Consider the following 110,093-nt stretch of genomic DNA (forward strand, 5'->3'; position numbering starts at 1 on the left):
GGCATAGATCCATGGGCGAACATTGGAGTCATGGTCCAATCGCGAAATCACGACCTCATCGCCTGGCACCCAATGTTTGGACAGTGTTCGCGAAAAATCGAAGGTCAACTGGGTCATGCTGCGGCCAAACACGACACCGCGTGGATCGGCGCCGAGGAGATCTCCCACTGCCGCACGAGCCGCAATAACGATGTCATCGGCGCGTCGCTCCGATGGCGTAACTCGGCCGCGGTTCGAAATCGCTGACGTGAGCGTCGTGGCAACCGCATCGGCGACCGATTGCGGGACTTGCGAACCACCCGGCCCATCAAAGTGGGCAGCACCCTCGACGAGGGCAGGAAATTGTGCACGAATTGAATCAATATCGTAAGTCATGTGGAACAGATCCTTTGAGGTTGCGCTTCTTGTGGGATCGTACGGGACATGAACCCCGGCCGCATCGAAGCACAACTCGACACCGCCCGCGATGCTGCGCTCGCCCGCCTCAAAGCCGCAATGTCTGACTTCGACGCGATTGTCGCCGCATCGGTCGACTCCAACGCCGACGACGAACACGACCCAGAGGGCGCCACGATCGCCTTCGAACGATCCCAGGTCGAAACGACGATCCGGCAGGCCCGCTTCCGCCTTGAGGAGATCAACCAGGCCCACGCACGGCTCACCGCCGGAACCTATGGCGACTGCGAGCGTTGCGGTGAACCGATCGCCGCGGGCCGGCTGGCAGCAAGGCCCACGGCAAGCACCTGCATCACCTGCGCAGGTACGCTCCAAGCATGAGCTCGATAGTCGAAGCGGTACGTGATCGTCTCGGCGCCGTGGTCTTTGAACGGATTGCCGGCGACGAAGGTCCACAACGACGCGAACGGATCTTCAACGCGGCCGGTCCGCGCCGGTTCGGTCCCGACGATCCGATCCAGATTGTGCATAGCGATGCTTCGATGTTCGTCGGCGGCATTCGGGCGCTCCTGCTGCAGTCGATGCACCCGCTCGCGATGGCCGCAATCGACCAACACTCCGGCTTCCGCGGTGATCCATGGGGCCGGCTGCAACGCACCAGCACGTTCATCGCCGAAACGACTTTCGGTACCGACGAGATGGCCGAGCGGGCCGTCCGGATCGTCCGTGCAGTGCACAAACACATTGTCGGCGTCGCGCCAGACGGCAGATCATACGAAGCCAATGATCCGCATCTGATGCTGTGGGTTCATGTCGCCGAAACTGACAGTTTCCTGAGTGCTTTCAATCGCTATGGTGCCCGCAAGCTGAGTGCTGCCGAGCAGGACACCTATGTCGCTCAAGCCGCTAACGTTGCCCGATTGCTGGGCACCGATGATCCGCCCGAATCGGTGGCCGAACTCGCCGACTGCATCGACCGTTTCCGGCCCGAGTTGGAAAGCACCGCCGCCGCCCGCAGCACAGTCCGTTTCTTGCTGCTGCGCCCGCCGATCCCATTTCAGTTGCGGGCTGGCTACACGATGCTGTCGGCCGCGGCCGTCGGGCTGATGCCGCGATGGTCCCGCACCCCGTTGCGCCTGCCATACCTGCCGATCGCCGAGGCAACGGCCGTCCGCGCAACGGGTCTGGCTGCCACGTCGGCCATCCGATGGATGATTCGGCCGCCGAAGGACTAGCACTGCCGAAAGCCTAGGACCGAACCCAGAACCTGATTTTTCGCTTGGGATAGATGACAACCTGTGCCAACGTGACGGCCAGCAATCCGAGCAAGAGCCCGGCGATGTCGTCGATGATGAAGTGATAGCCGAAATAGACCGTCGCAACCATCGTCGCGAGCAGGAAGACCGTCATCACCTGAGTCAGCCGTCGAAGCCCGTAATAACTCAGCATCAGCACAATCATGAATGCGAAACCGGTGTGCAGGCTCGCGAAGGCACCGATGCTGGCGAATGAATCGTGCGCTTCGGGATGATCCAACAACTGCTGCCGATTGGCCAGTAGCGTGTCTTGACGCGTATTGATGAAGGTATGGGTGAGACCCTCGAAGTCCTGCGGCGCAGAGGCGAATGGCCCAAGTGACGGGATCAGATAGTAGGAGCCGACCCCGATGATCCAGGCCCAGATCGCGGCGGTGAGGAACACATACCCGTCACGAATGCGGTCGGCGAAGACGAGACACGCGACGAATGAGAACGGGACGATGGAGGAGAACGCTTCATAGATTTCCGCCAACACTATCGCCGCAACATGCTGTCCGAGCAGATCATGCATCACGACCGCGGGGCTGTGACCCAAGGTCATCCACTTGTCTAGCCGAAGCAATGCCTCGTCGTGGAAGCCGTTGAACACGACCCAGCTTTTGAGGTTGTGATAGTTCAAATAGACGAGGTGATAGCCGAACAGCCCGGTAAAGGTCAGTAGCAGCCGCTCGGGCGACCAACGTTCCCTGAGTTTGCCGAACAGCAAGCGCGGCCGATAGGCACGACGACCCACGCGAACCGCTGAGTCGATCAACGCCAACACGATGAACATCGCCACCGACAGCAGCGCCTTGCGCATGAACATGGACCCACGGGGATCGCGGATCGGCACATCAACGTGGTTCGACCAAATAACGGTGATCAGGGCAAACACCGCGATAACAACCCAGAAGCGGGCCACCCAGTCATATCCGCGCAAACGCCCCACCGAAGAGTCGGGCGTCAAGGTTTCGGAGTCAGCACGCATGGACTCTATTGTGCCCCGTCGTTGCCCGCGTCAGCCCAGCACCACCCCGGCACAATAGGCTCTAGGGCATGACTGCCGTCGTGGACTCCCGTAACGAGCGCCGGCTCCACCTCCCGCCCGTCGCGCGTGGGCCGATCTTCGCCGCCATGGTCGCAGTGGCGGCGGCGTTGACCCTAGCCAGTCCCGCATACGGTTATCACCGCGACGAATTGTATTTCCGGATGCTGCCGCTGCAGTGGGGGTACGTCGATCAACCGCCGTTGACCCCGCTGATCGCGCGGATGTTCAGTAGCCTCGCCGATGAGACTTGGGCGATCCATATCCCCGCGACGATTCTGATGGCGGTTTCGATCGCGGTCGTCGCGCTGATCACTCGTGAGCTTGGTGGCGGGCGCGGCGCACAGACATTGTGTGCGTGGGCATACGGCACTTCACTGCTCCCATTGGAATTCGCACGCGTCCTGTTGACCTCGACCGTTGATCTTGTAGTTTGGCCGGCGGTCATCTTGTTCGTGCTGCGGGCTATCCTGCGCAAACGTCCCGAATGGTGGCTCGCAGTCGGGCTGTTGGTCGGACTCAGCATGTACAACAAATTGCTGATCGCGCTGCTGTTGATCAGTCTCGCGGCCGGCATCGCCCTCGTCGGCCCACATCATCTGCTGCGGTCGCGCTGGACCTGGTTCGCCGGCATCATCGCTCTCGTCGTTGGCGCGCCGAACATTATTTACCAGGCAACCCACCACTGGCCGCAGTCGACGATGGGGCACGCGCTCGCCTATCACAATGCGACCAACGTCCGGATCCTGACGATTCCGATCCTGACTGTCATGTTCGGAATCCCACTGATACCGATCTGGATCGCTGGGATCGTCGGGTTCGCCCGTCGGACCGAGTGGCGACGCGCGAAGTTCGTAGCGGTGGCGCTTCCGGTGTTGCTGGCTCTCGTCTTCATCGGTGGCTCTCAGTTTTACTATTCACTCGGTCTGATGACCGCGATGTTGGCGGCCGGGTGCGTCGTTGTCGCCGATTGGATCGCCAAAGGCCCGCGATCGCGGCTATGGACTGTCGTCGGTGCTGTCTCCGTCAACGCCGTGATCTCAATGCTCATCGCGTTGCCGATCGTCTCGTTGCACCATCTCGGCTCGACACCGGTCCCCACGTTCAATCAGATCGCCCAAGATCAAGTCGGTTGGCCCGAGTATGTGGCTGATGTCGCGCGCGTGCGAGACACGATTCCCGCCAAAGACCAGCCTTCGACTGTCGTTGTCGCCGAAAACTACGGAGAGGCCGGCGCGATCGCCCGATACGGGCCAGAGCACGGCATCGATAAGGTCTACAGCGCCCAGAATGAGTTGTATTTCTTGGCGCGGCCGCCTGCGTCGGCAACCATTGCGATCTTCGTCGGGACGTCGCCTACCAAGCTGGCCAAACACTTCGAAAAGTGCAGCGTTGCCGGTCAGCTCAACAACACCTACGGGGTCCGTAATCAAGAGCAAGGCGAACCGATCTCGATCTGCGACGTGCCGCTCGGCGGTTGGCCGAAGGTCTGGCCAGCGATGCAACACTACGACTGAGCAACGTGAGCCACACTGGTTCCATGTGGATTGGCTGGATCGAGTTCGACATTTTATTGGGCGATGTGCATTCTTTAAAAGAAAAACGGTCGCTCGTCCGCCCGCTCGTCGCGGAACTGAAGCGCAGGTACCCAGTGTCGGCGGCCGAGACTGGGCATCTCGACCTGCATCGTCGCACCGGTATCGGTGCCAGCATCGTTGCCGCCGATAGCCAACAGGTCATCGACGTTCTCGACACAATTGAAAACTTCGTTGCAGCGCGACCCGAGATCGAGCTTTTATCGGCACATCGTGGTCTCACATCAAGCAACGACGAAGCCTAAGCCGGACATCTGACATGATGGCGTTCATGGGCAAGACAATGGATTTTGACACGGCGCTTGCTGAGCTAACCGAAGCTGCACGGTCGGAAAATCTCGAAACCCTCGATCGGATTCTCGCAACGATTCAGACCGATGATCTAGCACGTGTGTTGGAACGGTTTGACGCCAACACGCGGGCCGTGATGTTTCGACTGCTGCCAAAAGAGTCTGCATTGCGGGTCTTCGAACAATTCACCCGAGGCATGCGCAGCGAGTTGATCTCGAGTTTGCGTGATGACCACGTCGTGGCGGTGTTCGAGATGCTTGATCCCGATGACCGGGCGAGTCTCGTCGACGAGTTACCGGCAATTTTGGCGGCCCGATTGATGCAGGGCCTCTCCCCCGCGGAACGGCTCCTCACCGCACCCATGCTCGGCTATCCACGCTCGTCCGTCGGCCGCCGAATGAATCCCGAGTTCATCCGCTTACGGCCCGAATCCGCAGTCGTCGATGCACTTGCGCACGTACGCTCGGTCGGCGCCACCGCGGAAACGGTCTACCTAATGCCCGTCGCCGATGCCGGACGGATCCTTGTGGGTGTTATCAGCCTTCGCGATCTGCTGCTGGCACCGGCCGAATCGACCGTGGGCGAAATCATGAAAATTCCGCTATTTGCCCGCGCCGAAAACAATGCGGAAGAATCCGCGCGCCGCTGCGTGGATTTACAACTGCTGGCGATGCCGGTCGTCGATCGTGAGGAGCGGGTCATCGGCATCCTTACCGTCGACGACGCCGCGCGCATACTGGCCGAGGCCGAGGAAGAGGACTCCGCCCGCGCCGGTGCCACGGAGCCACTGCTGCGGCCCTATCTATCGACCTCGATCCTGTCGATTGTCCGCTCTCGCATCGTGTGGCTTCTCGTGTTGGCAGTTTCAGCAGTGCTCACCGTCCAAGTACTCGAAGTGTTCGAGGGCGCACTCGCAAGCGCGGTTGTGCTGGCCTTGTTCATCCCCCTATTAACTGGAACAGGGGGTAACACCGGCTCGCAGGCCGCCACCACAGTGACCCGCGCATTGGCAATGGGCGATGTGCGATTACGGGACGTGGGGACCGTGGCGCTCCGTGAGGTCAGAGTCGGGTTAATGATGGGATTTTTACTCGGGCTACTCGGGTTCTTGGTTGCTGGAATGGTTTATGGCCAGGATATCGGCTTTATCATCGGAACAACCCTCGTATGTGTCTGCACACTTGCCGCTACCGTCGGCGGCACGATGCCACTTCTTGCCAAGGCCATTGGCGTCGATCCAGCCGTATTCTCCACTCCATTCATCTCAACATTTTGCGATGCGAGTGGCTTGGTCATCTATTTCCTGATCGCCAAGACTGTGTTGGGAATCTAGCGCCGTGCATATCCCGCATGACAACTTGATGAGCGACCACGCGGAAATTCGTCGTATGGTCGAGACGATTGGCTCTGCCGAGATCATCACCGTCGAACCCGACGGCACGCCGATAGCTACCCTGCTGCCGATCTTATGGAGCGCCGATGGCAGCGAGATCATCGCTCACCTAGCCCGGGCCAACCCACAGTGGAAGTCGATCGAGAATGGCGCCCGGTTCCTCGCTATCGTCGCAGGACCGCAGGCCTACATTTCGCCAAATTGGTATCCCAGCAAGGCCATCCACGGCAAGGCCGTGCCGACGTGGAACTACACTGCGATCCATTTCACTGGCACAGTCACCACGCACCACGAACCCGAGTGGCTGCTCAACGCAGTGACAAAATTGACCGAGCGACACGAGCGCCCGCGGAGCGACCCTTGGGCAGTCACCGATGCGCCGGAGAGATTCGTCCGCGGCATGCTGAAGGCAATCGTCGGACTCCATTTAAGCGTCGAGCACGTCGAAGCCAAGGCCAAACTCAGCCAGAATCGATCGGCGGCCGATCAGTCCGGCACAATCGCCGGGCTTGAGGCCGAAAGCACCTCACGGGCGACCGAAGTCGCCCACTTGATGCACGAACGTTAATTCGGATGTGACCCCCGCCCTAGGCACATGCAGTCGGGATTCGCCATACTGAGGGAAGTTTTGACCCGATGAAATGGAGCGAATTCGCGTGCGCAGTCCTAAAGCCTTCTTCCGGCCCCTAGCTGTCGGAGCCCCGGCACCGGTCACCGAGATTCCGTTTCCGCCCTCGCGGATGATCCATTTCTTTGATCCGAGCAACCCGAAGATGGCTGCAAAAGTCCCGGACATTGCGAAGAAGGTCGATATCATTCTCGGCAATCTTGAAGATGCCGTGAAGACCGAGAAGAAGGAAGCCGCGCGCCAAGGTTTCGTCGACATCGTGAAAGCCACAAACTTCGGCACCACCCAGTTGTGGACCCGTATCAACAGTTTGGATTCGCCGTGGATCCTCGATGACCTGTTCACCCTGGTCAGCGAAATCGGCGACAAACTTGACGTCATCATGGTCCCAAAGGTCGAAGGCCCCGAGGACATCCACTACATCGATCGGATCCTCGCCCAGCTTGAGGCACGCGCCGGCTTGAAGCGTCCGATCCTCGTTCACGCGTTGCTCGAGACCGCCGCTGGTGTCAACAATGTTGAGCAGATCGCTGCCGCCAGTCCGCGCATGCAGGGCATGAGCCTCGGACCTGCCGATCTGGCTGCCAGCCGCCGCATGAAGACCACCCGCGTCGGCGGTGGACACCCCGGCTACCTTGTTCGTACCGACCCCACCGGCGAAGACCTGACGGTTGGCCGTTCGACGTTCCAGCAGGATCTGTGGCACTTTACGATCGCCCGCATGGTCGATGCCTGTGCTGCCAACGACATCCTCCCGTTCTGGGGACCGTTCGGCGACATCAAGGACGTCGTGGCTTGCGAGGACCAATTCCGCAATGCGTTCCTGCTGGGTTGTGTCGGCGCTTGGAGCTTGCACCCGGTCCAGATCGAGATCGCCAAGCGCGTCTTCTCACCGGCGCCCGAAGACGTGAGGCACGCCAAGGAAGTTGTCGAAGCGATGGGCGATGGCTCCGGTGCGGTCATGATCGACGGCAAAATGGAAGATGACGCCTCGGTCAAGCAGTGCTTGGTCATGCTCGATCTCGCCAAGCAGCTCTCCGAGCGCGATTCCGAACTCGCCACCAGCTACGGCTTCTGAGTAGGAGATAGTTCATGACTCGTTCCGAAAGTAGTGCCAGCCGCCCCCGCCGCTCTGTCCTCTACATGCCTGGCGCCAACGAGCGCGCACTCGAGAAGGCCAAGACCCTTGACGTGGACGCGCTGATCCTCGACCTTGAGGATTCGGTCTCGCCCGATGCAAAGACCGAAGCGCGTGACCGCGTATGCGCAGCGGCCCGGTCGGGTGAATACGGCCACCGTGAGGTCGTGATCCGCACCAACGGCATCGACACCGAATGGCATGCCGATGATTTGGCGGCCGCAGCGAAGGCTGGCCCCGATGCCATTCTCGTTCCGAAGGTCAACTCAGCCGATGAGGTGCGCGCGATCGAAGCCGCGATAGTTGCCGCCGGCGCGCCGGAGACGACTCGCATTTGGGCCATGATCGAGACCCCGACCGCGATCCGCAACGTTTATGGCATCTGTACCGCAAGTGAACGGCTCGCAGTCCTCGTGATGGGCAACAATGACCTGGTCGCTGAGCTTCACGCTGACCACATACCCGGTCGTGCACCGATCCTGACGGCACTATCGCTAGCCAAGCTGGCTGCGGCAGAATCCGGCAAGGTGATCCTTGACGGCGTATTCAACAACGTGAAGGATGCCGAAGGTTTCGAGGTCGAGGCCACTCAGGGTCGGGACTGCGGCTTCGATGGCAAGACGATCATCCATCCGTCGCAGATCGAGCCGACCAACCGAATCTTCGCGCCGTCGCCCGAGGCGATCGAGCATGCTCGCGAAGTCATTGCTGCCTTCGAGGAGGGCACGGCCGCTGGCAAGGGCGTCGTCACCGTGGGCGGCAAGATGATCGAAAATTTGCACGTACGCGATGCCGAACGCATTCTCGCCTTCGCCGATGCGATCGCTGCGCGCTGAACCCTGAAACAACTGAACTCTGAAACAGAAGTGCCCCGCATCCGATGATGCGGGGCACTTTTGTTGGAAACGGCGAGCACGGGGATCACCGGAACATGCGGACGCCATGCAAAGCGGCCAGGACCGCCGCATTGTCCGCTAACTGTTGACGGCGCTGGTTCACGGACTCACGAAGGAGAGCCTTCTCGATTTCGGACCGTTCCGGAGGAAGGTTCCGTCGGCTCAGTGGGCGACTGCGCAATGATTCAAATATTGCCACGTTGTTCACCCCCTTTCGATCCGTATCGAGGGTCGGATGGGTGGGTTCGATGGTGCTAGCGGGCATGATCTGATTTGCAAATTGAATAGTCATGACACGCCTCCTTTCGTAACTGAAGTGGTTGATCGGGACAGTGGTTGATCGGGACAGTGGTTGATCGGGACATAGAAAAAGCCTCTCCGGAAAGACCCGGAGAGGCTTGGCAAAGCCATACGACGATGGCTTATTCAGGCGGCACTACTCCAGAGATCGGACCGGCAAACGGCGCGACGAGTCCTCGGTTAAAGGCTGTCTTGGCGATATTCATGTTCACGGGTCCACCTCCTTCTTCGATGTGCGTTGAAACAACATAACCTATTTTGCACATCGTTTGCACTTCACCGTCTACGCAATTTTTCAATCAATGCACTCGCTGCAGACCCAACGCCCGGGCGATGGTGAAGAACAGGTCACTCTGATCGGTCAGCCCCGCTACGTTGGCGGCCTGCGGGCCGAAGCCGGCGATGCGCAGCTGACTACCGGTGTGCTGTTGCGACTTGCCAGCAGCGGCAGTGCCGTAGGAGATCGTCATCGGGGCACCCTCATTGGTCTTGAGCGTCGCTGTCAGACCCGGTGTGTTCCCGCCAGTCTCGACGATCTGGCTCGTATGAGCGTGGTCTGCCGTCACGAAAACGCTCGTGTTGCCGTCCTTCCTGGCGAAGGCGAGCGCAGCCTGAACCGCTTCGTCGAGATCGATGACTTCACCGATCTGACCGCAGGCGTTCGCTGCATGGTCCTGCTTGTCGATACTGGCGCCTTCAACCTGCAGGAAGAATCCCTTGCCGCGTTTGCCCCACTTGCCGCGCTTGTCGTTCTTGTCGTTCTTGAGGAGCTGGATAGCTTTGCCGGTCATGTCTGCGAGCGAGGGTTGGGTCGACGCTCGGTCCGGATTCTCTGCGCACCGCTGGGCCGGTTGGCTGCCACCGGTTGGGGTCGCTGCCGGGCCGGTCCATCGCACCGGCATATTCTTTTCGCTAAACAGGCCGAGGAGTGGCTTCTTCTGGTTGGCCGCCCTGATCTGCTTTAACCCGGCTCGGTCGGACACCAGTTGGTAGCCGCGATCATCGGCCTGGTCACGCAATGTCCGGCCCTTCCACTTGCCGGCCTTTGCTTTCTCCTCGAATGTCTTCGCGCCACCGCCCAAAGTCACATCGGCTCGGGTACTGAGAAACTGTTCGGCGATCGACCCGAGGCCACCATTCTCGAGCGCCTCATGCGCACAGATCTTCGAGGTGACTTCGGGGCCATAGCAAGATCGCGCCGAGATATGTGCGGCTTGGACTGCCGGTGTGGCGTCCTCAATCTCGCCGGTCGACACGTTGCCGGTCTTGAGACCACGCGCTTTCGCAAGCTCCAGCAACGTTTTTTGTGGCTTGCCATCGAGGTCAACCGAGATCGCATTGTCGTAGGTTTTGGTGCCGGTCGCCCAGGCCGATCCGGTTGCTGCCGAGTCGGGTACGTAATCGGGCTTTCCGTCTTTGGTCAGTGAGAACGTCGTGTACTGACCCGTGACGGGCAGCGCATCGATCCCAGCGAATCGGCCACCCGCGCCGACCTGATAATTGCGCGCCGAGGTGATCTCCGAATCACCCATACCGTCGCCAATGAGCAGGATGACATTCTTGGCCTTGCCGCCGTCGATCGCATGGCGCAGTGCGTTAGTCCGGTCCCCGTGATTACGTTGAGCGCCCCCGTGTTCGGCGAGACTGAGCTGCCCGCCAGCCGTCGCAGTTACAGCGGTGCCGAGTAAGACAATCCCCGCCGCTGATGCGCCGAAAACCGATCGTGTCAATTTCTTCATGCCGTGTCCTGTCTGCTGATGAACTGTTGGCTTCAGAGCATCAGAGGCAGACGAACACACGGCAAACTCGTCGTGACGCTAGTTCAATGATTTGTCGACGACGAAACGATCTCAATCAAAGTCAAGCAACTCATCCAACTCATCACGAGTCATGCCGCTGGCGAACAGGAGGTCCGCGGCAGTCGCCCGCACCTGGGCGATGGTCGCGCCCATGCTGATCGAGGCGGCCTCAGGCAATGCGAGCGTCGCCATGCGCGCGGCCTGGATGAGCTCGACCCGCGCCCGATCGAAGTCATCTCGCTCGCCCAAGTCTCCAGCGAAAATTCGTACCGCCTTGCCCAGTGCGTCGATCGCAGTCGGCACATCGGCTGGCGGCACCTCACCGTGCCGCAAGAGTGTGCTCACGCGCCGCGCCAGCACGCGCGAATCACGTACGGCGTGATCAATGTTGGTGATCGAGGCGAAATAGGCCTCGACGTGGTCGCGCTGCTTCCACCGCAGCGGCGACATTCGAGCAATCTCGCGAGCGTTGTTGGCGGTTGCGATCATATTCTCGACGGCAGGCTGCATGTTGCGCACCCGCAACAGGACCCGGTCGGCGCCGCGTCGGTCCGCAGTACGCAGGGCCGCCGCGATCTGCCCGAGAACCCCGGCCAGATCGCTCAGGATCGACTGGACCTCCCGATCGATGTCGCGAATCGGGTTACGTGGCACAACCAGCGTCATACCGAAGCCGATCAAGCCACCGACAAGCGCATCAAGGAAGCGGGTGACAGCTGGATTCGTCGTGACCGCAAACGGGACGACCGCAGCCAGCAGTATCGCCGACGTGATCGATTGAGTCAGAGCGAGACCTTTGAGCCCGAGCATCGTTCCGACGACAATAGTCAACGCGACAACAACTGAGATCTGCCATGAGCCCCGGCCAATGGCATGGATCAGGAGTTCACCGACGAGGATTCCCACCGATACACCGAGCACCAACTCGATCGCGGCGCGATGGCGCTGCCCGCCCCCAGCCATGATCGCGATGACGGCGGCGATCGGCGCGAAGAAGGGTTGCTGGTGGCCGAGTACTTCGAGCGCAATCAGCCAGGCGAGACCGGTCGCAACCGAGAGCTGAAGCAGCAGTCGCCAGCGCCGCCGGAGTGTTTGCAATCGATCCTTGAAACTCAGGCCGCGTTGTCCTCGTGCCAATGTCCGTAAGAAATAAGCACGTTCGCCAGTCATGCGGACTGACTCATAGGTAGCTGACTCATAGGTAGAGGCCCGTTTGGCCTTCCTCGATCCGTTCCATGGCAAGTCGTTTGCCAAGTGCAGCGGTCGCCAGAATAATGATGCCACCGTTTGAACGCCGATCGTGCAGCATCCGGATCGGCAGCTTCTCGCTCATACCGGTGTCAGCGCACGATTTTGCGGATCATGACGAGGGCACCGATGATCGCGACGGCGCCGGCGGCAATCGGGATGATGTTTTCCAGTCGCGGCGATCCGTGTTCGTCCACGAAGTGTGCCTTGATGTCTTCGAGGCGTCGTTGCGCGATGTTCTTGGGATTGGTCCGAATGATCAGCTCGTCGACCGTTCCCGCCAATCGCTCGCGAATCTCTTCGATGTCGTCGAGCAGTTCATCGTTCTTGCCCACGTTCTGCCTCACTCCTTGGGATACCCCACGCTCAGCACGTGCGGAAATCAGTGTCCTTGGCGGGTGGCGAACACCCATGAGCAAGGATAGGGCCTATGAGCCTACGACTGCAGCCCGGCGACACCGCACCCGATTTCACCCTAACCTCCGACACCGGCGAGAGCGTCAGTCTGGCCGACTCCCATGGACAAAAGACGATCGTCTATTTCTACCCAGCCGCAATGACACCCGGCTGCACAAAACAGGCCTGCGATTTCAGTGAGTCGATCGATCGATTCAAAGCTGAAGGCTTCACCGTTCTCGGCATCTCGCCCGACAAACCAGCGAAATTGGCAAAATTCCGCGAACGTGACGGCCTAACGATCGAGTTGTTGTCCGATCCCGAGCGCGAGGTACTCGACGCTTATGGCGCTTTCGGCGAGAAGAAGCTCTACGGCAAAGTTGTCGAAGGTGTCATTCGTTCGACGTTTGTCGTCGATGCCGAGGGCAAGATCGAGCTCGCGCAATACAACGTCAAGGCCACCGGTCACGTCGCAAAATTACGGCGTGACCTCGGTCTCGACGCCTGAGACGGTCGTTACGCCCCGCTCCATTCAACGATCCAGCTGGCGAAGTCCGCTTCGAAATGTGACGGCCTGATGTCGCATCGAGAGTCGTAGCGGCGCTGCTCCGAATCAATGCTCACGCCGCTGGGCAAATGCCACGTATGGCGGCTGCCGACCATCGATGTCTCAGCAATCCGGTAGGTCTTGAAGCGATGATGCCGTCGGCACAAATGGCGGTGATTCCACCCTGCTGTGGCTCCGCCCGGAAGCGGCTCCACATGATCTAGGTCGGACTCGCTAGCAGGACGGCTGCAGGTCGGGAAGGCACACGTGCCGTCGCGGATCTGCGTCGCTATGCGGAGTCTTTTCGACGCGTAGCGGCCGAGTTCGGCCACATCGAGGATGCGCCCGAGCGGATCGGTGAAGACCCGATAGAAAAGACTGCCTTTCTCGGCGGCCAGCTCTCGTACTGTGTCGGCATCGATCATGACTTGGCCGTCAAATGTTTCGCCTGGCTGGTCGGTCAGACCGGCCAATGAGAGCACCGGCACGACAACGCCAATCGTGGCGCCCGCGCGAGCCCGACCAGTCGGCTCCCCGTTGAGATCGATGCGGCCGAACAACAGGCCCGCAACCACATCGGCGCGAGCCTGCTCGATGTTGAGGTCTGGATTGTTGTCCGACCGTTGTGCGGCCATCGTGCTGAGCCGGACATCCAGACGTAATGCGTCGGTGGTGCCCATGACCGCATGAAGACAGGAAATGCCGTCGGGCCCATGGCCGAACCAGGCTGAACGCTCGCTCCACTCTCGCGTTCTGCGCCGCTGTCGTTCGTCGGGCTCCGTGCGAGCGATGAATCGATTGCACCAGCTACGCAACTGGGCGGTCGTATGGCCGCCTGCGTAATGGCCGGCCCGCTCATCGAAGCTCAGCACAGAATCGGGATGAACGAGTTTGGCACTGGCCTGTGCGATCAGTTGAGTCCGGTAGGCGTCAATTTCGCCACGCCGAAATGCGAGCCACGTGCACGGCATCGTCGTCCTGACCCGGCGCAATTGCGCCAATCGCTGCTGAACGGTTCGGGTCGGCATGAGCAACACCAGCGCGAGCTCGTCGGCAGCGAATGAGACCTCCATCGCGCTGATCTTCTGATTGTCATGCTTTTGTGCTTCGCGCTTGATCTCGTCTTCATAGCTGAGCATCAGTCGAGCGACCTCAGCCTCAGCCTCGGCGCGCACCCGTTCGGCAACGCTGATCCGGTCTAGGATCACTGCGCTCTCGGGTCGCTGCGTCTGCTCCATACTTTCAATCTAGCCGCGACCACTGACAGCCGATTTCGTCATCGAATCGGTGCCCGTCTAGACTCTGTCGAAGTCACACAAGGGCCGATTCTGGTCCGCGCCGATGTGGTGGAATTGGTAGACACGCAGGTCTTAGGAACCTGTGCTTTCGAGCGTGCAGGTTCAAGTCCTGTCATCGGCACAACGTAGTTTTCACCGAGATTGCAGACTAAATCCAGGCTCAATAGGTGAGACAAATGAGTTGCGTGCCCACAACGTGCCCAATGATTCGCTCACGCAAGCCTGCCCAACGAACGCTATGGGCGGATTCTGTTAGCTAACACTGGTGCATGGGTTCTTGCAGCCAGCGCGAACTGTGGCCCGGAAGAAAGCTGACAATCATCGCCGGGGATGCACGGAGCAACGCTCGTCCAACAAAGAAGATGCGCCCGTGGGTAGACAGGATCAATGACATGGGCGCGGACCGCGCAGACGAGATAGCGTCGATTACAGAGAATGGCACCTTGGCTGCCGTTCGATACGCGAAGCAACTGCTCCGCATGCCGTACGAATTAGTTGCCACTCAAAAATGAGGCCCCCGCTTGCTGGACTCATGGGCCGGCCTCGACCAGTCCACACCCCGTGCCGTGGATCGTTACCGACAACGTCGCCGCCGACCGTGGCACAGAAATTCCCAACCTCTCTCAGAGTTGACTGGTGCATATGCGGCTACTAGACACTTGTCGAAGGATCGGGGTCTGGCCAGACTCGAGTGACAGTGAAGTCAGGAAGCGGACCCGTACAACTCCGGGAAGAGCTCGGCCAATGGCTTGTCGTGGACCTCGTCGGTGGGGCGCGAGAGGTAGAAGTCTGCGTGGTAGTACCCCTCGGTCTCCTTGCCTTCTGGGTCGACGCCGAGTTCGCGTACCTGCGCCATCGCCCACTCCCGCTCGTCGGGTCCGGTGAACCGGCGCTGTGGAAAGGTCTGTGGCAGCCGCTCGGTCTGCAGCCCGTGGTCGTCGAGGGAATCGATGATCGGCCCGTAGTCGTAAGTGCGCAGGCATAACGAGGCCACCCAGACGTCGTCGGGAGCCGCATTGATGAGCTGTTGGAAGGTCCGCTCGGTCACGTAGCCGACGCCACCGGTCGTGGTGATCAGGTCCACCTCGGAGACCAGCGAGGTGAGCTCGGGGGAGGCCGGGTCGACCTCGAGGTTCTCCGCGAATCCGGCGTCGAGCGAGCCCGTCGCCACGGCGTACTCGACAGCGTTGGCGGCCACGTCCAAGCCGACCACGACTGCGGGGTCGGGTACGGCGTACTCCTTGAGCAGACGCTGGTCCGCCTCGATGAGCTCCACCGTGGTCAGGTCCTGCTCGGCGGCCTCGCGGTAGTGGTCGTAAACGTCGGCGACGTCGAGCTTGGTCTTCATCAGGGTTGAGACGACGCCGTAGGAGCAACACACATCGAGAATCCGTGGCCGCTGTTTGGCCGCAGTGCCGCGGGCCTCCAGCAGCCGGGTGAAGAGGTCGGCGCCGTGCTGGGGGATCACGTAGTCGAACGGTTGGAGTTTGGCGAAGTACGTCCGCGGGTCCGGCTGGTCGTAGATCTCTCCGAAGTCTTCCTTCTGGAGCTGCATGCCCGAACTCATAATCCTCCTGCAGGTGTCTGCCTAGTCGTCTGTGCCCAACTCACTGTAGGTGCTTGGCGCCGGAGGCCCGTCGGCTGTCGTCGTGAGAGCAGCTCCACCGAACCCGTGGAGAACAGCAGCCAGTTGTGGGCAGGCGTCCTTCTGGAGCCGAAGTGACGCGCATCCTGATCGGCCACGACGGATCTAGTCGCCCTCCCCCACCCCGCCAAACTTCTCGACAAGGATTGCTCGGACCTCTGCTGGCGTGGCGAAGAAGAATTCGCGCCGCGCGTTCACGTGGTTCACACGACGCTCCCCGAAAGCTTTATGGAGTTCGTTCTCTAGGCTTACCGCGTCATCAGAGAAAAACAGGGCATGTGTGTCGTATCGGAACGGCACCGATGCATCTCCGAGTTCCTTCACCCTGTCGTGTGGCTCCAGCCTGCGGGTCATGCCGATCTTTACCATGTTAGGTCCGAACGCGCCCAGGTTAGAGATGACGTAGACGTAGCCCGCACGAATATTCGCTGCACGGTAGTCGTTCGCCTCAATAGCTGCATCTATTTCGCGGAGCCTAACCTCCAGCTCGTCTGCAGCGACATCGTCACCTTTGGCTCTGAGTGCTTCGAGAACACCGACATAATGGGAATGTTCCTTATCGAGCCGTACGCGTTCGGCAGCGAGCTCAGCCTCGACCTTGCGCTGCTCACGTAGTTCAGCGCGTTCTTCACGTGCCCGTTCGCGCTCCTCCTGGGCCTTCATCTGGAAGTCTGCTGTTAGTTCCAACTCTTCGACCCGCACCTGGTGGTAGTCGGGGCTGACCCGCATCGCCATGATGGCGCCGAGCTTTTCGATAGCAGTCATTGCACGCTCGAGCCGAGTTTTCGCTGTCCGTACATTTCCCGATCGGAGGGTTCGGACACAGTTGTCGGCTTCTGCGTTGTAGGCGCGCAGCATGAGCCTGGAGAAGTCGGCCGTCATCTTGCGGCCTTTAGCCAACGAGCCGTCGAAGGTGAACAGGTCGGATGCCTGGACAGCTGTTCTGGTTTTCACGAACTCGTCAATGCGTGCATTCACTGCTGCGAGCCGTTCCTCATACGCGGCTGCGTCCTCCAAAGGGTGGTGGTAGCGGTAAATACCGGCATCTTGAAGAGCCCGCTGGTCGTCCAGTTCGACAACCGTTTCCACATCCATTTCCTTGGCCGCAGCCAACGCCTGCTCCAGGTGGTTGATGCGAGCCAACAGTGCCGCGTACTCCGGAACTTCTGCAGCAGGGGTACCACTGCCGCCAGATGCCGCAGCCGTCGTGGAAGGGCTCTCGTCAGAGGTATCGCTAATTTCCGCACTTTCTCGGGCTTAGCGTCCGTGCCCTCTGCGATCCAGAGTTGCCAGCCGGCCGGTGGTTCGGGCCAGGACGGGTCCGGGGTCCAACCGTCAGGAGGCTGCCAACCTTCGGGTGGTTTAGGCCACCCAGGTGGTGGGTTGAAACGCATCAGCTTTTCCGTTGCCGGACGCCCCGGCCTGTGTCAGCAGGGGACAGCTCTAGTGCGTTCTTCGATATGGCGGCACCCAAATGTTCAAGGGTGGCTTGCGCGACCACTTGGGACAGATCGAAAGCGTTGAATGCGTCACGTTCTGCTGCAACCTGTACGAGCGGCACCGTTTCGGGCAACCCTGTCGATGGTGAGATGCGGTCCACACCGACGGTGAGCGCGATGGACTTTATTTTGCCGGCACGGTCTGCTTCGAACACTTCGTGAAGGGTGCGCACCGCCGTCTGATGTACAGCCCCGGCGTAGCGGTCCTTTTGTGTTTTCGCGGACAGCTGCGTTTCAGCAACGTCGTCTTTCGCTTTCACATAGCGGTATTCCTTCACCGACGGTAGTGACGCTGGTTCGGGCACCGTCACGGTCAAGGTGAGTTCACGTGCCGACAGATCGAACGAGTGGTCGTAGTCGACAGGAAACACTTCAGGGTATGCAGAGTTTGATAACACGATGCCGACATACTCTTCAATAGCGTGGGGCATATCGAACGCAAAATCGTTGATGAGTTTCGTCAACTCTTCATTACGTGCCTGAGCTTCCGTTTCGCGCTCCTGAACGAAAGTCGGGATGCGCGACAACAACACGCAAGGTCTCCAGGTCAACAAAATCGTCAACCCCAAGGGTCGCGTCGAGGAGTGTGTCTATGTCGTCATACACCGCCACGAGTTCGGTGTTCATTACCTCTACTTCGGCTTCGTAACCCTCAATGTAGAGCCTTTTGGCTTCTCTCTCGACGGCCTTCTGATTGCTAGCGTTGGTGCGGGCACTTGCCTTGCGTAAACGTTCGGCACTCCGCGCATTTGATTGGGCTTTCCGATCCGCGGCCGCCGCCTGTTGACGTTTCCTTTTCTCTGCCTGTTGTGCTTGGTAATTCAGTTCTGCAAAAAGCCACGCTTGGCCATCCCGACACCCCTCAGTTACGACTGACCCTCATCCTAACGAGAGTTGCGACAGATCTAGAGGGTTCGCTGGAAACCGGCATTCTACCGATACAAGCTGTGCCGCTTGGTAAGTGAGCCTGTTTACTGCCCGCTTCCGCGCCGCCACAATCTGTGGCATCGGCGTCTCGTGTGCGCTGACTGATTTACGCCGAGACCCTGCGGTGCGGCTCATCCCCACTAAGACCACTAACGAGTCACGCGGTGTGATCCGCTTCGAGGGCTCGGCCTCCGAAAGTGGAGATCAAAGATTAGTGGAGACGACGTCGGGGTTGAGGGCGCCGCCAGCTCCTTACTGAAGTCATTGCACCGACAACGGGAAGCCTGTTCGGCAGAGGATGTGGGTGCACGGGGTGGACGTACCTAAAGAGCATTTCGGCCCAAATCGTTGAGATGGCAAAAGCCCTTCCATAGCTAACTAGCTATGGAAGGGAAATGCTATTGGTGCTTACACTCCGAAAACAACGCTGAAAGCCCAATAGGCTTTCAAATAGAGGCTCTGCTTCTATGCCCAACAGGCGACACCGGCCGGCACCACTTGGAGCACGGTCGTGCCGTTGAGAGTCGCGAACGTGCGCGCGACGTGCCAAGACGGGACGGCAGTGCCAGTTCTCAGCGAGCGCTTTCCACCGGGGTTTCACGTGTCCGTGCCGCTGTGCCCAGATCGCTCAGTGGGTACGCCGTCTTGGCGTGGAAACCCGGCACGGGTCAGGTAGCCCAACAGATCGTCGGTCAGCTGGAGTTCGGCGAGTTCGCCCCAACTGAACCAGTTGGCGTCAGCGGCATCGTCGCCGGCGGTGACGACACCGGAGTCGTAGGTCGCAGCGAAATCATGGATCGCGTAGACGCCGCCATCGGGTGCCGGTATCCGCAGGCTCCACAGTTCGTCACCGATCGTGACATTGATGCCGGTCTCCTCGCGCGTTTCGCGGGCAGCAGCGTGCTGGAGGGTTTCGCCGGGCTCGACCCTACCTCCTGGGATCGTCCAGCATCCTGCTTCGGGTTCATGGGCGCGTTGCACCAGCAGGATCCGGCCGGACTCGTCGGTGACGACGGCGCTGGCCGCAAGGATGACTTTCACGGCCTCACGCTATACCGATCAACTGACGAGACTGCGGCGACCTAGTCGACGCGACGCGCACACGACCATGCCTAGACGGTATGAAGTAGCCGTGGGTTATCGGGCAGTTTTTCATGACAACCGACATATCGAGAAGAGCTCGGCAAGCATTGATTCAGCCGCACGACTAGAACAACTCACTGACCTGCAAAAACGTATCTACACCGCCCAATGAGAGTTCCTCCGTCTATTTCAACTCGTCCTAAAACTGGCAGAGCGACGTATTGCGCGTAGGCGGTGGCCGACGCGGTGGCATGTTTCTCGATGGTCTGCGGCGAGTAGTTAAGGACTTCGGCGATGGCTGCGACGGGTGCGCCGCGAGCCGGGCTCGGTGACGTCGAGCAGTGGCACCGACTGGGGGTTGCGCTGGCCGAACAGCAGCATGTCCCAGGCCCAGTCACGGGCCAGTATGACGAGGTTCGCCTGGACGAAGCCGCTCGCGTGACCGCGCGTGTGCACCACGGCGCCGCGGCGTTACGCCGACCGCGCACCGGCCGGCGTGTCGGTTTCCGTGGACCCGGAGGCTGGCGCGGCGCCGGGGACGGCCACGTCGAGATCACTCATGCCGGCTGCTCCTGGGCCTCGAATACTGCCAGGATCGCGCCCTCGGAGTCGGCTAGATATTCGGCCAGATAGTCCGCGCCCTCGGCGAATCGACCCTCCATGAGCAGCTCGAGGAGTGCCTTGTTGCGCCGGACGTAAGGCTCGTACAACGACTGCGGGTCTTCGATCACCGAAAAGGCCAGACGCAGCTCTGCCATCAGCCGACGCATCGTGACGTCGAGGCGCGGGCTGCCCACCAATGCCACGAGACCACGGTGGAAGTACATATTGGCGGTGCCGACCCGGACCCAGGCCGACTCTGCCCTCGCCACCTCAGCGTCACGAGCGACCCCGCGCAGACCGCTCAGCCGATGCGTGTCAAGACGAGTGAGCGACCGCACGGCGCTCGGCTCGATGATCTGCCGCAGCCGATAGACGTCGCGCACGTCCGCGCTGCTCACGCGTGGCACGAACACGCCTCTGTTGAACTCGTGGACCAGCAGGCCGTCGTGCGCCAGTAGGCGGAACGCTTCGCGGACCGTGTTGCGGGACACTCCCATCCGCTGAGTCAGCGCCGACTCGGAGACCCGGGCGCCCGACAGCAACCGACCCTCTGTGATCCACTCGCTGAGCTGATCACTCACGGCCCTCGCTGTCGACCCCTGACTCATCCCGCCATTCTCACACCAGGTCACAAATTGTTCAACACTCTAGACAGATTGTTGGACAATGGCTACGCTCGGAGCTCGAACAGTGGTCCCCAGGACCCAAGCCTCGACACCGGAGGACTCCGATGCCCGAAAACACCACTCCGGACGCAGCGGGCCGCAAGCAGCCCAACGCAACCGGCAGAGGCACCCTGCTCGGTGCGATTTTCCTCATGGCCACGTCCTCGATCGGGCCGGGCTTCATCACGCAGACCACCACCTTCACCGTCAAGCTTGGGGCGGCCTTCGCCTTCGCCATCGTGATCTCGATCCTCGTGGACATCGCGATCCAGACCAACGTCTGGCGAGTGATCGGGGTCTCCGGGCAACGTCTCCAGGAGCTCGGCAACGCGGTCCTGCCCGGCCTTGGCTGGTTCATGGCTTCGCTGCTCCTGATCGGTGGCCTGGTCTTCAACATCGGCAACGTGAGCGGGGCCGGCCTCGGCATGAACGTCATGCTCGACATGGAACCCAAACTGGGGGCCGTCATCCTGGCCGCGCTGGCGCTGGGGGTCTTCCTGTCCAAGCGCGCCGGAGTGGCCATGGACCGCGTCGTCGTCGTCCTCGGGGGGCTGATGATCCTGCTGACGTTCTATGTTGCCTTCACTTCTGGTCCCCCCGTCGGCGATGCGCTCAAGAACTCGGTCGTCCCCGACCAGTTCAGCGCACTGGCGATCACGACCCTGATCGGCGGCACCATCGGTGGCTACATCATCTACGCCGGGGCTCACCGGCTCATTGACGCGGGAGTCACCGGCCCGAGCCACCTCAGGGACTTCACCAAGAGTGCGGTCCTGGGCATCCTGGTGACCGGCCTGATGCGCATCATCCTGTTCCTGGCGATCCTGGGCGTTGTGCACGCCGGTGCCACTCTGGAGGAGAACAACTTGACTGCGAGCGCGTTCGAGGCCGCGGCCGGGGCGGTCGGCTACCGCCTCTTCGGGCTGATCTTCGCGGCCGCCGCCCTCACCAGCGTCATCGGCTGCTCCTACACCACGATCACCTTTCTCACCTCGAGCACGAAGACCTCGAAGCGGTTGACCGGCTACCTGGTGGCTGGCTTCATCGCCCTCTCGCTAGCCCTCTACTTGGTCATCGGCGCCGCTCCCCAGGCGCTCTTGGTCTTCGCCGGTGCCTTCAACGGCATCTTGCTGCCGGTCGGGATCGGAGTGATCATGTGGGTAGCGTGGATGCGGCGCGACCTGCTGAAGGACTACGACTACCCGAAGTGGCTCGCCGCCGTCGGGACGGCGGCGTGGCTGCTGACGATATACTTGGCGATCAACTCGATCCAGCCCGCGATCGACTTGGTCACCGGCTAAGGAGGCCACCATGCCTGTTGACCTGAACTCCGACCTCGGTGAGGGCTACGGCAGTTGGAACATGGGCGACGACGAGACTCTGCTGTCGATCGTCACCAGTGCAAACGTCGCCTGCGGATTCCACGCTGGGGACGCCGTGATCATGCAGCAAGTGGCCGAGCGGGCGGTCCGCAACAAGGTGGCTATCGGAGCCCACGTAGCCTACCGCGACCTGACCGGCTTCGGGCGCCGCTTCATCGACATGGACCCGGGCGCGCTGCAGGCTGAGGTGATGTACCAGATCGGGGCATTGGCCGGCCTGGCCCGGCTGGCCGGCGGTGCGGTCACCTACGTCAAGCCGCACGGCGGCCTGTACAACGCGATCGTCCACCACGAGGAGCAGGCCAAGGCGGTGGTGGCGGCCGTGGCGGCATACGACTCGTCGTTGGTGCTGATGGGCCTGCCCGGATCGGTGGTGCTCAGGATCGCCGAGCAGAAGGGGCTGCAGACCGTGCGCGAGGCTTTCGCCGACCGCGCCTACACCCCCGAGGGCACCCTCGTCTCCCGGAAGGAAAAGGACTCCGTGCTGCACGACCCGGAGCAGATCGCGCAGCGCTGCATGGCGATGGCGGCGGGCGAGCCGATCAAGGACGTCAACGGCGACCCGCTGACGCTTCAGCCAGACTCGATCTGCGTGCACGGCGACACCCCGGGTGCGGTTGACATCGCAAGGGCGGTCCGCGTCGCGCTGGAGCAGGCAGGGGTCGAGCTGGCGCCGTTCGCCCCACAGAAGCCGGACACCCAGGACACCTGACCCATGCAGATCCGTCCCAGCGGGACCTACGGCCTGCTGCTCGAGTTCGACTCTCTCGACGAGGTCTTGGCGCACTATGCTGCGTTGCGGGAGGAGGACTTGCCCGTCCTCGACCTGGTTCCGGCCGGGCGGACGATCTTGGCCATTGCCGACCGCGACGTCGACTTGTCGTCTCTGGCCGGCCGCCTGTCCGCCGTGAGCCCCGGCGAGCACACCGGCCACCACGGCGCCGTCGTCGAGATCCCGGTCGTGTATGACGGAGCCGATCTTGCCGACGCCGCAGCTCTGCTCGACTGCTCACCCGAGGAGCTCGTGCGCCGCCACCTGGAGGAGGAGTGGACGGTGGCCTTCTGCGGGTTCGCACCCGGCTTCGGCTACCTAGCGGGTGCCAAGTTTGAGTGGGCCATGCCCCGACGGTCCACCCCGCGCACCAAGGTGCCGGCGGGTGCGCTCGCCCTGGCTGGTGAGTTCACCGGGGTCTATCCCAGGGAGTCCCCCGGCGGCTGGCAGCTGATCGGGCACGCCGTGGTCAACGTCTTCGACCTGGACCGTGACCCGCCCGCCCTGCTGGTGCCCGGCGCGCCGGTCAAGTTCGTGGAGGAAGCGTGACCCCGGACCTGCAGGCCCTGCGCGTGATCGAGCCCGGCCCGCTGACGACGGTGCAGGACTTCGGCCGCAGCGGCCAGGCGTCCCTCGGCATCGGCCGCTCCGGTGCGTGCGACCGCGGCGCCCATCGGCTAGCGAATGCGCTGATCGGCAATCATCCGACGCTCGCCTCGCTAGAGGTCACCTACGGTGGCCTGGTGGTGGAGGCGACCAGCGACTTGGTGCTGGCCACCGCCGGCGCGCGGTGCTCGGGGTGCCCGCACCTGGCGCCGTTCCGCCTCGCGGCGGGCGAGCGGCTGACGGTCGGTATGCCGTCCGCCGGGCTGCGGACGTACCTTGCTGTCCGCGGCGGCATTGATGTGGACTCGGTGCTCGGGTCCCGCTCGACCGACATCCTTGCCGGACTTGGCCCGAAGGTGCTCGAGGCCGGGGATGTGCTCCCGATCGGATCGACACCTCGCCCAATGCCCGGCGTCGATGTGGCCGCCGTGCCGGAGCCGACGAACGACCGGGTGACCGTACCGGTGCTGACCGGCCCGCGGCGGGACTGGTTCGACGATGACGCGTGGGCACTGCTCACGTCCCAGATCTACTCGGTGACCAGCGAGTCCAACAGGGTCGGTGTGCGGCTGGACGGTGAGCCGCTGCCCCGGGTGCGGGAGGGCGAGCTGGTCAGCGAGGGCATGATGCGCGGCGCGATTCAGGTGCCGCCTTCAGGGCTGCCGGTGCTATTCCTTGCCGACCATCCGGTGACCGGCGGGTACCCGGTCATCGCGTACGTGGCGGACCAGGATGTGGACCGCTGCGCCCAGCTGCGGCCGGGCCAACAGGTGCGCTTCGGCACGAGCTTGCGGGGGTAGAACCGAGGGCCTCGGCAAGCCAACCCTGCCTGAATCTCCGCCGCCCAGAGGGAGAGCCTGTTGCCGAGGGGTCAAAGAAGGCCCCCTGTGCGAGCGGACGAGGCGCCCACAGGGACATGAGGTCGGTCACGAGGGTGACAGGGTCGAGGTGATCTTGCGCTTCCTCACACCATCCCTCGACTCAGCAGACCCGCGACACGTCGACACCGATCGCAAAGAGGTGCCTCACGCGCAGGGCGTGGACCCAGCCCTACGAGGCACTGCACAAGGGACTCGACAAGGCGATCATTGAGTGTTATGACTGGCCGAAATCTGTCACCCAGGACGACAACGAACTCGTCAAACGACTCACAGAATTGAACCGCAAGATCACCGAAGTGGATCGGTCGTACAAACCGTTCCATTGAACGTTTTAACCCGTTTGCAACGCCCCGAACTACACGAACGCAGGCGCCGAGTTGAGATGAAGTTCTACCAGTTTCTATCGCCTAATTATGTGTCCGATAATTAAACATTCCGTCAACTAATGGTTGACGCTTTGGAGCTAGCGTGGCCGGTAGACATGGGCGCGGTGGGCGATGTGTACGACGATGACGTGCCGCTGCTCTTCCTCGATGCGGATCAGGATGCGATAGTCACCGCGTCGGGCGCTGCGGTAGCCTTCGTAGTCTCCGCGCAGGGGTTTGCTCAGGCGTTGCGGATTCTCCGCCAGCGTCACGGTGATGAACTCAACGACGGCGGTGGCAACTTTGGCTGGGAGCCGGTTCAATCCACGGATTGCTTCGGAGCTGACCTGGATGTCGTAGCCGGCAGTCACTGCGAGGGCAGTCCGAACTGAGCGCGCAACTCGTCACCACTGACGGTCTCACCGGCCGCATACTCTCGTTCGGCTGCCGCCACTGACTCGGCTATCCCAGGCTTGGACAACCAGAACACTGTCTCCTGCAGCGATTCCAGATCGTCGGCGGCCATCAGCACCGCCGCCGGCCGGCCGTGTCGAGTGATCGTGATGATTTCGTGCGTCGACTCAGCCTCATCGACCAGACCCGAGAGCTTGTCTTTCGCCTCGCTTAATGACATTGTCTTCATTGGGCCAGCATAGCCTATATATTAGCCTACCGATAGCCTGATAATTGGCCGATACTAATGATTATGTCGTCTTGTAATGTACCTATTGCAAGATTTGCAGATTAGGACTCCCCTGATAGTTCAGGTGTCTTCCGACTTTGAAGGCTTGTAAATTACGGCAATGACGGCGTTTTCTCGGCAACCGAGGTACAGCCGGCACAACGAGCAACGCTCTGATGATGAGGTCGTCAGTTCGCGGTTGTGTTGTAACTGCGCGCCAGCCCCCGGTACAGCCACTGGGGTCGGTGCTGGTTTGAGCTGGGTTGGTGAGGTGTGGCAGCAACGACCGACTTCGATGCTCGAGGATGCTGACGCCGGTCGCATCTATGCGGCCGGCGGAGAGCCTGCTCGTGCCATCGGCGATCGACGCGACGTTGCCCCGAGCGCGCGTGCGCACTGGCTCAGCGTTCACCTCTCCCCTCGAAGCGCTGGTCGCGCTCCGCCAAGCGCAAGCGGGCATCGCCGCCGAAATCGAACGACTCTACGAAGCCGTCGCCCACGCCCGATCTGTCAGACAAACGTGGCAGACGATCGGCAACGCGGCTGGCATGTCCCAGCAAGCGGCAGGAGAACGATGGCGCTCCCCAGCCAGCTAACTGCAGTTCACCGAGCTCGGTCGTGGCTGGATCGCAGAAAAACGTCAGCCACTTTCAGGCCGGAAGTGAAAACAGTTCTTCAGGATCGCCCGCAGATTCCTCGGTAAGCCACTGCAACTGCCAGCTGAAATGCGGCGTTGTCATATTCCACAAACGCCCACTCTCTGGATCAACCTCGATGTGGCCCACGCGGCCTGCCGGGTGTTCGGTATCGACCAAACTGATTTGCAAGCGCGCTGAATTTGCAACGGTTTCCGGCTGCCCGGACAGACGCCATTGGTCACAGTTTCGTCCCCAAATTGGCGCATTGATCGGGCGTAGAAGGCGCTCGGCCAGATGGAACCCAGGGCCGTGACGAACCCCGCTTTGCTCCAGAACCTTCCGCCGGCTTCTCGTGACCGAACCTGCTGGCGTATCCAAAAAAGAAAGACCGTCAGACCGATGGGTTCGCCAGCGATCGCGTCGATAACCCCAGAATTCGTGGGTTAGCGGCGATTCTGTGACTTCAGCCTGATGCTCAAGGAGTTCACCGTGGACGTAGAGGAAGTCAGCGCCGAGCATGGGTCCAAGCAACTCTTCAAGTTCCACCACAGCACCGCACTCTCATCCGAGGAACTTACAACTGACTGTCTTGTAGCACGTCGCTCGGTCTGACTGTGCCTTTGGCGAGCCGGGAAACTTTGTGCCATTCACAATCAGCGACGTGTCGTACGCCTCCCAGAAGACTCTCCACTTACTTTGCTAGGGCAACCGATCGTATCCATCACCGCAGCGAACCTCGTATTCCTTACATGTTTGCGTGCTGGTGCTACAACCATGGGTGTCTGGACAAGTGAAAATACACACGTAGTGTTGACACATATAAGATATCTGTAAGCAATAATTATGAAATGCGGAAACGCCGCGCCAAAGTGACAATCACGACCTTGGACAGCATTGGGGCCACAGAGGCTTCATCCCGGCAACATGGGCAGCTGCCCGGCTCCGCATACGTGTCTTTCCATCGCGTCAGCCACCTCATCGCGGCAGTCCCAACAGGTGTCCGTAGGTGTCGAGGGTCGTGCTATCTACAAACTGGAAGCGGTTGTGAATCTTCAGAATCGATCCTCGCGCCTGGGTTCTGCCGTTCAGATTCGTTCTCTCCGTCCAAAATATGATGACGTAATGTGACTTTCGTCTTATCTACGATTCAGGTACTAACGCCAGGCGTGTTGTGAATCTAGAGGGAGCGCGTCATGAACGGACCCACTTTACGCCCGGGAAATCGGCGAACAACCTTCGTCGCCATTGCAATGACGGCCGCAATGGAAGGCCGAAGAACGGATGTGGATCATCTCTAATAGGGAAAGTCCCGATGATCTCTCGGTCAACAGTGTGACCGTAAAGCTTGGTGACTATCGTCAGGGTCCAGGGTGGAGAGAAATTGCGCCTTCCTGAAACCTACCCATTACGCGCCGCAGCCCGGCGACGCCGCTCCCTTCGATCGAGCAGGACGTTCCTGATTGCAGTCTTGTTGGTCCTGTCGACATGTGCAGCCTGCGGTCATCAACTCGATCGAGGTCAGTTCACACAACGCCAAGACAGACTCGATGATTTAGTACAGATCACGATGTCGTCCATCTCCCTTTCCCTCGATGCCGAAGCTCCGGTCGACGGTGTGTGGGGCCTGGGGCATACCGGGGGATGCAAATTTGAGTCGAGCAAAGTCGGCTACACGGTTGACGGCATGGTGAGTTACTACGGAATCGATAATGAGCACGTCGCGACCTTGGTTAAGGCAAGCATGCAGAAGGTCGGAATCACTGTCAGCAGCAACACCGAAGGCGGCGTGATTCGTGGCAAGAAGAATTCATTTGCCATCGATGCGACCCCCACGGGAACCGTCACCGATCCAGCTGGAATGAGTATTTCGTTCTCCACGGATTGTCTCAATGTAGGTCAGAATCTCGCCGGGGAACTCGCCGGAGAGTCCCTTCGCGAGGTGCCGGCCGCTCCCTGAGTCCGGGCGCTTTGACATCGGCAACTACGTTTTCTGACTGGCGTCAAAACGAAACATTGATACACCACTGCCGGCCGAGGTCTTGCGTTTGAAGTGAAGCCGCAGCTGTTACGCGAGCCCCGGGTGCAACGAGTGCGTTGCGTTGACCGGTGAGATCTTGCTCGTCGGCGGAACAGTGTGCGTATCCGATCAGCATCTGCATCATAAAATGAGTGGACCATTAGAAACCGCCCCCCTTCATCGGGCATCTCACCGGGCAGGGCTTACGGGACTCCAGTCGGCCGGGGATTCCGGCACGTTTCCATCGCTGCGAAGCTCACGAGCGGTGTCCCAGTGAGGGTCGGCTAACAGTATTCGACAGGCGCGCCGAAGAGTAGCGGCCCATCTGATCCGCCGCTACGCGGAACTCGCAACGCCCCACCAGAGATACACGAACGGGCTTGGCCGCACTCCGTATTGCGAGCGAGTAAACCACACGGTGGGCTTGACAGCCCGGGTCTGGAGGAACCGTTGACGGGCTGGTTGAAACAGGCTTTACTTATCGCTCAGCACGGCCAACAATCGGGGGATTGAGAATGAACAGAATTACCTGTCGGCTAGCCGCCGCCAGTTCAGCCTTCCTGGTCATCACTTCGTTCGGGGCGGTGGGGCAAGCTTTCGCAGCGGACCATAATCCGGGTAGTGAAACCGCCGCAACAGAGGGACACGGGATTCAACCGCTACCCGCCGGCTATGCGGCCTCCGCGGATACGCCGGAGGCGCTTGCTCAAAAGCCGCTTACTGATGCCCTGAGCGATCTGCATGTGCTCTACATGGAGAAGTTGTTCGTCATCGACGGGTCTACAGCTGCGCGATCTGACAGCGATGACCTGGACACCCGAATCAAGCAGGCTGAGAACAAGGTGGCCACGCTTGCAGGCAAGCCCCTCGCGGAGGTCGATCCACCGCCGGTGTTTGGCGCAGCGAGGTCGCAGATGGCGGCCAGCACGTCGGCCAAGTCGTTGTCGTTGACCCACTCAACCCAGTCGACGTCCTACTGGTGCGGCCCGGCCTCAACGGCCATGGCAATCAGGGCCTCCGGTGGTGGCGAGTACAGCAGGTACAACTCGAGTCACAAGATGACCCAGACAAGTCTGGCGAGCAGTACCTATCTTGCCACGACTACGAGCGGCACCTCAATGTCCCGCATACCGGTTGCGGTCGACCGTTGGGCCGGAATCAAGTCGACGTACTTTCCGAGGCCGACCGTCACGAACCTGAAGGCTCACGTGATGTACGAGATCATCGCCCACGACAAGGCCGTCGTGTATGGGACACGAGAGTTGAAGGGAGTGAACAATCCTCATTACAACTTCCACTACAAGACATTTCAGATCGATCACATCATCGCGGGGTATGGATTCACCGCGTCCGGCAACACCCTTCGATATGCCGATCCGGTCGCTGGGCGATGGACCAACACTGGCCAGAGCGAGGCTCCGCATAAAACGCGGTCCATGCAGGCTGCCAGCATGACCAAATTCATAGCTCCGTGGGGCGTTGTCGCCTGATGGGAACGGCCCAAACACGGGTCGCCGCCGGAGTCTTGGGTGCCCTGGGCTTGCTCCTCTTGACGTCTTGTTCTTCGAACGATGGTCAACGGGGCCCGAGCGCGAGGCCGTCGCCCGGAGCCGTCACCACGGTGACGCTGTCGAAGTCGACGCCATTGATGGTCGCGGGCAAGGACTACAAGATCGAATCTCAAGTGCCGACGTCAGTCAATGGAGCGCCTAGTGTCTATCTCGACCGGGCCGACCGTTTGCAGGTGATGTCAGTGTCGGCAACCGGGTCATCTGAACGTCCTAACGCCGATGGCGATGCCCTGGCCGCGCTGGAGGAGGGGAGCAAGAAGCCCACGATTCTGGCGGAGCACGGCACTCCACATGCTCCGCGATATATCGTTGATGCCGTCGTAGCCGGCCGCATCATCGTGTGGGTCGAGACCACTCAGGCCAACATGGAATCGATGCCGTGGCAGATCTACACCTACGATCTCGATGCTGGTGTAGAGAAGCACATCGCGTCCTATAAGTGGTTCAAGATCCCCAATCCCCCATGGCCCTCCGACAAAGCGCTACGACCCCAGGTCATCGGCAATTGGGTCTACTTCGTGGCAGTCGACCACGTGGACCTGGCGAAGAGTGTTCGTGACCGCTCGATATACCGAGTCCCGATCAATGGCGGCAGGGATCCGGAACTGGTCGTCCCCGAGGCCGCCCAGGTATACGCAGACGGCAAGAAGCTGCAGGCAGAGATACAGGGCGAACTCGTCGGCTGGGACCCGGCTCACGGCAAGAACGGCAGAATCGCACAAACGGCTCTGCCGGCAACCTGTGGATCATTCGCGAACGAAGGGGTCCGCGTGACTTGCGCGGGCAAGTCCAAGAACCTGCGGGTCGACTCGCCCCTTTACGGGACCTATACAATCGACGTCCGCGGGAAGGACGTCGGCTATCTCAACGCCACCAGTCGTTGGGTGGGGTTCTCCACTTCTGCCCACGCTTATGTGCTCGATCTCAAGCGCGGGCGTTTGATGCGTCTAAAGGGGGCGCAGAGTTCTTCCACAGCCCATTTGCATGGCAACGAGCTCGAGTACGCCAAGCTCAACGACGGAACCAGTCCGCCGATCCCCCACGTATCCCTCCTGCCGCAGTGATCGGGACGCCTCCCGGCACCTGATCGAGCGGGCGCTCTCGGGAGCCATTGGTCAAGGTCTCCGAGCTTACGCGGATCATCCGTGCCGATCGGTCACTGACCGCAACGCTGACCATCATGGGCATTGGGTTCGCGATGGGCCTGATGACCGGGGTAGTCGTCGGATCGTCCGCCGATCATTTTCGGCCCTCGTCCAGGCAAATTCTGGCAGTCGGGATGCTCGCGACCGACGTTGCCACCATAGCGCTGCTAGCCACCGCTGCCGGATGTGCCGCATGAAAATTCCCTTGCGGGACGCCCGGTCAAGGCTTGCGGGAATGGGAGCAGTAGGACAGCCGATTCGGTTTCACGGTCACGGGCGTCCGGAGCTGGGGTTCGGCTTGCGGAACGCCCGAACAGGACCCAACGTGCGGGAATGCGAGCGGCAGAGCAGCCGAACTGGTTTCACCTGCTGAGGTGTCCATAGCTGGGGTTCGGCTCGCAAGTCAGCACCGTGTGTGTCGGTTGGATTCCGAGCGCGGGGGCGTTGGGTGTCGTGCTCGGCCTTCTCCGAGCGCCGGAACGGTGGCGTACCCCGCGGAGCTTGAACCGGTCAGTCCGGCTCGTTGAGCGGCACGATCAGCACCGGGCAGGCCGCGTGAGCGATCAGGGATCGAGCGATCGAACCCAGCGATAATCCGAGGGGCGCACCGTGGCCGCGTCGGCCCAGCACGAGGAGGTCGGCGCTGTACGACGCATCCGCGAGATCACTGGCGGTTGGCGCATAATGCACGCTGTTCACCACGTGCAGGCCCGGGTGGTCGGCCCGGATCCTGGCGGTCAACTCGCTCAACCGGTGCTCGGTCTCATGTTGCCAGGTGCGACTGGCCCCCTCGACCTCCACCACGTCAGCATAGGCAGGTTGGGGCTGCCAGGCATGCAGGATTGTGAGGCTGGCGGTGCGCGCCTCGGCCTGTGCGAACGCCTCCTCGAGAACGGCCGGCGTCGCCGCGGAACCGTCGATGCCGGCCAGTACGCGAAGGTGCTCGACGGACTCATCCCACACTGGGGGCACGCACACCACCGGGCACTTGGCCCGCGCGGCGACACCGGTGGTGGTCGAGCCGGTCAGGATCCGCCTGAGTCGCGAGCCCCGGGTGCCCAAGACAATCACGTCGGCCCGCTCAGCGGCCTTAAGGATCGCGTGCACCCGACCGCCCCGCTCCAGCACACCCTGCACCTCCACGTCGTCACCGACGTGGTCCTGCGCGATGCGCACCGCGTCCTCGAGCACCTGCATACCCACGCGGACGACGCCCTCGTCGTCGTGGATCGGGATCACCGGGGCCATCGGGATCAACGCCTGCGTTTCGTTCGGCACGTGCACCAAGCGGAGCGGGAGCCTCTGCCGCCGGGCCTCGCCGGCGGCGAAGCGGACTGCCCGCTCCGATTCCTCGGTGCCGTCGACCCCCACGAGCACGTAGTGCGAATGCGCAACCATCTCCGGTCCCCTCTTTCGCGTCTGCGCTTCAGCGTAGCAACTCAGCACACGGCCAAGACCCTCCGGATCGTATGCATCCGGTTCTCGGCCTGGTCGATCACGATCGAGCTCACGGAGCCGAAGGCGTCATCGCTGACCTCCAGTCCGCTCAGTACGGTGCCACGCGCAGTGGTCTTCGCCCCCGTTGTGTCACGGTTCCCAAAGGCCGCCAGGCAGAGTCGAACGTGACGTCGTCATTGTCGGCGGTCGAGCGGTGTTGACTGAACTACGAGCACGGCGATCCGGTGCTGTTTACGGTTCTGTTTACGGTTCTGCATACGGGACGACAACCGGCCAAATCCTCGGACGCACCGCGACCTCGCGCTTGAAAGTCTTTGGCCGCCGAAGGACGCACGTGTCGCGGCAGATCCCGCTCTGCAGGAAGCCCTACGTTCGGAGGATGACACGCCCACAACTGACATGTCAGAATCAAGTGTGATTGTCCGACAGCGCTGTGTCGTCAATGCGCCGGTGGGTTTGGTCTGGGCTCGGGTCGTCACCCCCGAAGGCATCAACGGCGAGATGTTTCCTTGGATGACGATGAGCCCGCCCCGGCACCCCGACCTTGAGCATCGACGCCGTCGAGGTCGGGGTGCCAGCCGGAGGCGAGGCAACCGCAGTGCTTGACCGCGTCACCTTTGAGGCTCGGCTGCCTTTTCTGACACCGTTCTTCGCCAGAGCTATCCGCTGGCTCTTCGGACATCGGCACCGTCGACTGGCCCGCCATTTCGACCAACAGCGCTAGGCCACGCCACGCAACGATTGGGACGTGGGCTCCGCTTACCGGCAGAAGAAGGCGCTTGAACCCGCGTCGTTTTGGACGACAAGGGCCACACCAGCCCGGTGCGCGTTCGGCTTACGGGCGCACGTGATGGGCTGCGGCGAACTAGAATGCCGTGCATGGCCTTCGCGAATGTGGGCACGTTGGGTGCCGTCGCAGGTAAGCACGATGAGCTGGTCGCGAGGCCTCTCGGGCTCTGACCGGAGCCGGTCAGGTTCAGACCTGCGGGGACGACTGCGACTGCGCTCGGGTACCGCCAGCAACTATTGAGGTACGTTGCGTGAACACAATGACCCTGGAGAGGAACTGACATGGCAGGCAAGGAGTACAAGGTGCTCACGGAGAAGGGCAGCCGTTTCACCGGCAGTTTCAACCCGCAGAACTTGGAGACGGCGCTGAACAACACTGCCGCCGACGGTTGGCGCGTCGTCGGCAGTTCTTGGAAGAGCATGAGCGCGGAGGTCGTAGTCATCCTGGAGCGCGACGCCCAGTAGAGCGCTCACACCGGCACCCTCCACATCGCGTATCGAAGGCCGCCGGGACCGCCCGGCGGCGATCAAGTTCGCTCCGGAAACGTTTCCGCTTACGGGAATCTCGGTGATCGACCGGGGAATATGAGCGGTAAAACAACCAAATTGGTTTCACGCGTTGGGGTGTCCGAAGCTGGGGTTCGGCTTGCGGGCAGCGACCGGAAGGTAGTCAATTCTGGCGCGCGACTCTCGTTTGCGCGCTAGTCGCCGAAGAAACGAGCATCGCCACATCTCAGAGCAATTCAGCGGCGTTGGAGATGGTTCCACGCGCGGCGATCGAAGCGCGATGAGGCCAGTGGAAAGGTTTGCGACGACGTATCTGGCGGCTCGCGGCTATTCGGAGCGGTGAACCTTTGGGTGTGTCCAATCTCCTCAGAGCCGGTTGCGCAGCCTGCGAGCTGCGGCTTCTGGGTCGTCGGCTTCGGTGATCGCTCGCACCACGACGATGCGTGTCGCACCGGTGTCGAGCACTGGGCCGAGTCGTTCGTCGTCGATGCCGCCGATGGCGAAGAGGGGCTTGGTATGGCCAGCCGCGACTGTGTCGCGGAGCGTACCGAGGCCGACGGCAGCGCGGCCGGGCTTTGTCGGTGTTTCCCACAGCGGGCCTACGCAGAAGTAATCGACATCGGTGTCGGTGTCGGCGATGGAGGCCTGTTCGACGCTGTGCGAAGAACGACCTAGGAGCACGTCGGGGCCGATGAGCGTGCGTGCAGCGGCGGTGGGTAAGTCGTCTTGACCGGTGTGCAGGATTTGCGCGCCGGCCAGTGTGGCGAAGTCGGCACGGTCGTTGACGGCGAAGAGCGCCCCGGCTTGGTTGCAAATGTCTCGGACGGCATCGAGGAGGACGAGCTCGTCGCGAGCGGAAAGAGACTTGTCTCGCACCTGCACGATGTCCACACCGCCTGCGATGGCCGAACGTACGAGGTTCTCGAGCCCAGCCGGGCCCTTGCTCGCGTCGGTGCAAAGATAGAGGCGCGCCCGATCAAGACGCATTCTGGCTGAAGTCACGGCCGAGTCACTCACCCTGTCAGTCTGCCTTAAGAGGAAACGACGTGCCTATCCCCCGCGTTCTGAGCATCGCCGGCACCGACCCCACTGGAGGCGCGGGCATACAGGCCGATCTGAAGAGCATCAGCGCCAACGGTGGATACGGTATGGCCGTGATCACCGCGCTCGTCGCGCAGAACACGCATGGGGTCCGTTCGGTACACGTGCCGCCGCTGGCTTTTTTACGCGAGCAGCTCGAGGCCGTCAGCGACGACGTCGTCATCGATGCCGTGAAGATAGGGATGCTGGGCACGCGCGACATCACCGCCGTGGTGCAGAACTGGTTGGACGCGATCAAGCCGCCGGTCGTGGTACTCGACCCGGTGATGGTCGCCACGAGCGGTGACCGGCTCCTTGATCGTGATGCCGAACAAGCCATGCGCGATCTCTTGGCCCATGTGGACGTGGCCACGCCCAACCTTCCCGAGCTGGCCGTACTGCTCGATCAAGGGTTGGCGACGAGTTGGACCGACGCGATCGAGCAGGGTCGCCAGCTGTCCGCGGCGCACCGGGTGGGCGTGTTGGTCAAGGGCGGACACCTCGGCGGCGAGAGCGCACCTGATGCGCTCGTCGACGTCGATGGCCGGCTCGGTGCAGATGAGGTCTTCGAGATCTCAGCAGCGCGGGTTTCTACGACGAACACTCACGGGACCGGCTGCTCGATGTCAGCAGCGCTGGCCACGCAGCAGGCGATCCACCACGACTGGCGCGCCGCCCTGACTGATACCAAAACTTGGCTCCTCGAGAGCCTCGAGCACGCCGACGAGCTCGAAGTCGGCAGCGGAAGCGGTCCGGTTCACCACTTCTGGGGTTTGTGGGATCGACAGAAGTAGCTGTTGCCGGGCAGAACGGCGCTCAGAGCGCGAGGTGCAGGTTTGCCCGACCGTCCGGCGATGACGAGGCAAGCGCCTCGGCTCGCTTGGGTATGCGGCCGGCACCGGCGGCCAGGTGTCCGGCCTCGACGGCATGCTTCATCGCCAACGCCATCTGGACCGGCTCGACGGCACGCGTGACTGCGGTCGCCAGCAGCACGCCGTCACATCCGAGCTCCATCGCCAGCGCAGCATCGGAGGCTGTGCCGATCCCGGCGTCGAGGATGATCGGTACTCGTGCTGCGTTGGTGATCGCCTGGATGTTGCGGGGGTTCAGGATGCCCAAGCCCGATCCAATCGGGGCACCTAGCGGCATGACCGCGGCACAGCCCAAGCCCTCGAGCTTGCGGGCGATGATCGGGTCGTCGTTGGTGTAGGCCAGCACCACGAAGTCATCTGCCACGAGCTGCTCGGCGGCCTTGAGGAGCTCGATGGGATCGGGGAGCAGCGTGATGTCGTCGGCGATGACTTCGAGCTTGACCCAGTTGGTTGCACACGCTTCCTGTGCAAGCCGAGCGGTCAGGACCGCCTCCTTGGCCGAAAAGCAGCCAGCGGTGTTGGGCAGCGCCTTGATGCCATTGCGTTCCAGCAGGTCCCAGATGGAGCCCTCGTCGCCGGTCTGCACGCGACGCATGGCGATCGTGGTCAGCTCGGTGCCCGAAGCTAACAGTGCCCGCTCCAGTCCGAGCAGGCTTGATGCTCCTCCGGTTCCCATCACGAGCCGTGAGTCGAAGCGCACGCCGGCTATGTACATGGGTTTATGAGTCATGGTCATCCTCCCTGAACTGCCTGCACGATCTCGATGTGGTCGCCGGCGTGTACGGCCGTCGAGGCCCACGCGCCCCGCGGGACCACGGATTGGTTGACGGCGGCGGCAACGCCGCGGAGACTGCCGCCACCCACAAGGGTGGTGCCGGGGGCGAACTCGGCGACGATCATGTCAAGGGAGGCCTCGGTGGCGAGTGGGTGCTCTTTGCCGTTGATGACGACGGTCATGGTGCTCATGCAGGCTCCTTCACGGTGAATCTCATCGGGTCGGCCATCGACCACAGGTCGTCGAGCGGGCGCTCGGCGAAGATGTCATCGCACGCCGAGGACGTGAGCGCCGACAGCAGTATGCCGTTGCGGTAGTGGCCGGTGGCCAGGATCAGTCCCGGCGTGGCGGTCTGCCCCAGCAGCGGCAGGTTGTCGGGCGTACCGGGCCTGGCGCGCGCGTCGAGGGCGGCGATCGGCACCTCGTCCAGGCCGGGGATGATTGCTCGCGCATCGCGCAACAACCCAAAGACACCGCCGACGGTGGACTGGCGGTCATCGGGTAGCTCTTCGCACGTGGCGCCGATGATGATCTCGCCGCCGGGGCGCCACACGACGTAGATGGGGCGTTGCTGCACGAACCCTCGTACGATGCGCGCCGCGCCGATCCAGTCCATATCGCGACCGTCAAGACGGATGATCTGACCCTTGACCGCTCGCGTAGGGGCGGTGATGTGCGCGAGTGGAGCCACGATGGACCGCGCGGCGTGACCCGCAGCGACCACGACGCGCTCCGCCAGATAGGCGACGCCGTCGGTGTCGACGGCTCCGGTCACGGCCCCGCTGGCATCGACCAGGAGACGATCGGCCGCGACGCGAATGGTTTCGACGCCTAGGTCGCGCAGGATCTGAGACAGCGCGCGGTGCAGGGAACGCGGATCGACCTGGTGGTCGCCGGGAACCCAGTAGGCGCCGGCGATGCGGGGCCCGAGCAGCGGTTCGCGGGCGCGCGCCTCTGCGATGGTCAACTCATGGGCCTCCAGGCCCCAACGGCGCTGCATGTCTCGTAGCCGCAGCAGTTCTTGGGCGTCGCCAGCGTCATAGGCGACTGTCAAGATGCCACTGGTTCGAAAGTCGATGTCAGTCCCGGAGGTGTGCTCGACCTCGGCCGCGAAGACGGGCCACGCGGCCGCCGATGCAACGTTGAGTCGTACAAGGTCGTGTTCTGCGAAGTTGGCCTCGGTGACGGGCGCCAGCATGCCTGCCGCAGCATACGAGGCGCCATCGCCGGGTCGCGGATCCAAACACGCCACGGTCAGGCCTGCTACACGGGCTCGCCACGCGGCGATCGCGCCCACCACACCTTGGCCAACGACCAAGACGTCGGTGGTCGAAGTCCTCATGAATGCTCCCTTCGCTGGCATGATCCAGATCAGGTTCAGCGGTCGGCCAAAGTGCCCTCTCAGCCCAGATCGTCGCCAGGCTCCCGCGCAGCACCCACCCTACGCCGCTACGACCCTGTGCTAGCGTCGCCGGGTAATGACACGGGGTGCCCCGCAACCGGCGGAGCTGAGATGACACCCGCGAACCTGATGCAGTTAATACTGGCGAAGGGATGTCACGGCTATGGCCGTAGTTACATTCACCGATGACCTGTGGGCCGGCACCGCCGACCTCCGCCGCGCGATCGACGAGCTCGAATTCCTCGAACACCTCGGCGCGGGCACTCTGCCGCTCGACGACTTCGCTTTCTACGTCCGCCAAGATGCGTTGTACCTGGCCGGCTACGCGAAGGCGCTCGCCTTGCTCGCCGCCCGTGCCCCGCACCCCGAAGCCGCCGCATTCTGGGCATCGTCAGCGCATACCGCGGCGGTGGTGGAAACAACCTTGCACAGCGGGATCCTCACCCAGATCTCGGACCCGCACATTGTCGAGGAACACTCGCCGACGTGCCTAGGTTATGTGTCGTATCTCGTGGCTACCGCGGCGACAGCGCCCTATCCGGTGGCCGCCGCCGCGGTCCTGCCGTGTTTTTGGATCTACGCCCACGTCGGTGCGCGGCTGGCAAGAAGCGCCTCCGCACTGTTGGCCACCGACCCCGACCACCCGTATGCCACCTGGGTGGCGACCTATGACGGCGAAGAATTCCAGGCAGCGGTACGCACCGCCCGTCGAACAGTCGATGAAGCCGCTGCCACGGCAACAAAGACCGAACGCGAGGCGATGGCTGATACGTTTGCCACCGCAACCCGGTACGAGCTGCTGTTCTGGCACAGTGCCTTCCAGCGCCAGCCCTGGCCGACCGTGTGAGGACCGTCATCCGTGGCCTTGGCGCCGCGCTCACTCTGACTCTCGCACTCACAAGCTGTGCACAGGGCCCGGAATCAACTGGGGCGACGGTCCGCTTCGCGCTCGATTGGACGCCCAACACGAACCACACCGGTCTATATGTGGCACTCAGCGAAGGATACTTCGAGGACGCTGGCATCGACGTCAGGGTTCTCCCCTACAACGAAACCCAGCCCGACCAGCTCATCGACGCGGGCAATGCCGAGTTCGGCGTGAGTTTCCACGATGCTTCCGTGCTGGCACAGGCCAGCGGTGCCGACGTGATCTCGGTGATGGCGCCGTTGCAACATTGGGCGACAGCCATCGGGGTTCGCGCCGACGACGACACGATCACCCGGCCGCGGGACTTGGACGGCAAGACATACGCAGGTTTCGGTGCCCCGTATGAGCAGCCGGCGCTGAGCCAAGTTATCAAGAATGACGGCGGCAAGGGTGAGTTCAAGACAGTCACGCTGGGCACGTCGGCATACGAGGCGCTCTATTCGGGCAAGGTTGACTTCACCATCCCATTCCTCGTCTGGGAAGGATTCGCCGCCGAGCACAACGGCACACCGATGAAGTATTTCAAGTACACCGATTTCGGCTTCCCCGATGCCTACGCGATCGTGATCGACGCGAACCGCGACTGGCTTCAGAAGCATCCGAAGCAGGCACGCGCATTCGTCGGCGCCCTGCAGAAGGGTTACGCCTTTGCGGCGAATGACCCGGCCGCCGCCGCAACGATCCTAATCGCGGCAAATCCGGGCACGTTCGCCGACAAGAAGCTCGTGCAGGAGAGCCAAGCCGAGCTGTCATCGGACTACCTCAAGGCCGATGACGGCACCGTTGGGACGCAGACCCTCAATCAGTGGAGCGGCTATGCCGACTTCCTCTTAGAGAACGGCATCCTCACCGATGAAGACGGCACCACGATCACCGAACGGCCCGACTGGTCGGCGTACTTCACCAACGACTACCTGTCGAAATAGCCCCGGGTGCATATCGTCGAAAAGGGCAGAACGACTGCCCGCACCATTTTACCGGCGGCCATCGCGCTCGCTGCGGTGTTGCTGATCTGGCAGACCTACGTCTGGGCGCAGGGCATCGAAGCGCGGCTCCTGCCGTCGCCGATCCGGGTGGCGCAGCAGGGCTGGGTCAACCGGGAACCGTTATGGCTAAACACTCGGGCGACGCTGTTCGTCACGCTTGTAGGGTTTGGTGTCTCTCTCGTGTTCGGCTGGATCATCGCAATATGTGTCGACTTCTTGCCGTGGCTACGACGCGCGGTCATACCGCTGCTTGTTGTCTCGCAGACGCTTCCGATCATCGCGATTGCGCCGCTCATGATCATGTGGTTCGGATTCGGGCTGCTGCCGAAGGTCCTCGTCATCACGCTGGTGACTTTCTTTCCGATCACTCTGGGCCTGATCGAGGGTTTCTCGGCGGCTGGCCCGCAGGCCACAGCACTACTGCAGAGTATGGGGGCTTCGCCATGGCAACGATTCCGTTATGTACGCCTCCCCGCCGCGCTGCCACGCTTCTTCACAGCGCTGCGGATCGGGATCACCTATGCCGTCGTCGGCGCGATCTTCGCCGAGTATGTCGGCGCCGTCAGCGGACTGGGCATCTATATGGCTCTGCAGAAGAACTCGTTCCGCACCGATCTCGTGCTCGCGGCCGTCGTCGCCACCGCGGTGCTGAGCGTCGCATTGTTTGCCTTCACCTATGTCGTCGAGCGCCTGGCTATCCCCTGGCATCGCGAGTCCAAGGAGGGCAGCCATGGCTGAGCACCGCATCCAACTGGCGAGTGTCCGCTACTCGTTTGGCGACCGGTCGGTCCTCGATGGCGTGTCTTTCACCGCCCGGCCCGGTGAGTTCGTCTCGATCGTGGGACCGAGCGGCTGCGGCAAGAGCACGCTGTTCAACGCGATCGCCGGGCTGTTGCAAGTCGACGGCGGTACGATCTTCATCGACGGCGCGGATTCGACGGGCACCACGGGGCACTGCGCCTACATGCCGCAGAAGGACCTCCTCTTCCCGTGGCGCACCGTGGCGCAAAACGCCGCGTTGGGGCTGGAAGTACAACGCGTACCAAAACGAGAAGCGCGAGCGCGTGCACGAGCGATGTTTGCTACGTTCGGTTTGGCGGGATTCGAAGACGCACTTCCCGGCGAACTCTCCGGAGGCATGCGCCAGCGAGCGGCCCTGCTTCGAACCGTGCTGCAGGAACGTCAAGTATTGCTGTTCGACGAACCGTTCGGCGCCCTCGACGCGCTCACCCGAATGTCCATGCAGGACTGGATCCAAGAGGTCTGGCAGCAGCACCGGTGGACCGTCCTCATGGTGACCCACGACATCCGCGAGGCAATCTACCTATCGGACCGGATCATCGTGCTCAGTCCACGACCGACAAGAGTGGCACGAGAGGTCACGATCAACCTCGCGCGGCCGCGAAATCTCAGCACACTAAGTGATCCTGAGTTCTTGCGAATCGAAGCCGACCTTCTCGGCCGCCTACGCTGAGTAACTGAGTGGCAGCCAGGGACGCCTTGATGTTGCCAGGTCGGGATCATTCTGCGGGGCTGGACCGGCGGCTCGGCCGCATCGAGATCGAAGCCGACGCGATCGTCCAACCGGACGATGTCCAGCTGCCGATCAATTACCGGGGCACTACCGTGATTGGGCAGCGAATGCCGGGAGCGCGACTGATCCGCGCGCCTGCGGTGACGACGGAGCAGTCAAGAGATTCGGCGAGCGCGACGTAGCCAGCGTCGTAGGCGGAGAGGTTGTCACGAAGCGCCCAGATGCGCTCGAGGAGCAAGGGCCGGGTTTCATCACTTGACCTGATGGAGGACCTCAACTACCCGGGTGTCGTTTCGAGTCATTCGTGGTCGACGCCTGATGCATATCGCGCATCTACCGTCTCGGTGGCGTCGTGACACCCTATGCCGGGGACAGCACCGGCTTCATCGACAAGTGGACGAAGCACCTCGACTGGGCCGATGGCCGCTACTACTTTGGCTTGGCTACGGCGCCGAGTCGCGGTTGATCGACAGGTCAGTGGCGAGCGTGTCTATGACGTCAACAAAGATGGAGTGGCCCATTATGGGCTCTATCCCAATTGGATCGAAGATCTGCGCAAGATCGGCGGCGAGTCGATTGTCGACGACATGGAGCGCGGTCCCGAAGCTTTCCTGCAAATGTGGGAACGTGCCGACGGAGTATCCAACGATGTTTGCCGCCAACCAGCCTTGATGAAGAAAGAATCAGACCTGCGCGCGATGAAGAAAGGATCGGGAGTTCAGACAGTTCTCGTTGAGGCCGGGCAACCGCATGCGCGCCTTGGTGAAACGTTCTCCTACTGCGCGAAAGCAAAATCGGGCAAGCCGACCAAGGTGAACGCCGTATTCTCTGCCAACAAGGTCATCAAGACCTCAACTGTCACGCGCTAGCACCGATTGGCAGGCGTTGGTTCGTCGTCTCACGATCTGTCGCGGCCCCGCGTGCATGCTTGGTCACCCATAGTCTGTCGCGTATGCGCAACGGTCGGGGATGCACACGGCGCATCCATCTAGGGGAATCCACGGTCCTTTATGCCCGGCGCCATATTGACCTGATGCTTTCCAGCAGCGCCCTCTGTCGCTGACTGATCAACGCAACGGGCTCATATCACCTCGGGCCCACACGGGCTCACTTCGCATGCTGACGCATGCCTCATACGAATTCGGAAGTACCCTCATGATCTTCACCGGCCTCATCCTCGGCGCCGCCCTTGGCTATGCCATGCAGCGCGGCAGATTCTGCGTCACCGGCGCATTCCGCGACCTCTGGGTCAATAAAAATTCGCGCTGGTTCTCCGCCTTTATGTTGGTGGTCGCCATCCAAAGTGTCGGAGTGTTTGCCCTCGATTCGATGGGCATCATCACGTTGGTCGATAAACCGTTTCCCTGGCTAGCCACGATCGTCGGCGGATTCATCTTTGGTTATTCGATCGTGTATGCCGGCGGCTGCGCAACCGGTACCTATTACCGAGCGGGGGAGGGCCTGATCGGGAGTTGGATCGCCCTCACCGGTTATGCCGTTTTCGCGGCGATCACCAAAACGGGTGCCCTGGCGCCGGTCAACGATGCGATCCAAAGGCCCGTCCTCGAGACCACCACTGTGCACGGTGCGCTTGGAATCTCACCATGGATCCTGGTAGCTCTGCTAGTTCTCGTCGTTGCTGCTTGGGTACGCCATCACCAGACAAAACCTGGCCTGGCCATGGCAACGCTTCCGGCCAAGCACACCGGGTTGCGTTACCTGCTGGCCGAAAAGCCGTGGACTGCCTACGGTTCGGCAGTGGTGATTGGAATCATTGCGATCGCCGCATGGCCATTGAGTTCAGCTACCGGCCGCAACAGTGGTTTGGGTATCACCGGACCGTCAGCAAATCTCATCAATTTCTTGGTGAGTGGAGATCTGACCTTGGTGGATTGGGGTGTCTGCCTTGTCGTCGGCATTTTGTTGGGGTCGTTCATTGCAGCCAAGGCAAGTGGAGAGTTCAGGCTCCGTGTGCCCGATGCGCAAACGATCGTGCGTTCAGCTTTTGGCGGAGCAGGCATGGGGATCGGCGCATCCTTGGCCGGCGGTTGCACGATCGGCAACGGGATGGTCAAAACCGCGACGTTTTCGCTTCAAGGCTGGGTCGCCCTCGCCTTCATGGTGTTGGGGACCGGCGGTGCCGCATACCAAACGATTCTGCGCACGAAACCCGCATCAGCGGGCGAACGCATTGATGCATGAACGAAACTGAAAGGGAGTAAAAGAAATGTCAGTAACACTCGAAACAGCGGGACAGGTGTGCCCATTCCCACTCATTGACGCCAAAGAGGCGATCAGCACACTTGCTATCGGCGAAGAACTCGTCATCAACTTCGATTGCACACAAGCCAGCGATGCGATCCCTCGGTGGGCGGCGGAGGAGGGTTACCCGGTGACGAACTACGAGCGCGTTGGCGATGCGAGTTGGACCATCACCGTACAGAAGCGGTAGCCAAGATTGGCGCCGCGGCGGTGAAGATTCTGGGCGGGTGAGGCGTTGAACAAGTCATGCCTGATCTGAAGCTTTCTGTCCTTGACCTTGTCCCCGTGCGCACCGATCAGACGACCAGTGATGCGTTGGCTTTGGTAAGCGTTTCGCCGGCCTTGGTCGCAAGGGTGCGGAATGTTTTGATCGTGAACCGCGACGTGTCGGTATCGGCCCATTCACCGCTCTGGTCTTGTTTGCTCCGGTTCGACAAGACGACGAACTCGGTCAGGTTGTCGAACACGGTCGGATCGTGTGCGAGCCGGCCGGTGAGGGCGATGGTGGAGATTCGATCGCGTGCCGCTATGTAGGGCTGTCCTTCACCTCGTTGAGGGATTTCACTCCCGTGCGCGTCGCGCTCGGGAAGTATTCGGCCGGGAAACAATCAGTGGGTGTCATGCTCGCGGGTCCTTATCTCGTGGTGTCCGACGTGTGCCGGTCGGCTGCTTTGCTGCCTGACCGTTAAGACGGCTGTCGCATCGCCATCCGAGGCTCCGGGTCAAGACCGTGTGCCGCGACGGGAGAGAAAGTATGAGGAAATAAGCGCAGCGCCGAATACGGTGTCGACCGGCGGGGACTGTAGGTCGGACTTGATGCGGAGAACGGCGATGCTAGGCAAGGACACCCACCAGGTGAGCCCGCCAAAGGCGGTCCACTAGCGGCAGCCCGTTCATTGGGCGGCCGCACTCCCCCACCTGCCGGCTGTGCGTGGCCGGCTCATAAGCTGCGCCGCCCTAAGCCGCACCGCTCCCCTTGTGCAGGAGCGTCCCGAGCGACACAGACAACCGTCCAGCAGCACGGCCAGCTAGGCCGGCGTTCTCCCCCCGGATCATCGCCGGCACGCTCCGCCAGCTTCAAGTAACCGTTGAGCGAGCCGACGGCCGGCGCCATTGCTGCCCTCGATCACCCAGACCCGATCCGGCCAAGCCTTCACATAAACCCGCATCGCTTCGTAGCCGGGCTGGTCGGTGGTGAAACGACCCGACCCGAGCAGCTTCTCTCGTCGATCCACAACCTCGATCGTGGCCGATTGTTTGTGGGGATCGACCCCGATGATCACGTTCGCCGTAGCGTTCTCCTGCCTCACTTCGTTCCCGAATGGACGGCGAGGTGGGTATTGCTACTACGAGTTGGGCAGTCTCCTCTGGAGCACCCAATCAAGCCCTTCGTTTTGCGACGGCTGCGAGCCGTTGGATTGCGGTGGATGATTTCGCGGTCCATTCCCAGATTCAGGACAGCCCGCAGGAGGTCACTTGCCTGGTCCCGTTGCCGTGGTGCCGGCGGAAGACTGGCCCGCCCACTCCGCTACGTCGGTCCGTGAGCGATGCGACCTCGCGTGTGCCGAGTCCCGGTGCAATGAGCCGATCAAACTGGTAGTGGTAGAGGTCCAGCGTTCGGGGCCGGAGGTCGCCATCAGCTAGATAGGCGTCAAACAGTTCGGCCACAGTGACCCCCGCGACCTTGGCCTGTCGTGCCTCGTCCTCGCGCTGGTGAGGCGAGGTCCAAATCTCAAGCGTGATCTCGCGGCGGACACCGGACAACCAGGCGTCCGCATCTATGATGCTGTCGAATGTGCGCGGAGCCGTGTGGCGCTGTTCGTCTGGGCCTACGTAACGGGCCTGCACCACACCACTAGGCAGTATCCGAAGGGACCCAAACGAGAATCGGTTACGCCGCTTGAGAGCAGCTTGTGGTTTCTGGAACCGCCGAGCACGTTGTTCCAGTTGCTGTGGTGTGAGCGTCTTTGGCATGTCGGAGCCTCCGCATTTGCTTTTGGCGTGCCCACAATCTCTTAGGACATCACGGACGGCTGAACCTACAAATGGGTTCGGCCGTTCGTCATTTTCGTGGTGCCCCACCTCAGCGAGAGCAGCATACATAATTAGCACGGATGTTGCCGTGCTAATTTTTGAGCATCACAGCCTGAGAGGAAAACCATGACCGAAAGCTATCCGCTCGACGTGCGTACGGAGATTCCTGCACGCCGACACGAACTCATTTTCGAGCATTACAACGCACTCGGGTCGGGCGCGAGCTACATCCTGATCAACGACCACGATCCCAAGCCGCTTTATTACCAACTGGATGCTGAGCACACAGGTGACTTCACTTGGGAATACCTCGAAAGCGGCCCGACGGTATGGCGGGTCAAGATCGGTCGGCCCGAAGCCGCCTGAAACGTGAGCAGATGGGCCAACCTCGACGGTCAGCCCACCTGCACGCGCACTCGCCCGGCTGCTTACGCCAGGGTCGCCGTGTCAATCACGAAACGATAGCGAACGTCAGAGGCAAGCACCCGTTCGTACGCTTCATTAATCTGGTCGGCGCCAATGACCTCAATTTCCGAGCCCAACTGATGCTCGGCGCAGAAGTCCAGCATTTCCTGGGTCTCGCGGATGCCGCCGATCAAGGAACCCGCCAATGAGCGGCGCCCCGTGATCAACGAGAACGCATTCATTGACAATGGCTCGGCCGGCGCGCCGACGTTGACCAGCGCACCGTCGAGCGTCAGCAATGACAGATAAGCATCAAGGTCGATCTTCGCGCTCACGGTATTGATGATGAGATCGAAGCTGCGACGAAGTTGACCGAACGTCTCCGGATCGCTCGTGGCGAAATAATGATCCGCGCCGAGCCTGATGCCGTCTTCCTGCTTCTTCAGCGACTGGGACAACACCGTGACTTCAGCACCCATCGCATGGGCAATCTTGACGGCCATGTGACCAAGGCCGCCGAGTCCAACGATCGCAATCTGCTTACCCGACCCGGCGCCCCAGCGGTTCAACGGCGAAAATGTGGTGACGCCCGCACAGAGCAACGGTGCGGCAACATCGAGCTCAATCCCGTCCGGAATCCTGAGAACGAAGTCATCGGTAACAACAATATGGGTTGAGTAGCCGCCTTGGGTGATCGTTCCGTCGACATCCCGCACGCCGTAGGTGCCAATATTCCCCTTGAGGCAATACTGCTCTTCACCATTGCGGCAGTTGTCACATTCGCGGCAAGAGTTGACCATGCAGCCGACACCGACACGATCACCGGCCGAATGGGCCGTGACTTCAGTCCCGATTTCCGCGACCAAGCCGGCGATTTCATGGCCCGGCGTGAGTGGATACCTTGTGCGACCCCATTCGCTGCGCGCAGCGTGGATATCGGAGTGGCAGATACCGGCGAACTTGATCTCAATCAGCACATCGTGAGGACCGAGATCCCGTCGCTCGACAGTGGTCGGGACAAGCGGATCAGTCGCGGACGGTGCCGCATAGGCATTCACGGTGAGCATTTTTCTCCTGCTTGCAGATCGAAGCGTATGTTCTCATGCCACGATACCCGGGCCGTGGGCGATGCCTGGCGACGGCCGAACTCACAAATACGGGCCACATCCGTCGGCGTCATAACGTACGATTACGGGAGTTCAGCGAGCGAGGAGCACCGCCATGCCGAGGCTGTCCAATCGTGCAACGGTCGTCATCGGCGCCCTCGTCACAGTAGTCATTGGTGCGCTCATCGTGGGCGTAACGATTGCAGATGCCGCCAAATATTCGCTCAAGGCGCCGCGCGGTCTCACGATCAGCCAGACGAGCCCCACGACCGCGAAGACAACTTGGACCGCGGTCAAGAAGGCGCCGCGTTATCGCGTGCAGCTTTCGACCCGGTCAAACATGTCCGGCGCGGTGTATGCCCGCAGCACCGGCAAGATCGCCAGCCGGGTGCTCAACGGGCTCAAGGCCTCGACCACCTACTACGTCAAGGTCCGGGTGATCACAGCCCACGGAACGAACCGTTCGCCCTATTCGAAGCCAACGTCATTTAAGACCGCAGAAACCGGTACTTCAATAACTAAGATTCTGGTTTTCATCGAGGAGAACCACTCGTTGAGCCAAATGAAGACCGGAATGCCTTATTCGTATTCACTTGCGAAAAAGTATGGCTATGCGTCGAATTTCACCGCGATCCAACACCCGTCCTTGCCTAATTACATCGCGTTGGCAGCCGGCGACACCCTCAAAGTCAATGATGACAAGACCCCGCCGGGGCACTTGCTCAACGCCACGACCGTGTTTGGGCAGGCCATCGCAGGCGGGAAGACTGCAAAAACGTACGCCGATGGCATGCCCACGAACTGCCACCTGGCCAACGGCGGCGACCGCTATGTGCCACGACACAACCCCTGGACCTACTTCGTCAACGAGCGAGACCTTTGCGATGCCTTCGACGTTCCATTCGCTCCATATTTCGCTGCCGATGCGGCGGCTGGGGCACTGCCGAACGTCGGGATGGTCATCCCCAATAAGTGCAACGACGCCCACGACTGTCCCCTGTCCACTGCAGATAAGTGGTTCAAAGCTCGAATGAAGACGGTGTTCGCCAGCGCCGATTGGAAATCCGGACGGCTCGTGGTGGTTCTGACCGCGGACGAGGACGACAAGAAGAGTGGCAACAAGGTCCTGACCGCGGTGATCCACCCCAGTCAGAAGGGCAATGTCGTCAGGACACCGCTGACGATGCATTCGCTCTCCCAGCTGATCTCAAATGTCAGCCACACGACGCCGCTACTAAAGGCCAGCAAAGCGCCATCGATGCGATCGGCATTCCAACTGCCGATCGACTGAGTTCAGCTACTCGGCGAGCTTCGGCAGACCCTTTGAAATCGACGCGGTCAGAGCCTTCTGCAACACGGGCGCCATCCCCGGAACCGGGGTGCTGAACTCAATGACCCACTCCAACACCGAACCACCCGTTTTATCGGGCGTGATCGTGATGACGCCCGAATGATTGCGCAACGGGCTGCCCTTGGTGATCGTGTATTCGATCCGTTCTGGCACTACTACCGCAGTTACGGTCTCTTCAAAAGCGGGGCCGAAACCGAGAACACGAAGCCTGCGTACCGAGCCGACGCCATTGCGATCTGAGTCCCCGTTGCGGACTCGTTTGACGGAGGTCGGCAACAAGATGGCGAGATTCTCATGCTCACTGATTTTGGCAAACACAACCTCGGGTTCGGAGCTGTATTTCTGAGTCACGTGGACACGCTGGGTCGCCGTCATCCAGTGAGTCTAGAGTCGTACCAGTTCAGCCCGGCACCCTACTCATGAAATGCTCACGATGCCCTCCTCGAACCAACAACCCATCAGCGCGGGAATCATCACGGCGCTGGTGGGCTACACCAGTTCATTTGCTGTCGTGATCGCCGGGCTGACTGCCGTCGGAGCAACTCCCACTCAAGCTGCCTCAGCGCTGCTCGCCCTGTGCGTCACGCAGGGGCTCGGGATGCTCTGGCTGACGCGTCGGTACAAAATGCCGATCATCCTGGTCTGGTCCACGCCAGGCGTCGCGCTGCTGGCCGGCACCCATGCCGTGCGCGGCGGTTGGCCCGCAGTTGTCGGTGCGTTCCTGATCGTCGGCGTCGCGTATGCAGTCACCGGCCTCGTCCCCGCGCTCGGACGAGCCATTGGACGTATCCCGTCCCCGATCGCCCAAGCGATGCTCGCCGGCGTGTTGCTCGAGCTCTGCCTTGAACCGGTCAGCGCATTCATTGATCATCCAATTGCCATCGCACCGATTGTTTTGACGTGGCTGATCGGTGCCCGTTTCGCGCCCCGTTGGGCGGTCCCGGCCGCATTCGCGATGGCCGGAGTGGTCATCGCGATCGATCTCGCTCGTCGCGGCGAGGGGCTCGCGGCCGCATCGCTATTGCCGCAACTCGATCTGACCGCCCCGGCCTGGACGTGGGAGGCGATCATCGGCATCGCAATCCCGCTGTACATCGTCACAATGGCATCGCAAAACGTCCCTGGCGTCGCAATCATGAAGTCATATGGCTATTCGGTGCCGTGGCGACCGGCAATGGTCACCGCAGGAGCCGCGACCGTCATCGGCGCCACGGCTGGCGCACATTCGGTCAACCTCGCAGCCATCAGCGCAGCCCTTGCCGCGGGGCCAGATGCCGGCGACGACCCCAAACGGCGCTGGATCGCGGGGCAATCAACCGGCTGGTCCTACCTTGTTCTGGGCATCTTCTCCGCCGCGCTCACCGCGCTCGTGGCGGTCGCGCCGATTGGCGTCATCGCCACGGTCGCCGGTCTTGCGCTGCTCGGCACGTTGGCCGATTCACTCCGGTCGGCGGTGGCCGAGCGCAAGGGTCGCGAGGCCGCGATCGTTACGTTTATCGTCGCTGCGTCCGGCGAGACGGCGCTGGACATCAGTTCAGCGTTCTGGGCGGTCGTCGCCGGGCTCGTCGTCCACGCAATCCTCGACTGGCGACCTCGGCGCCGCGCGATAGCCTGATTGCCCATCATGTTCCGAATCCTCTTCTTCGAGCCGCGCATTCCCGGCAACACCGGCAATGCCATCCGTTTGGCTGCAGCCACAGGCGCCGAACTCCACCTCGTCGAGCCGCTCGGCTTCGATTTCTCCGACCGTCGGCTCAAACGTGCCGGTCTCGACTATCACGATCTAGCGGTCGTCACCGTCCATCCAAATCTCGAGGCGGCTTGGGTCGCGCTCGGTCCGGCTCGAATATTCGCGTTCACAACCAGCGCTACGACCTCATATGTCGATATTGCCTACCAACCCGATGACGTGTTGATGTTCGGACCCGAGCCGATCGCCTTTCCCGTCGAAGCGCTCAACGACCCGCACGTCACGGCGCAATTACGACTGCCGATGCAACCGGGACGGCGCTCGATGAACCTCGGCAACTGCGCGTCGATCGCCGTGTTCGAGGCGTGGCGTCAGCTCGGTTTCCCCGGCGGACAATGACACTGCGATAGTGACACAGCGACAATGACCCAACACCGGCTAATTTGCTAGTTTTGGCAGTCCCTTAGAAATTGTGCGAGTCAGAATCTTGCCCACCAGCACGGCCATACCAGGAACCGGGGCATCGAAGCCGATGGTGTAATCGAGCAGCGTGCCTCCGTCGGCGGTCGGTGAAAGCCGCTGGATGCCCCAATGACCGCGCAGCGGCCCGCCTTTGGTGATCTTGTACTCGATCAACGTGTCTGGCTCGGACACCGTCGTGGTTTCCTCGAATGCCGCAAGCGGACCAATCTTGAGCCGACGTGTCGAACCGACGCCGTTGCGGGAGGTTTCGCCATCCTTGACTCTGGTGACCTTCGCGCCGAAAACTGGGCCGAGATTCTCGTGCTCGGAGAGGCTGGCGAAGACGACGGAGGGCGCTGACGAGAAGGTGTGCATGACATGGACGCGCTGAGGGGAGGTCATAGTGGTTCATCCTACGACGTATCGCTGTGAGGATATGTCGGCAGACAATGACACCGAAATAACACCGAATACAACCCCTGATCTGGTCGTTGAGATGGCCCAGTCGACGTACGGTTGGGTTCTGCCCCAATTCTTCCCACAGCACCCGAATGAAGTCTCACCATGAACATCGCGGCACCGCGTATTCGCGCATCACGCCTGTGGCTGCTCGCTGTCATCATCAGCGCCCTCGTGCTGGTACCGTCGGCGGTTCATCTCGGACGGGCGTCAGCTGGGTCACCCGGTATCGCGGTAATCGGCGATTCCATCACGGCCCGCTACAACGATGTCGATGGTTCACCGCGACAGGCATGGTGGAGTTTCGTCGGGCAGCATTATCAACTCCATGTGACGACCTACGCTCAATCCGGCTCCGGATTCCAACGCGCCGGTCTGGCCTGCAGCGGCGACACATTTCGCCAACGACTCGACGAACTACGCAAACATCCACCGGAGATTGTGTTGGTCGAGGGCGGTCGCAATGACTGGGCCCGCTGCCAAAGTGGCTATCTGATGCTGGCAAGCAATGCTCGAATCCGTCGGTCGGTCAACACTTTCCTGACCGAGCTGCAGAGTGCCGTTCCGCCACGGACCGAGATCTTCGTACTCGGGCCACCGTGGGGCTCAATTGACCTAGCACAACGTGACCGGGTGACCGCGATCGTGCGCACAGCAGCTAACCACCATCACATGAGCTTCATCGACACCAATGACGTTTTCGACGGTGGCCGGCTCACACTCGACGGCGTACATCCCAACCTGGCCGGCAGTCGCGCCTTGGGCGCACGCGTCATCGACACGATCGGCGCAACACTGCCCGTCAAAAACTGAGCCCGATCAATCCGAGCCAGTCAGGAAGTGAGCGCCTTGATCACATGTGGCGCGATTGCCCGGAGCGCCTTGCCCCGGTGGCTGATGGTGTCCTTGTCTGCGGCGCTCAACTCAGCGGTCGATACAGTGAAGCCAGCGGCGGCGAACAACGGGTCATAGCCGAATCCGCCATCACCTTGTTCAGCCCGCAGTATGCGACCGGCCATCTCGCCGTGTTCGATGATCTCGATCCCGCCAGGGACGCAGAGCGCAACTGCGCAGCGGAACTGTGCGGCTCGTCGCGCGTCGGGCACATCGCCCAGTTGGCTCAACAGAAGCGCGTTGTTGGCCTGGTCACCCGCGCCCGACCACCGTGCCGACAAGATGCCCGGCATACCGTTGAGCGCGTCGACGCAGATCCCAGAATCATCGGCCAAGGACGGCAATCCGGTGGCTGCCAGACAGGCACGTGCCTTGATCAGCGCATTACCTTCGAATGTCGGCTCGGTCTCGGCTGGCTCGTCGAATGCCTCAACATCATCAAGGCCTAGGACCTCGATCGTCGGAATCTCGGGTGTGAGAATACGCCGCAACTCGGCGAGCTTCTTCGCATTGCGTGTGGCCAGCACGACTCTCATCGGCCGAGGGCCTCATTTTGCAACCGACTCAGGTCTGCACAGCCTTTGCCGGCCAGAGCGAGCAGCGAGTTAAGTTCCTCGTGGTCGAAGGGTTGGCCCTCGGCTGTGCCTTGGATCTCGATGAATTTGCCACTGCCAGTCATCACGACATTCATGTCGGTCTCGGCGCGTACATCCTCGACATATGGGAGATCGAGCATCGGCTGTCCATCGATGATGCCGACGCTGATCGCCGAAATTGACTGGACGAGCGGCTCGCCCTTGAGTGCACCGGCACCGCGGAGATGCTCGATCGCATCGACCAAAGCAACATAAGCGCCCGTGATCGCGGCTGTGCGGGTACCGCCATCGGCTTGGAGGACATCACAATCGATGATAATCGTGTTCTCGCCGAGCGCTTTGTAGTCGATCGCGGCGCGCAGTGAGCGGCCGACAAGACGCGAAATCTCGTGCGTACGGCCACCAATTTTGCCCTTGACCGATTCGCGCGGAGAACGATCGTGGGTGGCCTGCGGGAGCATCGCATACTCGGCCGTCACCCAGCCGAGGCCCGATCCTTTGCGCCAACGCGGAACGCCCTCGGATGCGCTGGCGGCACAGAGCACGCGCGTCTTACCGAATTCGATGAGGCAGGATCCCTGCGCATGGTCGAGCCAGTTTCGGGTGATGGTGATGGGTCGAAGCTCGTCAAGAGCGCGACCGTCTTCGCGGATCGTCATATCGACGAGCCTAGTCGCTCGGGTTCAGATCTCGTGGACCGATCCCGCGGTCACCAGCGTCGTGGGGCCGTCCCATGTCGATTTGACGTCACGAAGCACCTCGTCACGATCGGTCCAGCCCGGGATATGAGTGACGAGAAGTTGTCCGACATCGCCCTGAGCGGCATAGGTCCCTGCTTCGGCGCCGGTCAGGTGAAGGTTCGGCGGGTTGTCTGCCGACTCGACGAATGAGGCCTCGCACAGGAACGCATCAGCACCATCGACGAACTCGGCGAGGATATCGGTGGGACCGGTGTCACCGGAGTAGACCAATGTCGAACGGCCATCGGTGATCTTCAGCGCGTAGGAGGGAATCGGGTGATCAACCAGTGCAACGGTCACGGTGAACGGACCAATTTCAACCGGTGTCCCGACAACCCAATCGTTGAACTCAAATTGTTCGACCATGCCGGCACCATCGCCGCTACCGTATGCGGTCGAGAGGTACCTGCCAGCTCCCGCAGGAGCGTGGACCGGGATCGGCGCCACGGCGCCGTCGGGATGATATTTGCTCAGAACGTATAAACCACACATGTCCAAGCAATGGTCCGGATGCAGATGTGACAATGCGATCGCGTCAAGCTGTCGTGGGTCGACCACTCGTTGCAGCCCGCCGAGCGCGCCGTTGCCGAGATCGACAACGAACCGGAAAATCGCGCCGTCATGGGGGGCCTCGAACAAGTAGCAACTGGCTGGTGAATCAGGCCCCGGATAGGAACCCGCGCAGCCGATGACGGTCATTTTCATACGGCAACCCACGCAAGTTGGTCGACCGTCTGGATCTCGGGGCCCAGGAAGCGGCGACCGAGGTCGGCGAACTCCTCCGGCCGTCCCGTCGTGAGGAATCTATGGACCGGCAGACCATACGACGGATCGCGTTCGAGCCGCTCGCGGATGAGCAGCGCGTAGACATCTTTCGCGGTCTCCTCGGCGCTCGACACGAGGGTGACTTCGTCTCCCATGACATACGAAAGTACGCCAGTCAGCAGCGGATAGTGAGTGCAGCCCAATACCAGCGTGTCGATGTCGAGATCCAGCAACGGCTGCAGGTACTCCGCTGCGACAGCCCGCAACTCGGCGCCACTGGTGATGCCGGCCTCGACGAACTCAACGAATCTTGGACAAGCCTGCGTATGCAGTTGGATCCGCGGGTTGGCGGCGAATGCGTCATCGTACGCTCTGGAGGTTGCGGTCGCCTGAGTGCAGATGACGCCGACCCGGCCGTTTTTCGTTGCGCTGGCAGCGCGCCGGGTAGCCGGCACGATGACCTCAACAACCGGTATGTCATAGCGTTCACGTGCGTCTCGGAGCACGGCGGCACTTGCCGAGTTGCAGGCGATGACGAGCACCTTGACGCCTTGCGCGACGAGATGATCGAGACAATCCAAGGCATACTCGCGGACTTCGCTGATTGGCTTCGGCCCGTAAGGCTGGCGCGCAGTGTCCCCGAGATAGAGGACCGGCTCATTCGGCAACTGATCAAGCACAGCGCGCACAACGGTCAAGCCGCCGAAGCCTGAGTCGAAAATGCCAATGGGTGCGTCAGTCACCCCAGAACCCTAATCGTGATCGGTCGTCCGATGCCACCCATTGCGTCCCACAACACACGCCAACGGCGTATTTGCGCCGTTTTGGGCTACAGCGGAAGCTTGGGCTGGGGCGGCGCATGGGCCGGATCGACACCGTCAAACAGCGAACTGACCGACTCCCCCGCGTGTATTCGAGCAATTGCTTCGGCGAAAAGTCCGGCGACTGAACACACATGGAGCTCCGGCCAGTCTGTTGGCGCCGGAACCGTGTCGGTCGTGACGACCTCGGTGATCGCCGGGTGACTGCGCAGCCGCTCAACGGCCTTACCGGTAAACAATCCGTGGGTGCAAGCCACCGAGGCCTCGTGACAGCCTTCTTCCTCAAGTTTGTTCATCAATTCGACGATCGAACCGCCGGTGGCAATCTCATCATCGAGAACGATCGCCGTACGGCCAGCCACATCGCCAACGATTGCGTCGATAACTACCTTGTCGTCGGCCATACGCTGTTTGCTGCCCGCGGCAACCGGCACGCCGAGCAGGCGTGCGAACAGCGACGCCGTCTTGGCATTGCCGAGGTCCGGTGAGACGACGACCGTGTTGGACAGGTCCCGGTCACGATAATAGGACGCGATCTCGCCGATCGCGGTCAGGTGATCGACTGGAACCGAGAAGAACCCATGGACCTGCGGGGCGTGCAACGTCATCGTGACGACCCGGTCAGCGCCCGCGGTGGACAACATGTCAGCGACGAGACGTCCGCCGATCGAGATGCGCGAGGCGTCCTTCTTATCCGAACGCGCATACGCGTAGTGGGGGATGACGGCGGTCACTGAGGCAGCCGATGCACCACGGGCCGCGTCGATCATCAGGAGTAACTCCATCAGGTGATCCTGCGTCGGCGGCACCAACGGCTGGATGATGTAGACATCCTTTTTGCGGCAATTGGCCAGCAATTGAATCTGCAGGCAGTCATTGCTGAAGCGGACGGTGTCCGAGTTGGAGAGCGGTTGCCCTAGATGGGAGCAGATCTCCTCCGCGAGTTTTCGGTGTGCGCTCCCGGAGAAGACGACGATCTCACTCACCACTGACTCCCATTCAGGCCCACAATTGACCGTCAAGTTTGTGTTCTGCTTCGTCGATCGTGCCCTCATATGCGCCGGTGGACAAGTACTTCCAGCCGCCGTCAGGCACAACGAACACAATATCGGCTGATTGGCCCGCTTTCACCGACTTTGCCGCTTGAGCGAATGCCGCATGCAAAATGGCGCCGGTTGAGATGCCGACAAACATGCCCTCGGACTCCAGGAGCTCGCGCACTCGGCGCACAGCGTCGCGTGGGCCGACCGAGAAGCGGGCGTCGATATAGGACGCGTCGTAGAGCTCAGGGATGAATCCCTCATCGAGATTGCGTAGGCCGTAAACGAGTTCGCCGTACCGTGGCTCGGCCGCAACGATGCGGACCTCCGGCTTGTGTTCCCGAAAGAACCGGCCGTGCCCCATGAGCGTGCCGGTCGTGCCCAGTCCGCCGACGAAATGGGTGATCGTCGGCAGATCGGCGAAAATCTCCGGAGCAGTGCCCGCGTAGTGCGCATCGGCATTGGCCGGATTGCCGTATTGATAGAGCATGATCCAGTCCGGATGCTCTTCCGCCATCTCCTTTGCGACTCGAACGGCCTCGTTCGAGCCACCGGCTGCCGGGGAGGAGAACACCTCGGCACCGAACATCTCAAGCAGTTGACGGCGCTCAATCGAGGTGTTCTCCGGCATCACGCAAACCATGCGATAACCGCGAACCTTCGCAATCATCGCCAACGAGATGCCAGTGTTGCCACTTGTCGGCTCCAAAATGGTGCAGCCGGGACGGAGCAGGCCCTCCTTTTCGGCGCGCAGGATCATCGCGACCGCCACACGATCCTTGATCGAGCCGGTCGGATTGCGATCCTCAAGCTTCGCCCACAGCCGCACGTCTGAAGACGGCGAAAGCGTCGGCAGCCCCACCAACGGCGTATTGCCAACCGAGTCGATCAGGGAGTCGTACCGCATGGCTTGAGTCTGCGGCTCAGGCTGCGCCGCCGGCAACTGCCGGCAGAATCACAATCGTGTCGCCATCGGCGACTGCTGCGGCCAATCCGCCGGCGAATCGGATGTCCTCATCGTTGACGTAGATATTGACGAAGCGTCGCACTTCACCGTTTTCGAGGATGCGAGCACCGATTCCTTCGTGCGCGGTCTCGAGGTTGTCGAGGAGTTCGCCAACGGTCGCGCCGCTGCCGTCGACGGACCGTTCGCCATCGGTGTAATCGCGCAAAATGGTTGGAATTCGTACGTCGATCGCCATCAGTTGTCACTCTCTTCGGGTTCAGCAGGGGTGGTGCGTATGTCATCGGTGTAACGTGCCACGATGCGAACTTCTTCCTCAGCCACGATGCCATCGATGATTCGGTAGGAGCGGAAGTCGAACGGCCCGTCCGCATTGCCGGTCGCGCGCGTCGACACCAGCACGTAGTGGGCATTGGGCTCCGAGGCCAGATTGATGTCTGTGCGCGACGGATATGCCTCGGTGGAGGTATGTGAGTGGTAGACCACGACCGGATCCTCGCCGCGGTCATCCATGTCTCGATAGAGCTTGAGCAGGTCGACCGAATCGAATTCGTAGAACGTCGGTGACATGGCCGCATTGAGCATCGGGATGTGCCGAGTGGGTAGGTCCGAACCGATCGCTCCAGCGACGATGCCGCACGCCTCGTCCGGGTGGTCCCGGCGGCTATGCGCGACTATTGCGTCGTGGATGGCCTGATCGATCGTCAACACGGCTCAATCCTATCGACCGTGCCAACATTTGGACTTTTCGCCCACAGTGCGAGACGACGCACCCCATTCGCGGAAGTCGGCCCGCGCGATTGCGGGCCGACTTCCGCGCGACTACTTCACCTTGATAGTGATTTTCTTGCTGGCGTTCTGCAGATCGCCACCGACATACGTGACGGTGAACGTGTGCTTGCCCTTCTTCAATTTCGTGAGGCTTATCGAGGCCGAGCCCTTCTTGACCGCAACCTTGCTCTTCTTGGTCTTTTTGCCTTCCTTGACCGTTACGGTGCCCTTCGGGTCGGTAATACCGAACTTTTTACCCGAAGCCTTGATGACCAGCGTCGCCTTGCGCTTCTTGGTGGACTTACCCGAGATCGAGAAACTGTTGGGAACCTTGACCTTGGTGATCTTGAGACCCGGATATTTCTGCCCCTCGGTGAGGGTGACTTTGGCGCTGACTTTCGTCGTATCGAGTGGGTTTTCGCTGTTGAACCCCACGGCAAAGAAATAGGCGCCCGGATTCAGTGCACGAATGTCGAAGGTACCGCTGCCGGACGTGAGGTCAGCGTTCTCGAACCAGCGACCAAGATTGGCAACAACGACAACGTTCTTGAGTGGTTTGCCCGATGGCGCGGTGACCTTGCCAGTCACGATCGCACCAGGTTTCAGGACGATATCGCCCGCAAAATTCTGTCCTGCAACAACGGCGATCTCCACTTCGCCGGAAGCAAATGGTTGGGCGACGTCGCGTCCGTCGTCGGCGAAAATCGTCCAATCACCACGAGTCATCTGACCTGTTTTGTATTGGCCGGAGTTCGCCGGCGATTCGGTCAGATCAGCCCCACGATCACCGGCATCGTTGAAGGCGTAGACGTCCAACCCGGAGATCGGACCGTCGGCAGCATCGCGCACCTGGACCGTCACGGTTGTGCCGGGAAGCGCGTTGGCGGGGCTGGCGACAAGACCAGCTAGCAGCAGCGCAAAGCCAGCGACAAGCGCCGCTAATGCTCGTAAGCGACGGGATTGAGTGGGCATTCGAAGCCTCCTTCGAGATCCTGACGATCAGGACAACTCGCAGAGTCTAAGGTCAGATCAGGGTCGGCAGTTCAGAACTCGCCGAAATCGACACACGCGTCAGAAAAACAGTTCTAAAGAACTAGTCGAGCGCCCCGACGAGCGATTCCTGCACGAAGCCAAGCCAGTCATAAATCTCGGCCATCGCTTGGATACTCTCGTCCGTCGAACGGCCAATCAGCATGACGTCCTCATCGGTGTCGATGCCAAGTCGGATTGCCAATGAAATCCGGATGTCGTTGAGCGCGCGGAGCCAGGACTGCACCGCCGCCGGATCGAGTTCAACCTCAATCTGTTGCGTTGAGTCCGCCTCAGCCGGGTCGAAGCTCAGTCCACCGTCAACAAGGCTGCCAATCATCGCCTCGGCATTGCGGACCTTGGCCGACGACAGCGTCTGTTCGGTGAACCGGCGAAACTCGGCGGCGTCCTCAGGATCATCACGATAGGCATCGGGCAATAGCCGCTGAAGGACCGGGTCTTCTGGTGGTGTGAGCGGCCCGCTAAGCCCGACTTGGGCGAATAGTGGATCGGGCTCGGATTCGGACTCACCATTACGGTCACGCAGTAACTCGACGACTTGGCCCGACAGATTGGCCAACATATGCGCTTCACTCGGTTCGAAAGTCGCATAGATCCCACCTCGCCGGCGCCGCTTGAACGGTTTCATCAGGAGTCCGATCGTTGCAGGGTGGCCCACAACCCGTAGTCGTGCATCGCCTGCACATGGCGCTCCATCTCTTCACGACCGCCACTGGACACCACGGCCTTGCCATCGTGGTGGACAGCCAACATCAATTCGTTGGCCTTCTCCTGGGAATAGCCGAAGTAGTTGCGGAACACATACGAGACGTAGGACATCAGGTTGACCGGATCATTCCAGACAATCGTGACCCACGGACTTTCAAGCTCGACAACCTCATCGCTCTCAGGCAATTCGATTTCGACGGGCGCAGGGATGGTCACATCTCCATTGTGTCCCAGAGCCAAGGCAACAGGCCACCGACATAGGCTGTGGTCGTGATAACGAACTCAAGGTGGGATTCCACGGCCCTGCTCACTGATCGCTATGAGCTCACGATGCTGCAGGCCACACTGCGCAACGGCACAGCCCACAGACCATCGGTGTTCGAGTTATTCGCACGCCGGCTGCCAACAGGTCGTCGCTATGGGGTGGTGGCCGGAACCGGTCGAATCCTCGATGCGCTCGCGAACTTCACCTTTGACGCGGCTGCTCTCGATTATTTGCGCCGGGCCGATGTCGTGGACGAAGACACCATCACGTGGCTGGCGGACTATCAATTCTCCGGCGACATCTGGGGCTATCCCGAGGGCGAGATTTTCTTCCCGGGTTCACCGGTGCTCATCGTCGAGGGAACATTCGCCGAATGCGTGGTTTTGGAGACGTTGTTCCTGTCGATCCTCAACCACGACGCCGCGATCGCATCAGCTGCGGCACGTATGATCACCGCCGCTGGCGACCGGCCGTGCATCGAGATGGGGTCCCGTCGCACCCATGAAGCCGCCGCTGTCGCCGCGGCGCGGGCGGCCTACATCGCCGGCTTTGCCGCGACCTCAAACCTCCAGGCCGGCGACACCTACGACATCCCGACAACCGGCACGAGCGCGCACTCTTTCACGCTGCTGCATGACACTGAGCGTGATGCTTTTGCCGCCCAGATCGATGCGCTCGGACCCGGAACTACGCTGCTAGTCGACACCTACGACGTCACCGAGGCGATCAAGACCGCCGTCGAACTAGCCGGCGTTGAACTCGGCGCGATCCGGCTCGATTCGGGCGACCTCGTCTCACTCGCGGGCACCGTTCGTAAGCAGCTCGATGAGCTCGGCGCGACCAAAACCCACATCACCGTAACCAGCGATCTGGACGAGTATGCGATCGCAACCCTCGCTGCGGCACCGGTCGACGGTTACGGAGTGGGCACCGCGCTCGTAACCGGATCAGGGTCTCCAACCTGCGGATTCGTCTACAAACTGGTGGCCCGCGACAGCGGTGACGGACACCTGACTCCGGTCGCTAAGAAGAGCAAGGACAAGGTCTCAATCGGCGGTCGCAAGTATGTACTGCGGCAGATCTCCAAAACTGGTAAGGCACAGGCCGAGGTCATCGGGATCGGCGAACCCCCCGTTAGCGACGACAACGACCGTACGATTCTGGTCCAGTTGGTCGCTGCCGGTGAGCGGGTCAACCATGAATCATTGGCCGATGCCCGCACACGACTGCGCAACTCGTTGGCCGAACTTCCGGCGGCAGCGACCCGGCTGTCGAACGGCGAACCGGTCATCGACACTATCTTCAAGGAGCTTCAATCATGACCACTGCCATGACCACTGCGCTGATCGTTGTCGACGTCCAGAAAGACTTCTGCGAGGGTGGCTCGTTGGCCGTAGATGGCGGCGCACAGGTCGCCGCCGACATCGCCGCAGTGATTGCTTCGGACCGCTACTCAACGGTCATCGCGACCCGAGATCATCACATCGATCCAGGTGCCCACTTCTCGGACTCCCCCGACTTTGTCGACTCCTGGCCGCCGCACTGCGTCGTCGGAACTCCCGGCGCGGAATTTCACCCGCCGCTGGCCGCATCGCTGTTTGCGGAAATTTTCTTCAAGGGCGAGTATGCTGCGGCCTACTCAGGCTTCGAAGGTCACTCCGAGGCCGGCGTCACGCTTGCCAACTGGCTTCGCGACCAAGGAATCACCGACGTCGATGTGTGCGGCATTGCCGCCGACTACTGTGTACGCGCGACCGCGCTCGATGCTGCCCGCGAAGGCTTCGTCGTGACCGTCCTGGATCGGCTGACCGCAGCCGTTTCGCCCGATAACGCCGCCGCGGTCCATGCCGAGTTCACCGCGGCAGGCGTCACTTTAGGCTGAACCGCCCGAACCTCAGAGCAGATGTTTGGCCAACAGTTCGATAGTGCGTTCCCTCGCCATTGACCGACGCGGGTCGCCGCCACGTCGTGCCGAGGCGACCGGGTGCAACATGACCTCGTCGACGCGGAACTCCTCGGCCAATGCCAGGATGCGCTCAGCTGATTGTTCCGGATTGCCCACGATCGAGCGTTTTAGCCCAGATTCGACCATCACGATCTGTTGCGGCAACAACTCCGCAGCCGCGGCATCCTCGACCAGATCAATCGGTCCGAGTGGCTGGCCGGTCCGTAGCTTCGCCATGTGCTGCATATTAGGCAGCGCAAGCGCTTCGGCCTCAGCCGCGGTATCGGCGACGACCGCGTTAACAGTCAGAAACGTGGTGGGCTCAGGGGTCTCGGCCGACGGCTGAAACTCCGACCGATACAGCGCGAGCGCCTCGGCCGTCCCCTGGCCGGAGAAGTGGTGCGCAAACACATACGGCAGGCCCTTGGCCGCCGCGAGATGCGCCGAATATGTCGACGACCCAAGTAGCCACATACGCGGTGCGCTCGAGGCATTCGGCGTGGCCTTGAGGATGTAGTCCTGTCCGCGCAGCGGTATGCGTACTCCGCGACTGTCCATCAACGCCATGACGTCATCGAGGTATTGCGGGAACTGCGCGACATCCTCGTCGCCGCGACCGGCCGGTCCGCGCAACGCCATCGAGGTGACCGGATCGGAGCCTGGCGCGCGGCCGATGCCGAGGTCGATCCGCCCGGGGTGTGCTGCTTCGAGCAAACCAAACTGTTCGGCGACCGCCAATGGTGCGTGATTGGGCAGCATGACGCCACCGGAGCCGACCCGAATCCGATCGGTCTGGGCAGCAAGATGCGCAATCAGGACCGGCGGTGAGGTGGCTGCCACGGCCTTCATGTTGTGGTGTTCGGCGACCCAATAACGGGTGTATCCAACCTGGTCGGCCAGCTGGGCAAGTGACACTGCCGCAGCGACCGCATCCCCCGTGGTCTGATCGGTACGGACAGGGACGAGATCAAGTACGGAAAGCTTCACTTCAGTGGCAACACTTCAGCCACTCGTTTCCATCCCACTCGATGGCACCGCCGAGTCAAGAAATATTTGTCAGCTTCCCATCCTTGGTGAACGTGGCCTTCAGCTTGACCGTCTTGCCTTTTGCGTTTTTGGCGCAGTACTGGAACGCGGTGCCAAGTCGCTGATGCGGCTGACCGGCAGTCCTGAGGACAGACTCGACGGTGCTGCCCTTCGCGATCTTCTTGATAGCTGAGTCGCGTTTGATGACGCGGGTGTCACGGCAGGCATCATTGCTAACCCCTTCGGCACGTTCCCACATTTGCAAGTAGGCCTCAGACCCACGAGACATGTCATCGACGATGTCCTGGCCAGCTTGTTTGCGCAGGTCTTCGATCCAGTCTGGATAGAGCCCATAATGTGCGACCCCATCGACGTTGATGTCATAGACGCGCTGGCCGCTGGCCTGTTTGTCGATCGTTACGCCACCAAGGCCTTTAAATGGATAGGTCACCTTGTTGGCGGCATTGGCGCCACGCGGATTGCCCTGTGCGCCGAGACCATTGATGTCGGCACCGAAACCAAAGCCGAAGTAATAGCGACCATCAGCCCAGGTCAGGTGTTTGCGCCACTTTTCAACGAAGCCCGCGCTGTCACCGGCATACGGTGTGATGATGCCGCCTGCCTTGTAGATCTGCGGGTAGGCGTCCGGCGTCGACCAGGAGTGGCTCGACACGACACCCGGGTAATTGAGTTTTTCGGTCACGTCCAGCGAGGCCTTACGGGCCTTCACGCTCATGTGATCAGGATCAAAAATCATCTTGCGCTTGGCCATCGCCTCAACCGTGTGATCGCCGAGCGAGGTCAGACCGCGCTCATTGCACACCGGCCCAGCGGCATAAACGGGCAACGCGAGCGGGGAAAACAAGCCAGCGATCGCACCGAACAACGCATCCTGCTGCGGTGTCCCGTCCGACGGCGTGACCTGAGCCCGGTCCTCGACCCCCGGGGCATTTCCGGTCGCACATTTGCGCATGTCCCAGAAGGATCCCGTTTCAAGGAAGTTCGCCGCGTTGATCAGCGGAGCGGCTCCCCCGGTGTCACCGGCAACGCCGGACAGCGCATTGTCGAATTTGTTGACCAATTCCATCTGGCGCACGCCCAGGTCATGGACCTCGTCAAGTTGCTTGTCGATCGACTCTGGCGTGCAGGACTTGGCCGGCTGGTCCAATTTCATCGTGCAGCCGAACAGGACGCTCGTCTCAACCCCCATGACGACTGCCATTTTGCCTTCGTTGATGACTTTTCGGGCCTGGAACGGATCGGTCACGATGCGGTACCAACCCTTGCCCGGTCCACCATTCTGCGCGTCGATGTAGCGCTCCATCGCACGCATGTCCTTGGCCTGCAGCCGAATCGAATCCATGTCATCACACGAGTTGCGCTTGAGCGGATAAATCTTGCACAGCTGGTCATTTTCAACCAGAAGATTCACGAACAGCCGTTCACCACCGCGCCATGCACGCTCAAGCCACTTGTAATAGGTGCCCTCATGGGTCAGCGAATCTGGGGCCGGCCAATCTTTGAACGTGGGCCAACCAACGGTGTCATGGGTGCCGACTGGGACGCCGCCCTTCAAGAAGTTCTCGAGGATCGCGCCCGCGCCTAGGGTGAGCGCGTGGTCAGGGCAGTCTGTCAACGCGACGGCGACTCCATATTCCGACCACGGCCGACCGCAGTGGACCATGCCGCCAAGAAACTCAAACGCCATGCCGTGCGTGTGTGCATCGAGGTAGCCGCGCACTTCCTGGAACGGCGACACGCCAGCAAATGGCGCCCCGGTGACATTAACCGAAACCTCGGGGAAGTCCGCGCAGCCGCTTGTGCTCCGAAGCGTGAAGTTGCCGGCTTTGGCGGTAGCGACCGCGGTACCGCTCCCGGTGATGTTGAGTGACGCCTTCTTGGCTGCCAGTTTGAACTGGAAGTTGGCACCACTTTGGGTGACCGTCCAATTTGCCGACGAATTCGACGCGGTAGTGGCCCGGATTCCGCCCAGCAGTTGGCGCGCGAGGAAGGTCTTGTCCGCACCATAAAGCAGATAAGAACCTAGGTCGGTGGCCTGGAAGTGCAGTGGGGCCGCGGCCGCGAGCGTCGTGCCAGTTGCGACAAAGCCCTTGCCTTTACGGACGAGATACTTGCCGTTGGCGGCGGTCAACGCATAACAACCGCCCGCCATCGCGTAGCGGTCAGCGGGAACTGTGGTGCGCGCGGCTGGCGCCTTGCTCGCGATAAGTTGTGGATCAGGTTCATTGCGTTGCGCTTGAACCGTCAGCAAATTGGCCGCGCCTTCGACATGCGTCGTCGGATCTGCGGTGGCATTGGTCTGCGGCGCACGCGATACGGCGTTTTTGGTGACCGGATCGTTGTGGGTATGGGGCTTCGACTCATCCACAACGACACTGCTTGCGGTTGCCGTTGATTTCGCTGAATGAAATTGGGTCGTCCAGTGCGCATACGCGGGATAACAGGCCATTGTCAGAATCATCGAACTTGCCGCAACTGTAATTGGCCAGAAGTGGCGATACTTCTTCGTGATTGACATACGACTCCCGTCAGGTTCCGCTTGTCAAGTCAAACGAGACATCTGTCCAAAAGTCACGGATTCGGAAACGAGCGGCTCCCCTTGTCTGGTTTCACGACGTACCGGAGCGCTCATCAGGCGCATCCCGTTTCACCGTCGACACGATCTCATCGAGAGCACATTTGGCAGCTGGCATAACGCCCGGCAGGCTCAAAAACCCGTGAAATAGACCGCGATATTCGGTGTATTCGACGTCGACGTCAGCGGCGCGCAGCACGCCGGCATAGCGGGCGCCATTGTCGAGCAGCGGGTCGAGTTCGGCGGTCTGGATCAACGCTGGCGCAATTCCGGTATGCGAAGCAGCTCGGATCGGCGATGCACGCCAATCCTCCGTCCCGTACTCATCCCCCAAATACAGATGACCGTAGGCGCGCATGTTGTCCGAGGTCAGTACGGGGGCATCGGCGTTGCGGATCTCGGAGGGCCACTTGTCGTACATTTCAACGCCGGGATAGACCAAAATCTGTCGACGCAATGTCGGTGCCCCTGCATCGCGGGCCAGCAGCGCCACCACGGCAGCCAGATTGCCGCCAGCGCTGTCGCCCATGACCGACATCTGCTCAGCATCGATCCCGAGTGATGCTGCATTTGCGTGCAGCCATGTCGTAGCGGCCCAGCAGTCCTCCAGCCCGGCGGGAAACAGGTGCTCGGGAGCTAAGCGATAGGCAACCGAGGCGACGACGACACCAGCACGGACCGCGATCCGACTGCACGCCCATTCGGACTGCTCAACATTGCCGCGGACCCAACCGCCGCCATGGAAGTTGACGACGACCGGCAGGCCAACGGCCGGTCCCGCCGGTCGATAAAAGCGAATTGCGATGTCGCGGCCATCGACGCCGATCACGCGATCTTCAATCTGCGCTGCCGGGTCCGCCGTACCGAAGATCCAGCGGCCGATCCTCGACTTTTGCAACTTAAGCCGCTTGGCCCGCAACGTCGGGAAATCAGCATCTGGAGAGGTCACCGATGATGTGCGCCGTTCGATCGCGCCGAACAGCCGGGTACGTAGTGCCATCTGCGAATCCACCATGTGTTCTCCTCTGAACTGACATTGGCTCAACCTGAGGCGCGGACCGCCCAGCTTCTTACCTTGTCGATGCGTTCCTGCAGTTGCTTGGCACTTGCTTGGGCCGACGGCGGCCCGCCACAGGCGCTACGCAGCTGATTGTGAGTGACACCGTGCGGTTGGCCCGTGCGGTGGTGCCACGCACCGACAAGAGCATTGAGTTCACGGCGGAGTTCGCTGGAGCGCTCGAATGCCGACTTCTCCACGATGACCGGCTTCGAACTCTTGCTAGCCCGTCGACTGCGCGCGTGGCGCAGAAGTTCAGCAACTTGAGATGGCTCCAGCAGGCCCGGTATGCCGAGGAAATCTAACTCCTCCTCGCTGCCGGGCGCCACAACGCCTTCATGTCCGAACTCACCGCCGTCGTAGAGCACTCGGTCGAATGACGCATCGCTGCCGAGCGCTTCGAAGTCGCCGAGTTGATCAGCGGCCGATTCGGATTCTTGTGCCCTGGCAAGCATGTCCGCTTCGGCGGCGAACAGATCGTCCTCGTCCTTGATCGCACGCCCGATCACGTGATCGCGTTCCTTTTCGAGGTCGCTTGCCAAACCCAGCAGGGTCGGAACGCTGGGCACAAAGATCGACGCGGTTTCGCCCTTGCGACGGGCACGAACGAAACGACCGACCGCCTGAGCGAAAAACAACGGTGTCGCAGTCGTCGTGGCATAAACACCAACCGACAGGCGCGGGATGTCGACGCCTTCACTAACCATGCGCACGGCCACCATCCAGCGGCCTTTGCCAGCGGAGAACTTCTCGATTCGCGCGCTTGAGCCAGCCTCGTCAGAAAGGACGATGACGGGCTTTTCACCGGTGACCTCCGCGAGTGTCTGGGCATAGGCGCGGGCTGAGATCTGATCGCTTGCGATGACGAGGCCAGCCGCATCGGGGACGTGCCGGCGTACTTCATCGAGCCGGCGATTGGCCGCAGACAACACGGCCGGAATCCATGCGCCGTGTGGATCGAGCGCGGTACGCAGCGCCTGGGCCGTGATGTCCCGCGTCAGCGGTTCACCGAGACGGGCGGCAATCTCGTCGCCGGCACGAGTACGCCAACGCATCTCACCGGAGTAGGCCATGAACAGGACGGGGCGAACTACTGAATCTCTGAGCGCCGCGCCATAACCGTAGGAGAAATCGGCCACGCTGGTAACGGTGCCGTCGGAGGCCGGTGCGTAGGTCACGAAAGGAATCGGATTGTCGTCGGACCGAAAGGGCGTTCCAGTCAGAGCGAGGCGGCGGGTAGCCGGTTCGCAGGCTTCTTGGACAGCATCGCCCCAGGCCAGCGCATCACCAGCGTGGTGGACCTCATCGAGAATGACGAGGGTGCTGCTTCGTTCGATGCGAACACGGAAGGCGATTGGATTTGCGGCCAGGCCCGCATACGTGACAGCAAAGCCAAGGAAGTCCTTGCCAAGGATGCCGCGGCCGTTCATCGTCGGATCGAGGCTGATGCCCATCCGCGCGGCCGCATGCTCCCACTGAGTTTTCAGATGCTCGGTCGGGGTCACAACCACGATCCGCTGCACGACCCGCCGATGCAGAAGATCGGCGGCGATCGTCAACGCGAAGGTCGTCTTGCCGGAACCGGGCGTTGCGACCGTGAGGAAGTCACGCGGTTGCGTGCGCTGATAACGCTCAAACGCCTCACGCTGCCAGGCCCGGAGGGACTGGCTACTTGTCACCCGAGGAGTCTCCGTCGTCGCCGGGTTTCATGGTGGACCATATTTCTTTGCACTCGGGGCACACCGGATAGCGCTTCGGGTCGCGGCTCGGTACCCATACCTTGCCGCACAGCGCGATCACGGAGGTCCCCATGACCATCGCTTCGGTCAGCTTATCCTTGGGGACGTAATGCGAGAACTTTTCGTGATCGCCGTCCTCCGTGCGCATGTCAGTGCGCTCGTCATAGACCGTCTGAGTGCCACTACCGAAGAATCCCACGTGTCGATCCTAACCGTTCGTCGTTCAGTTCGAGCTGGGGTCTTCAGGGAATGTCGCCCAGAATCTCAGTTCACCATCTTGGCGCCGCAATACATCACTCCACAGCGCGTCAGGGGTGGGAGAACTGAGGTCGCTAGCCTGCGCATCCACGACAATCCACGACCCGCTCGCCAACTCACTCTCCAGCTGCCCCGGATCCCACCCGGCATAGCCTGCGAAGACTCGCAACACCGAGAATTCCCCGGCAACCGGTATCGGCCCGTCCAGATCGACAAGTCCGAACCGGCCGGCCGTACGACGCCAGCCCACCGGCGGGCGCTCACTGCCGAGCACGCCTACCGCGAGCGCAGAGTCCATCGCGACCGGCCCGCCGTCAAAGAGACACTCCGGAGGGCTCACGAGTCCGGCCCATTCGGGCAGGATGTCTTCGACATCGGATTCGAGCGGATGATTGACAATCACGCCGAGCGCACCAGCCGCGTCGTGGTCGAGCATGTAGACAACAGCGCGCCAAAACGGCCCTCGCTCGATGGCCGGCGTCGCGACTAGCAGTCGACCGCATACAGACTCCATGCCTCTATGATGCCCACATGTCTGACAACCGGCCGATATTGACTGAATTCACCATCGATGAACTTGCCGCGCGCGCATCGATGACGGTTCGGAACGTCCGAGCCTATGCTGGTCGCGGGCTCATCGGCGCGCCACGTTTAGCCGGTCGAACCGGCTATTACAACAACGAACATCTCACACAACTCCAGCTCATCCGCACGTTTTTGGACCACGGCTACACGCTGACGGCAATCGAGCAATCGATGTTGAACAATCCGGCCGCCAATGCGGGGCACGTGTTGGACCTACTGGCGCTACTGCATCAGCCCGCCAGCGAAGAGGTGCCTGAGGTTATGGCACGGGACTCGCTCGCTGCCCTCGCTGGTGTCACCCGCGACGATGGCCTGATCGACTCCCTTGTTGAACTCGGGTTGGTCGAATGGGTCGACGATGACCAGGTCACGCTGGTGAAGCCAACGATCGTGCGGGCCGGGGTTGCCGCTTCGGCGATGGGCTTGGCGCCGGAAACGATCATGCGGTTACTACCGATGCTCAACCAGCACTTGGGCGCGGTGGCCGATGCTTTCGTCGAGCGCGTACGTGTCGAGATTTGGCAACCATTTGTCGACAGTGGCATGACAGAGCAGGACTGGCCGCGGATCATTCAGGTCATTGAGACCTTGCTTCCCGTGGCAAGCCAAGCTGTACTCGGTGTATTCCGCGGCGAGATCGCACGCGCCATCGACACCGCGATGGGCGAGCAAATTGAAGCGTTCGAGGCCACGAACCGCCCCGCACCCTGAACCCAAGCCCCGCCGCGTGGCAGGAACCTGCGCTCAAACGAGCATTTTCGGGCCATCTGCGTGCCACTCGGCGGGGTCGAGAAATGCCAGGTTAGGCCGTGAGTGCTGCCCGGATCCGTGTAACGAGGCTCGCGGGCGAATCGGGGATCTGTTCGGGATAAACCATCGTTGCGACCGCTTCATCCTTGATCTGCTTGCCGAGATCGGCCAACGCAGCATGATCGGGCGAGATACCGGCCGCGCGAGCCAAGCGGCGATGCTCTGCGACGAATGCCGGCTGCAGTTCGTCCGCATCAGCCTGGTCGTCGAGCAGGTGCCGCAACGTGGGTCGGTCGAGCGCGGCACTCTGCCAGGCGCCGATCGTCGCGTCTTTCAGGCTGCTGTCGCCAAGAAATGCCGACCGGTCGATCTGCCCGTTGAGCTGCTGAGTCCAGATCATCTGAGCATCGCACAGTAGGTCTGCAGCCATGATTTCGGTGGGTCGATCGAGTGCTGAAAGCAGGCTCGAGACACTTTCACCGCGATGCGCATCGGCGATAGCCAGCACCTCGTGAAGTATTTCCTTGCGACGGTTGTAAGTATTCCAAGTCATGGGCTTTTCCTTTCAGTTCCGTCCTTGCTGGGGAACTGCGGTTACATACCGCGAGTACGTACTCTCAGTATGTAACCCACTGAGAGTTTATACAAACTCTCGGTATGTGATGGCTGCCACGCACGCGAGTTGGGCCGTAGACTCCACACCATGACCCCCGCTGCAAAAGTCCTGCGCGCGGCGCGAAAGACCGGCCGCCGCCAGGAATATTCGTCCAGTACCAAGCGCGCGCTCCTGGACAACGCCACCACGCTCTTCACCGATCACGGCTATGCCGGAACCTCACTCGACGAGGTCGTTGCCGCAGCGCGGGTCACGAAGGGGGCGCTCTACCACCACTTTGCCAGCAAACTCGCTTTGTTCGAAAGCGTCTTCATGCGTATCCAGGAAGATTCGCTCAAGAAGATTGAGAAGTCACTGCGAGCGTCGAAAGACCCATGGGAACGCGCCCAACTCGGGCTCCAGACCTTCCTCGAGATCTGTGAGGAGCCGTCATACCGCCGGATCTGCATCCAGGAAGGGCCGGTTGCTCTCGGCCATGAGCGCTGGCGCGAGGCCGAGAAGGAATACTCTTACGGCCTTGTCGAAGGCATCATCAAGGACCTCCTGGCATCGCTCGGCGGCGCCGATGATCTGGTCGAAACATTCACCCAGTTGTTTTATGGCGCGATACTGTCAGCGGGCAATTACGTCGCTGACTCCGATGATTCCGAGGATGCGGTCGGCAAAGTCCTTGCTGCGATCACAGCAATTCTCGCCGGGCTGCAACTGCTCCCGTCGATTGATACGTCATTCTTGGAAGCCGCTGAAGAGGCTGAATGACAGCCGGCTGAGCCGCACTCTCAACCGAGGCTGACCGATCCGCCGTCGCGCGGGATCAACTCAATCCAGACGTGCCCGGGATCAAGTTCGACCGGCGCACCGGTCGAGTCAGTTAACGTAATCTGCCGATCATCGGCAGTTTTGTTCCATTTACCTTTGACCACGGTGTCGCCGCGCAAGATGGTGGCATCGCCGGAACCTTCAAATACGGTTTCGGGCACCGGATTGCCAGCCGGATCGCGATAGCCTGCATCGGCCACCCGCGCGGACAGCACGAGCAAGGTGTCGGCCCGGAAGTCCTGCCCGGGTGCGGCGTGAGAGTTGACGCGCGTCCACGTGCCGTTCTTAAATGCCCAGCGGGTCGTGGTCGAGTTGGAGAAACGCACTGTCGCGGACTTCGCGGTTTTGGCCGCCGTCCCAGCAGTTGCTCCCGCGCTTGGAGTTGCTGCGGGCTTAGTCCGGAACGGAAGATAGTTCTGTGTGATCGACTTTTTCTTGGCTTTGGCAGCAACCGTCTTGAGATTGATCAGGCGGTTGTAGGGCCGCATCTTGGCCGGGTCGCTGCTGAACCCGGGTGCGTCGTGGTCCTCGGACCACACCTTGATGCCGGCGCGCTTGACCCGTTTGTAGGTGCCACCGGCGCCGCCCGACGCCACAATCTGTCCATTGACTGGACCGGCAATGCCGATGTCCGTGGCACGCATCGAGCGCACATGGCCGACTTTGCTCGGCAACTTCGAGTAATAGAGCGCCGCCAACCGGGTAAGACCACCCTCGACAAGCTCCTCAATCACGAGATCTGCCTTGTTTAAAGCATATTGTGGCTGCCCCGCGTAAGTGTTCTCGATCTTGACGACAAACACCGGATTGCTCGGCTGGCCCGACTTCAATTCCAAACCGGTCAACGGCGAGCGCTCGACCAACTTGGCACTTGAGCGTTTGCTGGCGCCAGGGTCGTCCTTCGTTGCGGTGTTCGAGCCGCAGGCAGTGAGCGTCAGAGCCACGGCAGACAGGACAATTAGAGCGCGAAACTTCATGACACCAAGCATGCCGTATGAGCCGATTGCGATCACGTTGGACGCGCGGTCGGCGGCAATCCAAACGCGTGCTGCTCTCCAGTGTCAGATCAGGCTGTCGAGCAGTTGCGCGAGCTCCAGATCCCGCTCAGTCACCCCGTCGGAGTCATGACTGGTCAGGCGTACATCCACCCGGTTGTAGACATTGGTCCATTCAGGATGGTGATTGAGCGCATCAATCCCCGGCGCGGCGGTCACCATAAACTTCATCGCCTGGTTGAAGTCGTCAAACTCGTATGTTTTCGCGATCGCTGAACCATCGATCGACCAACCCGGGGCCAACCGTTCGCGGATGTCGGATTCATTGAGAATAGCCATACCGTCGAGGATAACGCGCAACATGCAATATCGAACCGAACTGCCAAGAGTTTGCCTGGGCGCTGCCGGGATCCCCTACTCCTCGCAAGCTCGGAGCGGGGGCCCACTCGATTCGCTGCGTCTTTAGAAATGACTGTGCCCCCTGCAAAGAGCGCAGGGGGCACAGTCATTTGTGGAGCTGCCGGGAATCGAACCCGGGTCCTCTGGCGTGGAATCAGTACTTCTCCGGGTGCAGTCTGCTAAACGCTTTTCTTAGCCCCGATGCTCACGCAGACATGTCATCGACAGGCTCAGTCACGAAAAAGTCCCGTTGTGGTCCCGTGACGTGACCACAACAGCAAGTCCCCTAAATGAGACTGGTAACTGGGGCGGAGACGCCCCCAGGCCAGCCCTTCGTCATTCTTGCTTAGGCAGCAAGTGCGAAGTCAGTGCGATTAGAATCGGCACTTATAGTTTTCCAGAGATCGTTAAAGAGATAACCCTGGATCCTCTACCCGCTTCTTCTGATTCGAACGACCAAAGTCGAAACCGATCAGCCCCTCTGTAATTTTCAAGTACGGCATTTTCAAATACCGCATTTGCAAACCCCGCGAACGAGGCGTTACTAGTATACAGCGTCGAACGACACTTTTTTATTCCTGACGAGAACGCCCGAGACGGCACCGCCGAAAACCAAAAGCTCCCAAAGATCCAGAGTCGTGGTCCCCGCAGACACTCACGATGTCTGCCTGCTCTGAGTACTACAGCCGATGTCATTCGTGGATGTCAGAATAAATGTATGGCAGCTGTTCCCGACACGTTCGCCCCGGCAACCCGCGAGTGGTTCGGCGCGGCCTTCGCTGCACCCACGCCGGCACAAACTGGTGCTTGGAGCGGCATCGACAGCGGCAGGCACCTCCTCGTCGTAGCGCCCACCGGATCAGGTAAGACACTCGCCGCTTTTCTATCAGGAATCGATCGGTTGATGCGTCGCCCAACCGACCACGACCCTGGCACTCGCGTGCTCTACATCTCTCCGCTCAAGGCGCTCGCCGTCGACGTCGAGCGAAACCTGCGTTCGCCCCTGGTGGGGATCAGCCAGATCGCTGCTCGTCGAGGTGACGCAATGTCACCAGTAACGGTCGGCGTTCGTTCCGGTGACACACCACAGCGCGAACGGCGCGCGATGCTCAGCAAGCCACCGGACATCCTCATCACCACCCCCGAATCGCTCTTTCTCATGTTGACTTCGGCGGCGCGGGAGACGCTTCGTAATGTCCACACCGTGATCGTCGACGAGATCCATGCCGTCGCAGGGACCAAGCGCGGCGCTCATCTTGCGGTTTCACTCGAGCGGCTCGACGACCTGCTCGCGGCGCCGGCACAGCGCATAGGTTTAAGTGCGACCGTCCGACCGCCCGAGGAAGTCGCCCGTTTCCTCGCCGGTCAGGCACCGGTGGACATCATCGCACCGCCATCTGCAAAAACACTCGACCTCCAAGTCGTTGTTCCTGTTGACGACATGACCCAGCTCCCGGCTGCCGCACCAGTGGAAGGCAGTGCGGCAGGCTCTATGAACGAGGGAGCGCAGGGAAGTATCTGGCCGCACGTCGAAGAGGCCATTCTGACTCGGGTTCTAGCGCAGCGCTCGACAATCGTTTTCGCCAACTCCCGCGGATTGGCCGAAAAACTCACGGCTCGCCTCAACGAGCTATATGCCGCACTCACCGGGGAAGAAACCCCCGCAGAGCCGACGCGAGCACCGGCACTAATGATGGGTGGCAGCGCGCAAGCCAGCGGCGCCGCTCCAATGCTGGCACGGGCGCACCACGGGTCGGTCAGCAAGGAGCAACGCACGCTGATCGAGGATGACCTCAAATCCGGTCGGCTGCGCTGCGTAGTTGCCACGTCGAGTCTGGAACTCGGCATTGATATGGGCGCCGTCGATCTCGTCATCCAGGTCTCGTCGCCACCCTCGGTCGCGAGCGGCTTACAGCGCATCGGTCGCGCTGGACATCAAGTCGGTGAAATCTCACGGGGCGTCTTCTACCCTAAAACTAGGCAGGATTTGCTCGCGTCGACCGTCACAGCAGCGCGCATGCAGGCAGGGCTCATCGAAGAACTCGTCGTGCCAGCCAATCCGCTCGACATCCTCGCACAACAAACCATCGCTGCAGCGGCACTCGATGTGCTGGATGTCGAGACGTGGTTCGACACGATCAGACGCAGTGCTCCGTTCGCCCGGCTGCCACGGTCTGCGTACGACGCAACTCTGGACCTCTTGGCCGGACGCTACCCCTCGGACGAGTTTGCCGAGCTACGACCACGACTGGTGTGGGACCGCGAGGCCGGGACGTTGACCGGTCGTCCAGGAGCACAGCGTCTAGCCGTTACGAGCGGGGGAACGATACCCGACCGTGGAATGTTTGCCGTGACCCTCGCAGAGGGCTCCGACCAAGGGGGCAGCCGACGAATCGGCGAGCTCGACGAAGAGATGGTTTATGAGTCGCGCGTCAACGATGTGATTGCGCTCGGCGCGACGAGTTGGCGCGTGCAGGAGATCACCCACGACAGGGTCGTTGTGACCCCCGCCTATGGCGAGCCTGGTCGCCTACCCTTCTGGAAGGGCGACGGGGTAGGTCGTCCCGCAGAGCTTGGCGAAGCGATCGGAGCTTTCGTGCGCGCGCTTTCGGGCGGATCAGCCGAGAACGCCGGCCATCTTGCTGCGCTCGCCGGCCTGGACACCCGCGCCACCGACAATCTCCTCGCGTTCATCTCCGAACAGCGCCGTGCGACGGGCCGTCTACCGACGGACCGCACGCTGGTCCTAGAGCGAATGCGTGACGAACTTGGCGACTGGCGCCTCATTTTGCACTCGCCCTACGGCCGACGGGTTCATGCTCCGTGGGCGTTGGCCGTCGCCGCTCGGATCCGCGAACGTTATGGGATCGATGGCGCTGTCGTCGACAATGACGATGGAATTATCGCCCGCATACCCGACACCGAGTCCGCCCCACCGGGTGCCGACCTCTTCCTGTTCGAGCCCGACGAGCTCACACGTCTCGTCACAGATGAAGTGGCCGGATCGGCGCTGTTTACGTCCCGCTTTCGTGAATGCGCCGCCCGAGCATTACTACTTCCCAAACGCAACCCCGGCAAACGCGCACCGCTGTGGCAGCAGCGACAGCGCTCAGCACAATTGCTCGACGTCGCCCGCGATTACCCCAGCTTCCCCATCATCTTGGAGACGGTGCGCGAGTGTCTCCAAGATGTCTACGACTTGCCGGCGCTGGACCACCTCATTCGTAAGATCGACAATCGGCAGATCACCGTGTTCGAGGTCGAGACCGAAACAGCCTCGCCGTTCGCACGAAGCATGCTTTTCGGTTATGTGGCGTCCTTCATGTATGAAGGTGACAGCCCGCTGGCCGAGCGGAGAGCATCGGCTCTGACGCTCGATGTCAGCATGCTTGCTGAGCTGCTCGGCCGAACCGAGATGCGCGAACTGCTCGATCCCCACGTGCTTGAACAGACCGATCTGGAGCTGCAACGCCTCAGCGACGACCGCAAGGCCAAAGGCATCGAGGGCATCGCCGATCTCCTTCGCCAGCTCGGGCCGCTGAGCGTCGACGAGATTGCCGCTCGAATTGTCGAGGACGCTGGCCAGCAGCAGCTCGACGATCTAGTGGCGAATCGTCGAGCACTCGCACTGATGATCGGTGGTCGAGTGCGCTGGGTTGCGATCGAGGATGCCTCCCGGCTCCGCGATGCGCTCGGCGTGCCACTCCCCGTGGGATTGCCGGATGCATTTCTCGAAAGTGTTGCGGATCCGATCGGCGATCTGTTCTCGCGATTTGCGCGCACCCACGGGCCGTTCACTACCGCCGACTCAGCTGCTCACTTCGGGCTTGGAACTGCCGTCGTGAATGACGTGCTGCACAGACTTGCTCGCTCCGGCCGGCTCGTGCAGGGAGAGTTTCGGCCGCAATCATCTGCGTCGGAATGGGTTGATGCCGAAGTTCTGCGACGATTGCGGTCACGCTCGCTTGCCGCAGCGCGCAAGCAGGTCGAACCGGTCGAACCGGCTGCCTTCGCCCGATTCCTACCAGTCTGGCAAGGAGTCGGTGGGCGACATCAAGGTACCGACGGCGTCTTAGCTGCCGTCGAACAGCTCGCTGGCGTCGCGCTTCCAGCCTCCGCGTGGGAGACGTTCATCTTACCCGCGCGGGTCCGCGGCTATGTGCCTTCGATGCTCGATGAACTCACTGCCGCAGGTGAGGTCGTGTGGGCCGGAGCAGGCGCGTTGCCTGGTAATGATGGATGGGTGAGTCTTCAGCCGACTGAGTTTGCCGGGCCGCGCCGACCCGGACCAGATGAACATTCTGCGCTCGAACAGCAGGTTCTCGCAACGCTTGGGACCGGTGGCGGATTCTTCTTCCGTCAGCTCTCCGATGCGGTCAGCAACCTCGACGACGGCGAACTCGAGATGGCTCTGTGGGATCTCGTGTGGGCGGGCTTGGTTACCAACGACACGCTCGCGCCCCTGCGCACACGCATCGGTTCGCGCGGATCACACCGGCGTGCGCCTCAGCCGCCGCGCGCTCGCGCCGGCAGAATCAGAAACCGTCCGCCTTCGGTCAGCCGTAACGGGCCACCAACAGTTGCGGGACGATGGTCAATCGTGCCGCGGGTCGAGGTCTCCACGACCGCTTATGCTCTGGCCCAGAGCGAGGCGCTGCTGGAGCGGTACGGAGTGGTCACACGTGGGTCGGTCATGGCCGAAGGTATCCCCGGTGGATTCGCTGGGGTTTACCGCGTACTTCGGCAGATGGAATTGTCTGGACGCACCCTTCGTGGCTATTTCGTCGAGACTCTGGGCGGTGCACAATTCACTACGTCCGCGACCGTCGACCGGATTCGCTCATTCGGTGATGTGCCTCGCACCCCGGGCACTGCGCCCGTCGTGACCCTTGCGGCCACCGACCCAGCCAACCCTTTCGGCGCAGCTCTTCCCTGGCCCACGGCGGCCTTGGCAGACTCGACCGCGACCCGGCACCGGCCCGGACGCAAAGCCGGCGCGTTGGTCGTCATCCATGACGGCCGGCTCGTCCTGTACGTCGAGCGCGGCGGCAAAACTGCACTGCTCTTCGATGATGAAGCAGCAGCCCTTACCGCAGTTGCCGTCTCGCTTACCGAAACGCTGCGCACCGGGCGACTGGGCCGGACGACCCTCAGCAAAGTTAACGGGCAGCCGATCTCAACCTCACCACTTGCTGGCGCACTTCTGGAGGCTGGCTTCGAGCCAGCACAGAAGGGCATCCGGTTCCATGCCTGAAGGGGACACGGTCTGGCGAACCGCGCGACACCTACATCAAGCGTTCGCTGGTTCGCTGCCGACGCGCACCGATTTCCGTGTGCCGAACTTTGCAACCTACGACCTGACCGGGCAACGGGTCGACGAGGTCGTGAGTCGAGGCAAGCACATTCTGATGCGAGTCGGCGATCATACGATTCACTCGCATCTGAAGATGGAGGGTTCGTGGCACCTCTACGCGCGGGGCTCGCGCTGGCGACGGCCTGCTTTCCAAGCACGCGCTGTTTTGGAAAACGCGGATCAGCAAGCGGTTGGTTTCTCGCTCGGAGTGCTGGAGATCGTTCCGCGCGCCGCCGAGTCATCGGTCGTTGGTCACCTCGGCCCCGACCTCCTGGGCGCCGACTGGGAGCCCGACGAAGTCATTCATCGGCTGTTGAAGAATCCATCGCAGCCCATCTTTGTAGCGCTGCATGACCAACGAAATCTGGCTGGTCTCGGGAATGAGTACGCCAACGAGTTGTGCTTCCTCAACGGTTTGCTTCCCACCAGGTGCGTGGATCAGGTTTTCAACTTGGAGCGCGTCATTGAGCGCGGGCGGCGGTTGATCCATGCCAATCGGGACCGCGTACAGCGCAGCACCACCGGCGACCTTCGCCGGGGTCAAACACTTTGGGTGTTTGGACGTGACCGGCAACTGTGCCGCCGCTGTGGCACGCCGATTCTGGCTGGCTCGTTGGGTCGGACTGCCACTGAGTTACGCAACACGTTTTGGTGCCCGAATTGTCAGCACTGAGTTCAGCGGATCAAGTACCAAAAAGCCGTGCGGAGTTGTTCCAGAGCACATCGCGCAGCCAGTCGTCGCCAAGATTGAGGCCGATCAAACCTTCGACCTGGTGCGCATAGTCGTACGGAATGTTCGGGAAGTCCGAACCCAGCAAAATTTTGGTCTGTAGCTCGACGAGCCGGGGACGCAATTCGGGTGCCGCCGCCGGATCCGATTCGAAGAATCCGGTGAAGGCCATGGTTGTATCGAGCCGGACGTTGTCATAATGGTCAGCAAGATCCATGAACGCCGCCACCTCCGGTGCGCCCATGTGGGCAATGATCAGTGCCAGGTCAGGGTGCCGTGTGAGGACATCCGCAACGCCAGCAGGCCCGGTATGGGCGCCCGCCGCGGGACCAGACCCCGCGTGCAACACCACCGGCGTGCCACTGTCGGCCAGCGCGCCCCATACCGGCTCCAGCAGCGGATCGTTCGCGGCAAAATTACCGACCTGCAGATGCGCTTTGAAAACTTCAACACCGGCATCGATCAGCTCGGGAACATAGTCGGCAGCCTCCGGCTCGGGGAAGAATGTGCCCGAGCGTAGGCAATCGGGTTTGTCAGCGGCGAAAGCTAGCGTCCAATCATTCATAAAACCGGCGATGCCCGGCTTGTGCGCATAGGAAAGCGCCGAGAACTTCTTGATGCCCATGGCGCGCAGTGTCTCAACGCGTTCGTCGTCACTCAACCGGTAAGTGATCGGCCACAGCCGGCCGAGCAGCGGGCCAGCGGAGTCGAAGTAGGCCCAAACCTTACGGAGGATCTCCGGCGCCATGAAATGCACATGAACATCGAACAGTCCCGGCAGGCCGAGCTCCTCGATGACTCCTAGAATGTCTCCGTCGCGGAGCGGAGTCGCCCCCGACATCTAATTGATTCCCTTGACTCGACGCCCAAGCTCGCGCGTGGCCTCGCGGTTAGCTTGACGTTCGGCCAGCGCGTGCCGCTTGTCGTATTCCTTCTTGCCGCGCGCGACCGCGATCTCAACTTTGGCGCGACCATCCTTGAAATAGAGCGACAGTGGGACGATCGTTGCTCCCTTGGCGTCAACCTTGCGCGAAATTTTGTCGATCTCGGAACGGTTGAGCAGTAGTTTGCGTTTTCGCCGCGTCGAATGATTGGTCCAAGTGCCGGCCGCATACTCAGGAATATGGACGTTGAGCAGCCAGATCTCGCCATTTTCGATATCGCCGAAGCCGTCGACCAGCGAGGCCCGGCCAGCGCGCAGTGACTTAACTTCGGTACCGGTCAGGACCAGCCCGGCCTCGTAAGTGGCATCAATGTGGTAGTCGTGGCGCGCTTTGCGATTCTGCGCGACAAGCTTCTGGCCACGTTCCTTGGGTGCTGAGTCCTTGGGCATGCTGACATTGTCCCATCACCGCGGGGCTTACAGCCAACCCATCGGATTCACGGTACGGCCGTTGACAATCACCATGAAGTGCAGGTGGCAGCCGGTCGAATAGCCGGTTGTACCCGAGTAAGCGATCACTTGGCCGCGACTAACGTGTTGGCCAGCCCGCGCGACGAAGCGTGACAGGTGGTTATAGGTCGTGACGACGCTTTTACCGCGCATGATGCCGTTGTTGAGGATGACCCGATTGCCGTAACCCGCGTTGTAGTAGGTCTGCAGGACCCGGCCCGACGCCGCTGCTTTAACGGGGGTGCCGCAGGAGACACCGAAGTCGGTGCCGTCATGCAGTTTGTACCGATGCAGAACCGGGTGGAAGCGCATGCCGTACTGCGACGTGATCGGTCCGTTAGCAGCAGGGGAGAGCGTGCCACCACCATCACCACCGGCAGAGCCACCGCCGCCACCGCCACCGCCACCGGAGTTGGCTTTGGCCCTAGCGCGAGCGAGTTCTTTCTTGGCGAGGGCGCGCAGGCGTGCCTCAAGACTGCCGCGTTCGCTCTCGAGTGCCTGGAGCTGCCTAGCGTCGTCCTGCTTAGCGGCCCGCGTCGATTTTGCGGCCGTCGAACGGGCGCCAACCAATTTGTTCACCTGGTCGGTTTGGGTCTCCGCTTGGTTTCTGAGTTTGGTCCGCACCAGCAGGTTGGCTGCCGCCTCCGCGCGCTTGGCAGCGACCTCATCGCGCAATCGCTTTACTTTGTTCTTGTTGAGCGTCAACAAGACCTTTTTAGCCGCCAACCGCTGCATCGTGGCAAGTTGTGCATCGCCGACCGAGTTGTTCAAGTTGATCTGTTCGGAGAATGTCGACGGACTCACGCCGCGCAGCAACTCACCGAAGGCGCGTAGTCCTCGATCCCCATCCTGCAAGGACTCGACCGTGAACTGTTGAACCTCGGCTTCCGAGGTCTGCAAGGATTTTTTCCCATTGGCCAGTTCGACTTGGGCCTGTTTCAAGGACGCTTGGCTCCGGATCAACGCTGCTTGCATCGTCGCATCCCGAGCATGCGCGACGGCCAATTCACCCTTGGTATCACTCAGATGAGACTGCGCAGCATCAAGACTTGCCTGCGCCTTCTTGAGCGCGGCCGCAGCAATTGCGTAGGTCTTACTCGAACTCTCCAAGTCTTTCTTGGCGCTGCCAATCTTTCCGCTAACCCGATCTTTTTTCTTCTTTAGATCAGACTTCGAGTCGGCCGTGCCCGGGCTCGCGAAAGCAGCCACCAGGGCGCAACTGAGTACGGCGGCAACCAACGCTTTACGCGTAGTGAAATACATGACCTCGACCTAAATGGGGGAAGATTCTCGAAGAGAACTGTCGAAAGGTTTATGAAATTGTGACCTGTGTGACTGGTGTTACTCGTATGACTCTAACTGATTATCGCTAGACGTCCAGATATTTGCGTGTCATTACGAGTGTCGGAATCAATGCAAGCAACAGCGCGAGCACCGTGGTGTAACCCATGACAGTGATCGCATCAGACCATCCGACCCACGTCGTTATCTGTCCCAACGTGTCCCGCAGGTAGTGATAGACCACGAAATACATGAACGCACCGAGCCCGGCCGCGGCCAGGAACGCCGACAAGAGTGCTGCCACCAATGATTCGAGAATGAACGGCAGCTGGATGTGCCAACTCGATGCACCCACCAGGCGCATGATGCCGATCTCGCGACGACGCGCATACGCGGTCATCCGGATCGTGTTAGACACCTGCAGAATCGCCGCAACGATCAATAGCAACGACGTTCCCAATGCGGCAATACGCATCTTGCTGAGCATCGTAAACAGTGGGCCAAGAATTTCGCGCAATGAATTGACGCTGCCAACGCCATCCATTCCGGTGACCTGACTGACCACACCGTCGAACTCGCGCGGATTCTTCAGCGTCACGAAATACGACTCGGGAAATGCTTCCGGGCCGAGCGTCTCCAGCTGTTTGCGGCCAGTGTCTGTTTGCCCGAGCAAGGCTCGTGCCTGCGCATAGTTCTTCGCCGGCGTACGTACGTCGAATGTTTTGACCTGCGGATTCGTGCCAAGCGCCTTGCGGACCGCTATTTTCTGTTCGTCGGTCGCGACGCCGCCGAGGCATTGTGGGCCCGACGAGTTCTTGGTGCAGAGATTCACCTGGAGTTGGAGCCGGTCGCCGAAATACTTCTCCGTGCGGTCAGCCTGACTCTGAATCAGCAGGCCCAGCGAGGCCAGCATAAGCGACACCGACATTGTCACGATGAGGGAAATGCTCATTGATTTGTTGCGGGTGAGGCCCGATGTGAGTTCCTTGATGGTGCTGCCTAAAGCCATGTCAGTCTCAATTCTGATAGCCGTAGATGCCGCGTGCCTCGTCGCGGAGGATCTTGCCGTCCTCCAGCTCGATCACGCGCTTGCGCATCTGGTCGACGATTGACTGATCATGCGTCGCCATCACTACGGTGGTATCGGTACGGTTAATGCGGTCGAGGAGCTTCATGATGCCAACGCTCGTCGTCGGGTCGAGGTTACCGGTCGGCTCATCGGCGATGAGGATCATCGGCCGGTTGACGAAGGCGCGAGCGATCGCCACACGCTGCTGCTCGCCACCAGATAGTTCGTCGGGCATGCGGTGGCCCTTGCCATCAAGGCCGACCATCTCCAAGGTCTCGGGGACCAGTTGGGCGATATCGGCGCGCGACTTGCCGATCACCTGCAACGCAAAGGCGACATTTTCGGTCACCGTTTTGTTGGGTAGGAGGCGGAAATCCTGAAAGACCGTGCCAACCTGACGGCGCAACTTCGGCACCTTCCAGTTGGAAAGTTTGTTGATTTCCTTGCCCGCGACATGAACCCGTCCTGATGTCGGTCGGGTTTCGCGGAGAATCAGCCGGAGGAACGTCGACTTACCTGAACCGGATGCGCCAACGAGGAAAACAAACTCCCCTTTGTCGATCTCGAGGTTGATCGAGTCGAGCGCCGGTCGCTTTTGGCCAGGATAGGTCTTCGTGACTTTGTCGAATCGAATCACTGATCGAGTGTAGGCATACGACGGGCATCTGCCCGGTAGGCGCGCCTTTCCAGTCGCGATTCGTGTGGTTGCGCTTCGAGCACGTCCTCACGAGGCTTCACTGCGGACAGCTTCGCCGTGACACGTTCAACCCGCCTCGGCGCAATCGGCTAGGCCGATTGGCCTCGGCGCCACCGGATGCCGGCTTCGATGAAATCGTCGATCTCGCCGTCCAGCACCGCGTGGGTGTTGCCGGTCTCATATTCGGTGCGCAAATCTTTGACCATCTGATACGGATTGAGCACATAGTTGCGCATCTGATCACCCCAACTGGCCTGCACGTCACCGCGGAGTTCGTCGAGCTGCGCACGCTCCTCGGCCTTCTTAAGTGCCAGGATCTTGGCCTTCAAGATGACCATGGCCGACGCCTTGTTTTGCAGTTGGCTCTTCTCGTTCTGGCAGCTGACCACAGTGCCGGACGGAATATGGGTAAGGCGTACAGCCGAGTCGGTCGTGTTGACGCTCTGACCACCCGGACCTGAGGATCGATAGACATCGACCCGTACGTCCTCGTCGGGAATCTCGATCTCATCGGTCTGCTCGAGCACCGGGACGACTTCGATCGCCGCGAACGACGTCTGTCGACGACCCTGGTTGTCAAATGGCGAAATGCGTACGAGCCGGTGCGTGCCAGCCTCAACTGACAACGTTCCGTAGGCGTACGGCGCTTTGATCGCGAAGGTTGCCGATTTGATGCCAGCCTCTTCTGCGTAGGACGTGTCGTAGACCTCGACTGAATAATGATGGCGTTCAGCCCAACGGATGTACATCCGCATCAGCATCTCGGCGAAGTCGGCCGCATCCACGCCACCAGCACCCGATCGGATCGAGATGAGCGCGTCGCGTTCGTCGTAATCGCCTGAAAGCAGCGTGCGAATCTCGAGCGATTCGACTGCTTTTTCGATCTTTATCAGGTCAGCGTCGGCTTCGGCGAGTGAATCGGCGTCGCCCTCTTCCTGAGCAAGTTCGACCAGGACTTCCATGTCCTCGACGCGTTGACGCAACCCCGTGATGCGCTCAAGTTCAGACTGCAATGCTGACAACCGGCCGGTCACGCGCTGGGCGTTGGGCTGATCATCCCAAAGGTCGGGGGCAGCCACTTGTTCCTGCAAATCGGCGATCTCGACCTGCATCTTGTCCAGATCGAGCACCTTCTCGATCGACGTCAGTGTTACGCCAATGGACTTGATGTGTTCGGAGAAATCGGTAGCAGCCACAACCCGAGGTTACAGGCCCATGTCGTGACGCCGACGCGCACGGTTGCCGGTCAACGGCCAACCCGCAACACACTCGTCGCATCAGCCGTCACGGTGCTCGAGCTCTTCCAGCCCGGCGGCACCAGCGCCAGATCCAGAGGCTGTTCGAGGTGTATGTGCACGCGCTCACCTACTAGTGAAACCCGCCAGATCGTGCCCGCTGCTCCACTCGCGGCGACATAACCAGCGACGATTTGCTTGATCCGGCGCAGCTCAAGTGGGAGGTCCTGATTGATACCTTCGCGATAGATCGCGTCCCGGTCGAGGCCGTCAGCGGCAACGAGCGCTGCGCCGTCCGCGACGTTGTTGAGCTGCTGCCGCTGCAAAAAGGCTGCCGATGAGTTGACCACAACAACGACCAACAACGCCACGACGATGAAAAAGCCAACAATCATGACGCTGACCTGACCGGTCTCGTCGCGCTTCATCGGGCGGCCCGATAACTACCGTAAGGCTCAACATGGGTGCTGTCGACGACGATCGGCGCCAGCTGATCGCCCAACGCGCTTGGTGTTAACGGAAGCGGCTGGGTCACACGAATCAAGACGCGTACCGATGACCCGGGTTGTAAACAGTCTGACGGTGCTGGCCGGCAGCGGATGTCGATCGAGGCATCGTCAATATCTTGGTCAGCCAATGCAACTTCGGCGGCTCGTCTGGCGCGGGTAAAGGCTGCGCCGGTATCGGGGGCGAGCACAAAAGCTCGTGCGGCCGAACGGGTTGCCGCAGATACCCCGTACGAAGCACGTTGGACATCGAACACAGCAATCAAAATATAGACCAGCGGAATGATCAGGAGCAGCGCTAACCAGATGAACTCGATCAGCGCGGTCCCTTCCTCCCGCTTGGACTTCATGGCGCAATCTCGCGGATTGCGTGGCCCTCAACATTCAAGGTGACGCCCGGCCCGAAAAGTCCGAGTGCTGGAACCCGGGTCCGAACATGGACTACGGTCCCGGGCACCCCAGCCACGGACTCGTAGCCAGCCGAGACGTCATCGGCATAGCGATCGGCGATCGCGGCCCGGATCATGCTGCGGGTACGTTGAGCGCCGATGGCTGGACTCGCATCAATCACGGCAGCAGCACGAGCCCCTTCGGAGGCCGCTGCAGCGACCGTGTTGCGCACATGCATGACGAGGCCGACCTGCATGACGCCCAGCACGAGTGGCACCAGCAGGACCATGATCAGGACGAAGTCGACTACCGCCGACCCACGCTCCTTTTTAGCCATGGATCAACGCTCAACCGCCGACGGAGGTTAGTGCGTGCTCGAGCATTGTTCGCAGTTGTGGCCCTGCGACCGCAGTCAGCATTGCCACGAGGCCAGCGGTCATGACAGTGATCATGACCCAGCCGGGCACATCTCCTCGTTCGTCGTAGCGTCTCAATCTCTTCATGGTGTTCCTTTCACATTCCAGAGGTCATATGGAGGCCAACGAGGCCCGGATAGAAGGCGAACACGACGGTGATCGGCAGAATAAGAAAAACCACCGGGAGCATCATGGCCACTTCCTTGCGGCCGCCCAGCTCGATGAGCTCGCGTCGGCTCGACTCACGTACGTCGGCCGCCTGCGCGTGCAACACATCAACCAACGGCGTACCTCGCTCGATTGCAACTGCCAGCCCTTCGGCGAAGCGGGCAATGACCGGGACTCCCGTTCGAATCGCAAGCTGGTCGAATGCCGCTTGGATCGATGTGCCGGTACGTATCTCGGCGAGCACCCGCTCAAGTTCGACAGCCAGATCCCCGTGACACACGGTGACAACTCGCTCAAGCCCAGACACTGGGCTCTCCCCCGCCGCCACCGCCAGCGCCAGCAGGTCAGCCACGGTCGGAAATTCCTCGCTCATTCGCTGTTCGTGCGCCTTGACGGCGGCGGACAATGCGTTGTCACAACTGAGTAATCCCCCAACGAATCCGACCAGGCAGAAGATCAGAAGTGGTAACGCCGAGGAGCCACGCCCGGCGAACCACAGCACCGAAAGCGCCAAGCAGACACACAGCGCGACGAGGCCCCAGATCAGTTGACGAGCGCGGAACTTGCTCAACGATTGATGTCCGCCCAACCGGTTGAGCCGCGTCTCTACTGATGCAGATCCTCCGACGACTCGATCGATCGTTGCAGCGCCACGACGAAGCGATGGCCCAAACACTGCTTGGGCCGTAGAAACTGAAACGATTTCGCCCGGTGCCGCGGTATGCACATCACGGAGATAGGGCAGCATGCGATCGACAAGTGCCGGCCGCCGAGTGCGTAGCCAGCTCGACACAACTAGCACCACACCCGTAGCCAGGCACAATCCAAGCGCTGCACCGATCATGCGAGGATCCGTCGCTCGGCTGGGAACCTGCCGAGCCACAGCATCAGCCGATAGGCCACGAAACAGAGGATTGCGCCGCCGATCAGGATCACCATGCCAATACCGGTTGCAAACTTGTCGACGACATTTCGCTGCAAACTCATCAACAGCAGAACGACCCAGGGCGCGGCGACCGCCATACGCGCACCGTTAACGGTCCAGGACTGGCGCGCTTCGAGTTCGCTGCGGGTGCGGTAGTCGTCGCGGAGAAAACCCGACAGTGACCGAAGCACTCGGCCGAGATCGCCACCGCCGACATCACGGGCAATACGAAGCGCTTCGACAACCCGATCACCGACCGGATCGGCCAAACGGGCCTTAAGCCGGTCGAGTGATTCATGGAAACGTCCGGTCGACTGGTAGTCACGGCTGAATGCGTCGAACGGTGCCCGAAGTGCGTCCGGACCGCGCTCACCGAGTTGTTGTAACGCTTCAGGCAGCGACAATCCGGCGCGCACCGCCGAGGCAAGATTGTCGACTGCATCCGGCCAGAGCGCGCGAAACTCACGCGACCGTCGTGCGGCCCGCCCACGCAGTATGCCAATTGGCAAGGCACTGGCGATGGTGCCGAACACCAAGGCAATCACGAGAACCCCCGACAACGCCGCCACTAAGAATGTGACGACAACAAAGCATCCGCCGCACACGCCAACGAGGCTGCGCGGGCGTATGTCTGACAACCCTGCACGGGCCAGCAAATCCGGGAGCATCGACGAGGTTTCGCGCGGTGCCGGCCGCCACGTTGGGTCGGCGAATGTCCACGCGATGAGTACGAATCCCAAGCCGATGACGAGACCTATCAATGCACCCATCGAGCGCCGTCCAGAATTGCGTCGATATCAATCCCCACCAGTTCGAATGGCTCACGCCGCGCCGGTGCACCCGAACCGCGTTCAAGTCGACCATTGCGACGTACGAAGATTTGTTCGCTCTCGATGTTGTCATTCTCGACCCGTCCGGACACCGCAATGATCTCGCGGACACCGCGCTTACCTTCGGCGTCGATCGCGGCATGGATAACGACATCGACCGACGATGCAACGGTCGGCACGACGAATCGGCTGCCGATGTTGTCGCCGGCAAGGAGCGGCAGAACACACATTTTTGCGAGCGCCTGCCGGGCCGAATTGGCGTGCAGGCTGGCCATTCCAGGCAGCCCGGCATTCAAAGCAAGTAGCAGGTCTAGGCATTCGGCCGATCTGACCTCGCCGACAATGATCCGTGAGGGCCGCATTCGCAGCGCCTCTTTGACCAATGCCCGCAGGTCAACCTCACCGGTGCCTTCGAGCCCCGCCTGACGGGTCTGCATGCCGACCCAGTCCGGATGGCCGCATTGAAGTTCGAAAACCTCTTCAACGGAAATGAGCCGCTGCGTGCCGGGTATTGCCGATGCAAGGCAGTTCAGAACTGTAGTTTTTCCAGCCTGGGTCCCACCGGAGACAATAATATTGAGACCCGCGATGACGGCCGCGCGCAGGAATTCGGCGGCCGGCTCGTCGAGCGAGCCGAGGGTCACAAGATCCTCGATAGTCCGGGCCCTGGCGACAAATTTTCTTATATTCACCGCTGAAAATTCCCGCGAAATTCCTTCCAACACAACATGCAGGCGATGCCCACCTGGGAGCATCGCATCGACGAACGGGGTCGAAATATCGAGCCTCCGGCCGCTCGAGGACAGCATCCGCTCAACCAGTTCACGCACTTGTTCGGCAGTCAGAATTGTCGAAGTCAATTCGTGCCGGCCATTGCGTGCGATGAATACCCGCGAAGGTTGGTTGATCCAAATTTCTTCAACGCTCGGATCATCCAGATAGGGCTGCAATGGTCCGAATCCAGCGATATCGGCAACTAATCGGCCGATCACGACTTCAGGTTCGACAAGACTATCGACGATGCCGGTCAGACTGCGCGCCTCATGCTCGGCGACCACTTGCGTCGCGACCCGGTGTACTGCAGCCGCATCTGCCGATGGATCAATCCGTCGCTCACGCACGACGGTGCGTACGCGCTCAGCGAGAGCGTCGCCGGTAGTCAAAACAGTCATCCCCAAACCCTTCCCCCGAAGAGTGACTCGACTAGAATCCTGCACCCAAAAAGCGAATCTGTGAAGGGGGCCCTGTGGATATCGCGCTTACGTCATAAGAATTGTGGTCGCTAGCCCGCAATTCTTATGACGCAACGGGGAGGCGTTCCGCCGCGGCTAAGACGAGACGTAGCCCTTGAAGCTGCGGTCCCCGTCGTAGGCACCGTGCGAGTGCGACCGGCAGGCGATCCAAGCCATCTTTGACCCGCTCTGAGACAATTTGCCGATAAGGATTTTCGACGACGTTTGTCTCGGCCACGCGCATGCACCAAGATCGAAGCGGAACCTTCATCTGACCGGCATACCCACATCGACCCCAACACGAAGGACACTGCAATGGCACAAAAGCAATCGATCCTCGGCCGCATCAGTCAATTGACCCGGGCCAACATCAATTCGTTGCTGGACAAGGCAGAGGATCCCGAGAAGATGCTCGATCAATTGGTGCGTGACTACACCAATTCGATCGCCGAGGCCGAAGACGCCGTGGCGCAGACGATCGGCAACCTGCGTCTCGCCGAGGCCGACCGCACCGAAGATGTCGCCGCCGTGAAGGACTGGGGAAACAAGGCACTACTCGCCTCCCAGAAAGCCGATGCGCTGCGCACTTCGGGCAATGCCGCAGACGCGGACAAGTTCGATCAACTTGCCAAGGTCGCGCTGTCGAAGCAGATCGGCTTCGAGACTGAAGCCAAGACCTCGGCACCGCAAATCGCCGCCCAGAATGAGACCGTTGAGAAGCTCAAGGTCGGTCTGGAGCAGATGAAGGTCAAACTCGGCGAACTACAAACCAAACGCGACCAACTCGTCGCCCGAGCGAAGACTGCCGAGGCGCAGGCCAACGTCCTCGATGCGGTCAAGTCGATCGATGTGCTCGATCCAACCAGCGAGCTGGGTCGCTTCGAGGAGAAGGTACGCAGATCGGAGGCACAGGTTGCCGGACAGTCTGAGCTCGCAGCCTCAAGCCTCGACTCACAGTTCGACGAATTAGAAACGTCAACCACGGCCGCCGAGATCGAGGCACGGCTGTCCGAGCTCAAGGGCTTGGGCGCTGGCGCACCCACTCCTGCGGTTGACGCAGCCGAATAGCCACCCGTTTCATCCCATCACGGGGGACTGGCCCCGGAAGTTGATCCGGGGCCATCTTCCTTGCGGCTGGCGGTTGAGCGCGCGACAGGTGACCGTTCCGCTGGCATGATGGCGCTATGAAACTCAACGAAACTTTCAGTTGCCCCGGGGCCACGGTCGAAGCTGTTTACGCGCTCATCACCGATCAGGCATTCCGCGAGAGCGCCGCTGATGCCGACGGTGCCGTGGAACGCGACATCACGGTCGCGGCGAACACGGCCGGTGGCGACACGGTCACAATTGTTCGTACGATACCCGCCGACCTGCCGGACTTTGTCAAAAAATTCACCGGAGAGACAGTCAAGATCAAGCAGACTGAGGAGTGGGGCGGCCCGAATTCGGCCGGTAGCCGCACGGCCGATATCTCGGTGAAAATCATCGGTCACCCGGCTGAAATGATCGGTACGGCGCTCCTCGACGGCAACAGCCCGGACGCCAACCTCATCATCGACGGCGACGTCAAGGTCAAAGTCCCTTTCCTGGGAAAGAAGATCGAACCCGAAATTCGCAAGGCGATTTTGAGTTCAGTACGTCACGAGGCCGAACTTCGCGCCAAGCGTCTCAGCTGATCACATCTGGATCGATCGGCGCAGCGGCTTGCAATGCGGCCAGCACTGCGCCGATCTCCTGCGTGGCAAACCACGCAAGATCACCACTGCCGTCCAGATCAACATGGAATGCGGCCACCTCGGCGAGCGTGACGGGAACATCAAGTGACGGCACATCGGCCGAGACTACGGCTCGACCATTCGCGGCGGCCGCACTGAAAGCGGAGAATTCGCTCTCCTCATCCTCATCCTCGGGCACGAACCGCGTCACTTCGATCGCTGAATCGCGATCGAGCAACTCGAGATCGGCGATATCGACTGGCAAATAGATGCGCATTCGCAGTCAGGCTTTCGCCGGTCGAGTACGACCGCGCGGCGCCTTGGCCCGCCGCGTGCCGACCGTTTCCAGCATCTCAACCAACGCATCATCGATGCATTGGGCTAGAACATCCGCGTCTGGGATCGCACTGCGATCGGCCACAATCCCGAAAAACACCTTGCCGTCATAGGACGTGACACCGATCGACACGGCACGATTGTCACTCAGCGGTATGCAGGGGTAGACCTCGCTGACGCGCGCGCCAGCCATATACATCGACTCCTGCGGGCCCGGGACATTAGTAATCACGATCTGATGACCGCGCCCGGACTCTGATTCAGCCACACGTGCACCGACCGCATGGAATGTGGACGTCGCGAAACCGGGCAGCCCGGCCAATTTGTTGGCAGCCACCGCCGAACCCGTCTCACGATGATCCTTAAGCGCATACGACACCTGGTGCAACCGAACGACCGGATTTGATTCGCCAACCGGCAGCGATAACAGGTGGCCGCGGACCTTCGACCCAAATGACGTCGGCAATCCATCATCGGCGACGACCGACATCGGCACCATTGCACGGATCTTGGTCTTGGCCGTGACCCGCTCCGCCCGCGTGAGCAGCCAGCCGCGCATACCGCCTGCGACCGCCGCAAGGATGACATCATTGATTGTGCCGCCGTGCTCATCGCGCACGAGTCGGTAGTCCGAAAGTCGAGTTTCGAGCGACGCGAAGCGGCGATGCTTGCTGAGATTGGCCCACAGTACGCCGTTCGGGGTGGCGCTGCGGTGACCGATACCGGGGATCCGGGCGGCGGCCCGGACGACGTTCATCTCCGCGATGCGCAGTCCTTCCCCGGGCTTGCGAACATTTTGATTGAGCGCGCCCAATGCCAATCCGGCCGCGCCCGGATGGGCCCCCGGATCCCAGTCTTCGTGCGGGATCTCCCGTTCGTGGGCGGTCTCCTCCAAAAGCACCTGCGCAAGATCCACCGTTTCGGACCCATCAACAAGCGCCTGATGCGACTTGAACAATAGCGCCACTCGACCGCCTTCGAGCCCTTCGACAAGGTACAACTCCCACAGCGGACGGTCTGGATCAAGGCGCCGAGCGATGAGCCGACCAACGAGTTCGCGCAACAAAGCCATCGAGCCGGGCTTGGGCAGCGCCGAACGGCGTACGTGCCGCGAGAGATCAAAATTCTCATCATCGACCCAGACTGGTGTGCCGATCGATAACGGAACTTTCTTGGCGATCTGCCGATAGCGCGGAATGAGGTCAATGCGATCGTCGATGACCTGGATCAATCGGTCGTAGTCGAGCGGGATGTCGCCAGGCTCGAGAATCGTAAACGAGGCGATCTGGCGCGGCGCCGTTGCACTATCGCGGTTCAGGAACATCGCATCCAGTGGGCTCATCCGTTGCATGCTGCTCCTTGAAAACGTTTGAGCCAAAACTATCATCGCTCAGCCGCTGACCACTGCCAATGCGGATTGGGTGAGATGTTCAGCCGCATATTGTTCGGCAAATTTATCAATCGCCCGAACGAATCGACAATCCGGCTGCACTTCATGCAGCGTCCGGCCATCGATCGTCGCCGCATCAACCGCTTGCGGATCGAATGGCAGAAAAGCCGCCGGTACGACCCCACTCAGCCGTTCGACCGTCGTGGCCATCTCCTTCTCGCTCCAGCCAATCGAGCCGCGAGTCATGTTGACCACGACCGAGATCGACGCCGACGGGACCGCCTGTTCGAGGTCGTGCAATCCGCGCACGAGCCGCGTCAATCCGACTGGATCGGCGCGCCCGACCGCGACAATCGCATCTGCGGCTTCGAGACACTGCAAAGTCAATTGATTGCGGCTCGGCGCGGCTGAATCGAATTGATCGGGCGATTCGAGGCAGAAGCCAGCATCCAGCACACTGATCTCGGCGTCTTGGCGGAGCCGTTCAAGCAGTCGGTCGGCCGCCCCTGCGCGGATCCGGCTCCACAATTCAGGCCGTGGTAACCCGGTCAAAAGATGCAAGTGCTCCGAGATCGAATAAAGATGCTCCGACAACCCGGCAACGCGGCCGTCGTTGGCCGCGCGGGCCGCCGAGAGCAGCCCACTGACCTCATCAAGAACGCCCAACATCTGCGCGATAGAACCACCGAACGGGTCTGCGTCGACCAAAACAGTACGCCGACCACTGCGCGCCCAATGATCGGCGAGCGTCAACGCAACGGTGCTTCGGCCCGGGGCACCGATTGGGCCCCACACCGCGACTAGCGTTCCTGAGCCGATCGGTTCGGGGGCTTCTGGGACGACGGCAGATTGGTCCGGCAGCAATCGCGACAGCTCTGACAAACCCCCAGGCTCGAGCCGGTCAGCGATGCCCAACGCATGACAACGCGCTGCATCCCCGTCGAGGGCAACGGGATAGACATCAGCATGCCGAAGCCGATGAACAATATCGGCATCCAGTCCCGGCAGCCCGAGCGATACAAGCGCCACGATCGCGGTCCCAGCTTGGGCTGCTGACACCAGATCCGCAACATCGACGCAGCGCCGGTTCAACTCCAGATCCGGCTCGAGCTCAATTGCCCGCAGCGCCGTTGCCTCCCATGACGCACCACCAGCGGCGATCAAGACCCCGCTCATGGGACGCGAACCAAGGTCACATGGCCCGAGGAGATCCGGCTCACGACTGTGGCTTGGAGCTCTTGTGAGCCGGAAGCAACCAGTATGGTTCGCCCCGCGGAACCACCGATGACGTCATCCTCAGCACCGGCGGACAGGACTCGCACCGCGTGCAGAACACGCGCCGATTGATTTTCGGTCGGTTGGCCTTGGCCGGGCCCGACCCAGACGTCAACCCGATCGCCGCGGTGCAGATCTGCTGGGAACGCGCCATCGGCAACGCTGAGCGGCACCTCGGCTGTCGTCCGTTCAGCGGCCGGTACGACCGCAGCCCGTTCCACCAGCGCTCCACGTTCGACTTGGCGGCCCCACACGAGGAGATCTAGATCGGCGGGAAACTCATCGTCGACGGCAAAGTAATGCTCAGCCAATTCGATGGGAACGTGGATGCGCGTCTCGACAAGATCGCTCTGATCGATCCGATCACCGGCCGCGACACTCGATCGAACCGTCCAGAATGCCTGCGTGTTGTCCTGCGCGGCAAACACCTTGGCACCGATGACGGTTGCGGCAAGCACCAGCAAAATCCCGAACACCAGTCTCGGATCCCGCCACGGCTGTACCGTAATCCGCCGCGCGGGCTTCACCGCCAAACTCCGGTCAGTGTGCGCATCATTATGTCCTGTCCTGAAGAATCAGGCCCCCGCCAGAAGTTCATAGTCCCCATTCACCTACAAATTTCCCAATCCGTCCAGACCCCCCTCCAGTTATCCACAGAAAAGTACTCACCTAGCCGGTATCACCGGTGCATGCCAAAATGGAGGTGTGCCGCCGACCAATAACCGATTCCTCACCCTCGCCGACGTTGCCGACGTGCTCAACGTGACCGTGCGTCAGGTGTATGCATTGGTTCGGATCGGTGACCTGCGCGGAATCCAGATCGGTGGCCGGGGGCAGTGGCGCATCGAGAACACCGCGCTCGAGGACTACATCAGCAAACAGTACGAGCGCACCGACCGCACGATCGCTGAGTTAGTTGATACTGACGAACTCACCGAGGGCATGTGAGCGTCGCAATGGCAGTGAATGGCACCACGACACTACGTGGAGCATCCTCGCGAATGCTGACAAAGTCCTGACCAACCCGATCGACTGTGCCCGAACAGCTCGCACCATCGCGGCGTCGGAGTTGGATCCGATCTCGATCTCTGCGGCAGGCCCGAAAAATATGTGGCCACCCCAGCCGCGCCGCCACCGTTGAGGCTGGCGTCGAGCGCCGCGTCGACGCGCTAATTTCATCTACCCAATCAGGATTGACGATGATGTCATTCTGCTCGGCTCGTAGGTGAATGATCTGTCGATTGACCGAAAGCACGTGCCCCGCCACTCGGGCACCAGCGACGACGAGGATCACGTCACCACCGCAGAGCGCGGACCACGGTGTCGATGCCCATTCACCATCGCGTAAGTCATCGATCAATGCATCCCGCTCGACCAATTGACTCTCGTGGGTCTCAGCCTCAAGATCCGCAAATAGTTTGTCCCACCGCATGACCGGCAGATTAGCCCACGCTGTGGATTTCGGATTGACATACACACTCACCCGTAATTAAATGATCTCTAACGTAGTTAAACGTCATCAAATGATTGGGGGATCATGAAGCTGTCATGGACCGGTCGACTCGCAGTTGCCATCAGCGCGGTCAGTCTTGTGGTGCTGCTTCCCGGTGCCAATCAGAGCGTGCACGCCCTCGGCGGCACCGACGTCGACCCAGCGTTCGCGGCCGCTGGCTCGCTCCTGCTGATGATCCTGAGCGGCTGGCTGCTGACCGGTGTTGCCGTGTCATTCCTGGCGGCGCGGGTGACCGCGTTCAGACGAGTGGCCCGAACCATCACCCCAACTTTCCTGCGCAAAGCACTGTTCTTAGGAGCGGCCAGCGCCCTTGTTGTCGGACCGGTCTGGGCCAGCGACGCCGCCGACCACGGCGCTCAGTCCCCGCACGCTGTCACGGCAGTCTCGGTGCTCGACGGCCTCCGACTCCCCGACCGGCCGATCAGCTCCGCACCGACGCTCACCCCAACGCGGCCCAACCATGCTGTGGCCCATACCGAGTCCCACATCGTGGCGCCCGGCGACACCCTCTGGGCGATTGCCGCGGCGACACTCGCGCCGCATGCCATCACCGGCGAGATCGTCCACGCAGTGAACCAGTGGCACGCAGCAAATCGCGATGTCATCGGCGCCGACCCCAACCGACTTTTTCCCGGCCAAAAACTCAACCCACCCGCGTAGGAGACGCCATGAACACCGCCACATCGCTAATGGTCCGGATGGCTCCCGAACCGCACTACGGATTCATCACGGTCGCACCCGATCAAGTGCCGTTGCCGTTGGCTGGCTTCTCACAGCTGCGCCTAGAGCCACCCGACGACGGCCACGACCCTCTGCAGGAGCGCGCAGCACACTTCATGCAGGTGCTTGTCGAGGTGTTATCAGGCCAACGGCCGTCGCGCCAACTTGGCGGCTGGATGTCACACGATGTCTTCGAACAGTTGCAACGCCGTCTTATGTCAGACGCCCGCTCACCACGCCGTCAACAGATCAACGCTGGCACCCGGATCGGCTCGGTGCACGTGTCGATGGTCTCCACCGACGTCGCCGAGATCGCCGCTCGTATGGTGCACGGCAACCGCTCCCGTGCATTGGCAATCCGGCTCGAACTTCAGACCAATCTTCGTCGGGTCAGTCAGTGGCGGTGCACCGCATTGACCTGGGCCTGAGCGACGTCAGCGATTCTTCTTGCGCGATTTACGCTGCTGTTTCGCCTTCTGTCGAGCACGATCCTTGGACTTCGCCTGACGTTGCGCCTCAAGCGCATCCTCATCGGCATTCTCTGCACCATCGGTCACCTGAGCGCCGCCGGAGCCATCATCGCTGGGTGCCGAGTAGGACAAGTTGGCCTGTTTCTCGTGCGCCAGACCCTTCGCCGAGATCTGCGGCACATCGTCTGGATCCTCATCCGGCTCGATCTGCACCTCAAGGTTAAACAGGAAGCCAACCGACTCTTCCTGGATCGCTTCCATCATCGCGTTGAAGAGCTCGAAGCCCTCGCGCTGATATTCGACCAGCGGATCGCGCTGGGAATATGCCCGCAGCCCGATGCCCTCGCGGAGATAGTCCATCTCGTAGAGATGTTCCCGCCACTTGCGGTCCAGAACGCTCAGTACGACGCGGCGTTCCAACTCGCGGGTGATCTCCGAGCCCAGCGCTTCCTCGCGCGCTGCATACGCCTTGAGCGCGTCCTCAGCAATGATCTCCTGAACCGACTCGGTCGTAAGCCCAGCACGGCCGCCAGCGCTCTCGTCAACTTCGTCGATCGACAAGGACATTGGATACAACGTCTTGAGTGCGACCCAGAGCTTCTCCAGCTCCCATTCCTCGGCAAATCCTTCGGTCGCGCCATGGACATAGGCATCGGTGACCTGCCGGATCATGGTGCGGATCCATTCATGCAGATCCTCGCCCTTGAGCACGCGGCGACGCTCGGAGTAGATGACCTCACGCTGGCTACTCATCACATCGTCGTATTTGAGGATGTTCTTTCGGGTATCAAAGTTCTGTGCTTCGACCTGCGCCTGAGCCGAGGCAATCGCGCCCGTCACCCGCTTGTTCTCGATCGGGACGTCATCGGGGATCTTCATTGTCTGAAGCACCCAGTTGACCCAATCGGATTTGAACAGCCGCATCAGGTCATCCTCGAGCGACAAGTAAAAGCGGGTCTCCCCTGGATCGCCCTGTCGGCCGGAGCGACCACGCAGCTGGTTGTCGATCCGACGCGACTCGTGGCGCTCGGTGCCGATGACCGCAAGGCCGCCAGCTTCTCTGACCGCGTCATGCTCGGCCGAGACTTGCGCTTCGATCTTCTTCAGCGCATCGGGCCAAGCTGCTTCATAGTCTTCCGCCGTCTCGAGCGGGTCCAGCCCTCGATCGCGCAGCAACTGATCGGCGAGAAATTCGACGCTGCCGCCCAGCATAATGTCGGTACCACGACCGGCCATGTTGGTCGCCACGGTCACGGCACCCCGGTGCCCCGCCATCGCCACGATCGATGCTTCGCGATCATGTTGCTTGGCATTAAGCACCTCGTGCGGAACGCCGCGCTTACGCAATTGTTTGGAGAGCCGCTCACTCTTTTCGACACTCGTTGTGCCCACAAGGATCGGTTGGCCCGTTGCGTGGCGCTCAACAATGTCTTCGACGACAGCATTAAATTTGGCCGCCTCGGTGCGATAAACAAGGTCTGGCTGGTCGAGCCGGGTGATCGGGCGGTTGGTCTGGATTGGGACAACACCCAACTTGTAAATCTTGTCGAACTCAGAAGCCTCGGTGAGCGCCGTACCGGTCATACCGGAGAGCCGATCGTAGAGCCGGAAGTAGTTCTGCAGCGTGATCGTGGCGAGCGTCTGGTATTCCTCGCGGACCGTCACGCCTTCCTTGGCTTCGATGGCTTGGTGGAGACCTTCGTTATAACGACGCCCATCAAGGATTCGTCCGGTGTGCTCATCGACGATCATGACGTTGCCGTTCATCACGACATAGTCCTTGTCGCGTTTGAAAAGTTCCTTGGCCTTGATCGCATTGTTCAGGAAGCTGATCAGCGAAGTGTTGACGGCGTCATAGAGATTGTCGATGCCCAGCACATCTTCGACCATCTCGATGCCCGGCTCGGTGATCGAGATCGTGCGCTTCTTCTCGTCGACCTCGTAGTGTTCGTCAAGTTTCATGGGTACGACGATCTTGGCGAACTCGCCATACCATTTGACGTCGTCCTCGGTCGGCCCCGAGATGATGAGTGGTGTGCGAGCCTCATCGATCAAGATCGAGTCAACCTCATCGACAATCGCGAAGCTGTGGCCACGTTGTACACAGTCGGCAATCTCATCGGCCATGTTGTCGCGCAGATAATCGAAGCCAAACTCGTTGTTGGTGCCATAGGTGATGTCGGCGGCGTACGAGACCCGGCGTTCGGCCGGCGTCATGCTCGGCAGGACCATGCCGACGGTCATACCCAAGAAGTGGTAGACGCGGCCCATCCACTCAGCGTGGTACTTGGCCAGGTAGTCATTGACGGTGATGACATGAACGCCTTTGCCAGTGAGTGCATTCAGATAGGACGGCAGCGTCGCAACCAAGGTCTTGCCCTCGCCGGTCTTCATCTCAGCGACGTTGCCCAAATGCAGCGCTGCCCCGCCCATGACCTGGACGTCGAAGGGACGCATTCCGAGCACACGGGTTGCTGCTTCGCGAACCGTGGCGAAGGCTTCGGGCATCAAATCGTCGACGGTTTCGCCGGCGGCAAGGCGCTCACGGAACTCCGGAGTCATGGCCTGCAACTGTTCGTCCGTCATCTCGCTGAACTCATCCTCAAGCGCATTGACCTGCTTGGCGATGGCTTCGAGTTGGCGAACAATCTTGCCTTCGCCCATACGAAGAATCTTGTCGATGATCTTAGGCACGAAAGAGAACTCCTGAGTGGATGGTTGAGCCTTCCTATACTAGACGGACCGCCAAAGCGGCACTGAGTTCCGGTGCCAGATCGCCTTTGAGCTCACATCGGACCGATCCCAAACCAAGCCACCGAGCCATGTCGTTGAGCTCGGCTGCGAGTTCGATCGCGGTGTCTGCGGGCGCGTCAATTTCCTGCCAGGCACTTCGTACGATCAACTCGCCAGCTGCCCGGTCGGCCTTCAGATCGACCCGACCAGCCAATCGGTCCCCGAGCAAAAATGGCAACACGTAGTAGCCGTGGACCCGTTTGTGTTCAGGCACATAGATCTCAATGCGATAACGAAAATCAAACAATGCCTCGGTCCGATGGCGCTCGAACACCAGTGGATCGAAGGGGCTCAGCAAAGCTCTGGCCCGCACGGTCCGCGGCCGTTTGGCTTCGGCATGCAGATAAGTTTGCCGATGCCAACCCTCAACGACGGTAGGAATCAGTTCACCATCGGCGACCAATGTTTCGATCGCTGCTCGCGTCGGCTCCGCCTGCAACCGAAAATAATCGCGCAGGCATTGCTCAGAGGCGATGCCATGTGCACGGGCAGCGTGACGCACCAAAGTCAGATGCGCCTCCTGCGGGGTCTGTGTCGGCAACTCAAGTTGCTGGGCTGGTATGACGCGTTCGGGCAGATCATAAAGTCGTTCAAAAGCTGAATTGCGGCGGGCAGACGTGACCTCCCCCTTGTAGAAAAGGTACTCAAGCGCTGATTTGACCACCGACCAGTTCCAGCCCCAACTGTCTCGGCTGTGCGTCGCATCATGCTCGATGTCGCGCGCCGTCAACGGCCCACGGCGGCGGACCTCTTCCAAAACCCAAGCGACGAGTTCGGGATGTTCGGCGGCGACCCGCGCCATGGCGCCCCACATACGCGCCCCCGACGCCATCCGGAAGCGCAGCGCCGAATGCAGTGACACATCGACGAGCGCGGCCTCGTGCGCCCAGTATTCAAACAGCCGCCGAGGTGCCCGACCGAAGGCGCGATGCAGCAACTCCTGATCGTATGGACCGAGCCGCGAGAACAGCGGCATGTAATGCGCTCGAACGAGCACATTGACTGAGTCAATCTGGAAGAAACCCAGACGGGCGATCGTCGAAGCGAGTTGCCGGGAGCCGACCGCTGCCGGTCGAGCCTTGGTAAACCCCTGCGCACCGAGCGCGATGCGTCGGGCCTGAAGTTGAGTGAGGCTCACCTACCTGTCACTCGTCTTCGACGCTGCGTCACTACTCGTCTTCGACAAGGTTACTCCGCACCGCGTACATGGCCGCTTCCATGCGGGACTTCATCTGCAGCTTTTCCAAGAGGTTGCGGATGTGATTCTTGACCGTGTTCTCGCTGATGAACAACACTTCGGCGATCTCTCGGTTGCTGAGTCCCCGCGCCACCTTGCGCAACACTTCAAGCTCTCGCTGGGTCAGGCCGGTGGCCTTGGCCTGCGGTTTGGAGATATGAACAAACTCCTCCAGCAACTTGGTAGCCATCGTCGGGCTGATCAGCGATTGGCCGGCGGCAACCAAGCGAACGGCCTCGACAACCTGATCGAAAGTTGAGCCATCCTTGAGGATGTAGCCTGATGCACCGGCTTTAATCGACTCATAAAGATCAGATTCTTCATCGCTCGCGGTGAGCATGATGATGCCCGTAGCCGGTGACAGAGCCTTGAGCGCGCCGCATACTTCGACCCCGCTACGGCCGGGCATACGGACGTCCAAAAGCACGACGTCGGGCGGGTTTGCTGCTGCCAAAAGCAGGGCGGTGTCGCCGTCGACGGCTTCCTCGAGATCAAGGTCGCCGTCGGCGGCGAGCATCATTTTGACGCCACGCCGGAACAACTCCTGGTCATCGACCAGAAGGACACGGATCGGATCTTCTCGGCTCAACACAGTCTGATGATGTCATGTCGCGCCGACAGATCTGCGTCAGCAGTTCCGTGGACGACGGTCACTCCTCGGTGACGTCGAGATGGATGACTCCGTAGTCATAACGCTTGCGCAGGTAGACCACGCTCGGTTTCATGGAGTCCTTCTCGACAAAGAGGTAGAAGTCATGCCCCACGAGTTCCATCTCGTAGAGGGCTTGCTCCAACGTCATCGGCTGGCCCGTGTGAGTCTTCTCGCGCACGACCAGCGGGCCGTCGCCCTCGACCTTGAGCGGACCCGCATTGTCGCCAGGGTCGATGTCCTCACCCACTGAGCCAGCCCCATCGGCCAACTCATCGGGCTCAACCGCAGCCACATCGGACAGTGACTGCGGAGTCCGGTTGCCGCGGTGGATCCGAGTGCGATCGACCGATTTACGCAGCCGCGACTCCAGCTTGTCCATCACCGCATCCAACGCCGAATGTTGATCGGTCGACGACGCCTCGGCGCGAACCGCCGGCCCACGCGACCGCAGCGTCATCTCGACGCGGGCCGCCCGATCACGCTGGCGCGGGTTTTTCTCGTGCGTGACCTCCACCTCAACCCGGTGGATCTTCTGTCGCTGATCAAATTTCTCTATTCGGAGCAGCTTCTCGTGGACATGTTCCTTAAATTGATCGGAAATTTCACTATTCCGACCTTTGACGACAATTTCCATGGGACCTCCTCGTCGAAGCGTTACTACGTATCACCGACCGTAGCGCCCCGAATCGCTTTTATCCATCATTCGCGCGAAGTTGGCCAGACACCGTCGTGGTGCCGGCCGGTGGCGGCTATTGTGGCGATCCCAATCGGCCGTTTTCCGGCCCGAGTCAAAACTCGAACGGCCTCCGCGACCGTCGCTCCGGTCGTGATGATGTCATCAACAATGATCACGTTCGGGCCGATCATGAATCGTTCTCGGCGCAGCCGAAGTGCACCCACCAGATTAGTTGATCGGTGCTCAGCGTTCAGACCGGACTGATCGGCGACTTGCCTAGTGTGGACCAAAATCGGTGTGCTCTCGCAGCTGATGCTGATCTGTCGCAGTTGCCGGGCCGCAGTGCTGGCCAACTCGCCAATCGCATCGTAGCCTCGGCTAAAGTTGGCTCGGCGGGACGACGGGACCGGGACCAGCGTCGCGGCCTCCCCTGGCGGCACGTGCGCGCATACCGATGCCGCCAAAAGATGCCCCAACGGCCGCAGCAGACCGAATCGTCCGTGTTCCTTGTATTGGGTGAGTGCCGATCGCAATGGACCTTCGTACGCGCCCGCGGCGATCGGTACGACCGGGCTCGGAGCCATCAGCCCGAATGGAGTTGGGCTCGGCCACGCCTCGTACGGATCAGGTCGCAGCGCCGCCGCGCAGTTCTCGCACAGGGTCAGCGCTGGCATCCCACAGCCACCGCAACTAGCGCCGACCAGAAGATCGGCGAGCGCGACGCGAAATGAGAGCACCCTTCAAGAGTGGCCCAGATTCAGCGAATCGGAACGGCCTACCTCAATCTGTGGACAGTGTTGTTACGGCCGCTAACGATTCCACATCATTTGCGGTCAGCGCGGTCCACGCAGATTGCGGACGAAGCAACCAGAGGTGGCCTTTCGTGTCCAGTACATAGTTTGCCGCGCTGTCCCCGCCGGGCGTCGCCAACTGCACGACATCGAGGCTCGGCAATAGGGCGCCGTTGGTGGAGGTCCCACCCTGCAGGTCAGATCCGTCGATACGCGCACGGAAAATCTGTGAGCCAACGATCCGATCATTGGCCAAGAAAGCAACGCTAGTGTCATCGGACCACGCCACCGAACGGAAGCTCGACAGTTGAGCATCAGCCGTCACGACGGACACCGGCGCGCTGAGGCCAACCGGTCGATCGGCGGAATCACGCAGTATCGAACCGACCAAAACCGTTGATTTAGCACCCCGGCCAGTGATGATCGCATAACGGCTGTTGTCTGGCGACAGCGCGAAGGAACGCACATCTCGAGCTGCCAACTTGCCGATCGACAGCGTCCGCAATTTTTTGTCGGTCGCGAGCCGCACCCGAGTCGCTCCTTGCGGGCGATCGAACGCCCAGACATTGCCCTGATCGTCCCAATGTGGCGACAAGAACCCCTGCCCGGAAAAATTAACTACCTGTTTGCTTCGCAACGCGCCCAGCAGCAGCTGGGTTCTTCCCGCAGTCACTGCGGCAATCTCATGACGATCCGACACGGCGAGCGCCGTTGCACCACGGCTGTCCTTGCCCCATGTCCCCTCGACCGGAGTGACGTCGATGCCATCAACCTTGACAACGCGACTCTTCGCTACGGCATAAAATTCGTCGGATCCAAACTTTGGCCCGTAAGACTGGCCGAACTCCTTCGGCAAGATTCCTTGATTACCCGAATACAAGAAACTCTCACCATCAGTGACACGTATTCCGCTGATGGAGCCAACCTGATTGAGGGTCCAGGCGATCTGCGCTGAAAGCCGTTCGCGCGCGCTGGCGGACAGCGCCGACAGATCTGCGCGCAGCTCGATCTCCGCAACTCCGTCATCGCGCAACGGCACCGAGGTTCGCAGCTTCGTCGCTTTCGGCAGATAGCTGCGCGCATGGCCGTCAAGCAAATCGCCCGGCCCGACCAAGAGACTCGACACCAATGCTGTGGAGAGTTGATCGCCGATCGGCACATAGATCGGGCACGCGACGAGCCGGCGCCCCGACTGATCGAAGAAATAGACGTTGAACGGACGGTAATAGTCGTCGAAATACTTCTGGTCGACAAGGAATCCGGACGGCGGATTGACGATCCGCCACTGACCATCGTGTTTGGCGAGTTCAAACGAGAAGGTCCGATCCGTTTCGCTCGCGGCGTAGTTGCCCTGTCGGTCAAGTTTCGCCGTTTGATGCACGGCCAGGCCCACATACGCCGAGCCGGCGGCAGCGGGCAAGTCTCGCGCCGTGGCCCGCGCCACTCGCGGCCGGACATAGATCTGCACACCGGATGCCGACTTCCAGCTTTTGGCAGCATCGGGCGTCAAGAATTTAGCGGCGACGCCAGTCGTCACTGGGTAGGCAAGCATCGCGTCCAAATAGCCGCGAACGACCTGCTGGGGGGTCGCATTCTTTGTCGGACCGGCCGGCGAGTAACGCACTGTGCTCTCGGTTGACCCGTCAGCAGCTTTGACCTCGTGGATCGGGCCGTTGTCGGGGATTCCGCCGCAAGCTGCCGCGATAAGCAGGACCGCCATAGTGCACAAAAGTCCGGCAACACGATTGGGTCGGCGCGACAGGTTCATGCGAACACCGACACGATCGCTGGGTTCTTGCTCGAGCCGCCCGGCTTCGGGATAGTCAGGATGAATTCGCTGCCCTCACCCGGCCGGCCCCACGCCTTCAATGTGCCGCCGTGCAATACGGCATCCTCTCTGGAGATCGACAAACCGAGTCCGGTGCCACCCTGTGTCCGGGCCGGATCGGCGCGCCAAAACCGGTCAAACACACGAAGGTTCTCATCACCGGAAAGCCCGACGCCGAAATCGCGAACTGCCAGGCATACGGTGTCCGCATTCTGTCCGACTTCGACCTCGACTCGATCCGATCCCCCATACTTCGCCGCATTCGTCAGCAGGTTGCGAAGGATCCGATCGATTCTACGTATGTCGGCCGCGACAACCGCCGGCCGATCAACGTTGATGAGCACGACATTGATGCCCTTACGCTGCAGGGACGGGTCCTCGAGTGCGCCCCGAGCGATCTCAGCGAGATTCACCTCATCAAGTTCCAATTGCGCCGCGCCAGCGTCAAAGCGACTCAAGTCCAGCAAGTCTGACAGCAGCGCCTCAAACCGTCCGAGTTCGTTGTTCAGCAGTTCAGCGGCGCGGGCCGTCGCCGGGTCGAAATTACTCCGTGAATCGTGCAGCAGTTCGCTGGCCATTCGGACCGTCGTAAGCGGTGTGCGGAGTTCGTGCGAAACATCGGAAACAAATCGCTGTTGCAGCCGCGACAAATTTTCCAGCCGCCGGATCTGGATCTGCAAACTGGCCGCCATTTGATTGAATGACGTGCTCAACCGGGCAATATCGTCCTCACCCGAAACGTGCATGCGTTGTTCGAGGCTGCCCCGGGCATAACGCTCAGCGATCCGTCGCGCGAGTCGTACCGGGTTGAGCACCTGGCGGGATACCAGCCAAGCGACACCACCGACCATCAAGACCATCGCCAGGCCGCCTAGCAACAGCGCTTGGCGAACCAAATCGAGCGTCGATTGCTGTTCGGCCATCGAGAACAGGTAGTACAGCGTGTAGTCGTCGCCCGTACTGGGCACGTGCATCTGGCTTCCCACGACGATCCCGGGCTCGTTGCCCGGTGTTCCCAGCAAGCCGATTCGTGAATACTGCCAGAAGATGCCGCGTTTACGCTCGACCGTTTTCGCCAAATCCGCAGGCAGTGAGCCGGGCACAATCGCGGCCGACGAGCGCACCGGCACCTGGCCACCATCAGCTGTCAACGGGCCCTCGAGCACCAGTTCGTAGGTACGTTTAGCCCCACGACTGCTCGTCAGCGAGTCGACCATCTGAGTGAGCGTCTGGGACTGTGTGGCCGGCTCGGACTCAACTGAAGCCTCGATCTGCTGTTGGGCATACTCAAAGCCCGACCGGGCCTCCGAAATCGCGGCGGTCCGGCGGTTGTCGGCCAGGCCGTTCGCTACATCGTGGAGCAACGCCCAGCCGGTCAACGAGATCACCAGGGCGCTGAGCAGGATCGTGCTCGTGACCACCCGGGTCTGGATCGACCGTCGCCAGAGTCGGTGCAGGGAACGCATCCGGTTGCGGCCTACTGCGTCACTGCTTGATAACCGATGCCGCGCACGGTCTTGATGACCTGCGGGTTTTCTGCGTCATCCTCGATCTTGGAACGCAACCGCGTCATGTGTACGTTGACCAGTTTGGTGTCCCCCGGGTGGTGATAACCCCACACCTGTTCCAACAATTTTTCGCGGCTGAAGACTTTTTCAGGTGTGGCCAGGAGGCAGGCAAGCAGGTCGAATTCGAGCGGCGTCAACTCAAGTGGCTCGCCCTTGCGGGTGACGGTATGGCCGGCCGGATCGAGCACGATGTCCCCAAAAATTAATGGCTCGGCCAGCTGTTCGGTGCGGCGCAGCCGCGCCCGAACCCGCGCAACAAGCTCCTGATTTTTGAACGGCTTCGTGATGTAATCGTCGGCGCCGGCCTCAAGGCCGCGCACAACGTCACCGGTGTCGGTCTTGGCGGTCAACATGATGATTGGCACCGACGAACGCTCCCGGATCTGGCGGCATGCGGTCATGCCGTCCATCCCCGGGAGCATCAAGTCGAGCAGTACCAGATCGGGTTTGAATTCGTTGAACGCCGACATCACCTGATCGCCCGACCGGCACACCGCGGTCACCATCTCCTCGCCGCCGAGGACGATGGTCAGCATTTCTGCGAGGGCTGCGTCATCATCGACGACGAGCACCCGGTCGGGTTTGTTGCGGCGATAGGCCATGATCTGCGAACTCAGTAGCGGTAGAGGTCTGACTTGTAGGGACCGGCTACATCGACTCCGAGATATTCAGCCTGTTCCTTGGACAATTCAGTGAGCTCGACACCGAGCGCATCGAGATGTAGCCGGGCGACCTCTTCGTCGAGGTGTTTGGGCAACACATGGACGCCGAGCTCATACTGGCTGGCCTTGGTGAACAATTCGATCTGCGCGAGTACCTGGTTGGTGAACGAGTTCGACATGACGAACGACGGGTGACCGGTCGCATTGCCAAGGTTCAGCAGGCGGCCCTCCGAAAGCACGATGACTTTCTTGCCGTCGGGGAAGATCCACTGGTGAACCTGCGGCTTGATCTCGTCCTTGACGATGCCCGGGATCTTGGCCAGGCCCGCCATGTTGATCTCGTTGTCGAAGTGGCCGATGTTGCCGACTATCGCCTGGTGCTTCATCTTCTCGAAGTGCTCGACTCGGATGATGTCGAAGTTGCCCGTGGTGGTGATGAAGATGTCCGCAAACTCGACGACGGACTCGAGCTTCTTAACCTCATAGCCGTCCATCGCAGCCTGTAGCGCGCAAATGGGGTCGATCTCGGTAACGATGACGCGGGCGCCCTGACCACGAAACGACTCTGCCGAACCCTTGCCGACATCGCCGTAGCCACAAACCACGGCAACCTTGCCACCGATCATGACGTCGGTCGCACGGTTGATACCGTCGATCAGCGAGTGGCGGCAGCCGTACTTGTTGTCGAACTTGCTCTTGGTGACCGAGTCGTTGACGTTGATCGCAGGGAAGAGCAGTGTGCCATCCCTGAAACGGTCGTAGAGGCGCAGGACGCCGGTTGTGGTCTCTTCGGAGACGCCCTTGATGTCCTTCGCGATGTTCGTCCAGTATTGCGGCTTGGCCTCGACCGAGCGGGCTAGGACACGCAGCACTTCCTTGAACTCCTCGTTGTCGGTGCTGTCTTGCGACGGCACGACACCGGTCTTCTCAAACTCGACACCCAGGTGCAACAGCATCGTGATGTCTCCGCCGTCGTCAAGGAGGACGTCCGGTCCGCCTTCGGCGCCGTGCTCATCTTTGAAGGCGAAGACTTTCTCCGCCTCATCCCAGTACTCGGCGAGGGACTCACCCTTCCAAGCAAAGACTGGTGTGCCTTTCGGGTCTTCCGGGGTGCCATCAACGCCGACGACAACTGCGGCCGCAGCGTGGTCCTGGGTCGAGAAGATATTGCAGGTCGCCCAGCGGACGTCAGCGCCAAGAGCCGTGAGCGTCTCGATCAGGACCGCAGTCTGGATCGTCATATGCAGCGATCCGGCGATACGAGCACCGGAAAGCGGCTTGCTCGATCCGAAACGTTCGCGCATGGCCATCAGGCCCGGCATCTCGTTCTCGGCGAGTTCAATCTCCTTGCGACCGAACTCGGCCAGTGACAGGTCAGCTACTTTGAAATCCATGCTGCCAATCGTACCCATGAGTAGCGAAGCGCGCTGCATTGCCGCAACACCGTACGACTTTCCGCCGCCAGCAGCCTCAACGTCAGTGACTTGGCGTCAGTGACTGGGCGCGGTCGGAGCCTCGGGCCGCTCGGCCGGCACGTAGTCCTCCCGGAAGATGTCGGGCTCAATGTAGACGCTCGCACTCATCGGCTCGGCGGCCCGCAGATTACGCTCCGCCGCATCGATCGCGATCGCAATGTCGGCGGCACTTGCGGTCGGTGAAATCCCCACTTTTACAGCCACCAATAACTCTTCGGGCGCGGTGTGCAAAGTCTTCATATGGATGATCCGCTCGATGCCGGGCGTCTGTTCAATTGCCGTACGAATGCGATCGATCGCGCCGATCGTCGCGGATTCGCCGATCAGCAGGCTCTTGATCTCGACTGCAAGCACCACCGCAACGACGACCAACAGGACCCCGATAATCCCCGAGCCGACGACATCGAAATACAAATTGTGGGTCGCAATCGCGAGCGAAACGCTGGCGAACGCGACGGCCAATCCGATCAGCGCGGCAAAGTCCTCAAGCAAGATGACCGGTAGTTCGGGTGCTTTGGCCTTACGAATGAAGGACCACCACGATTGGTTGCCGCGAACTTTGTTGGACTCTCTGGCCGCGGTACGGAAGGACAAGCCTTCCATCACGATCGCTAGGGCGAGGACACCCAGCGCCAACCATTTCCAATTGGTACCGAGCAACCCATCGTCGGCGTGACCCGACTGGAGTTCATGCAATTTGTGATAGGCCTCGTAGAGCGCGAATAACCCGCCGAGTGAGAACAGCACGATCGAGACGAGAAAGGCATAGATATAGCGTTCGCGACCGAAACCGAAGGGGTGCTCGGGCGTCGCCTGCCGCCTGGACCGCTTGCCGCCAACCAGCAATAGCACCTGATTGCCCGAATCAGCGAAGGAATGAATCGCTTCAGCCAGCATCGACGACGAAGCGGTCAGCAAGAATGCAATGAGCTTCGTCAGCGCGATGCCGACATTGGCCATCAGCGCCGCAACGACGGCCTTGTTGCCGCCCTCGGTCGACATTTCAGGCGATCGCGCGGGCTTCGTCGACCAACATCACCGGAATGTCATTGCGGACTGGATAGGCAAGTCGGCAGGCGTTGCAGACGAGTTCCTCCGCAGCATGATCCACGAAGAGGGTCGTCCGGCATTGCGGGCAGACGAGGATGTCCAGTAAGGACGGGTCGAGGTTCATGAGTTTTTCCTCCCACGGATCAAGCCGAGCACATCGTCTCGGACACGACCCATTATGTCCGCATCGGCTCCCTCGACGTTCAGGCGGAGCAGCGGTTCGGTGTTGGACGAGCGTACGTTGAACCACCAATGCTCGGAAGTGACGGTCAGCCCATCCAGGTGATCAAGGTCAAGATCGGCGAAGGTGGTCTCAAGCAGCGCTAGAATCCCCGCAGCATCATCGACGGTGCTGTTGATCTCGCCGGAGGCACAGTAGCGCGAGTATGGTGCCATCAGCTCGGACACGGTGCCGTCGGTTTCGGCGAGCGCCGCCATCACATGAAGGCCGGCCAACATGCCGGAATCGGCGAGAAAGAACTCACGGAAATAGAAGTGCCCGGAGTGCTCGCCGCCAAACACCGCACCTGTACGGGCCATCTCGGCCTTGATCAGTGAATGTCCGACCGGGGTCCGAACCGCGGTTCCGCCCCGCTCGCTGATGATCTCCGGAACTGCCCGCGAGCAGATCACATTGTGCAGAATCGTCGCGCCCGGATACAAGGCCAAATAGCGCGCCGCGATGAGGGCGGTGATCGCCGAGGGCGGAACGACCTCGCCACGCTCATCAATCACAAAGCAGCGGTCCGCATCGCCGTCGAAGGCAAGTCCGATGTCGGCGCCATGTGCTTTGACTGCGGCCTGCAGATCAACCAGCGTCGAGGCATCCAACGGATTGGCATCGTGATGCGGAAAAGTGCCGTCGAGTTCAAAATACAGGGGCACCAGATCGACTGCGATTTCGCTGAACACGGCCGGTACCGTGTGGCCGGCCATGCCATTGCCTGCATCCGCGACCACTTTGAGCCGCCGGTTGCCGGTCAACGGCACTAATTCGCGCAGCCGGAGCGAATAGGCGCTGAGCGCATCGGCCGATTCAAACGGTCCAACCGGTTCGCCGTGTCCTTCGCCGTCGAGACGCGTCGAGGCATCCTCGGCAATCGCGGCGAGGCCGGTGTCGTAGCCAATCGGGCGAGCCCCGGCTCGACACATCTTGAGCCCATTATAAGCCGCCGGATTATGGCTCGCGGTCACCATAACGCCGGGAATGTTCCACTCGCCCGAGGCGAAATACAGCAAATCTGTCGAGGCCAACCCGATGTCGATGACGCCACCGCCCTGGGCGCGGATACCATCGCCAACTGCTTGCGCGAGTTCTGGCGATGTCGTACGCATGTCGTGACCGATCGCAACGCTGCCGCGGCCTTCGCTGACCCCGGTCTCGTGCGCAAATGCTTCACCGATTGCGTAGGCAAGTGCCGCGTCGAGTTGTTCCGGCGACCGGCCACGGATGTCGTACGCTTTGACGA

General features: G+C 61.1%; 124 protein-coding genes, 1 tRNA gene, 1 other RNA gene, 1 pseudogene and 2 riboswitches (2 of these 129 cut by a window edge). Of the genes and pseudogenes, 47 read left to right on the forward strand and 80 right to left on the reverse strand.

All coding sequences use genetic code 11. The features are described from left to right. Window positions 1–375, reverse strand: the start of a protein-coding gene (locus AC2YB9_RS13505) for a cysteine desulfurase-like protein (RefSeq protein WP_487265855.1). 837 nt of this gene lie to the left of the window's left edge; 375 of the gene's 1,212 nt are visible here — the first part of the coding sequence; it begins with the start codon at window positions 373–375; its stop codon lies beyond the left edge, outside the window. Window positions 376–423: 48 nt separating this feature from the next. Here AC2YB9_RS13505 and AC2YB9_RS13510 point away from each other — a divergent pair, with 48 nt between their 5' ends. After that, the gene (locus tag AC2YB9_RS13510) at window positions 424–777 is read left to right on the forward strand and encodes a TraR/DksA family transcriptional regulator (protein WP_487265856.1); all 354 of its coding nucleotides are present in this window, start codon (window positions 424–426) and stop codon (window positions 775–777) included. Then, entirely contained in the window at window positions 774–1,631 is an 858-nt protein-coding gene (locus AC2YB9_RS13515; protein WP_487265857.1) for an oxygenase MpaB family protein, read from the forward strand. Before AC2YB9_RS13510 ends, AC2YB9_RS13515 begins: the two co-directional genes overlap by 4 nt. Window positions 1,632–1,644: 13 nt before the next feature. Here the strand turns inward: AC2YB9_RS13515 and AC2YB9_RS13520 are convergent, their stop codons facing one another. Continuing rightward, window positions 1,645–2,682 (reverse strand): phosphatase PAP2 family protein, encoded by a 1,038-nt coding sequence (locus tag AC2YB9_RS13520; RefSeq protein WP_487265858.1) that lies wholly within the window; start codon window positions 2,680–2,682, stop codon window positions 1,645–1,647. Window positions 2,683–2,750: 68 nt separating this feature from the next. Here AC2YB9_RS13520 and AC2YB9_RS13525 point away from each other — a divergent pair, with 68 nt between their 5' ends. The 6 genes from AC2YB9_RS13525 (at window position 2,751) to AC2YB9_RS13550 (ending at window position 8,620) form a co-directional block, all read left to right on the forward strand. Beyond that, on the forward strand, window positions 2,751–4,256 hold the full coding sequence (locus AC2YB9_RS13525; protein ID WP_487265859.1) for a glycosyltransferase family 39 protein: 1,506 nt from the start codon (window positions 2,751–2,753) through the stop codon (window positions 4,254–4,256). Continuing rightward, window positions 4,217–4,579: a DUF503 domain-containing protein gene (locus AC2YB9_RS13530; RefSeq protein ID WP_487265860.1), complete on the forward strand. Its 363-nt coding sequence runs from the start codon at window positions 4,217–4,219 to the stop codon at window positions 4,577–4,579. Before AC2YB9_RS13525 ends, AC2YB9_RS13530 begins: the two co-directional genes overlap by 40 nt. 26 nt (window positions 4,580–4,605) lie before the next feature. Beyond that, the gene (mgtE, locus tag AC2YB9_RS13535; RefSeq protein ID WP_487265861.1) at window positions 4,606–5,958 is read left to right on the forward strand and encodes a magnesium transporter; all 1,353 of its coding nucleotides are present in this window, start codon (window positions 4,606–4,608) and stop codon (window positions 5,956–5,958) included. A 4-nt stretch (window positions 5,959–5,962) separates the two neighbouring features. Continuing rightward, window positions 5,963–6,586, forward strand: a complete 624-nt coding sequence (locus AC2YB9_RS13540; RefSeq protein WP_487265862.1) for an FMN-binding negative transcriptional regulator — start codon at window positions 5,963–5,965, stop codon at window positions 6,584–6,586. Window positions 6,587–6,674: 88 nt separating this feature from the next. Then, window positions 6,675–7,724, forward strand: coding sequence for an HpcH/HpaI aldolase/citrate lyase family protein (locus AC2YB9_RS13545; protein WP_487265863.1), 1,050 nt, complete (start codon window positions 6,675–6,677; stop codon window positions 7,722–7,724). A 14-nt stretch (window positions 7,725–7,738) separates the two neighbouring features. After that, entirely contained in the window at window positions 7,739–8,620 is an 882-nt protein-coding gene (locus AC2YB9_RS13550; protein WP_487265864.1) for an HpcH/HpaI aldolase/citrate lyase family protein, read from the forward strand. An 85-nt stretch (window positions 8,621–8,705) separates the two neighbouring features. Here AC2YB9_RS13550 and AC2YB9_RS13555 read toward each other — a convergent pair whose 3' ends face one another. From AC2YB9_RS13555 to AC2YB9_RS13575, 5 genes are all read right to left on the reverse strand, one after another. Beyond that, on the reverse strand, window positions 8,706–8,972 hold the full coding sequence (locus tag AC2YB9_RS13555; RefSeq protein ID WP_487265865.1) for a hypothetical protein: 267 nt from the start codon (window positions 8,970–8,972) through the stop codon (window positions 8,706–8,708). A gap of 307 nt (window positions 8,973–9,279) precedes the next feature. Further along, window positions 9,280–10,719, reverse strand: coding sequence for an alkaline phosphatase (gene phoA / locus AC2YB9_RS13560; protein ID WP_487265866.1), 1,440 nt, complete (start codon window positions 10,717–10,719; stop codon window positions 9,280–9,282). A gap of 111 nt (window positions 10,720–10,830) precedes the next feature. Further along, window positions 10,831–11,949: an FUSC family protein gene (locus AC2YB9_RS13565; protein ID WP_487265867.1), complete on the reverse strand. Its 1,119-nt coding sequence runs from the start codon at window positions 11,947–11,949 to the stop codon at window positions 10,831–10,833. Between the two features lie 25 nt (window positions 11,950–11,974). Further along, window positions 11,975–12,112 (reverse strand): hypothetical protein, encoded by a 138-nt coding sequence (locus AC2YB9_RS13570; RefSeq protein ID WP_487265868.1) that lies wholly within the window; start codon window positions 12,110–12,112, stop codon window positions 11,975–11,977. Window positions 12,113–12,119: 7 nt separating this feature from the next. Beyond that, window positions 12,120–12,362: a DUF3618 domain-containing protein gene (locus AC2YB9_RS13575; RefSeq protein ID WP_487265869.1), complete on the reverse strand. Its 243-nt coding sequence runs from the start codon at window positions 12,360–12,362 to the stop codon at window positions 12,120–12,122. Between the two features lie 95 nt (window positions 12,363–12,457). Between AC2YB9_RS13575 and bcp the strand changes: the two genes are divergently transcribed. After that, window positions 12,458–12,931 carry a thioredoxin-dependent thiol peroxidase gene (bcp, locus tag AC2YB9_RS13580; protein WP_487265870.1) on the forward strand — a complete coding sequence of 158 codons (474 nt, stop codon included), beginning with the start codon at window positions 12,458–12,460 and terminating at the stop codon, window positions 12,929–12,931. 8 nt (window positions 12,932–12,939) lie between these two features. Here the strand turns inward: bcp and AC2YB9_RS13585 are convergent, their stop codons facing one another. Next, a complete protein-coding gene (locus AC2YB9_RS13585; RefSeq protein ID WP_487265871.1) occupies window positions 12,940–14,208 on the reverse strand; it encodes a DUF222 domain-containing protein in 1,269 nt (422 codons plus the stop codon). 99 nt (window positions 14,209–14,307) lie between these two features. Between AC2YB9_RS13585 and AC2YB9_RS13590 the strand changes: the two genes are divergently transcribed. Then, window positions 14,308–14,389 (forward strand) — tRNA-Leu (locus tag AC2YB9_RS13590). A 582-nt stretch (window positions 14,390–14,971) separates the two neighbouring features. On the opposite strand, the gene AC2YB9_RS13595 is transcribed toward AC2YB9_RS13590, so the two are convergent. From AC2YB9_RS13595 to AC2YB9_RS13605, 3 genes are all read right to left on the reverse strand, one after another. Then, complete coding sequence (locus AC2YB9_RS13595) at window positions 14,972–15,835, reverse strand: hypothetical protein (protein WP_487265872.1); 864 nt, start codon at window positions 15,833–15,835, stop codon at window positions 14,972–14,974. 183 nt (window positions 15,836–16,018) lie between these two features. Further along, entirely contained in the window at window positions 16,019–17,056 is a 1,038-nt protein-coding gene (locus tag AC2YB9_RS13600) for an SNIPE associated domain-containing protein (protein WP_487265873.1), read from the reverse strand. Window positions 17,057–17,306: 250 nt separating this feature from the next. Next, window positions 17,307–17,945, reverse strand: coding sequence for a hypothetical protein (locus AC2YB9_RS13605; RefSeq protein WP_487265874.1), 639 nt, complete (start codon window positions 17,943–17,945; stop codon window positions 17,307–17,309). On the opposite strand from AC2YB9_RS13605, the gene AC2YB9_RS13610 reads away from it, so the two are divergent. Next, window positions 17,929–18,141 carry a hypothetical protein gene (locus tag AC2YB9_RS13610; RefSeq protein ID WP_487265875.1) on the forward strand — a complete coding sequence of 71 codons (213 nt, stop codon included), beginning with the start codon at window positions 17,929–17,931 and terminating at the stop codon, window positions 18,139–18,141. The genes AC2YB9_RS13605 and AC2YB9_RS13610 overlap by 17 nt on opposite strands. 795 nt (window positions 18,142–18,936) lie before the next feature. Here the strand turns inward: AC2YB9_RS13610 and AC2YB9_RS13615 are convergent. The 3 genes from AC2YB9_RS13615 to AC2YB9_RS13625 all read right to left on the reverse strand — a co-directional run bounded on the left by AC2YB9_RS13615 (window position 18,937) and on the right by AC2YB9_RS13625 (window position 20,606). Further along, window positions 18,937–19,380, reverse strand: a complete 444-nt coding sequence (locus AC2YB9_RS13615) for an NUDIX hydrolase (protein ID WP_487265876.1) — start codon at window positions 19,378–19,380, stop codon at window positions 18,937–18,939. Between the two features lie 321 nt (window positions 19,381–19,701). After that, window positions 19,702–19,881 (reverse strand): hypothetical protein, encoded by a 180-nt coding sequence (locus AC2YB9_RS13620; RefSeq protein ID WP_487265877.1) that lies wholly within the window; start codon window positions 19,879–19,881, stop codon window positions 19,702–19,704. A gap of 98 nt (window positions 19,882–19,979) precedes the next feature. Beyond that, the gene (locus AC2YB9_RS13625; protein ID WP_487265878.1) at window positions 19,980–20,606 is read right to left on the reverse strand and encodes a GntR family transcriptional regulator; all 627 of its coding nucleotides are present in this window, start codon (window positions 20,604–20,606) and stop codon (window positions 19,980–19,982) included. Window positions 20,607–20,755: 149 nt separating this feature from the next. Between AC2YB9_RS13625 and AC2YB9_RS13630 the strand changes: the two genes are divergently transcribed. Genes AC2YB9_RS13630 through AC2YB9_RS13645 form a run of 4 tightly spaced genes read left to right on the forward strand, consistent with a single transcriptional unit; the run spans window position 20,756 to window position 24,250 of the window. Continuing rightward, complete coding sequence (locus AC2YB9_RS13630; protein ID WP_487265879.1) at window positions 20,756–21,991, forward strand: NRAMP family divalent metal transporter; 1,236 nt, start codon at window positions 20,756–20,758, stop codon at window positions 21,989–21,991. Window positions 21,992–22,001: 10 nt separating this feature from the next. Continuing rightward, window positions 22,002–22,784: a LamB/YcsF family protein gene (locus AC2YB9_RS13635; protein WP_487265880.1), complete on the forward strand. Its 783-nt coding sequence runs from the start codon at window positions 22,002–22,004 to the stop codon at window positions 22,782–22,784. 3 nt (window positions 22,785–22,787) lie between these two features. Then, on the forward strand, window positions 22,788–23,393 hold the full coding sequence (locus AC2YB9_RS13640) for a 5-oxoprolinase subunit B family protein (protein WP_487265881.1): 606 nt from the start codon (window positions 22,788–22,790) through the stop codon (window positions 23,391–23,393). Further along, complete coding sequence (locus AC2YB9_RS13645; protein ID WP_487265882.1) at window positions 23,390–24,250, forward strand: 5-oxoprolinase subunit C family protein; 861 nt, start codon at window positions 23,390–23,392, stop codon at window positions 24,248–24,250. The genes AC2YB9_RS13640 and AC2YB9_RS13645 overlap by 4 nt, the downstream gene beginning before the upstream one ends. Window positions 24,251–24,794: 544 nt before the next feature. Here the strand turns inward: AC2YB9_RS13645 and AC2YB9_RS13650 are convergent. Continuing rightward, entirely contained in the window at window positions 24,795–25,067 is a 273-nt protein-coding gene (locus AC2YB9_RS13650; RefSeq protein WP_487265883.1) for a type II toxin-antitoxin system RelE family toxin, read from the reverse strand. Continuing rightward, the gene (locus AC2YB9_RS13655; protein WP_487265884.1) at window positions 25,064–25,339 is read right to left on the reverse strand and encodes a type II toxin-antitoxin system Phd/YefM family antitoxin; all 276 of its coding nucleotides are present in this window, start codon (window positions 25,337–25,339) and stop codon (window positions 25,064–25,066) included. Before AC2YB9_RS13655 ends, AC2YB9_RS13650 begins: the two co-directional genes overlap by 4 nt. Before the next feature lie 365 nt (window positions 25,340–25,704). On the opposite strand from AC2YB9_RS13655, the gene AC2YB9_RS13660 reads away from it, so the two are divergent. Continuing rightward, a complete protein-coding gene (locus AC2YB9_RS13660; protein WP_487265885.1) occupies window positions 25,705–25,974 on the forward strand; it encodes a hypothetical protein in 270 nt (89 codons plus the stop codon). Between the two features lie 54 nt (window positions 25,975–26,028). Here AC2YB9_RS13660 and AC2YB9_RS13665 read toward each other — a convergent pair whose 3' ends face one another. Then, complete coding sequence (locus AC2YB9_RS13665) at window positions 26,029–26,562, reverse strand: hypothetical protein (RefSeq protein ID WP_487265886.1); 534 nt, start codon at window positions 26,560–26,562, stop codon at window positions 26,029–26,031. A gap of 1,021 nt (window positions 26,563–27,583) precedes the next feature. On the opposite strand from AC2YB9_RS13665, the gene AC2YB9_RS13670 reads away from it, so the two are divergent. From AC2YB9_RS13670 to AC2YB9_RS13680, 3 genes are all read left to right on the forward strand, one after another. Beyond that, window positions 27,584–27,973 carry a hypothetical protein gene (locus AC2YB9_RS13670; protein ID WP_487265887.1) on the forward strand — a complete coding sequence of 130 codons (390 nt, stop codon included), beginning with the start codon at window positions 27,584–27,586 and terminating at the stop codon, window positions 27,971–27,973. 575 nt (window positions 27,974–28,548) lie between these two features. Beyond that, window positions 28,549–29,523, forward strand: a complete 975-nt coding sequence (locus AC2YB9_RS13675; protein WP_487265888.1) for a C39 family peptidase — start codon at window positions 28,549–28,551, stop codon at window positions 29,521–29,523. 131 nt (window positions 29,524–29,654) lie between these two features. Next, on the forward strand, window positions 29,655–30,668 hold the full coding sequence (locus tag AC2YB9_RS13680) for a hypothetical protein (protein WP_487265889.1): 1,014 nt from the start codon (window positions 29,655–29,657) through the stop codon (window positions 30,666–30,668). A 591-nt stretch (window positions 30,669–31,259) separates the two neighbouring features. On the opposite strand, the gene AC2YB9_RS13685 is transcribed toward AC2YB9_RS13680, so the two are convergent. Beyond that, window positions 31,260–32,147: a universal stress protein gene (locus tag AC2YB9_RS13685; RefSeq protein WP_487265890.1), complete on the reverse strand. Its 888-nt coding sequence runs from the start codon at window positions 32,145–32,147 to the stop codon at window positions 31,260–31,262. A 459-nt stretch (window positions 32,148–32,606) separates the two neighbouring features. Here AC2YB9_RS13685 and AC2YB9_RS13690 point away from each other — a divergent pair, with 459 nt between their 5' ends. The 3 genes from AC2YB9_RS13690 (at window position 32,607) to AC2YB9_RS13700 (ending at window position 33,461) form a co-directional block, all read left to right on the forward strand. Further along, window positions 32,607–32,813 carry a hypothetical protein gene (locus tag AC2YB9_RS13690; RefSeq protein ID WP_487265891.1) on the forward strand — a complete coding sequence of 69 codons (207 nt, stop codon included), beginning with the start codon at window positions 32,607–32,609 and terminating at the stop codon, window positions 32,811–32,813. Then, on the forward strand, window positions 32,779–32,931 hold the full coding sequence (locus AC2YB9_RS13695; protein WP_487265892.1) for a hypothetical protein: 153 nt from the start codon (window positions 32,779–32,781) through the stop codon (window positions 32,929–32,931). The genes AC2YB9_RS13690 and AC2YB9_RS13695 overlap by 35 nt, the downstream gene beginning before the upstream one ends. A 347-nt stretch (window positions 32,932–33,278) precedes the next feature. Next, window positions 33,279–33,461, forward strand: a complete 183-nt coding sequence (locus AC2YB9_RS13700; protein WP_487265893.1) for a DUF4177 domain-containing protein — start codon at window positions 33,279–33,281, stop codon at window positions 33,459–33,461. A 408-nt stretch (window positions 33,462–33,869) separates the two neighbouring features. Here AC2YB9_RS13700 and thiE read toward each other — a convergent pair whose 3' ends face one another. After that, window positions 33,870–34,520, reverse strand: coding sequence for a thiamine phosphate synthase (gene thiE, locus AC2YB9_RS13705; protein WP_487265894.1), 651 nt, complete (start codon window positions 34,518–34,520; stop codon window positions 33,870–33,872). A 29-nt stretch (window positions 34,521–34,549) separates the two neighbouring features. Here thiE and thiD point away from each other — a divergent pair, with 29 nt between their 5' ends. After that, entirely contained in the window at window positions 34,550–35,377 is an 828-nt protein-coding gene (gene thiD / locus AC2YB9_RS13710; protein WP_487265895.1) for a bifunctional hydroxymethylpyrimidine kinase/phosphomethylpyrimidine kinase, read from the forward strand. A 22-nt stretch (window positions 35,378–35,399) separates the two neighbouring features. Here thiD and AC2YB9_RS13715 read toward each other — a convergent pair whose 3' ends face one another. The 3 genes from AC2YB9_RS13715 to thiO form a co-directional block, all read right to left on the reverse strand. Further along, window positions 35,400–36,185 (reverse strand): thiazole synthase, encoded by a 786-nt coding sequence (locus tag AC2YB9_RS13715; protein ID WP_487265896.1) that lies wholly within the window; start codon window positions 36,183–36,185, stop codon window positions 35,400–35,402. Between the two features lie 2 nt (window positions 36,186–36,187). Further along, complete coding sequence (gene thiS, locus AC2YB9_RS13720; protein ID WP_487265897.1) at window positions 36,188–36,421, reverse strand: sulfur carrier protein ThiS; 234 nt, start codon at window positions 36,419–36,421, stop codon at window positions 36,188–36,190. After that, on the reverse strand, window positions 36,418–37,572 hold the full coding sequence (gene thiO, locus AC2YB9_RS13725; protein ID WP_487265898.1) for a glycine oxidase ThiO: 1,155 nt from the start codon (window positions 37,570–37,572) through the stop codon (window positions 36,418–36,420). The genes thiS and thiO overlap by 4 nt, the downstream gene beginning before the upstream one ends. Continuing rightward, a riboswitch (TPP riboswitch) is annotated at window positions 37,562–37,669 on the reverse strand. (Overlaps the previous gene by 11 nt.) Before the next feature lie 35 nt (window positions 37,670–37,704). After that, window positions 37,705–37,802, forward strand: a riboswitch (TPP riboswitch). Between thiO and AC2YB9_RS13730 the strand changes: the two genes are divergently transcribed. The 8 genes from AC2YB9_RS13730 to AC2YB9_RS13765 all read left to right on the forward strand — a co-directional run bounded on the left by AC2YB9_RS13730 (window position 37,796) and on the right by AC2YB9_RS13765 (window position 43,532). Further along, on the forward strand, window positions 37,796–38,479 hold the full coding sequence (locus tag AC2YB9_RS13730) for a TenA family protein (protein WP_487265899.1): 684 nt from the start codon (window positions 37,796–37,798) through the stop codon (window positions 38,477–38,479). (Overlaps the previous riboswitch by 7 nt.) Further along, complete coding sequence (locus AC2YB9_RS13735; protein ID WP_487265900.1) at window positions 38,476–39,486, forward strand: ABC transporter substrate-binding protein; 1,011 nt, start codon at window positions 38,476–38,478, stop codon at window positions 39,484–39,486. Before AC2YB9_RS13730 ends, AC2YB9_RS13735 begins: the two co-directional genes overlap by 4 nt. Window positions 39,487–39,492: 6 nt before the next feature. Beyond that, a complete protein-coding gene (locus tag AC2YB9_RS13740) occupies window positions 39,493–40,284 on the forward strand; it encodes an ABC transporter permease (protein WP_487265901.1) in 792 nt (263 codons plus the stop codon). Beyond that, window positions 40,277–41,020 carry an ABC transporter ATP-binding protein gene (locus AC2YB9_RS13745; RefSeq protein ID WP_487265902.1) on the forward strand — a complete coding sequence of 248 codons (744 nt, stop codon included), beginning with the start codon at window positions 40,277–40,279 and terminating at the stop codon, window positions 41,018–41,020. The genes AC2YB9_RS13740 and AC2YB9_RS13745 overlap by 8 nt, the downstream gene beginning before the upstream one ends. Window positions 41,021–41,028: 8 nt before the next feature. Continuing rightward, the gene (locus tag AC2YB9_RS13750; RefSeq protein ID WP_487265903.1) at window positions 41,029–41,262 is read left to right on the forward strand and encodes a hypothetical protein; all 234 of its coding nucleotides are present in this window, start codon (window positions 41,029–41,031) and stop codon (window positions 41,260–41,262) included. A 237-nt stretch (window positions 41,263–41,499) separates the two neighbouring features. Beyond that, entirely contained in the window at window positions 41,500–41,949 is a 450-nt protein-coding gene (locus AC2YB9_RS13755; RefSeq protein WP_487265904.1) for a hypothetical protein, read from the forward strand. A 286-nt stretch (window positions 41,950–42,235) separates the two neighbouring features. Then, complete coding sequence (locus tag AC2YB9_RS13760; protein WP_487265905.1) at window positions 42,236–43,282, forward strand: YeeE/YedE family protein; 1,047 nt, start codon at window positions 42,236–42,238, stop codon at window positions 43,280–43,282. A gap of 25 nt (window positions 43,283–43,307) precedes the next feature. Continuing rightward, window positions 43,308–43,532 (forward strand): sulfurtransferase TusA family protein, encoded by a 225-nt coding sequence (locus tag AC2YB9_RS13765; RefSeq protein WP_487265906.1) that lies wholly within the window; start codon window positions 43,308–43,310, stop codon window positions 43,530–43,532. A gap of 106 nt (window positions 43,533–43,638) precedes the next feature. On the opposite strand, the gene AC2YB9_RS13770 is transcribed toward AC2YB9_RS13765, so the two are convergent. The 3 genes from AC2YB9_RS13770 to AC2YB9_RS13780 form a co-directional block, all read right to left on the reverse strand. Beyond that, on the reverse strand, window positions 43,639–43,809 hold the full coding sequence (locus tag AC2YB9_RS13770; RefSeq protein ID WP_487265907.1) for a hypothetical protein: 171 nt from the start codon (window positions 43,807–43,809) through the stop codon (window positions 43,639–43,641). A gap of 585 nt (window positions 43,810–44,394) precedes the next feature. Next, window positions 44,395–44,652 carry an IS110 family transposase gene (locus AC2YB9_RS13775; protein WP_487265908.1) on the reverse strand — a complete coding sequence of 86 codons (258 nt, stop codon included), beginning with the start codon at window positions 44,650–44,652 and terminating at the stop codon, window positions 44,395–44,397. A gap of 142 nt (window positions 44,653–44,794) precedes the next feature. Beyond that, entirely contained in the window at window positions 44,795–45,445 is a 651-nt protein-coding gene (locus tag AC2YB9_RS13780; RefSeq protein WP_487265909.1) for a hypothetical protein, read from the reverse strand. A gap of 57 nt (window positions 45,446–45,502) precedes the next feature. Between AC2YB9_RS13780 and AC2YB9_RS13785 the strand changes: the two genes are divergently transcribed. Next, a complete protein-coding gene (locus tag AC2YB9_RS13785; protein WP_487265910.1) occupies window positions 45,503–45,742 on the forward strand; it encodes a DUF2249 domain-containing protein in 240 nt (79 codons plus the stop codon). A 62-nt stretch (window positions 45,743–45,804) separates the two neighbouring features. Here the strand turns inward: AC2YB9_RS13785 and AC2YB9_RS13790 are convergent, their stop codons facing one another. Next, complete coding sequence (locus AC2YB9_RS13790) at window positions 45,805–46,848, reverse strand: NAD(P)-dependent alcohol dehydrogenase (RefSeq protein ID WP_487265911.1); 1,044 nt, start codon at window positions 46,846–46,848, stop codon at window positions 45,805–45,807. Between the two features lie 154 nt (window positions 46,849–47,002). On the opposite strand from AC2YB9_RS13790, the gene AC2YB9_RS13795 reads away from it, so the two are divergent. Continuing rightward, window positions 47,003–48,178 (forward strand): alkaline phosphatase family protein, encoded by a 1,176-nt coding sequence (locus AC2YB9_RS13795; RefSeq protein ID WP_487265912.1) that lies wholly within the window; start codon window positions 47,003–47,005, stop codon window positions 48,176–48,178. A gap of 6 nt (window positions 48,179–48,184) precedes the next feature. Here AC2YB9_RS13795 and AC2YB9_RS13800 read toward each other — a convergent pair whose 3' ends face one another. Then, a complete protein-coding gene (locus AC2YB9_RS13800) occupies window positions 48,185–48,613 on the reverse strand; it encodes an SRPBCC family protein (RefSeq protein ID WP_487265913.1) in 429 nt (142 codons plus the stop codon). Window positions 48,614–48,662: 49 nt separating this feature from the next. Here AC2YB9_RS13800 and AC2YB9_RS13805 point away from each other — a divergent pair, with 49 nt between their 5' ends. After that, entirely contained in the window at window positions 48,663–49,853 is a 1,191-nt protein-coding gene (locus AC2YB9_RS13805; protein WP_487265914.1) for a benzoate/H(+) symporter BenE family transporter, read from the forward strand. A 9-nt stretch (window positions 49,854–49,862) separates the two neighbouring features. Beyond that, window positions 49,863–50,327 carry a tRNA (cytidine(34)-2'-O)-methyltransferase gene (locus AC2YB9_RS13810; RefSeq protein WP_487265915.1) on the forward strand — a complete coding sequence of 155 codons (465 nt, stop codon included), beginning with the start codon at window positions 49,863–49,865 and terminating at the stop codon, window positions 50,325–50,327. 39 nt (window positions 50,328–50,366) lie between these two features. Here the strand turns inward: AC2YB9_RS13810 and AC2YB9_RS13815 are convergent, their stop codons facing one another. Beyond that, window positions 50,367–50,792 carry an SRPBCC family protein gene (locus AC2YB9_RS13815; RefSeq protein WP_487265916.1) on the reverse strand — a complete coding sequence of 142 codons (426 nt, stop codon included), beginning with the start codon at window positions 50,790–50,792 and terminating at the stop codon, window positions 50,367–50,369. Between the two features lie 162 nt (window positions 50,793–50,954). Between AC2YB9_RS13815 and AC2YB9_RS13820 the strand changes: the two genes are divergently transcribed. Next, window positions 50,955–51,662 (forward strand): SGNH/GDSL hydrolase family protein, encoded by a 708-nt coding sequence (locus AC2YB9_RS13820; RefSeq protein WP_487265917.1) that lies wholly within the window; start codon window positions 50,955–50,957, stop codon window positions 51,660–51,662. Between the two features lie 20 nt (window positions 51,663–51,682). On the opposite strand, the gene rdgB is transcribed toward AC2YB9_RS13820, so the two are convergent. From rdgB to clpS, 11 genes are all read right to left on the reverse strand, one after another. After that, complete coding sequence (gene rdgB / locus AC2YB9_RS13825) at window positions 51,683–52,279, reverse strand: RdgB/HAM1 family non-canonical purine NTP pyrophosphatase (RefSeq protein WP_487265918.1); 597 nt, start codon at window positions 52,277–52,279, stop codon at window positions 51,683–51,685. Continuing rightward, entirely contained in the window at window positions 52,276–52,998 is a 723-nt protein-coding gene (gene rph, locus AC2YB9_RS13830; protein ID WP_487265919.1) for a ribonuclease PH, read from the reverse strand. Before rph ends, rdgB begins: the two co-directional genes overlap by 4 nt. Before the next feature lie 24 nt (window positions 52,999–53,022). Next, complete coding sequence (locus tag AC2YB9_RS13835; protein WP_487265920.1) at window positions 53,023–53,784, reverse strand: MBL fold metallo-hydrolase; 762 nt, start codon at window positions 53,782–53,784, stop codon at window positions 53,023–53,025. After that, on the reverse strand, window positions 53,781–54,587 hold the full coding sequence (murI, locus tag AC2YB9_RS13840; RefSeq protein WP_487265921.1) for a glutamate racemase: 807 nt from the start codon (window positions 54,585–54,587) through the stop codon (window positions 53,781–53,783). The genes AC2YB9_RS13835 and murI overlap by 4 nt, the downstream gene beginning before the upstream one ends. Before the next feature lie 86 nt (window positions 54,588–54,673). Further along, a complete protein-coding gene (locus tag AC2YB9_RS13845; RefSeq protein ID WP_487265922.1) occupies window positions 54,674–55,651 on the reverse strand; it encodes a ribose-phosphate diphosphokinase in 978 nt (325 codons plus the stop codon). 13 nt (window positions 55,652–55,664) lie between these two features. Beyond that, entirely contained in the window at window positions 55,665–56,612 is a 948-nt protein-coding gene (locus tag AC2YB9_RS13850; protein ID WP_487265923.1) for a PLP-dependent cysteine synthase family protein, read from the reverse strand. 16 nt (window positions 56,613–56,628) lie between these two features. Continuing rightward, entirely contained in the window at window positions 56,629–56,907 is a 279-nt protein-coding gene (locus AC2YB9_RS13855; RefSeq protein ID WP_487265924.1) for a MoaD/ThiS family protein, read from the reverse strand. Then, the gene (locus AC2YB9_RS13860; RefSeq protein ID WP_487265925.1) at window positions 56,907–57,380 is read right to left on the reverse strand and encodes a M67 family metallopeptidase; all 474 of its coding nucleotides are present in this window, start codon (window positions 57,378–57,380) and stop codon (window positions 56,907–56,909) included. The genes AC2YB9_RS13855 and AC2YB9_RS13860 overlap by 1 nt, the downstream gene beginning before the upstream one ends. A 111-nt stretch (window positions 57,381–57,491) precedes the next feature. Further along, on the reverse strand, window positions 57,492–58,412 hold the full coding sequence (locus AC2YB9_RS13865) for a carboxypeptidase-like regulatory domain-containing protein (protein WP_487265926.1): 921 nt from the start codon (window positions 58,410–58,412) through the stop codon (window positions 57,492–57,494). 121 nt (window positions 58,413–58,533) lie between these two features. Beyond that, on the reverse strand, window positions 58,534–59,118 hold the full coding sequence (locus AC2YB9_RS13870; protein WP_487265927.1) for a DUF2017 domain-containing protein: 585 nt from the start codon (window positions 59,116–59,118) through the stop codon (window positions 58,534–58,536). Continuing rightward, window positions 59,118–59,414 (reverse strand): ATP-dependent Clp protease adapter ClpS, encoded by a 297-nt coding sequence (gene clpS / locus AC2YB9_RS13875; RefSeq protein ID WP_487265928.1) that lies wholly within the window; start codon window positions 59,412–59,414, stop codon window positions 59,118–59,120. Before clpS ends, AC2YB9_RS13870 begins: the two co-directional genes overlap by 1 nt. A 57-nt stretch (window positions 59,415–59,471) precedes the next feature. Between clpS and AC2YB9_RS13880 the strand changes: the two genes are divergently transcribed. Both AC2YB9_RS13880 and AC2YB9_RS13885 read left to right on the forward strand, forming a co-directional pair. After that, on the forward strand, window positions 59,472–60,785 hold the full coding sequence (locus AC2YB9_RS13880; protein WP_487268622.1) for a nicotinate phosphoribosyltransferase: 1,314 nt from the start codon (window positions 59,472–59,474) through the stop codon (window positions 60,783–60,785). After that, window positions 60,782–61,345 carry an isochorismatase family protein gene (locus tag AC2YB9_RS13885; protein ID WP_487265929.1) on the forward strand — a complete coding sequence of 188 codons (564 nt, stop codon included), beginning with the start codon at window positions 60,782–60,784 and terminating at the stop codon, window positions 61,343–61,345. The genes AC2YB9_RS13880 and AC2YB9_RS13885 overlap by 4 nt, the downstream gene beginning before the upstream one ends. 12 nt (window positions 61,346–61,357) lie before the next feature. Here AC2YB9_RS13885 and AC2YB9_RS13890 read toward each other — a convergent pair whose 3' ends face one another. From AC2YB9_RS13890 to AC2YB9_RS13915, 6 genes are all read right to left on the reverse strand, one after another. Next, a complete protein-coding gene (locus tag AC2YB9_RS13890) occupies window positions 61,358–62,395 on the reverse strand; it encodes an LLM class flavin-dependent oxidoreductase (RefSeq protein WP_487265930.1) in 1,038 nt (345 codons plus the stop codon). 55 nt (window positions 62,396–62,450) lie between these two features. After that, the gene (locus AC2YB9_RS13895) at window positions 62,451–64,823 is read right to left on the reverse strand and encodes an amidohydrolase family protein (RefSeq protein WP_487265931.1); all 2,373 of its coding nucleotides are present in this window, start codon (window positions 64,821–64,823) and stop codon (window positions 62,451–62,453) included. Between the two features lie 241 nt (window positions 64,824–65,064). Next, window positions 65,065–66,045, reverse strand: coding sequence for an alpha/beta hydrolase (locus tag AC2YB9_RS13900; protein ID WP_487265932.1), 981 nt, complete (start codon window positions 66,043–66,045; stop codon window positions 65,065–65,067). A 26-nt stretch (window positions 66,046–66,071) separates the two neighbouring features. Further along, window positions 66,072–67,766 (reverse strand): DEAD/DEAH box helicase, encoded by a 1,695-nt coding sequence (locus AC2YB9_RS13905; protein WP_487265933.1) that lies wholly within the window; start codon window positions 67,764–67,766, stop codon window positions 66,072–66,074. Continuing rightward, a complete protein-coding gene (locus AC2YB9_RS13910) occupies window positions 67,756–68,025 on the reverse strand; it encodes a DUF3039 domain-containing protein (protein ID WP_487265934.1) in 270 nt (89 codons plus the stop codon). Before AC2YB9_RS13910 ends, AC2YB9_RS13905 begins: the two co-directional genes overlap by 11 nt. 24 nt (window positions 68,026–68,049) lie before the next feature. Continuing rightward, the gene (locus AC2YB9_RS13915; RefSeq protein WP_487265935.1) at window positions 68,050–68,598 is read right to left on the reverse strand and encodes a YqgE/AlgH family protein; all 549 of its coding nucleotides are present in this window, start codon (window positions 68,596–68,598) and stop codon (window positions 68,050–68,052) included. A gap of 17 nt (window positions 68,599–68,615) precedes the next feature. On the opposite strand from AC2YB9_RS13915, the gene AC2YB9_RS13920 reads away from it, so the two are divergent. Then, complete coding sequence (locus AC2YB9_RS13920; protein WP_487265936.1) at window positions 68,616–69,380, forward strand: MerR family transcriptional regulator; 765 nt, start codon at window positions 68,616–68,618, stop codon at window positions 69,378–69,380. Between the two features lie 91 nt (window positions 69,381–69,471). Here the strand turns inward: AC2YB9_RS13920 and AC2YB9_RS13925 are convergent, their stop codons facing one another. Continuing rightward, window positions 69,472–69,972: a hypothetical protein gene (locus AC2YB9_RS13925; protein WP_487265937.1), complete on the reverse strand. Its 501-nt coding sequence runs from the start codon at window positions 69,970–69,972 to the stop codon at window positions 69,472–69,474. A 150-nt stretch (window positions 69,973–70,122) separates the two neighbouring features. On the opposite strand from AC2YB9_RS13925, the gene AC2YB9_RS13930 reads away from it, so the two are divergent. Then, window positions 70,123–70,794: a TetR/AcrR family transcriptional regulator gene (locus AC2YB9_RS13930; protein ID WP_487265938.1), complete on the forward strand. Its 672-nt coding sequence runs from the start codon at window positions 70,123–70,125 to the stop codon at window positions 70,792–70,794. A gap of 20 nt (window positions 70,795–70,814) precedes the next feature. Here AC2YB9_RS13930 and AC2YB9_RS13935 read toward each other — a convergent pair whose 3' ends face one another. The 3 genes from AC2YB9_RS13935 to ssrA all read right to left on the reverse strand — a co-directional run bounded on the left by AC2YB9_RS13935 (window position 70,815) and on the right by ssrA (window position 72,728). Beyond that, on the reverse strand, window positions 70,815–71,831 hold the full coding sequence (locus AC2YB9_RS13935; RefSeq protein WP_487265939.1) for a DUF3048 domain-containing protein: 1,017 nt from the start codon (window positions 71,829–71,831) through the stop codon (window positions 70,815–70,817). Window positions 71,832–71,915: 84 nt separating this feature from the next. Next, entirely contained in the window at window positions 71,916–72,188 is a 273-nt protein-coding gene (locus AC2YB9_RS13940) for a 4a-hydroxytetrahydrobiopterin dehydratase (RefSeq protein WP_487265940.1), read from the reverse strand. A 170-nt stretch (window positions 72,189–72,358) separates the two neighbouring features. Further along, window positions 72,359–72,728, reverse strand: a transfer-messenger RNA (tmRNA) gene (ssrA, locus tag AC2YB9_RS13945). A gap of 238 nt (window positions 72,729–72,966) precedes the next feature. On the opposite strand from ssrA, the gene AC2YB9_RS13950 reads away from it, so the two are divergent. Both AC2YB9_RS13950 and AC2YB9_RS13955 read left to right on the forward strand, forming a co-directional pair. Continuing rightward, complete coding sequence (locus AC2YB9_RS13950; RefSeq protein ID WP_487265941.1) at window positions 72,967–77,502, forward strand: ATP-dependent helicase; 4,536 nt, start codon at window positions 72,967–72,969, stop codon at window positions 77,500–77,502. Beyond that, window positions 77,495–77,722, forward strand: a pseudogene (locus tag AC2YB9_RS13955) (DNA-formamidopyrimidine glycosylase family protein); the annotation flags it as partial. The gene AC2YB9_RS13950 and the pseudogene AC2YB9_RS13955, both read left to right, overlap by 8 nt. 117 nt (window positions 77,723–77,839) lie before the next feature. Here the strand turns inward: AC2YB9_RS13955 and AC2YB9_RS13960 are convergent. From AC2YB9_RS13960 to AC2YB9_RS14025, 14 genes are all read right to left on the reverse strand, one after another. Further along, window positions 77,840–78,145: a hypothetical protein gene (locus tag AC2YB9_RS13960; RefSeq protein WP_487268664.1), complete on the reverse strand. Its 306-nt coding sequence runs from the start codon at window positions 78,143–78,145 to the stop codon at window positions 77,840–77,842. A 139-nt stretch (window positions 78,146–78,284) separates the two neighbouring features. After that, entirely contained in the window at window positions 78,285–79,172 is an 888-nt protein-coding gene (locus AC2YB9_RS13965) for an amidohydrolase family protein (RefSeq protein ID WP_487265942.1), read from the reverse strand. Further along, entirely contained in the window at window positions 79,173–79,664 is a 492-nt protein-coding gene (smpB, locus tag AC2YB9_RS13970; protein ID WP_487265943.1) for an SsrA-binding protein SmpB, read from the reverse strand. 27 nt (window positions 79,665–79,691) lie between these two features. Continuing rightward, window positions 79,692–80,987: a peptidoglycan DD-metalloendopeptidase family protein gene (locus tag AC2YB9_RS13975; protein WP_487265944.1), complete on the reverse strand. Its 1,296-nt coding sequence runs from the start codon at window positions 80,985–80,987 to the stop codon at window positions 79,692–79,694. Window positions 80,988–81,093: 106 nt separating this feature from the next. Then, window positions 81,094–82,014, reverse strand: a complete 921-nt coding sequence (gene ftsX / locus AC2YB9_RS13980; RefSeq protein ID WP_487265945.1) for a permease-like cell division protein FtsX — start codon at window positions 82,012–82,014, stop codon at window positions 81,094–81,096. Window positions 82,015–82,021: 7 nt separating this feature from the next. Next, window positions 82,022–82,711, reverse strand: coding sequence for a cell division ATP-binding protein FtsE (ftsE, locus tag AC2YB9_RS13985; protein WP_487265946.1), 690 nt, complete (start codon window positions 82,709–82,711; stop codon window positions 82,022–82,024). A 149-nt stretch (window positions 82,712–82,860) separates the two neighbouring features. Continuing rightward, window positions 82,861–83,967, reverse strand: coding sequence for a peptide chain release factor 2 (prfB, locus tag AC2YB9_RS13990; protein ID WP_487265947.1), 1,107 nt, complete (start codon window positions 83,965–83,967; stop codon window positions 82,861–82,863). Window positions 83,968–84,017: 50 nt separating this feature from the next. Next, window positions 84,018–84,434 (reverse strand): pilus assembly protein TadG-related protein, encoded by a 417-nt coding sequence (locus AC2YB9_RS13995; RefSeq protein WP_487265948.1) that lies wholly within the window; start codon window positions 84,432–84,434, stop codon window positions 84,018–84,020. Then, the gene (locus AC2YB9_RS14000; RefSeq protein WP_487265949.1) at window positions 84,431–84,862 is read right to left on the reverse strand and encodes a hypothetical protein; all 432 of its coding nucleotides are present in this window, start codon (window positions 84,860–84,862) and stop codon (window positions 84,431–84,433) included. The genes AC2YB9_RS13995 and AC2YB9_RS14000 overlap by 4 nt, the downstream gene beginning before the upstream one ends. Further along, window positions 84,859–85,239 carry a TadE/TadG family type IV pilus assembly protein gene (locus AC2YB9_RS14005; RefSeq protein WP_487265950.1) on the reverse strand — a complete coding sequence of 127 codons (381 nt, stop codon included), beginning with the start codon at window positions 85,237–85,239 and terminating at the stop codon, window positions 84,859–84,861. The genes AC2YB9_RS14000 and AC2YB9_RS14005 overlap by 4 nt, the downstream gene beginning before the upstream one ends. Before the next feature lie 10 nt (window positions 85,240–85,249). Continuing rightward, on the reverse strand, window positions 85,250–85,405 hold the full coding sequence (locus AC2YB9_RS14010) for a hypothetical protein (protein WP_487265951.1): 156 nt from the start codon (window positions 85,403–85,405) through the stop codon (window positions 85,250–85,252). A gap of 10 nt (window positions 85,406–85,415) precedes the next feature. After that, window positions 85,416–86,330 carry a type II secretion system F family protein gene (locus AC2YB9_RS14015; protein WP_487265952.1) on the reverse strand — a complete coding sequence of 305 codons (915 nt, stop codon included), beginning with the start codon at window positions 86,328–86,330 and terminating at the stop codon, window positions 85,416–85,418. Then, the gene (locus AC2YB9_RS14020; protein WP_487265953.1) at window positions 86,327–87,181 is read right to left on the reverse strand and encodes a type II secretion system F family protein; all 855 of its coding nucleotides are present in this window, start codon (window positions 87,179–87,181) and stop codon (window positions 86,327–86,329) included. The genes AC2YB9_RS14015 and AC2YB9_RS14020 overlap by 4 nt, the downstream gene beginning before the upstream one ends. Then, window positions 87,169–88,413, reverse strand: coding sequence for a TadA family conjugal transfer-associated ATPase (locus tag AC2YB9_RS14025; RefSeq protein WP_487265954.1), 1,245 nt, complete (start codon window positions 88,411–88,413; stop codon window positions 87,169–87,171). Before AC2YB9_RS14025 ends, AC2YB9_RS14020 begins: the two co-directional genes overlap by 13 nt. Before the next feature lie 375 nt (window positions 88,414–88,788). On the opposite strand from AC2YB9_RS14025, the gene AC2YB9_RS14030 reads away from it, so the two are divergent. Next, complete coding sequence (locus tag AC2YB9_RS14030) at window positions 88,789–89,541, forward strand: PspA/IM30 family protein (RefSeq protein WP_487265955.1); 753 nt, start codon at window positions 88,789–88,791, stop codon at window positions 89,539–89,541. Between the two features lie 116 nt (window positions 89,542–89,657). Continuing rightward, on the forward strand, window positions 89,658–90,149 hold the full coding sequence (locus tag AC2YB9_RS14035; protein ID WP_487265956.1) for a DUF2505 domain-containing protein: 492 nt from the start codon (window positions 89,658–89,660) through the stop codon (window positions 90,147–90,149). On the opposite strand, the gene AC2YB9_RS14040 is transcribed toward AC2YB9_RS14035, so the two are convergent. Genes AC2YB9_RS14040 through AC2YB9_RS14055 form a run of 4 tightly spaced genes read right to left on the reverse strand, consistent with a single transcriptional unit; the run spans window position 90,142 to window position 93,716 of the window. Beyond that, window positions 90,142–90,465, reverse strand: coding sequence for a hypothetical protein (locus AC2YB9_RS14040; RefSeq protein WP_487265957.1), 324 nt, complete (start codon window positions 90,463–90,465; stop codon window positions 90,142–90,144). The two genes, AC2YB9_RS14035 and AC2YB9_RS14040, sit on opposite strands and share 8 nt — an antisense overlap. A 6-nt stretch (window positions 90,466–90,471) precedes the next feature. Then, complete coding sequence (locus AC2YB9_RS14045; protein ID WP_487265958.1) at window positions 90,472–91,866, reverse strand: wax ester/triacylglycerol synthase family O-acyltransferase; 1,395 nt, start codon at window positions 91,864–91,866, stop codon at window positions 90,472–90,474. 48 nt (window positions 91,867–91,914) lie between these two features. Next, window positions 91,915–93,090 (reverse strand): CpaE/TadZ family protein, encoded by a 1,176-nt coding sequence (locus AC2YB9_RS14050; RefSeq protein WP_487265959.1) that lies wholly within the window; start codon window positions 93,088–93,090, stop codon window positions 91,915–91,917. After that, window positions 93,087–93,716 carry a hypothetical protein gene (locus AC2YB9_RS14055; RefSeq protein ID WP_487265960.1) on the reverse strand — a complete coding sequence of 210 codons (630 nt, stop codon included), beginning with the start codon at window positions 93,714–93,716 and terminating at the stop codon, window positions 93,087–93,089. Before AC2YB9_RS14055 ends, AC2YB9_RS14050 begins: the two co-directional genes overlap by 4 nt. A gap of 178 nt (window positions 93,717–93,894) precedes the next feature. On the opposite strand from AC2YB9_RS14055, the gene AC2YB9_RS14060 reads away from it, so the two are divergent. Then, on the forward strand, window positions 93,895–94,137 hold the full coding sequence (locus tag AC2YB9_RS14060; RefSeq protein ID WP_487265961.1) for a helix-turn-helix domain-containing protein: 243 nt from the start codon (window positions 93,895–93,897) through the stop codon (window positions 94,135–94,137). Here AC2YB9_RS14060 and AC2YB9_RS14065 read toward each other — a convergent pair. Next, a complete protein-coding gene (locus AC2YB9_RS14065; protein ID WP_487265963.1) occupies window positions 94,121–94,672 on the reverse strand; it encodes a hypothetical protein in 552 nt (183 codons plus the stop codon). The two genes, AC2YB9_RS14060 and AC2YB9_RS14065, sit on opposite strands and share 17 nt — an antisense overlap. 54 nt (window positions 94,673–94,726) lie before the next feature. Between AC2YB9_RS14065 and AC2YB9_RS14070 the strand changes: the two genes are divergently transcribed. Next, window positions 94,727–95,362, forward strand: coding sequence for a LysM peptidoglycan-binding domain-containing protein (locus AC2YB9_RS14070; protein ID WP_487265964.1), 636 nt, complete (start codon window positions 94,727–94,729; stop codon window positions 95,360–95,362). A gap of 8 nt (window positions 95,363–95,370) precedes the next feature. After that, the gene (locus tag AC2YB9_RS14075) at window positions 95,371–95,850 is read left to right on the forward strand and encodes an Rv3235 family protein (RefSeq protein WP_487265965.1); all 480 of its coding nucleotides are present in this window, start codon (window positions 95,371–95,373) and stop codon (window positions 95,848–95,850) included. A 6-nt stretch (window positions 95,851–95,856) separates the two neighbouring features. Here AC2YB9_RS14075 and secA read toward each other — a convergent pair whose 3' ends face one another. The 12 genes from secA to AC2YB9_RS14135 all read right to left on the reverse strand — a co-directional run. Next, entirely contained in the window at window positions 95,857–98,586 is a 2,730-nt protein-coding gene (gene secA / locus AC2YB9_RS14080) for a preprotein translocase subunit SecA (RefSeq protein WP_487265966.1), read from the reverse strand. Window positions 98,587–98,620: 34 nt separating this feature from the next. Further along, the gene (locus tag AC2YB9_RS14085; protein ID WP_487265967.1) at window positions 98,621–99,823 is read right to left on the reverse strand and encodes a winged helix-turn-helix domain-containing protein; all 1,203 of its coding nucleotides are present in this window, start codon (window positions 99,821–99,823) and stop codon (window positions 98,621–98,623) included. A gap of 31 nt (window positions 99,824–99,854) precedes the next feature. Next, the gene (locus AC2YB9_RS14090; RefSeq protein WP_487265968.1) at window positions 99,855–100,514 is read right to left on the reverse strand and encodes a response regulator; all 660 of its coding nucleotides are present in this window, start codon (window positions 100,512–100,514) and stop codon (window positions 99,855–99,857) included. 58 nt (window positions 100,515–100,572) lie between these two features. Further along, a complete protein-coding gene (gene hpf, locus AC2YB9_RS14095) occupies window positions 100,573–101,208 on the reverse strand; it encodes a ribosome hibernation-promoting factor, HPF/YfiA family (RefSeq protein ID WP_487265969.1) in 636 nt (211 codons plus the stop codon). A gap of 65 nt (window positions 101,209–101,273) precedes the next feature. After that, window positions 101,274–101,987 carry a ComF family protein gene (locus AC2YB9_RS14100; protein ID WP_487265970.1) on the reverse strand — a complete coding sequence of 238 codons (714 nt, stop codon included), beginning with the start codon at window positions 101,985–101,987 and terminating at the stop codon, window positions 101,274–101,276. 43 nt (window positions 101,988–102,030) lie between these two features. After that, window positions 102,031–103,809 carry an LpqB family beta-propeller domain-containing protein gene (locus AC2YB9_RS14105; protein ID WP_487265971.1) on the reverse strand — a complete coding sequence of 593 codons (1,779 nt, stop codon included), beginning with the start codon at window positions 103,807–103,809 and terminating at the stop codon, window positions 102,031–102,033. Further along, window positions 103,806–105,335, reverse strand: coding sequence for an MtrAB system histidine kinase MtrB (gene mtrB / locus AC2YB9_RS14110; protein WP_487265972.1), 1,530 nt, complete (start codon window positions 105,333–105,335; stop codon window positions 103,806–103,808). Before mtrB ends, AC2YB9_RS14105 begins: the two co-directional genes overlap by 4 nt. 11 nt (window positions 105,336–105,346) lie before the next feature. Next, a complete protein-coding gene (mtrA, locus tag AC2YB9_RS14115; RefSeq protein ID WP_487265973.1) occupies window positions 105,347–106,039 on the reverse strand; it encodes an MtrAB system response regulator MtrA in 693 nt (230 codons plus the stop codon). Window positions 106,040–106,050: 11 nt separating this feature from the next. Then, a complete protein-coding gene (gene ahcY, locus AC2YB9_RS14120) occupies window positions 106,051–107,493 on the reverse strand; it encodes an adenosylhomocysteinase (protein WP_487265974.1) in 1,443 nt (480 codons plus the stop codon). Between the two features lie 96 nt (window positions 107,494–107,589). Further along, window positions 107,590–108,576, reverse strand: coding sequence for a cation diffusion facilitator family transporter (locus AC2YB9_RS14125; protein WP_487265975.1), 987 nt, complete (start codon window positions 108,574–108,576; stop codon window positions 107,590–107,592). Between the two features lies 1 nt (window position 108,577). After that, entirely contained in the window at window positions 108,578–108,748 is a 171-nt protein-coding gene (locus AC2YB9_RS14130) for a Trm112 family protein (protein ID WP_487265976.1), read from the reverse strand. Beyond that, window positions 108,745–110,093, reverse strand: partial view of a phosphomannomutase/phosphoglucomutase gene (locus AC2YB9_RS14135; RefSeq protein WP_487265977.1) — the 3' portion only. Its footprint extends 22 nt past the window's final position; only the last 1,349 of its 1,371 coding nucleotides appear in the window; the start codon falls outside the window, past its right edge — the gene reads right to left on this strand; the stop codon is at window positions 108,745–108,747. The genes AC2YB9_RS14130 and AC2YB9_RS14135 overlap by 4 nt, the downstream gene beginning before the upstream one ends.

The organism is Aeromicrobium changchenzhani, from assembly GCF_057586615.1.

What these genes read in the sequence shown, in the direction of transcription:
- AC2YB9_RS13510 (WP_487265856.1), top strand. Translation starts at nt 424, where the DNA reads ATGAACCCCGGCCGCATCGAAGCACAACTCGACACCGCCCGCGATGCT.
- AC2YB9_RS13515 (WP_487265857.1), top strand. Translation starts at nt 774, where the DNA reads ATGAGCTCGATAGTCGAAGCGGTACGTGATCGTCTCGGCGCCGTGGTC.
- AC2YB9_RS13520 (WP_487265858.1), bottom strand. Translation starts at nt 2,682, where the DNA reads ATGCGTGCTGACTCCGAAACCTTGACGCCCGACTCTTCGGTGGGGCGT.
- AC2YB9_RS13525 (WP_487265859.1), top strand. Translation starts at nt 2,751, where the DNA reads ATGACTGCCGTCGTGGACTCCCGTAACGAGCGCCGGCTCCACCTCCCG.
- mgtE (WP_487265861.1), top strand. Translation starts at nt 4,606, where the DNA reads ATGGGCAAGACAATGGATTTTGACACGGCGCTTGCTGAGCTAACCGAA.
- AC2YB9_RS13550 (WP_487265864.1), top strand. Translation starts at nt 7,739, where the DNA reads ATGACTCGTTCCGAAAGTAGTGCCAGCCGCCCCCGCCGCTCTGTCCTC.
- AC2YB9_RS13555 (WP_487265865.1), bottom strand. Translation starts at nt 8,972, where the DNA reads ATGACTATTCAATTTGCAAATCAGATCATGCCCGCTAGCACCATCGAA.
- phoA (WP_487265866.1), bottom strand. Translation starts at nt 10,719, where the DNA reads ATGAAGAAATTGACACGATCGGTTTTCGGCGCATCAGCGGCGGGGATT.
- AC2YB9_RS13565 (WP_487265867.1), bottom strand. Translation starts at nt 11,949, where the DNA reads ATGACTGGCGAACGTGCTTATTTCTTACGGACATTGGCACGAGGACAA.
- AC2YB9_RS13570 (WP_487265868.1), bottom strand. Translation starts at nt 12,112, where the DNA reads ATGAGCGAGAAGCTGCCGATCCGGATGCTGCACGATCGGCGTTCAAAC.
- bcp (WP_487265870.1), top strand. Translation starts at nt 12,458, where the DNA reads ATGAGCCTACGACTGCAGCCCGGCGACACCGCACCCGATTTCACCCTA.
- AC2YB9_RS13585 (WP_487265871.1), bottom strand. Translation starts at nt 14,208, where the DNA reads ATGGAGCAGACGCAGCGACCCGAGAGCGCAGTGATCCTAGACCGGATC.
- AC2YB9_RS13595 (WP_487265872.1), bottom strand. Translation starts at nt 15,835, where the DNA reads ATGAGTTCGGGCATGCAGCTCCAGAAGGAAGACTTCGGAGAGATCTAC.
- AC2YB9_RS13610 (WP_487265875.1), top strand. Translation starts at nt 17,929, where the DNA reads ATGCGCGACAACAACACGCAAGGTCTCCAGGTCAACAAAATCGTCAAC.
- AC2YB9_RS13630 (WP_487265879.1), top strand. Translation starts at nt 20,756, where the DNA reads ATGCCCGAAAACACCACTCCGGACGCAGCGGGCCGCAAGCAGCCCAAC.
- AC2YB9_RS13635 (WP_487265880.1), top strand. Translation starts at nt 22,002, where the DNA reads ATGCCTGTTGACCTGAACTCCGACCTCGGTGAGGGCTACGGCAGTTGG.
- AC2YB9_RS13640 (WP_487265881.1), top strand. Translation starts at nt 22,788, where the DNA reads ATGCAGATCCGTCCCAGCGGGACCTACGGCCTGCTGCTCGAGTTCGAC.
- AC2YB9_RS13655 (WP_487265884.1), bottom strand. Translation starts at nt 25,339, where the DNA reads ATGAAGACAATGTCATTAAGCGAGGCGAAAGACAAGCTCTCGGGTCTG.
- AC2YB9_RS13660 (WP_487265885.1), top strand. Translation starts at nt 25,705, where the DNA reads ATGCGGCCGGCGGAGAGCCTGCTCGTGCCATCGGCGATCGACGCGACG.
- AC2YB9_RS13670 (WP_487265887.1), top strand. Translation starts at nt 27,584, where the DNA reads ATGTCGTCCATCTCCCTTTCCCTCGATGCCGAAGCTCCGGTCGACGGT.
- AC2YB9_RS13675 (WP_487265888.1), top strand. Translation starts at nt 28,549, where the DNA reads ATGAACAGAATTACCTGTCGGCTAGCCGCCGCCAGTTCAGCCTTCCTG.
- AC2YB9_RS13685 (WP_487265890.1), bottom strand. Translation starts at nt 32,147, where the DNA reads ATGGTTGCGCATTCGCACTACGTGCTCGTGGGGGTCGACGGCACCGAG.
- AC2YB9_RS13690 (WP_487265891.1), top strand. Translation starts at nt 32,607, where the DNA reads ATGTCAGAATCAAGTGTGATTGTCCGACAGCGCTGTGTCGTCAATGCG.
- AC2YB9_RS13700 (WP_487265893.1), top strand. Translation starts at nt 33,279, where the DNA reads ATGGCAGGCAAGGAGTACAAGGTGCTCACGGAGAAGGGCAGCCGTTTC.
- AC2YB9_RS13715 (WP_487265896.1), bottom strand. Translation starts at nt 36,185, where the DNA reads ATGACTCATAAACCCATGTACATAGCCGGCGTGCGCTTCGACTCACGG.
- thiS (WP_487265897.1), bottom strand. Translation starts at nt 36,421, where the DNA reads ATGAGCACCATGACCGTCGTCATCAACGGCAAAGAGCACCCACTCGCC.
- thiO (WP_487265898.1), bottom strand. Translation starts at nt 37,572, where the DNA reads ATGAGGACTTCGACCACCGACGTCTTGGTCGTTGGCCAAGGTGTGGTG.
- AC2YB9_RS13730 (WP_487265899.1), top strand. Translation starts at nt 37,796, where the DNA reads ATGGCCGTAGTTACATTCACCGATGACCTGTGGGCCGGCACCGCCGAC.
- AC2YB9_RS13745 (WP_487265902.1), top strand. Translation starts at nt 40,277, where the DNA reads ATGGCTGAGCACCGCATCCAACTGGCGAGTGTCCGCTACTCGTTTGGC.
- AC2YB9_RS13755 (WP_487265904.1), top strand. Translation starts at nt 41,500, where the DNA reads ATGGCCGCTACTACTTTGGCTTGGCTACGGCGCCGAGTCGCGGTTGAT.
- AC2YB9_RS13760 (WP_487265905.1), top strand. Translation starts at nt 42,236, where the DNA reads ATGATCTTCACCGGCCTCATCCTCGGCGCCGCCCTTGGCTATGCCATG.
- AC2YB9_RS13765 (WP_487265906.1), top strand. Translation starts at nt 43,308, where the DNA reads ATGTCAGTAACACTCGAAACAGCGGGACAGGTGTGCCCATTCCCACTC.
- AC2YB9_RS13780 (WP_487265909.1), bottom strand. Translation starts at nt 45,445, where the DNA reads ATGTATGCTGCTCTCGCTGAGGTGGGGCACCACGAAAATGACGAACGG.
- AC2YB9_RS13785 (WP_487265910.1), top strand. Translation starts at nt 45,503, where the DNA reads ATGACCGAAAGCTATCCGCTCGACGTGCGTACGGAGATTCCTGCACGC.
- AC2YB9_RS13790 (WP_487265911.1), bottom strand. Translation starts at nt 46,848, where the DNA reads ATGCTCACCGTGAATGCCTATGCGGCACCGTCCGCGACTGATCCGCTT.
- AC2YB9_RS13795 (WP_487265912.1), top strand. Translation starts at nt 47,003, where the DNA reads ATGCCGAGGCTGTCCAATCGTGCAACGGTCGTCATCGGCGCCCTCGTC.
- AC2YB9_RS13800 (WP_487265913.1), bottom strand. Translation starts at nt 48,613, where the DNA reads ATGACGGCGACCCAGCGTGTCCACGTGACTCAGAAATACAGCTCCGAA.
- AC2YB9_RS13805 (WP_487265914.1), top strand. Translation starts at nt 48,663, where the DNA reads ATGCTCACGATGCCCTCCTCGAACCAACAACCCATCAGCGCGGGAATC.
- AC2YB9_RS13810 (WP_487265915.1), top strand. Translation starts at nt 49,863, where the DNA reads ATGTTCCGAATCCTCTTCTTCGAGCCGCGCATTCCCGGCAACACCGGC.
- AC2YB9_RS13815 (WP_487265916.1), bottom strand. Translation starts at nt 50,792, where the DNA reads ATGACCTCCCCTCAGCGCGTCCATGTCATGCACACCTTCTCGTCAGCG.
- AC2YB9_RS13820 (WP_487265917.1), top strand. Translation starts at nt 50,955, where the DNA reads ATGAACATCGCGGCACCGCGTATTCGCGCATCACGCCTGTGGCTGCTC.
- rdgB (WP_487265918.1), bottom strand. Translation starts at nt 52,279, where the DNA reads ATGAGAGTCGTGCTGGCCACACGCAATGCGAAGAAGCTCGCCGAGTTG.
- rph (WP_487265919.1), bottom strand. Translation starts at nt 52,998, where the DNA reads ATGACGATCCGCGAAGACGGTCGCGCTCTTGACGAGCTTCGACCCATC.
- AC2YB9_RS13835 (WP_487265920.1), bottom strand. Translation starts at nt 53,784, where the DNA reads ATGAAAATGACCGTCATCGGCTGCGCGGGTTCCTATCCGGGGCCTGAT.
- AC2YB9_RS13850 (WP_487265923.1), bottom strand. Translation starts at nt 56,612, where the DNA reads ATGCGGTACGACTCCCTGATCGACTCGGTTGGCAATACGCCGTTGGTG.
- AC2YB9_RS13855 (WP_487265924.1), bottom strand. Translation starts at nt 56,907, where the DNA reads ATGGCGATCGACGTACGAATTCCAACCATTTTGCGCGATTACACCGAT.
- AC2YB9_RS13865 (WP_487265926.1), bottom strand. Translation starts at nt 58,412, where the DNA reads ATGCCCACTCAATCCCGTCGCTTACGAGCATTAGCGGCGCTTGTCGCT.
- AC2YB9_RS13870 (WP_487265927.1), bottom strand. Translation starts at nt 59,118, where the DNA reads ATGAAACCGTTCAAGCGGCGCCGGCGAGGTGGGATCTATGCGACTTTC.
- AC2YB9_RS13885 (WP_487265929.1), top strand. Translation starts at nt 60,782, where the DNA reads ATGACCACTGCCATGACCACTGCGCTGATCGTTGTCGACGTCCAGAAA.
- AC2YB9_RS13900 (WP_487265932.1), bottom strand. Translation starts at nt 66,045, where the DNA reads ATGGTGGATTCGCAGATGGCACTACGTACCCGGCTGTTCGGCGCGATC.
- AC2YB9_RS13915 (WP_487265935.1), bottom strand. Translation starts at nt 68,598, where the DNA reads ATGGAGTCTGTATGCGGTCGACTGCTAGTCGCGACGCCGGCCATCGAG.
- AC2YB9_RS13920 (WP_487265936.1), top strand. Translation starts at nt 68,616, where the DNA reads ATGTCTGACAACCGGCCGATATTGACTGAATTCACCATCGATGAACTT.
- AC2YB9_RS13925 (WP_487265937.1), bottom strand. Translation starts at nt 69,972, where the DNA reads ATGACTTGGAATACTTACAACCGTCGCAAGGAAATACTTCACGAGGTG.
- AC2YB9_RS13930 (WP_487265938.1), top strand. Translation starts at nt 70,123, where the DNA reads ATGACCCCCGCTGCAAAAGTCCTGCGCGCGGCGCGAAAGACCGGCCGC.
- AC2YB9_RS13935 (WP_487265939.1), bottom strand. Translation starts at nt 71,831, where the DNA reads ATGAAGTTTCGCGCTCTAATTGTCCTGTCTGCCGTGGCTCTGACGCTC.
- AC2YB9_RS13940 (WP_487265940.1), bottom strand. Translation starts at nt 72,188, where the DNA reads ATGGCTATTCTCAATGAATCCGACATCCGCGAACGGTTGGCCCCGGGT.
- AC2YB9_RS13950 (WP_487265941.1), top strand. Translation starts at nt 72,967, where the DNA reads ATGGCAGCTGTTCCCGACACGTTCGCCCCGGCAACCCGCGAGTGGTTC.
- AC2YB9_RS13965 (WP_487265942.1), bottom strand. Translation starts at nt 79,172, where the DNA reads ATGTCGGGGGCGACTCCGCTCCGCGACGGAGACATTCTAGGAGTCATC.
- smpB (WP_487265943.1), bottom strand. Translation starts at nt 79,664, where the DNA reads ATGCCCAAGGACTCAGCACCCAAGGAACGTGGCCAGAAGCTTGTCGCG.
- AC2YB9_RS13975 (WP_487265944.1), bottom strand. Translation starts at nt 80,987, where the DNA reads ATGTATTTCACTACGCGTAAAGCGTTGGTTGCCGCCGTACTCAGTTGC.
- ftsX (WP_487265945.1), bottom strand. Translation starts at nt 82,014, where the DNA reads ATGGCTTTAGGCAGCACCATCAAGGAACTCACATCGGGCCTCACCCGC.
- AC2YB9_RS13995 (WP_487265948.1), bottom strand. Translation starts at nt 84,434, where the DNA reads ATGAAGCGCGACGAGACCGGTCAGGTCAGCGTCATGATTGTTGGCTTT.
- AC2YB9_RS14000 (WP_487265949.1), bottom strand. Translation starts at nt 84,862, where the DNA reads ATGAAGTCCAAGCGGGAGGAAGGGACCGCGCTGATCGAGTTCATCTGG.
- AC2YB9_RS14005 (WP_487265950.1), bottom strand. Translation starts at nt 85,239, where the DNA reads ATGGCTAAAAAGGAGCGTGGGTCGGCGGTAGTCGACTTCGTCCTGATC.
- AC2YB9_RS14010 (WP_487265951.1), bottom strand. Translation starts at nt 85,405, where the DNA reads ATGAAGAGATTGAGACGCTACGACGAACGAGGAGATGTGCCCGGCTGG.
- AC2YB9_RS14015 (WP_487265952.1), bottom strand. Translation starts at nt 86,330, where the DNA reads ATGATCGGTGCAGCGCTTGGATTGTGCCTGGCTACGGGTGTGGTGCTA.
- AC2YB9_RS14020 (WP_487265953.1), bottom strand. Translation starts at nt 87,181, where the DNA reads ATGGGTGCATTGATAGGTCTCGTCATCGGCTTGGGATTCGTACTCATC.
- AC2YB9_RS14025 (WP_487265954.1), bottom strand. Translation starts at nt 88,413, where the DNA reads ATGACTGTTTTGACTACCGGCGACGCTCTCGCTGAGCGCGTACGCACC.
- AC2YB9_RS14030 (WP_487265955.1), top strand. Translation starts at nt 88,789, where the DNA reads ATGGCACAAAAGCAATCGATCCTCGGCCGCATCAGTCAATTGACCCGG.
- AC2YB9_RS14035 (WP_487265956.1), top strand. Translation starts at nt 89,658, where the DNA reads ATGAAACTCAACGAAACTTTCAGTTGCCCCGGGGCCACGGTCGAAGCT.
- AC2YB9_RS14040 (WP_487265957.1), bottom strand. Translation starts at nt 90,465, where the DNA reads ATGCGCATCTATTTGCCAGTCGATATCGCCGATCTCGAGTTGCTCGAT.
- AC2YB9_RS14045 (WP_487265958.1), bottom strand. Translation starts at nt 91,866, where the DNA reads ATGAGCCCACTGGATGCGATGTTCCTGAACCGCGATAGTGCAACGGCG.
- AC2YB9_RS14050 (WP_487265959.1), bottom strand. Translation starts at nt 93,090, where the DNA reads ATGAGCGGGGTCTTGATCGCCGCTGGTGGTGCGTCATGGGAGGCAACG.
- AC2YB9_RS14070 (WP_487265964.1), top strand. Translation starts at nt 94,727, where the DNA reads ATGAAGCTGTCATGGACCGGTCGACTCGCAGTTGCCATCAGCGCGGTC.
- AC2YB9_RS14075 (WP_487265965.1), top strand. Translation starts at nt 95,371, where the DNA reads ATGAACACCGCCACATCGCTAATGGTCCGGATGGCTCCCGAACCGCAC.
- hpf (WP_487265969.1), bottom strand. Translation starts at nt 101,208, where the DNA reads ATGGAAATTGTCGTCAAAGGTCGGAATAGTGAAATTTCCGATCAATTT.
- AC2YB9_RS14105 (WP_487265971.1), bottom strand. Translation starts at nt 103,809, where the DNA reads ATGAACCTGTCGCGCCGACCCAATCGTGTTGCCGGACTTTTGTGCACT.
- mtrB (WP_487265972.1), bottom strand. Translation starts at nt 105,335, where the DNA reads ATGCGTTCCCTGCACCGACTCTGGCGACGGTCGATCCAGACCCGGGTG.
- mtrA (WP_487265973.1), bottom strand. Translation starts at nt 106,039, where the DNA reads ATGGCCTATCGCCGCAACAAACCCGACCGGGTGCTCGTCGTCGATGAT.
- ahcY (WP_487265974.1), bottom strand. Translation starts at nt 107,493, where the DNA reads ATGGATTTCAAAGTAGCTGACCTGTCACTGGCCGAGTTCGGTCGCAAG.
- AC2YB9_RS14125 (WP_487265975.1), bottom strand. Translation starts at nt 108,576, where the DNA reads ATGTCGACCGAGGGCGGCAACAAGGCCGTCGTTGCGGCGCTGATGGCC.
- AC2YB9_RS14130 (WP_487265976.1), bottom strand. Translation starts at nt 108,748, where the DNA reads ATGAACCTCGACCCGTCCTTACTGGACATCCTCGTCTGCCCGCAATGC.